A 113,157-nucleotide genomic window follows, 5' to 3' on the forward strand; every position below is an offset into this window, starting at 1 on the left:
GCCAGTTTACGCGACAACCCGCCCCCGTCGCGGCACAGCGTCCGAGGCCCGCCAGTAGTGGGAAGACGGCTGCGAAACCCCAGGCGACACGGGTATACAGGGAGGCATTTTTGCCCGATCCGGAACGGGTCGGTAAGCTGGAGCGGCGGTGCACCTACGCGCCGCCTGTTTGTGTGCGAGCGGTCCGCTCCGGCGGTCGATCCATCCGAGCAGACTCAGGCAAACAAACCAGGTTGAGCGTAACCGGGATCGCGGAGGACATGGCGAAGAAAGACGGGGCCATCGAGGTCGAGGGTCGAGTTGTCGAACCGCTGCCCAATGCGATGTTCCGGATCGAGCTCGAGAACGGGCACAAGGTTCTCGCGCACATCAGCGGGAAGATGCGGCAGCACTACATTCGCATCCTGCCCGAGGACCGCGTTGTCGTCGAGCTCTCGCCCTACGACCTGTCGCGCGGCCGGATCGTATACCGCTACAAGTGATCGCGCCCGGCGCGATCGGGTCGATGCGAACCCGGCAGTCCCGGCGTGAGCCGGGGCCGAGTCGAAAGACTCGCTACAGAACTTCCCCAGTCGCCGACTGGGGAAAAACTGTGTTCACACCCCTGTGAACCACAACAGATTGGACGGACGTGAAGGTTCAGCCGAGCGTCAAGAAGATCTGCGAGAAGTGCAAGGTGATCCGCCGTCACGGCCGGGTCATGGTGATCTGCGACAACCTGCGCCACAAGCAGCGCCAGGGCTGAGCGGAGGCGAGGGAGACCTCGTCCCACCCGCCCGAGGCTTGCCGAAGGCGCCGCTCGACGCGACACCAGCCAAGCACCGAACCGCAGTTCGGATTGGCAAGAAGAACTCCCAGCACCAGCCGCACGCTGCGGATATCAGGGTTCGCCCTGGGCGTGTGCGCCTACCACCGGTTCGGAGGCCGGTGCCCCACACAAGACGAGGGGACGGACAGGGAGCAGACCTCCGCAACGATTAAGGAAGCTGCCAGATGGCACGTCTCATGGGCGTCGACCTCCCGCGCGAGAAGCGCATGGAGATCGCACTGACCTACATTTTCGGCATTGGCCGTACCCGCTCCAAGGAGATCCTCGACGCCACCGGCGTCAGCCCGGACCTGCGTTCGAAGGATCTCAGCGACGACGATCTGACGAAGCTGCGTGACTACATCGAGGCTTCGGAGTTCAAGGTCGAGGGTGACCTGCGCCGTGAGGTGCAGGCCGATATTCGCCGCAAGATCGAGATCGGCTGCTACCAGGGCCTGCGCCACCGTCGTGGCCTGCCCGTGCGTGGCCAGCGCACCAAGACCAACGCGCGCACCCGCAAGGGCCCGAAGCGCACCGTCGCCGGCAAGAAGAAGTAGGGATAACCGATGCCTCCGAAGTCCAGGGCCTCCGGCCCCAAGAAGACCCAGAAGTCGCGTCGCCGGGAAAAGAAGAACGTCCCGCACGGCCACGCGCACATCAAGAGCACGTTCAACAACACGATCGTGTCGATCACCGACCCGAGCGGCAACGTCATCTCCTGGGCGTCGTCCGGGCACGTCGGCTTCAAGGGTTCGCGCAAGTCGACCCCGTTCGCCGCGCAGCTCGCCGCCGAGAACGCCGCCCGCAAGGCGCAGGAGAACGGCGTCAAGAAGGTCGACGTGTTCGTGAAGGGCCCCGGTTCGGGCCGCGAGACCGCGATCCGCTCGCTGCAGGCCGCAGGCCTCGAGGTGGGCACGATCTCCGATGTCACCCCGCAGCCGCACAACGGCTGCCGTCCGCCCAAGCGGCGTCGCGTCTAGCGGGAAAGGAATAGCGAACAATGGCTCGTTACACAGGCCCTATCACCCGCAAGTCGCGTCGTCTGCGCGTCGACCTCGTCGGAGGCGACCAGGCGTTCGAGCGTCGTCCCTACCCGCCCGGCCAGCACGGCCGCGCGCGGATCAAGGAGAGCGAGTACCTGCTCCAGCTGCAGGAGAAGCAGAAGGCCCGCTTCTCCTACGGCGTCATGGAGAAGCAGTTCCGCCGGTACTACGAAGAGGCCAACCGCCTCAAGGGCAAGACCGGTGACAACCTGCTGCGTCTGCTCGAGACCCGGCTGGACAACGTCGTGTACCGCGCCGGTCTGGCGCGTACCCGCCGCCAGGCTCGCCAGCTGGTCTCGCACGGCCACTTCCTGGTGAACAACAAGAAGGTCGACGTTCCCAGCTTCCAGGTCACCCAGTACGACATCATCGATGTCAAGGAGAAGTCGCTGGGCACCCTGCCGTTCCAGGTGGCGCGCGAGACCGTCGGCGACCGCCCGGTGCCGGGCTGGCTGCAGGTGATCCCGGGCCGGCTGCGGATCCTGGTCCACCAGTTGCCGGAGCGCGCCCAGATCGATGTGCCGCTGCAGGAACAGCTGATCGTCGAGTACTACTCGAAGTAATCGGCACGTGCTGCTGGTGTGTGGTCGCCCGGACACGGGCGGCCACACACAACCCCTGAGACGAGGCGTCAAATAGCGGGCGCCCAAAAAGGAGGATGATCCTAATGCTGATTTCACAGCGTCCCACGCTGACCGAAGAGGTCGTCGCCGAGAACCGCTCGAAGTTCACCATCGAGCCGCTCGAGCCGGGCTTCGGTTACACCCTCGGCAACTCGCTGCGGCGTACCCTGCTGTCCTCGATTCCGGGGGCGGCGGTCACGAGCATCCGCATCGACGGCGTCCTGCACGAGTTCACCACCGTCCCGGGCGTGAAGGAAGATGTCACCGACATCATCCTGAACCTCAAGGGCCTGGTCGTGTCCTCGGAGGAGGACGAGCCGGTCACGATGTACGTGCGCAAGCAGGGTCCGGGCACCGTCACCGCCGGTGACATCGTCCCGCCCAGCGGCGTCGTGGTGCACAACCCGGACATGCACATCGCGACCCTGAACGACAAGGGCAAGCTGGAGATCGAGCTCGTCGTCGAGCGCGGTCGCGGCTACGTCCCCGCCGTGCAGAACAAGGCCTCCGGTGCGGAAATCGGCCGGATCCCGGTGGATTCGATCTACTCGCCGGTGCTGAAGGTGACCTACAAGGTCGAGGCCACCCGCGTCGAGCAGCGCACCGACTTCGACCGGCTCATCCTGGACGTGGAGACCAAGAACTCCATCAGCGCGCGGGACGCGCTCGCCTCGGCGGGCAAGACCCTGGTCGAGCTCTTCGGCCTGGCCCGTGAGCTGAACGTCGAAGCCGAGGGCATCGAGATCGGCCCCTCGCCTGCCGAGGCGGATCACATCGCCTCGTTCGGCCTGCCGATCGAGGACCTGGACCTCACCGTCCGGTCCTACAACTGCCTCAAGCGCGAGGGTGTGCACACCGTGGGCGAGCTGGTCGCCCGCACCGAGTCGGATCTGCTGGACATTCGCAACTTCGGCCAGAAGTCCATCGACGAGGTCAAGGTCAAGCTGCACGCGCTCGGCCTCTCGCTCAAGGACAGTCCGGCGTCGTTCGATCCGTCCAGCGTGGTCGGCTACGACGCGAGCACCGGCACGTGGAGCGACAGCGGCACGTTCAGTGACACCGATGGCGGCGAGCAGGACTACGCCGAGACCGAACAGCTCTAGGCCGCCGGGAAGGCCCCCGGCCCGGCCTCATACCCGCGGCGTGAGCGACGCGCCCGGAGGCGGTAGCAGAGCGTAACCACGCAGGGCGCCGGGAGCGCCGCAAAGACACACAGGAGAACACCACAATGCCCAAGCCCAAGAAGGGTGCCCGCTTCGGCGGGTCGGCGTCGCACCAGAAGGCGATCTTCGCCAATCTGGCGACGGCGCTCTTCGAGCACGGCCGGATCACCACCACCGAGGCCAAGGCCAAGGCCGTGCGCCCCTACGCGGAGAAGCTGATCACCAAGGCGAAGGGCGGCACTCTGGCCGACCGTCGCGAGGTGCTGAAGGTCATCCGCAACAAGAACGTCGTACACGAACTCTTCGCCGAGATCGGTCCGTCGTTCGAGGGACGCGAGGGTGGTTACACCCGCATCACCAAGACGCTGCCGCGTAAGGGTGACAACGCGCCGATGGCGATCATCGAGCTGGTGCGGGAGAAGACCGTGACCAACGAGGCCGATCGCGCCCGTCGCGTCGCCGCGTCGAAGAAGGCGGAGGAGGCTCCGGCCGCCGAGGTCGTCGAGGAGGAGGCCGAGGAGGCCACCGCCGAGACCGCCGAGGCTCCGGCTGCCGAGGAGGCCGCTGAGGACAAGAAGGACGCCTGACGCCGAGCGTTCGGAGTCCGCGCACGAGCCCGCCACCCGCACTGGGTCGGCGGGCTCGTTCGTTTCGACCGGAGGATCATGTGACCGTGGAGGAATCGGTGGGATCGAGTGCGGACCGGCCGCCCGAGGACGTGCTGGAAACCGGCATGTCGCGAGTCCGGCTGAGCATCGCCTACGACGGCACGGATTTCACCGGCTGGGCACGTCAGCCCGGTCTGCGCACCGTGCAGGGCGTGCTGGAGGACGCGCTGAGCAAGGTGTTCCGCGAGCCGATCCAGCTGACCGTGGCGGGGCGAACGGACGCGGGCGTGCACGCCGAGGGGCAGGTCGCGCATTTCGACACGTCCGGCGAACTGGACGCGGAGAAGCTGGTGCACCGAATGGCGCGATTCCTGCCGCAGGACGTGCGGATCACGGGGGCGCGCCCGGCCCCGCCCGAGTTCGATGCCCGGTTCTCCGCCATCCGCCGCCACTATGCCTATCGGTTGACCACCGCGCCGTACGGAGCGGAGCCGCTGCACGCCCGCAGCGTGGTCGCTTGCCGATCCGGCGTCGATGTCGGGGCCATGCGGGAGGCTTCGCGAACACTGTTGGGGCTGCACGATTTCGCCGCGTTCTGCCGCCGCAGAGAGGGCGCGACGACGGTCCGGGAGTTGCAGCGCTTCGACTGGGTGCACGACGGCGATCTGCTGGTCGCCTACGTCAGCGCCGACGCGTTCTGCTGGTCGATGGTGCGCAGCCTGGTCGGCGCGGTGCTCGCCGTCGGCGAGGGGCGGCGCGCCGTGGAATGGGTTGCCGCGCTGCTGCGGGAGACGGAGCGCTCCAGCTCGGTCACCGTCGCGCCCGCACACGGTTTGAGCCTGATCGCCGTCGACTACCCGGCCGACGGGGAACTCGCCGCCCGTAACGCGCAGACGCGGGAGATGCGATCGGTCCCGGCCCCGCAGGCGGGTTGCTGCGGCGACTAGGAATGCGGGCTGCCCGCACCCGTGCTCGGGTGCGGGCAGCGCGGCGCTCACTTCGACGATTGCGGGTATTGCTGCTGGGACTGTCCCTGCTGCTCGGCCTGCGCCGCTTGTCCGGACCGACCCGTTTGCGCTTCGATCGTCCTCGGTTCCTGGGACGCCCCGGAGATCTGGATGCGCCGCGGCTTCGCGCGCTCCGCGATCGGAATCGTCACCGAGAGCACACCGTTGTTATAGGTCGCGCTGATGTTCTCGACGTCGACGTTCTCACCCAGCGACACCTGGCGCATGAAGGTGCCCGCGAAGCGTTCCGAGGCGATCCACTGGACGCCTTCCTCGCTCGGCACGGTGCGTTGGGCCCGCAGGGTGAGCGTGCCGTTGTCGACACTGACGTCGATCGAGCCGGGATCGACGCCGGGCAGGTCCGCGTTCAGGACGTAGTGATCTCCCGCCTTGAACAGATCCATCGGCATGAATCGCGGTGCGCGAGCGGTTCCTGCGCTTTCACCGAGCAACTGGCGGGCGACAGTGTCGATGTCATGAAATGGATCGAATCTCAGCACAGCGATCACCTCCATCTCGTTAGTGGTGACGCCTGCCACGGCGGCGGGCGCCATAGCTGTGCAATAGCCACAGTAGCCCTCCTGAAGCGGGAGAGCATCAAGCCCGACGGATACGCGGCCGCGAGATCCGCCGGCACGGAATAGCCGCCTCCGGGCACGTGTTGGCTCGGGACATGGCATTCGACAGTCTCGGACGGTTCGGAGTGTGGCGGGCGTTCAACGGGTTCGGCCCCGAGGACGCACGGGAATTGGAGCAGCTGGGCTACGGCGCGCTGTGGTTGGGGGCCTCGCCGCCCGCGGATCTGGCAGCCGTCGAACCGCTGCTGGAGGCGACCGAAACGATCACCGTGGCCACCAGCATCGTGAACATCTGGGCCTCGCCCGCGAAGGAGACGGCCGACTCGTTCCACCGGATCGAGGCACGCTTTCCCGGCCGGTTCCTGCTCGGCATCGGTGCGGGACACCCCGAGCACACCGGCGAGTACCGCAAGCCGTACGACGCGCTGGTCGAATACCTGGACGACCTCGACGCCGCCGGTGTGCCCGCCGAACGGCGCGCGGTGGCCGCACTCGGCCCGCGGGTGCTGAAGCTGGCCGCCGAGCGGTCCGCGGGGCCGCTGCCGTACTTCGTGCCCGCGGCGCACACCGCGAAGGCCCGCGAGATCGTCGGCCCGGACGCGCTGCTGGCCACCGAGCACAAGGTGGTGCTGACCGATGACACCCGAGCCGCGCACGCCGTCGCCGACGGGACCGTCGAGTTCTACCTGGGCTTGACCAACTACGCGTCGAACCTGCGCCGGTTCGGCTTCACCGACGCCGACCTCGCTGTCCCGCCCGGTGATCGCGTGTTCGACGCCGTTATCGCGTACGGCACACCGGAGCGGATCGCCGCCCGGCTGTCGGAGCACCTCGACGCCGGTGCCGACCATGTCGCGGTGCAGATCCTCGGCGACAACTACCTTCCCGCGCTGCGCACCCTCGCCCCACTGCTGACCGCGAGAGCCTGAGCATCGGCTCGCCTCCGGCCCCGGCCTCTTGCCGGGGCCGGAGGGGTTTTCCGGCGATCGTCCTAAGGGACTGTTAGGAAGCATCGAGAGCCATTCCGCGAGCTTGTGACTGTCGCCACACTGATCTGCGACGACGTGATGAGGCGTCGGAGGAGGAGATCTTGTGACTACGACACAGCCCGTGAGTGAGCGCCGGGTGGTCGCGAACGTGCTACGCGGATCCATCGGAAACCTGGTCGAGTGGTACGACTGGTATGTCTACACGGCGTTCGGCGTGTACTTCGCGCAGGTGTTCTTCCCGAAAGGCGACCCGGTCGCACAATTGCTGTCCACTGCGGCGGTGTTCTCCGTCGGCTTCCTGATGCGTCCGCTCGGGGGGTGGGCGCTTGGATGGTACGCGGATCGGTTCGGGCGGCGCGCAGCATTGACCCTGTCGGTGACGGTGATGGCGGCCGGGTCGCTGTTGATCGCCGTGACCCCCGGATATCAGACGATCGGGTTGGCGGCGCCGCTACTTCTGCTGCTGGCGCGGCTACTGCAAGGGCTGTCGGTCGGCGGGGAATACGCGACCAGTGCAACCTATCTGTCCGAAGTAGCCTCGGCCGGACGGCGCGGGTTCTATTCGAGTTTTCAGTATGTGACGCTGGTAGCCGGGCAGCTGACCGCTCTCGGCCTCCAAATCGTCTTGCAGCAGCTGCTGACCGCAGATCAGATGCACAGCTGGGGATGGCGGATTCCATTCCTGATCGGGTCGGGCGGTGCAATTGTGGTCATGGTGTTGCGACGCGGGATGGACGAGTCGGAATCCTTCCGTGCGGCAGCAGCGCAGGGTGGGCATTCCGGTGAGGCCCGCGGCTCATTCCGCGTGCTGCTGCAGTATCCGCGCGAATGCCTGCTGGTGGTCGGTCTAACTCTGGGCGGGACGGTGGCGTTCTATACCTTCACGACATACATCCAGAAGTTCATGGTCTACACCAGTGGCATCGCCAAGCCGACGGTGGCATGGATCAACTTCCTCGCCCTTTTGGTCTTCGTGGTGCTACAGCCGCTCGCAGGTGCCCTGTCCGATCGCATCGGCCGCCGCAAGCTGCTGATCTTCTTCGGCGTGTCCGGCACTCTCCTGACAGTGCCGATCATGGGGCTGCTGGCGCACACCACCAATCCGATCGCCGCATGGGGATTGATGATGGTTGCGTTGGTAATCGTCACCGGATACACCTCGATCAACGCAATCGTGAAGGCCGAGCTGTTTCCGACGAAGATTCGCGCGCTCGGTGTCGGCCTGCCATACGCGCTGACCGTCGCCATATTCGGCGGCACCGCCGAACTGATCGCACTGGCACTGAAGAAGGCGGAGCTGGAGGCGGTGTTCTTCTTCTACGTCGCGGGCTGCATCGCCATCTCGCTGATCACCTACTACTTCATGCGGGAGACGTCGGCCTCGTCGGCGATCGACGCGGAGGAGCCCGGTGCCGGCGCCGGGTCCAGTGCCTCGGCGTCCGAGCCGGGACGGCCGAGGGCCACCGTGCGTGACTGACCGTCCGGCACACGCGCCGGTCCCCCCGCTGTGGGAGGATCGGCGCGTGCGGCTTGCGGTGGTCGAGGACGACGACGGCGTGGGAGACGCGCTGGTCGAGGCCTTGAACGCTCGCGGTTACCGCGCCGAACGCATGCGTCGCGGAGCGGATCTGCTGGTCGCGCATCGCGACTTCGACGCCGTGGTCCTCGACCTCGGACTGCCCGACGGTGACGGTCTGCAGGTGCTGCGCAGACTGCGCGAGGTGAGTTCGGTTCCGGTGCTGATCCTCACCGCGCGCAGCGACGAACGCTCGATCGTGCGCGGCCTGCGCGGCGGCGCGGACGACTATCTGGTCAAGCCGCCGCGGATCGCGGAACTCGTCGCGCGGCTGGAGACGGTCACCAGGCGGGCGGCGGCCGCGGCGCGGCAGGCGCAATCGGTGGTCGTCACCGGTGACGTGCGGGTGGACCTGGGGGCCCGCGTGGTGGAGGTCGCCGGTGCGCCGGTGCCGCTGACCCAGAAGGAGTTCGAGTTGGTCGAGGCGCTGGTGGAACGGCCGGGGGCCGCGGTGAGTCGCCAGCAGTTGATGGATCGCATCTGGGGTGACGCCTTCGTCGCCGTCTCGCGTTCCCTCGATGTGCACATGACCGGTCTGCGGGCGAAGCTCAACCGGCCCGGCCTGATCACCACCATCCGCGGATATGGGTACAGGTGGGGGCAGTGAGAGCGGTTCGGGGTGCCGGAGGTATGCCATGCGGCGTCGCTTGCTCGTCGCGCTGACGTTGTTCGCGGCCATCGCGGTGCTGGCGTTCGCGGTGCCGCTGTCGCTGACCATCGCCACCAGCCGCACTCAGCAGCTGATGCTGGCCCGGTCCGGGGACGCCGACCGCTTCGCCACTCTGGCCGACGACGCGGTCACCACGGGAGACAGCCGCGCGCTGGCCGACGAGGTACTGCGCTATCACGACCTGTACGGCGAGAACGTGCTGGTGGTCGACGCCAGGGGTGCGACGACGGTGAACGCGGGCGCGGACGTGAACGATCGCGACGTCGAGGCGGCGGTGGCGGCCGCTCGCCGCAACCAGCGCCCGCACGCGGCGGACAAGCTGACGCCGTGGGGCGCGCCGACCATGCTCGTCGCACGGCCGGTGGGCACCGGCGTGCAGGTGAACGGCGCCGTGGTGATCGAGGCGTCGACGGCTCGGGCCCGCAGTGACATCGCGCGGGCCTGGGCGGTGATCGTGTTCGGCGGCGTCGTCGCGATGGTGCTGTTCGTGCTGCTGGCGGTGACGATCGGCCGCTGGGTGCTGCGGCCGCTGGCGGCGCTGTCGCAGGGGGTGGCGGAATTGACCGCGACGCTGCCCAAGCCGCGCGCGGGGACAATCGCTCCGGTATCGATCGCGGGCCGCTACGGCGGGCCGCCGGAGATGCGCGCGCTGGCGGAGTCCTTCGACGCGATGGCTCTGGCGGTCGCCGATTCGGCGGACGCGCAGCGCCAACTGGTCGCCGACACCGCACACGCGATGCGCAACCCGCTGGCCGCTCTCACCATCCGTCTCGACTCGCTGGAGCCCGCGATCCCGGCGAGCGCGGCGAGCACCTTCCGCGGCGCGGGCGCCGAGGTCGACCGGCTCACCGCGCTGCTCGACGGCCTGCTCAGCTTGGCCGTCGCCGAGACGCCCGCGGCCTTCGACATCGCGCACACCGCCGAGGGCGACAACCAATGCGACGCCGTGCAGGTGGCGGCCGACCGATTCGACGCCTGGTGCTCGGCGTTCGAGGCGGCCGGCCAGCGACTGCGGGTGCCGCCCATGACCGAGCGCGCCGACGTCGCGGTCCCCGCCGACGTGCTCGCGCAGATGCTCGACGTACCGCTGAGCAACGCCACGCGCTACGCGGGGGCGGGCGTGCACGTCGATCTCGTCGTCGCGACGGAGCCGGGCTGGGTCACCGTGACCGTCCGCGACGACGGCATCGGTGTTCCCCCCGACGAGATAGACAAGCTGACCACGCGTTTCTTCCGTGGTTCGTCCGCAAGGACCGGTGGCTCGGGGCTGGGCCTGCCGATCGCCGCGGCGTTGGCGCAGGCGCGCGGTGGCGAGCTCACCGTCGTGGCGACGCGTCCGCACGGTCTCGCGGTGAGTGTGCGATTGCCCGCGGCGGAGGCCCGGTGACCGGCCGCGTGTCGATCCTCCGGCGCGGCATCGATCGGCGCGGCTTTCTCGCGTTGGCGGTCGCCGCGGGTGTCGCAGGCTGCGCTCCGAGCGGCGGGGAAGCCACGGTGCGGCTGGCCTCGGGCGAGGTCGGCGGCTTCTATCACGCCTTCGCGGGGTTGCTCGGCCTGGCCGCCGAGAAAATCGGAGACGTGCGGATCGAGCGGGTGGCCACCTCGGGCTCGCAGGCCAATCTGGCTTTGCTCGCGCGCGGCGAGGTCGATGCCGCATTAGCGCTCGCGGACTCGCTGCGAGACGACGCCGATCGGATGTGCGCGCTGGGGCGGGTCTACGAGAACTACCTGCAGTTGGTCGTGCGCTCGGACAGCACGATCGGCTCGGTCGCGGATCTGCGCGGAACCCGGGTGAGCCTCGGTGCGGAAGGGTCGGGCGCGGCCCTGACCGGCGAGCGGATCTTGCGCGTCGCGGGGCTGGACCCGCATGCCGACGTGGCGATTTCGCACCGCCCCTTGGCGGAGGCAGTGGCCGCCCTGACCGCAGGTGAGGCCGATGCGCTGTTGTGGGCGGGCGGCGTCCCGACCAGGCTGCTCGCGGTGCCGAGCCGGATGCGGCTGGTGGACATGGGCGAACTGGCCGCACCGATGCGAGAGCTGTTCGGGCCGGTGTACGACCGGGTCGCTATCCCCGCGGACGCCTATCCGGGCGGTGTCTCGGTGCACACCATCGGGGTGGCCAATCTCTTGCTCGCCGCCCCCACCATGCCCGAGGATGTGGCCGCTTCGATCGTCGAACTGCTGGTATGGCACGCCGACGCGCTGGTGCCCACCGAAGCGGCGGGCACCCAGTTCCTCGACGGGCGCTCGCTGATCAGCACCGGCTCGATTCCGCTACATCCCGGCGCTGCCGCGGTCTACCGCCGCTGGCACGGCTAGCGACGTCAGGACCGGACCAAACGGGCGATGGCGTCGGTGGCCTCCTTGATCTTGGCTTCGGCCTCCGGGCCACCCGCGACGGCCGCGTCGACCACGCAGTGGCTGATGTGGTCCTCCAGCAGGCCCATCGCTACCGCCTGCAGGGCTTTCGTCATCGCGGAGACCTGGGTGAGGATGTCGATGCAGTACTTCTCCTCGTCGACCATCCGCTGCAGACCGCGCGCTTGGCCCTCGATGCGCCGCAGCCGCTTGAGGTAGTCGTCCTTGGCGGTGATATAGCCGTGCGTGGCATGCTCGGCCGCCGTGTGGTCGTGGGGGGAATCTGCCACCGATGTCTCCTCGCTGCCTGCCGGTCACCGAAACCGGATCAATACCCCCCTAGGGTACAGTTTTCCGACCGTCTTGTCAGGTCGGACCCGTGTCACGACCACCCGGCGGCCGGCCGCGACAGTCGACGAGCCCCTCCGGAAGCAGGGTAACGCGCAGCCCGCCGCGCGACGGCCATCGCGGGACGAGACAATCGGGGTATGAGTTCGCACCCCCGGCCCGCGCTCGCCGTCATCGGCGGCAGCGGCTTCTACGATTTCTTCGACAACGAGGCGACCACCATCGAGGTCGAGACTCCCTATGGCGCCCCGAGCGCGGGGATCGCCGTCGGAGAGGTGGAGGGCAGGCCGGTGGCGTTCCTGCCGCGACACGGCAAGAACCACGAATTCGCGCCGCACACCCTGCCCTACCGGGCCAATCTGTGGGCCCTGCGCTCGCTGGGTGTGCGCCGCGTCTTCGCGCCCTGCGCGGTGGGCAGCCTGCGGGCGGACTGGGGCCCCGGCACGGTCGCGGTGCCGGATCAGCTGGTCGACCGGACCTCCGGCCGTCCGCAGACCTACTTCGACGGCGGCGGCATTCACGTGTCCTTCGCCGATCCGTACTGCGAGGAACTGCGTGCCGCCGCCATCAAGGCCGAGTCCGACGCGCTGCACATGATGCACGCGGGCACGATGGTCGTGGTCGAGGGACCGCGCTTCTCCACCCGCGCCGAGAGCCGGTGGTTCGCCGCGCAGGGCTGGGACCTGGTGAACATGACCGGTCATCCGGAGGCGGTGCTCGCCCGCGAACTCGAAATGTGCTACGCCGCCGTCGCTCTCGTGACCGATCTGGACGCCGGCCTGGAGGAGGGCGAGGGAGTGCACGCCATCGACGTCTTCGCCGAGTTCAAACGCAACCTCGCGCCGTTCAAAGAGCTCATCCGCCGCGCGGTGGCCGGGGTGGACGGCACCGACACGTGTGACCGCTGCCGCGTCCACGCGGGAGTGTCGCTGCCGTTCGAACTGCCCTGAGTCCGATGGTGGTCACCGGGGCGTTCGGCGGGCTCTGACCCCTCGGCCGGAAGCCGTCAGCTCGGCCTCGGCGCGAAGGCTTCGGCGTGGTCGGTCGCCCACTGTTCGAAGGTGCGCGGCGATCGGCCGGTCACCTGCTCGACGGTCGGGTAGAGCGTCGCCTCGTCCAGCGTGCCCTCGACGAAGAAGCTGAGAAACGCGTCGACGTACTCCCTCTGCATGGTGGCGGCCAGTTCGGCCGCGGTCTCCGCGTCGCCGAGTTCGTGTGCCACGAGGGGCCGGTTCAGCACCGCGGCGAGCACGGCGACCTGTTCCGCCGGTCGCAGCGCCTGCGGGCCGGTGAGCTCGAGCACCTGCCCGGAGAGTTCGTCTCGCGTGAGCGCCGCGGCAGCGACCGCCGCGATGTCGGCGGGGTCGATCGCGCCGACCCGGACTCGGGGAAACTGCACGCGGACGACGTCGCCCGCGGCGAGTTGCGGCAACCAGCGCAGCGCGTTCGACATGAACGACCGCGGGCGCAGCACGGTCCAGCTCAGTTCGGAGGCGCGCACCGCGTCCTCGGACAGCGTCATGTAGCGGGATACGGCGTTGTCCATGTCCCGCAGCGCGGCCGAACCGCCGGAGAGCAGCGCGACCCGGCGCACCCCGGCCTTGTTCGCGCGTTCCAGCAGGTCCGGCAGATCGTCGTAGCCGGGGAGCAGGAACATTCCGTCCACGCCGTCCAGTGCGTCCGCCAGCGTCTCCGGGCGATTCAGATCGCCGGTGACGGCCTCGGCGCCCGGCGGAAGCGTCGCCTTGGCGGGGTCGCGCACCAGTGCTCGCACCTGCTCGCCCCATCCGGTGAGGGTCCGCACCAGTTCCGCGCCGACATTGCCGGTGGCGCCGGTCACCAGGATCATTTCGTCTCCGTCTTCGTCTTCGTCTTCCAGTTCGGCGGTGCACAGTGTTCGCGGCCCGCTTCTTGCGAGCCGGGCCGCGAACGGGCAATGCCCGGCTCGGTGGACTCGGTTGGGCCGATGTCGTTGCGTGAGGGATAGACGCGGGAGCGAACGCTCGCTGGTCCAGTTGTGTAGTCGCCTTCAGCGCCTGCTCAACGCTGTGCTCGTTCGGGATGTCTACAGCCGCGCGAAGGGTAGTGGTCTGATCGGCCAAAGCGTATCCGCTGTATCGGGGACCGGGTATTCGCCACTGCCGGGAAGCCGGTTCGCGGCAACTCTTCCGGGTACGTCCGTGCCGGGCGAATCGCGACTTGCGCATCGGTACGCAGTGGTGGCCCGACAACGGTGGCAAGCCCGGCTCGCGGGGTGTTCCGCGCGCGGCGGTGCCCGGCCGTCGACAGGGCCCGAGTTAGGCTCGCGCGGTGGATACTCCGTTACGGCTCGAGGTCATCGTGGCCAGTGTGCGTCCGGAGCGGTTCGCGCCGGTGGTCGCGGACTGGTTCCTGCGTACGGTGCGCGCACATTCCGAATTCGACACCGGTGTCATCGATCTCGCGCACACACCGTTGCCGGTGGAACTCACCGAGAACGACGAGACCGTGGCCTATCGCGCGCGGCTGCGGCAGGCCGACGCTTTCGTCGTCATCACCTCCGAGTACAACCACGGCTATCCGGCGTCGCTGAAGACGGCCTTCGACACCGCGAAGCACGAGTGGCGCGCGAAACCCATCGCTTTCGTCTCCTACGGCGGACTTTCCGGCGGGCTGCGTGCGGTAGAGCAACTACGCCAGGTCGTCGCCGAAATCCACATGGTGTCGGTGCGCGAGACGGTCAGCTTCCACCAGGCCAAGAAGGCGTTCGATGCAACGGGCGACACTCGTGATGGCGCCGCCATCGACGCGGCGGAACGAATGTTGCGCCAATTAGGCTGGTGGGCGCGCACTTTGCGATCCGCCCGCGCTGCTGACCCGTATCCCGGTTGACCGCTACCCGGCTCGGCCGATGTGGTCGGCTTGTCGGAAACCGATACCGGCGCTGGGTCGGCCTGCACCGTGCCGGTGCGTAGTACCAAGTGGTTGCCGATCACGCCGAGTCGGTGGATATCCGGATCGGCGCGATCGGCAGGCCGGGTCGGCTAGGACACTCGTCAGAGAAAGCGCGGACGAGTCCGCAGTATCACTTCATTCACATTCACATTCACGAGTGAAGATCGTCGCCGTCGGGTAGTTCCGTTGTACGGCGCACCTCGACCGGCGCAACGACTTGGGTCGATCACACGGAGGTCGAACTTCCGGCGTGGATCGTTTGTCGCAATGTGAGCTGACGATTACCAGTTCGCCGACCAAACGTACTTGAATTTTTCCTTGTCCGGCTGCTGGGAATAGCAGCGACTGATCGACGGATGCTGCTTTTTGAGCTCCGAGCGCGCCGATTCGCAGTCCTTCTTGGTCGTGCAGCTGACCCCGAAACCTCCGGTGTGACAGCCGGACGGCAGCGCGTTCGCAACGCCCGGATTCAGCACCGCCGAGGCGATGCCGGCGGTCAGCAACGACGCGAAGACACAGGCCGATACCCTCATGAATTTCCCCTCCTGGAACTCCCAACCAGGACGGCCCGATCTCGAGCCGCCGTGCCAGACATTAGCTTTCCGATTTGGGAGCGTCAAAACGAATGTCGCCACCGGGTGAGTCGGCGTCGAATTCTTCCGGGCACGCGGACTCGCTATTTCTACTGCGGTTGCATTGCCCGGCGGCCGCGCGGCTGACCGATGTAGGTGGCTTCGCTGGGAATGGACACCAGGGTCAGGTCGACCTGCGCGGTGCCGGTGCGCAGCACCACATGGTTGCCGATCGCGCCGGGCTGGTGGATGGCCAAGTCGGGACGGCTGGCGGGCCAGCCCATCGGATCACCCGTGACATAGATGGTGGTGACGCCCGCGTGCGGGGCGGGCGCGAGTACCCCGTCCACCACCGTGGCGGTGAATCCCGCGTCGGACTGGTGTGTTTCGGCCGCGATGGTCAGTCGCTCCGGATTGCCGATCGTGGTGACCAGGTTCTCCCACGCCCGCGCCCGATCGGTGCGGATCAGGATCCGTTCGCCGACCGCGAGCGCGCGGAACACCAACTGCTGCGCCAGATACAGCTCGCCCGCGACGTACACCGTCGAGATGCCCGCGCCGACGATGCGGACCGCCACACCGTTTCCCTCGTCGTCCGACCCGATCAGCTGGCCGCAGCCGGAGGAGGGCAGGTGCAGATCGTCGACGATGTCGATCAGGTGCTCGATCATCGGGACGGTGTCGTCCACACCGGGAACCGCGAGCGGCAGATGGGCCAGCAGCCCGTCACGGTGGCGTCCGTTCATCGAGATCATGCCCGGCAACTCGGACCGCTCCGGCAGTTCCCGCGCGGTCAGCCGCCACGCGGCGCCGATGCTCACCGATTCGGCCGAACTGCCGGGGCGCAGCCGCACCGCCACCGTCGTTCCACGCGAGGGAGCCACCCAGAGCTGGGCGAGCAGATCGGACGCGAGCCGCTTGGGATCCACGGCGCTGCCGATGTTCACGTTGTTGCCGATTTCGGCATAGCGCCAGCGGTGTTCGAGCGTGCGCGGGTCGTAGCCACCGGTGATCTGCAGGACCGCTTTGCGAATCTCGGGCGCCGTCAGGATGCGGGCGTTGCAGTCGGCGTCCTCGAGTGTGCGCATGATCCGCTGGGTGGCGATGGTGACCGCGCGCGAGGCGCCTTCCGCTCCGCCGCCACGCCGGTCCGCGGCCTCCGGGCAGGCCACCGCGTCGAAACCGATCGCGAGCCACACCGTGCGGTGGGCGGTGGCGGGCAGCGGGCCGAGCAGCGATTCGTAGATCTTGCCCGCGGGTGTGCCGGAACGGCTGCGGTGCCCGTGGCTGATGATGTCGATGCCGCTGAGCAGGATGTCGTGCTGGTTCAGGCATTTCGCCAGCTCGGCGAGCGGAAGCAGGTGCGAGGCGTGCACCGTGGTGCGGGCGATCCTGGTCAGCCCGCCGGGTGGGGGCAGCACCTCGACCACCGTCACCACGCGGCTGCCGTCCCAGTACAGGCCGAGGGAACGTCCGTCCGTGCCGCGGAAGTCGACGGTGTCGCCGAGCTCGTAGTCACGATGGGTGAGATAGCGCCAATACGTGGCGATCCAGTCCAGCAGGGTGCGTTTGGCGACGGGAACCAGCGGGATCAGTGCGACGCCGACCGCCACGGCGAACGCGGGAAGTCCCGGCAGGCCGGCGAACAGCGTGACGACTCCGGCGATCAGCCCGATGATCTGCGCGATCAGCAGGTTCTGCATCGAGACGCGCCCGAGAAGCGGTCGTGGTGCCGCGCCTGCCGGTTCCGCCATCCTCGTCCCCCAAAGTACCCGATATCGGCCGGTTCGCTGTGGCCGAGCTGAACAAGAGTCCTCGGGAACTGTACTGTGTTCCGCGAACGTGAGCACTGTTCGGGGGAGGAATAATGCCTTCAAAACCCACCACACGCTGGCAGGTGAGCGGCTACCGCTTTCTGGTCCGGCGGATGGAGCACGCTTTGGTACGCCGGGACGTGCGAATGCTGCACGACCCCATGCGATCCCAGTCCCGCGCTTACGCGGCGGGACTGATCCTGGCGTGTGTCGTCCTGGCAGGCTGCGGCGTGCTCGCGTTGCTTCGCCCCCAGGGCAAGATCGGCGACGACAACAAGATCCTGATCGGCAAGGATTCCGGCGCCGTCTACGTGGTGATCGACGACGTGGTGCACCCGGCCCTCAACCTCGCCTCGGCCCGCCTGGCCGCGGGCGAGGCGGCCAAGCCCGCCACCGTGAAGGAGTCCGAACTCGGGAAGAAACCGCGCGGCCAATTGATCGGCATCCCAGGCGCTCCCGGCTCGCTGCACTTCGACAAGGAGGGCGAGGGGCGGGCCTGGACGGTGTGTGACTCGTTGAAGACCGACGGCACCGACGACCGAAACACCTCCGTGTTGATCGGCGACCTGGAACTCGGCGACAAGGCGTCGGCGATGGGTACGGACAAGGCGCTGCTGGTGAAGGGCAAGGACGCGACTTACCTGATCTGGAATAAGACGCGCGCCCGTGTGGATATCAACGACCCGACTGTCGCCGGCCCGTTGGGGATTCGTGGCATGACGCCCCGCCCGATCAGTGAGGGACTGTTGAACGCGATTCCCGAGGTCGACGCGATCGTGCCGCCGAAGATCGATGATCCGGGCGGGCAGCCGTCCTACTCGATCAACGGTCTACGCATCGGCACGGTCGTCCAGGTGACCGGCAAGTCGAATGAGAACTCCGTCGTCCTGCATGACGGCCTGCAGCCCATCAGTGCCTTCACCGCCGAGGTCATCCGCAGCTCGCAGCGCAACCCGGATCACGGCACCGCCATCGGTGACTTCGAGGCGAGGCATGCGCCGGTGTCACATGCGTTGAAGGTCGACTCTTACCCCGCGGTCGCGCCGACCATCATCGAGCCCAAAGCGCGACCGGTGAGTTGCTTGTCCTGGAAGCCCATCCCGGGAGTCGCGGGCAACGCCGACGTCGCCTTGCGTGCGGAACTCGCCATCATCGACGGCAGCGACCTGCCGATGTCGAGCAGCGCCAGACTGGTTACGCTCGCCCAGGCGGACGGCAGGGGTGACAACGTCGACTCGGTGTACTTCAAGCCTGGTTCGGGCGCGTTCGTCCAGACCACGGGCATCGAACCGGACAGCCGCCGCAAGGACAGCATGTTCTACATCGCCGACACCGGCGTCCGCTTCGGCATCAAGGACAACGACGCCGCGAAGGCGCTTGGTATGGACAAGGAATCGGGCGTGACGCCCGAACCCGCGCCCTGGCCGATTGTCGGGCTGCTCGCGAGCGGCCCCACCCTCAGCCGTGAGGGCGCTATGGTCGCCCACGACGGTGTCGCTCCAGACTCCTCACCCGCTAAGCAGCCGGTGGCCTCGGCGAAATAATCACATGGCCGATGTCTGACGCCTGGCCCATGGCCATGACGTAGATCACTTGTCTGACTTCTGCTCGGCGGGAACCGAACTCCTCCAACCGACATCCAACCCTTGTGACGGACCGAGTTTTGTTACCAAGGTTCGTCGCCACATTGCCGTGCAGCAACTGCTGAACGGTGGGTCAGGAAAGGGGTTCGCATGAATAGTAAGATTTCGGCGCTGGCATCGCTTGCTGCATCGGTTGCCGTAATCGGGGGAGTCTGTGCGTTCAATGCGGGGCCTGCGTACGCGGATCCGCTTGTCAAGTACCCCAGTTCGGAAGCATGCGAGAAGGAAGCGGCGAGACGCAACGCCGATTCTCGGAGGCAAAATGCGGAGTCGACTGCCCCTGGCGTCACTTATTACTGTGAGCCGTGGGAGTGGGTGGAAAACAAATCGTGGGGCTTGTTTGTCAAGGCCAATTCTTACCCCTGACCGAGTCGCATGATTCCGAGCGGTTGTAGCCCCTGGGCGACAGCTACAACCGTTTCCGGCCGGTTACTCGTCCGCCCGGATGCCGAATCGGCGGCGGATCGGGAACGAGGCGAGCATGCCCAGAACCAGTAGTCCGGCGACGCCGCCGCTGCCGATCAGCGCCACGTCTCGTGCGCGATGGTCGGGCGGTGGGGGCGGCGCCGGAACTTGCAACTGCACACTGGAGGCTGCCGCGGGTCGCTTGGGTGGGAGCGTTTTCGGTACTTCGGCGGTCAGCGCGGCAATCGGATCGACAGCGCCGTAGCCGACGTAGGGGTTCCACCCTTCTGCAGGGGCGTGCGCGGTGGCCTGGATGCGTTTGATGACCTCCAGAGCGCTCAGCTCCGGGAAACGCGCTCGCACCAGTGCGGCTACGCCCGAAACCAGCGGGGTGGCAAAACTGGTGCCCTGAATCGGCCCGAGTTTTCCTGATTGCTGCACGCTGCCGAGTTGGACCGCAGTTCCTTTGCTGTTCGGCTCGTTGAACAGTGGATCTAGGGAAGTGATGTTCTCGCCGGGAGCCGCTACGCCCAGCCATGGTCCGGGCACTGTGAATGTCGACGGCTGCCCGTTTCCGTTGATCGAACCCACAGCGAGCACATAGTCGTCATAGCGGGCCGGCGACACGTTCAGGTCTACCTTGCTCCATGGGTCTCCCGTGGGGTCGAGAGGATCGATGACTGCGTTGGTGCCCTTGCAGCCATCGGTGTTCTCGCCACTGTTACCAGCAGCTACCACGATGACCACGTCCTTCTCGATCGCGGCATACCGGACGGCGGCGCCCAGTTCGGTATCTTCGAAAGGCTCCGAAGTCGGCTTGCACGCGACTTCGGATACATTGATCACGGTAGCTCCCATGTCCGCCGCGCGACGGATCGCCGACGCCATGGTGCGAGTGGTGCCGTATCCCTGGGGTAGCGCATCGGGCCCTTTGTCCCGATTCGCGCCCTCTTTCTGGTAGAGCTTGCTGGTCTGGCGGATAGTGAGGATTCGCGCCTCCGGGGCGACTCCAGAGAAGCCCTGACCGTCGACCTCTGTCGCCGCTATCAGCCCCGCGACCAACGTCCCATGCGCATCGCAGTCCTCGGTTCCGTCACTATTGCTCACATAGTCGCCGCCCGCGATCAATCCCGGTAGGCGCGGATGACGCGCGACACCGGTGTCGATGACGGCCACGAGTTGGCCTGCGCCCTTGGAGAATCGCCAGGCGTGCTCCAGGTCGAGGGAGCGTTGTGCCTCTGGCGTCGAGGGCCCGTTGCCTCCGGAACCGGTACTGACGCATGAAGTATTCGACGCCCGCTCGGTCTTGTCCGGCGGAGCGGCCGGCTCACCCGGCGGCGGTGGCGTATTCGGGCTCACGGTGGGCTTGTCTGCCCGTGCATGCGGGATTCCGGCGGGTGCGCCGAGCCCGACGGAGACGCCGAGCGCCAGCACGCATGCTGCCGTCCCTAACCGAACCGCCCGGAAACAACTGTTGTGCCGCTGTTTCGAACTCATCGGCCCGAGCTCACAGCCCGCGGACGAGGGCGTAGAGATCCGTCACCCAGAAGACCAGCGGCAGTACCGCGGCGACGAACGTGTACTCGAGCAGTTCGACGCCGCGGCGCATCGGCGGCGTGGCCGACTGGTTCGGGATGATGACGCCGAGGATCAGCGCCGCGACCAGGACCACCATCGCCGCGCCGAAGACGGCCAGCGGCTGGTGCATCGCGAAACCGGCGCCCACCAGCATGATCAGCACGATGCCCGCGCCGCCGGCGATGAGCACGACGGCCTGCTCCGCGCCCGCGTAGGTGCGGCTGCGGAACATCAGCACCGCCGCGCAGACCAGTGCGAGCGCGATGCCCTGCCAGTACGGGTCGTCGGAGGCCGGGTCGGTGGCGGCGAGCGCGCCCGTGGCGGTGACCAGCGTGGTCGCCGCGACCAGGCCCGCGAGGTACTTGCGAGCGTGTTCGGACTTCACCCGCAGCGCCTCCATGGTCGGCAGCGCGCGGTGATCGTCCGGGTCGTCCTCGGTGGGATCGATGGGGGTGCCCGGCGAAGGGACCGGCGGCAGCGGCAGTTTCGCCAGCAGCATGGACACCCGGGGCGCCAGGGAGAGCCCGCCGAGGCCGAGCGCCGCCGCGCCAGCGCCGATCGCGCGCTCCGGATGGTCGGTGAGCAGGCCGACCAGCGCCGCGGGCACCGCGTATGTCGCGAGCGTAGCGACGCCGATGAACAACGCGAGACCGACGCCGATGACCCGCCAGGCCAGGATCGCCGTCGCCCCCGCGAGAACCGATCCGAGCAGGATGTGCGCCCAGCCGTAATCGTCCGGCACGAAGAGCACGCCCGCGCTGAACGCGGGGGGCAGTGCGCACCCGCCGAGCACCAGTGCGGTGCCGGTGTCGCCGTACATCCTGCTCAGCACCATCGCGCTCACGACGAGCAGAATCGCGACGACCAGCGCGATCGAGCCGCCCACCCCGATCGGCAGCGAGCCGGGGGACAGCAGCAGACCCAGGCAGCCGACCATCATGGTGATCGCCGCGAGCACCGAGCCGGTGATCCGCGCGATCCGCGGGGTCCAGCTGCGGTAGTGGTCGGTGTCGGCGATCGCGACGTTGTACATGATGTCGTCGAACAGCGGTGTCGGCGCGGTGTGCGAGGCGCTTTCCAGCATCAGCAGTTCGCCGTCGCGGACACCGTGCTCGCCGAGGCTGAGCGAGTTCGAGAACGGCGGATGGCCGATCCGGGCGAGCACCCATTCCGCGGGCTCGTAACGCTCGCCCTCGTTGTCGAAATCGTTGCTGCGGCTGTGCTGGGCGACCATGTCGACCACACTCGGAATCACCAGCGCGACCGGCACGTCGACCGGTATGGCCATGTCGACCTGAGTGTGCTTGGCCAGAATCGTCACCCGGGCGAGATCGGGAGCGCGGACGATCCCGCGCGAGGATTCTTCGTCGATGTGGTCAAGTCGCGCGTGCGTCAAGCTTCCCCCAACTCGGTCTTCTACCTCGTGATTCCGCGGCCCCGCAGGCCGGGGGCGAGCTTGCGAACCCACGGTCCGGGCAGCAGAATGCTGGTCGAACTGTACGACATGTCGGCTGTGACCTCTACACTGAGGCCGGATCACAGCTGGCCGAAGGGGGATTCTCGTCGATGAGCACTGTCCGCTTCCAGCGCCGTGCGCGCCGCGAGATGCCTCGAACACCCGGTGGCGAGGTCACGCTGCAGCCCCCGCCCGAAATCCCCCGGGTCACACCGGGAAACCTCGTCATGAAGCTCATGCCCGTCGTGATGGTGATCGGCATGGTCGGCATGATGGCGTTGCTGTTCACCCAGGGCGGCGGTATCGCCTCCAACCCGATGAGCATGATGTTCCCGCTCATGATGATGTTCTCGATGGTCGGCATGTTCGCCGGTCAGGGCGGAGGCAAGGGGCAGAAGGCCGCCGAGGCGAACGAGGATCGCAAGGATTACCTGCGTTACCTCGACCAGGTTCGTAAGGACGTCGACGAGACCGCAGCGCAGCAGCGGGCTTCCGTCGAATGGAGCCACCCGGAGCCGGGACTGGTCTGGATGCTCGCAGGCACCAGCCGCATGTGGGAACGACGGGCGGGGGACAAGGACTTCTGCCACGCCCGCATCGGTCTCGGCGGGCAGCGCCTGGCCACCAGGCTGGTCGCCCCCGAGACCGGCCCGGTCGAGGAACTCGAGCCGATCGCCGCCGTCTCGCTGCGCCGCTTCGTTCGCGCCCATTCGACCGTGCCCGACCTGCCGACCGCCATCGCGGTCAAAGGCTTCGCCACCATCGCGCTGGACGGCGACCGGGCACAGGCGCGCGACATGACCCGCGCGATGCTGGTGCAGCTGTGCATGTTCCAGGCGCCGGACCAAGTGCTCGTCGCGGTCGTCTGCGGACCGGACACCGCGCCGGAGTGGGAGTGGACCAAGTGGCTTCCGCACACCCAGCATCCCGACGCGCAGGACGGCATCGGCACCCAGCGCATGTTCTACGGTTCGATCCGGGAGGCCATGGCCGGGTTGCATCCGTTGCTCGGCAATCGGGTCAGGTACTCGCGCAACCAGCCGGCCAACGCGAACATGGTGCACATCGTCTTCGTGGTGGACGGCGGTCTGCTCGAGGCCGAAGACGATCAGCTGCGCGAGTCCGGCTACGAGGGCGTCACCATCATCGACCTGTGCGGTTACGCGCCGCGCTTGGCGGTGTCACGCGGCATCAAGATGATCGTCGAGAACGGCGAGTGCGTCGGCCGTGGCGCCACCGGCAATCAGGAGCGCTTCGCACTGATCGACCGGATCAGCCCCGAGCAGGCGCAGCAGGTGGCGCGCAGACTCGCGCCCTACCGCGCGGCCACGCAGCGCAGCAGCGACGTGGAAACCGACGACTCCGAGGTGATCTCGACCTGGAGCCAGCTGATGGGTCTCGGCGACATCGGCGCGTTCAACCCGGAACACGCATGGCGACCGCGCTACGGACGGGAACGCCTGCGCGTGCCGTTCGGGGTGGGCGCCGACGGCCTCCCGGTGGAGCTGGACATCAAGGAGGCCGCCGAGAACGGCATGGGCCCGCACGGTCTGTGCATCGGCGCCACCGGTTCCGGTAAGTCGGAGTTCCTGCGCACCCTCGTGCTCAGCCTGCTGGCCACGCACTCGCCCGACCAGTTGAATCTGGTGCTGGTCGACTTCAAAGGCGGCGCGACGTTCCTCGGCTTGGAGGGTGTTCCGCACGTCGCCGCCGTCATCACCAACCTGGAGGAAGAGGCCGACCTCGTCGACCGCATGAAGGACGCCCTGGCCGGTGAGATGAACCGCCGCCAGGAAGTGCTGCGGGCCGCGGGCAACTTCGCCAACGTCTCCGAGTACGAGAAGGCCAGGGCGGCCGGCGCCGACCTGGATCCGCTGCCCGCGCTGTTCGTGGTGCTCGACGAGTTCTCCGAACTGCTCACCCAACACCCGGATTTCGCGGAGTTGTTCGTCATGATCGGCCGCCTCGGCCGCTCGCTGCACGTACATCTGCTGCTCGCCTCGCAGCGCCTGGAAGAAGGCAAGCTCAAGGGCCTCGAGGCCCACCTGTCCTACCGCATCGGCCTGAAGACGTTCTCCGCCAACGAGTCCCGTCAGGTGCTCGGTGTGCCGGATGCCTACAACCTGCCGAACAACCCCGGTGGCGGCTACCTGAAGGCGGACTCCGGCGAGATCCAGCGCTTCCAGGCTTCCTATGTCTCCGGCCAATATGTCGGCGGTGGCTCGCAGCGCGACATGATCGTGGCCACGCAGTCCGGCGAGATCGACGTCAAGGCAAGGCCGTTCACCGCGACGCATGTCGGCTTCCGCGCGGCGGACCGCGTTCCGCTGCCGCCCGAACCGAGCCTCGAGCCGGAGCAGGACGAGGACGGCGAGCAGATGTCCAACCTGAACATGCTGGTCTCCCGGATCCGCGGCCACGGCCGCCCGGCGCACGAGATCTGGTTGCCGCCGCTGGACGAGGCACCGACGCTCGACCAGCTCCTCCCGCGCTCCATCCTCACCGGCGAGTACTCCGCGGTGTCCACGCTGCGTGCCCCGATCGGCATCGTCGACCGGCCCTACGACCAGCGCCGCGACCCGATGGTCATCGACCTGTCCGGCGCCCGCGGCAATGTCGCCATCGTCGGCGGTCCGCAGTCCGGTAAATCGACGGCGCTGCGCACCCTCATCATGGCGATGTCGTTGACGCACACCGCCGAGCAGGTGCAGTTCTACTGCCTCGACTTCGGTGGCGGCACCATGTCGAGCCTGCAAGGGTTGCCGCACGTCGGCTCGGTCGCCAGCCGATTGGACGAGGACCAGGTCCGGCGCACCATCGCGGAGATGACCACCATCGTCCGGCAGCGCGAGGCGCGCTTCCGGCAACTCGGCATCGAATCGATGACGGACTTCCGCAGACTGCGCGCGATGGATCCGGCCAGTAGTCCGGGCGCCGCAGGCGCGCACGAGGATCCGTTCGGCGACGTGTTCCTGGTGATCGACGGCTTCAGCTCGATCCGCCAGGACTTCGAGATGCTCGAGCAGACCATCATGAACCTCGCCGTGCAGGGTCTGTCCTACGGCGTGCACGTGGTCATCGCGCTGAACCGCTGGGCGGAGGCGCGGCCCGCGCTGAAGGACCAGATCGGCACCAGGATCGAGCTGCGCCTCGGTGATCCGATGGACTCCGATCTGGGTCGCAAGTTCGCCTCACTGGTCCCGCAAGGGCGGCCGGGCCGCGGTATGACCCCCGAGTGCCTGCACATGCTGACCGGCCTGCCCCGCATCGACGGCACCCCCGACCCGACCAACCTCACCCAGGCCGTCGCGGACGCGGTCGCCACCATCGCCAGGCTGACACCGGGCCGTCATGCCCCGCAGGTGCGCATGCTGCCCGAACAGCTTCCGCGCGAACAACTGCTGTACCTGGCCGGCGATTGGCCCTCGCAGGTCGACCCGAACGCGAAGTGCCTCCGAATCCCGTTCGGTATCAACGAATCCGAGCTGGCACCGGTGTACATCGACTTCGCGGAGAGTCCGCACTTCATCATCATCGGTGACACCGAATCGGGGAAGACGACGCTGTTGCGCTCGCTGATCGAGGGCATCGCCGCGTCCAACACCCCCGACAAGGCCCGCTTCATTCTCGGCGATTACCGGCGCAGCATGCTCGGGCTCGTTCCAGAGGGATACCTCGCGGGCTATGGTTCCACGGCGCCGCAGTTCACCCAGAACATGAACGACCTGGCCGCCTATGTCAGCAAGCGCACCCCTGGCTCGGATGTCACTCCGCAGCAGTTGCGGGATCGCTCGTGGTGGAGCGGGCCGGAACTGTACGTCATCATCGACGATTACGACTTGGTCGCCACCTCCGCGGGCAACCCGGTCCAGGCGCTGCTCGAGCACTTGCCCCACGCCAGGGACCTCGGCTTCCACGTGATCATCGCCCGGCGTTCGGGTGGTGCGAGCAGGGCGATGTTCGAGGCGACGCTGGCCAGGATGCGGGACCTGGGCTCGGCGGGCCTGATTCTGAGCTGCAGCAAGGATGAAGGCGTCCTGATGGGCACCAAGCGGCCGAGTCCGATGCCGCCGGGTCGAGGCACCTATGTCACCCGGAATATGGAGGGCCTGGTGCAGACGGCGTGGATGCCGTCGCCCTGATGTCCGAGGTCGAGCTCGTCGTCACGGAAGCGCGTATCTGGGCGCGCGGCGCCGACACGCACTGGGACATGCCACCGTCGGTCGTTCTGGGCAGCAACGATTTCGACCTCGTGGTGGGGCAGCCGCTGACGCCGCCCACCCAGGTCGGTTCGGTGATCCAGTTCATGCCCGCCGACGCCATCGCCCTGCCGCCACGCACGCCTTCGGTGGTGGACGCGATGGGCGCTGTCTTCGCGGGTCTGCTCGAGAATCTGCGTGTCGCGGCCCCCTGTGCCCGGATGACATTGATCTGCCCCACCGATTGGGGCGCCGGCCGTCGCGGCGTGCTCGACCAGGCGGCGCGCCGCTACGCCACGGACGTCGTATTCGAGGACATCGCGGTGCGTTCGGTCGCGTCCGACGAGGGCACCAGCCATAGCAGGCGAACCCTGGTACTGGAGTTCGGAATGCTGGCCACTACGGCCTCAGCGGTCATCCGCAGCCATCGCGGCGTGCATCTCGAATCCTGTGAATACGAGCCGACCCTCGCGTTGGCAGAAATCACCGCGGAATCAGCCGGATACGCCGGTTTGTGCAGCCTGATCGCTCGGTTGCTGGACAGCGGTCCGATCGATCTCGTGCAAGTGGTCGCTATCGCGGATCCCTCGAAACTCGACCTGCTCCGTGCCGCGATCGATCAGACCGCGGGGGCCGAGGTCGAGCTACGTCCCGTCGCCGGTGCCGATCTCGTCCAAGGCCGTCGGGCCGAGCCGAACGACCGGCGCGAAGCGTCGACCGCCCCGACCGAGTGGATGCAATCGCTCCGGGAACGCGCCGCCGCCCAGCAGCCCCGACACGACACAGCTCGTTTCGCGGCAGTCGCCGTCGCGGCCTTGGCGGTCGTCGCTCTGATCGTCGCCGGTGCGGTCATCTTGTCCGGTCGCCGAGGTGAAGAGACGGCAGCGGCGCCGGATACGGGAGCGGCATCGCCGATCGCCGCGCCGCCGCCGATCGGCCCGCCGGGTGAGGCGCCACCGGAAGCATTCGGCCGCCTTCGATTCCGCGTTCCGCCCGGCTGGCGCGTCACCCAATCGCCCGATACCGGACGTGCTCGTCTCGATTTGGTGCCCGAAGCCGGTGCTCGGCAGCGAATCACGGTGATGCAGGCACCGCTGACGGCGTCGTCCAGTTATGCGCAGGTCGCGGCGAAGCTGGAGACACAGATGGCTCAGCGGCCGCCGGGGGTACTGACCGACTTGCAGCGCGACGTCATGTTCGGTGGCCGTTCCGGCTTGGCCTACCTGGAACATCCGGGAGACGGATCAACCGTCCACTGGCATGTTCTGCTGGAGTTCGGGATTCAGATCAGCATCGGCTGCCAATACGCGGGAGACGAGTGGGGGCAATTGGAGGCCCCGTGCTCGCATTTCGGAGACACCGTCCGCGTCGTCCCGTGACCTGTGCGGCGGTGCCGTACTTGATCGAATCTTGCTCTGTGCAGAACGATTCGAGCCCCCGGTACCAAACGTACCGGGGGCTCGAATCAGCCGAGACGGGATCTCAGAAGAGGCCCGCCAGCGCGGTGTCGGTGCCCTGCAGGTCGGAGTTTCCGCTGCTGACCATCTTGCCCGCGCTTTCCAGCGTGGTGTTGAGCTGCGTGACCTGTGTGTTCCACTGGGCCTGCAGCGAGGCGAACGCGTCGTTCGCGTCACCCTTCCAGTAGTTCGTCACGAAGTCGGTGACCTGCTTGTGGAAATCCTCGAGCATGGTCATGACGCTGCGCGCCTCGGCCACGATGGCCTGGGCGCCCGCCTCGACCTCGCCGAAGTTGGAGGCAATCCGACCGGGATCGTTCGCTACCATGTGGAGCTCCTTGTTGTCTGTGGTACGGCTATCGGATCAGGGAAGGTCCAGGCTGGAGGCCTGCGCGGCCACCTGCTGGGCGAACTGCTGGTCCTGATCGGCGAACTTCCGTCCAGCGTGGGCGAGCTTGTCCGACGTCTGATCCAGCTGGTCGTTCAGCTTCCGCGCCTGGGCGAAGTAGCTGTCCATGAAGGTGTCGAACGCCTGACGCGCCGCACCGCTCCAGGTGGCGGTGGTCTGATCCGACTTGCTGTTCAGTGCGGTGATCGCGGTCTGCAGATCCTGGTGCCGCTGCCGGCAGTTGTCCACAAACTTCGAGATCGCCTCTTCACTCGCTTCGAGCTGTCCTGCCATTTCGGCTCCTTTCGGTTCCCGTCTCGGCCAACGGCGGAAGCCTCAGTTGGCCTGTACATCTGGTTGGACGCGGTGTGGCCCTGATCGGTTCCATCCGACTCGAAATAGTTCGGCATCGCCCCACGGGATCAGGGCCCTGCGCCCTTCGGCCCGGCTCTTCCGTGATTTCGGCGGCCGCGTACGGGCCTGCTCGGAAGACCACGACGCAATCCGGGTCCGCATGACTTGTAACGCCAGCGCTCGGCTCCCCTCCTTCCCCCTGCTCGCTGCTGTAATGATCGGCGAGTGGGCTGGCTGCGGTACACCTTACCGAACGCCTAAGTTCGCCGCTACCAGCAGAATGGCGAAAACCAGCGGTCCCGGAATTCGAAAAGCCAACCAAGCCTTCGCTTCACCGAAGGTGACCGAATCACTTCACGCGATTGCGCAGCACCGGTACCAGACGGTCGAGCAGGGTCTGTTCGGAGGATTCGCTCCAATTGCGGACCGCGGCGACGGCCGCGGGATCGTCCAGCGGAATCACCGTGGCGCGCGTGCCCGCCACTTGGTAGGGCAGACCGAGCAGTCCACCGCCACCGGCCTTTTCGTCGCTGCGCACGGCCAGCACGTACCCGTCCGCCGCGGCCTCCAGCCTGGTGGAGCCGGTCAGTTCCCGAGGCGAGGCCTCGTCGCCCTGACGTGCGTAGTTGAGGTTGTAGACGAATCCGAGATCCTCCAGGAATTTCGTCTGCGGGGTGCCACCCAGGAAGATCGAGACCTGCGAGCCGCGTGGCACGTCCACCATCGTGATCGTCTTGCCGCGGAATACCGGATTGTCCGCCCGCGCCCGGTCCAGCGGCGCAAGGGCGGCCGTGCTGCTCGGCGTGGCGGCCGCGGACGCGGGACCGGACTCGTCCCGGTTCAGCGCCCAGATGCCGATTCCCGCGGCGAGGGCCACGGTCACGATGCCCGCGGCCGCGGCGAGCAGCCAGTTCTTGCGCGGGGGCGCGGCGGTCACCCGACCGGAGACGGCGACTCGGGGATCGGTCGCCGGCCGCGGATCGAAGACCTGGACCGGATAAGTGGGGGAAGTGTTGGTGGCGACGGGGTTGTAGCCGGGAGTGAGAGCGCTCGCGGCGGCGTCGGTGAATTCGCGGCAGCTGTGGAATCGTTCGGCCGGGTTCTTCGCCATGGCTCGGGCGAAGACGTGGTCGATGGCCTGCGGAAGGCCGGGATTGACCGCGGTGGCCAGCGGCGGGGGCTCGTGGAGATGGCCCATCATCACCAGCGCGGGTTGTGTTCCCGGGTAGGGGTTACGTCCGGTGAGCAGTTTGAAGAACGAGCACGCGAGGCTGTAGACATCGGCGCGGTGGTCGAGCGGGCTGCCGGTGAGCTGCTCGGGCGGGGCGTAGGCGATGGTGGCGACGAAACTGCCGGTCTGGGTGAGTTCGGTGGTGTCGTCGTTGGATTTGGCGACGCCGAAATCCGTGAGCAGGACGCGTTCTTCTTCACCGTCGGCGGGGGAGGAAAGCAGGAAATTCGCCGGTTTGACATCACGGTGCAGCAGGCACTTGCGGTGCGCGTAATCGAGTCCTTTACCGACCTCGGTCGTAATACGAAGGGCGCGCAGCGGATTCATCGCGTGCGGATCGCGGGCCAGTTCGGCGGCGGCATCGGTGCCGTCGACGTATTGCATGGCGATCCACAACTGGCCGTGTTCCTCACCGCGGTTGTAGACCGAGACGATGTTCGGATGGTCGAGCCCGGCGGCGAGATTGGCTTCGCGTTCGAAACGGGTGCGGAACTCGTAGTCGCGGCTGAGTTCGCCGCCGAGCACCTTCAGCGCGTCGGTTCTGGGCAGGCTGGGATGTTTGGCCAGATAGACCGTGCCCATGCCGCCCGCGCCGAGCACCCGCAGGATGCGGTACCCGCCGACGATGGTCCCGGGGCTCATCGGCATCTTCACGATCTCCTGACTCCACGCGGGCCGCTGGCGTTCGCCCCGCAGCATACTCGACCCGATGTGCGACGAAAATGCGGCATTATCGGCTGTTCGCGAAAACGGAATATTGTGCGGCAGCGCGCTGCTGAGCGTCCAGCAGTTGATTCGCCGCGACGAATCCGACGTATTCTTTGTACGCGACGACGCAGGTGAATCGCCGGTCGTCGAATAGTCCGGACCGGTTCTCCACACATGCCGAATCGGGCAGATGCGGCGGCGGATCGGCCGGACGGGCAACCACCGTGGGCGTGATACGTTCCGTGACAACCCGCCGCGCCGTCTCCGCATCGGCGGTGCGGATCACCAATGTGTCGCCGTTGGCCGCGAATTTCTCGGCGCCCATCGCTGTGAAACGTTGTTTCGCGTAATCGAGGTCTCCGGTGTATTGCATGATTCCGCGCAGGCCGAACAGCGCGTTCGAATCGTCGTAGCTCGGAGACTGGACCTTGGACGGATTCAGGGTGCGGCTCAGCAGATGGTCGGGGTCCCAGGGCAACCGCAGCATCTCTTCTTCGGTCAGCGGAGGGAGCTGGTCGAGCAGGGGCAGCTGAACGTCGTACGCCTTCTCCGCCAGCGCGACGAGGGCGGCGCGGTCGGGAGCGTTCGCCGAAAGGAGGAACGCCACTACGTAGGAGCCGTGCGCGAGCATCGTGCGCAGGAAAGGCGAGCCGGGACGCCAGTGCGCTCGCGCCTGTGGCTGCCGCGGCAGTGTGACCGGCTCGTTCTGCTCACGGTAGGCGCCGAAATCGGCGTCGTAGAACTCGGTCGCGGCCTGCCGGGCGCGCTCCGGGTCGGGGAACTGCATGACGATCGTGCCGACCGTCGTGGAATTGGGGCGGGGCTTGGACGGCCATCCCGACGGGATCAGGCTGATGTCCTGATCGGAGCCGTTGGTGTGGAACCCGAACATCATCCGGTTGCGTTCCGCGATCGGCCGCAGGTCTGCCGGGTTCCCGAGTTCGCCGGGCAGCGTCCCTTTGCTGATGCTGGAGGGCGTCCAGCTGTACTTCATCCTGGGGTCGATGTCGTAGGCCGACGCGACGTGGTCGGCCAGCCGCATCGCGGCAACCTTGTTCATGTCGATGAACAGCGGCTGGTAGTCGTCGTCGTGCGCGTTCGGCGGCTCGGTGGGGTAGTTGCCGGTGTCGAGATTGCGAATGTCGATCTCACCCGGCTGCGCGGTCCCCGTCATCGTCGAACCACAGCCGGTGAGGATCGCGGCGGTCACCGTGCACGCGAGCACGGCGACGGCGGTGCGGAATTTCGTCATGCGGCATTCACCAACAATGCGTACTGGGCGGAGATGCGTTGTTGCGCGTCGAGCAGCTGATGCGACCACGCGAACGCCGTGTAGCGGTCGTAGGCCACCGAGCAGTAGAACCGGACGACCACCGTCTTGTTGCCGATGTATTCCTTGCAGTGCGCGGCGGGCAGGCCTTTCGGCGACTCGGCGGCGCGGAATTTCTTCGACAGCCCGCCGCGCTGCTCGCGCAACTGGACGGCGGCGTCGGCGTCGCGCGTGCGGAACAGATCGGTCCCGTCGGTGGCGTACCGATCGACCCCCGCGGCTTCGATGATCCTTCGGTCCTCGGCCGAATCGGTGGTGAAGTGCAGGGCGCCTGCGCCGGTGTACGCGCCCGGCGGGTCGATCCAGGAGTCTTCCCGGGGTCGCGGCAGAGCCCGGTTGAGCATGCCGTCCATATCGATCGGCGCTGTCATCAGCTGATCGACGGGGGTCGGAGTGAACCGGCCGATCGCCGGGACGACGGTGTCGAGGCTCTTCTCGACCAGGTTGAGCATCGGCGGGAGGTCGACCTTCTCCAGGAAGATCTTCACGTAGTCGAAGACCCAGGTGTAGACGACGAATTTGCCGGTGGCGAACCACGACCCGATCGACTGTTCCTGCGGCTGCCAATGGGCGTGCGCGGCGGGGTACTTCGGGATCTGCACCGGCGTGTTCCGGTTGTTCGCCTCGAAGTCGACGCGTTCCAAAGCCGCTGCTGCGGCGGCCGCCTTCTGCTCGTCCGGGAAGATCAGCACGGCGTTGACCAGGTCGGTGCCGCGGTTGTCCGGCGCGCTGCCCGCGCTGCTGAGGAACCCGGCGACGAAATCCGGTGCGGCCTCCGCGAAGCGGGAGACTTGCATGATGCGGCCGAGTGAACCCTTCGGATCGATGAACACCTTGGCGATGGACGGATTCGCGGAGACGAACGCCGGGTCGATATCCGACGACAGCGGGACGAAGTTCGCCAGCCGCTCCGCCTCGATCATGCGCGCCTGCTCGGGATTCTTCGCCGTAGCGAGCGCACGCGGCGTCGTCGGGTAACTGCCCACGTCGAGCTGAGCCAGATCGACGGGCTGCGCGGGCCGCTCCGTCGCGGCCTCGGAGCCGTCGCACGCGCCGCCGCCCAAGGCGACGGCGCCGGCCAGCACCAGGGCACAGGCGGTTCGAATCGGTCTGGACATAGCGCCGTGCTGCACTCTTCCCTCCCCTGACTGCGGTAGTTGCGCCGGATCCTACGTGGGCCGACCCATGGCCCGGGATCGCGAAGGCGCCGGGCGCCTACCGCTGCTCATCTCAGAAACTGTTCGCCAACAGCGCGTACTCCGCGGCGACCTTCTGTCGTACGTCCGGTTCCTTATCACTGGTGACGACTCCGACGTACCGCTTGTACGCGACGTAGCAGCGGTACTTGTACTCCCGGTCCGGGTCACCCTTGCTGTTGAGCTGGAGGCACTTGGCACCGGGGACGTCCTTGGGAGCGCCGAGGGTGTCGTAGTGCGCGCCTTCGCTTTCCAGCAGGCCGGTGACCAGCTTCTGGGCCGCGGCCGCGTCGCGGGTGCGTGCGACGTAGCTGTCGTCGACGAGGCCGATGTGGTCCACGCCCGCGTCCTCGATCAGGCGCAGGTGTACCGACTCGTCGTCGGCGCGGTGCACCGTGTGGTATCCGCCGTAGACGGCGAAGGTCGCCGGGTCGGGCGCGCGGTTCTTGCGGTCGGCTACCGCGACGCGGGCGAGCAGGTCATCCGGGTCGGCCTTCAGGGTGTCGAGTTTGCTCACCGGCGTCGCGGTGAACCGGTCCAGCTGCGCGACCTGGGCGGCCAGCGTTTTGTCGACCCACTTCACCAGGTCGTCGCCATCCGCGACGGGACGCTGGATGAACAAGGAGATGACGAATTCCTTGTGCGCCATGAAGGCACCGACGTTCGGGACGCCCGGCCGCCAGTGGATGTAGGCGTCGGCATACTTCGACGACGTCAGCTTGCGGTTGTCCGGCGAGACGGCGATGTCGACGTCCTCGAGCTCGCGGGCGGCGAGCTTCGCGGCGGCCTCGTCGGGAAAACGGAACAGGGCGTCGGTGACCGCGGTGGCATCCGGCGCCGGATTGGTCTGGCCTGCCGGGTCGGGGCGGTCGGCGCCGCTGGCCGCGTATCCGACGACCAGTTTGCGGTTGTCGAAGACCGGCCTGGACACCTTGGCCACGAAGCCCAATGCCTGCTCGGCATCCGCGACGACGGTGCTGCCGCGACCGAACTTCAGCACGGGGTCGATGCGCACGGTGGGGACCACGGCGTCCGACATCCGCATGCCCTCCAGCAGTGCGCCTTTGCCGCCGGCATCCTGGCTGTACTCGTGCTTGTCGACGGGATAGGTGCCGACTTCCAGCGTGCGTACGTCGATCTCGCCCGCGGTCGGCGTACCCTGCACGCCAGAGCAACCGGCCAGCATCCCTGCCAGTGCCAGACATGACGCGGTGAGCGCGATGCGTTGCGTCCGAACCATCTCAGGCCCCTCGTTCCTCCCGTTGCTGACACTGAAGTTACCCGACGGACGCCGGGGAGGGGGACCGATGGCCTTCGTATCGCAATACCCTTTGTCGGTACCCTTGTCGGTGTGACCACGACCCCGAACCACACCTCCGGCGGAGGCCGATACCGGTGAAGGATCGGCAGGTCGAGGTCGTCGTAGGCAGCCACGCCGTGGCGCGGGTCGCGGGCGCGGTGGTCGTGGTCGCGCACCGCAAGCCGGGCAGGCCGACCCAGGACTCGCCCGCCGTCGTCGCCCTCGAATCACTGGCCGAACTGGTGCGCGACGCGACCGATCGGGAGCCGGGCGGCCCCGGCGCCCTGGTGGCGCGGCAGGCGACGCGCTGGCTGATGAAACACGCCGAGCGGATCAGCCCGGGTGAGCCGATCGACTTCGGCATCCTCTCCGCCGCCGAGAACGGGGGCGTGGCGATCTTCCTGCACGGCGCGATCACCGCCGTGCTGGCAGGCGACGGCGTGCTCGAGCGATATCGCGGCAGCGACGCGGCCTTCACGGTGGATCGGGTCGCGGCGGTCCCGGCGCGGGCCGCGGCCTTGTTCGTCGACGACGGGAAGGGCCGCATACCGGACCTGCCGCCCGAGCCCGGCATCGGCAGGTTGGTCGAGGGCATCGCCCAGGCGGGTGGCGCGATCGTCTGGTCGGACGGTCCCCGCGCGGGGGTTTCCGGTAACGGCAGCGAGTCCCGTTCCGCGGGCACGAATCGCCGCCCGGAGACATCGTCGCTGCCCACGGCGCGCGTCGAACACGAGCCGCCCGCCGAAACCGGACGGCCCGAGCCGCAACCGCAGCCGGTGGCCGGGCGCCCGCGGTATCCGACCGCGCCGTCGACCGCGATGCTCGACGCGGAGACCGAGCAGACTCCGATCGACCCGCACCACGCGCCCACCCAAGTGGGCGGCACCAATCCCGCGCCGCGGCCCGACCCGGAACTACAGCGCAGGCTGGAGGCGACCGCGAAGGCCACCGCGCTGACCGTCAAGGTGATGGGGTTCAAGTGCGCGCGTGCGCATCCCAGCGATCCGCGGGCGGCGTTCTGCACCGTCTGCGGGATGCCGGTCGACCAGACCCAGGCACTGATCGAAGTGGTCCGCCCGCCGCTGGGCATGCTGATCCTCGACGACGGCATGACCTACATGCTCGCCGCCGACGCGGTAGTCGGTCGCGATCCGGAGCGTTCCCCCGCCGCGGAGAGCGGACTCGTGCCGCTGCGCGTCGATGACGCCTCCGGTGGCATGTCCAGGGCCCACGCCGAAATCCGCCTGGTGAACTGGGATGTCACGGTGGTGGATTGTGGTTCGACCAACGGCACCCGCACCCGCCTGCCGGGCTACCGCGACTGGGTGCGCTTGGCGCCGCACCAGTCGATGGTGCTCGTACCGGGCACCGAGATCATGCTCGGCAACCGCGTGCTGCGCTTCGAACTGGCCGCGCCGCCGCCGTTCGGCCGCTGAGCCCACGCTACGAATAGCGCGCTGCGCAGACGCTCTCGCCGCTCAGGACTCCGGCGCGGAAGGCCTCGACGCGCGAGAAACCACTGGGCACGGTTCTGCCTTGGGCGTCACTCGCGGCCAAGCCGTCGGTGAGCAGACCCGAGACCGCCTCGTCCAGATCGCCGGTGGCGAGCTTGATGTCACCCTGACTGATCGGCCGCCCGGATTCGGCGAGCTTGCCGGTGACCACTCCGGACAGGCAGGCCGCGCGCAGTCCGGTCTTGGCGCCGACCAGGCTCTCGCCACGGCTCTGCTGGACGGCCAGGGTGTAGCGGGAGATGAATACGACGTAGCCGTTGTAGTCGCCGCTCACTTTGAGCGGCAGGGGGTCGTCTTCACCGGAATTCGACGTTCCCCGCTCGGCGAGGCCGGGAATGTCCGTGGCGATCGTGTTCTTCGCCGGGCAATACGACACCGGTTCGGTGACCGCACCGTCGCGGCAGTCGATCTCGGCCCGGGAGTAGTCGTAGGTCGGCTCCTCGTCGATCGGCAGGATGGCTTCGAGCGCCTTGGTGAGTTCGATCAGCGTCTCCTTCGTGATCGGGAACTCACCGTGCCCTTGGTCGTCGCTGAAACTCTGCGGCAGATTCGCGCGGCGCTGGTCGATCTCGTCCTGATCGATGCCCTTGCATCCCTTGGGGCCGTCGGTGAAACCGATCTGCACCGCGGTGACGCGTTCGAAGGCCGAACCGTGCACGCTCTCCGGATCGTCGGGGTCGGAGTCGCGGATGGCGACGGTGGCCGCGAGCACCGAGTTGAGGCCGTCGGAGGTGTTGATCGTGAAATGCCTGGCCTTGCCTTCGGCGACGTGCCGCATGAACGCGCCCGCGAAGCAGTCCGCCTGCTGCTCCTTCACGATCACCGGATCCTTCGGGCCGACGATCTTGGCCATGGTCTGCACCGCGTGCCCGTACTCGTGCGCGAGCACCATCACCACGGACATCTTCCCGAAGGCCTCCTCCATGGTGGGAAGCAGCACCGACCGATCCCAGCCGATGGAATTGTCCAGGCGGCAGTAGGCGGCGTTCACCAAGCGGTAGGTGGTCTCCTTGCAGAACTCGACCGCCTCGCTGCGTCCGGACTTCGCGCTCCAGGACAGCAGCTTGTCCACCTGCTTGAACTCGCCCTGGAACTCCTTGCCGAACTCGCCGCGCCAAAAGGTCTGGATGTCATCGATGGCGTTGAGCGCCAGCGTATCCATGGACCCGCCGTCGCCGTTCGTCGCGGTGAGTGTGCTGTCCGGGACGCCGGTGCGCGGGCCGCTCGGGCCGCTCGTGGTGGGCAGTCCGGCGACCTTGAACGGGTCGTCGTAGATGGAGACGGCCCGGCCGTCGACCACTCGGACACAGCCCCCGACCAGCGCCAGAATACTGAGCAGCGCCGCGACAAGCACGGTCGCACGGACTCTCGGCAAGGCTCCCCCTCGTCGGCCGCTATACGTTCACATCGGTCGCCGGATCGGGGCAATTGGCGCATCGGGGGCACCGCCGATGTCCGGGTGATGGAATAGTATCCGCTGCATGTCTTCACCGGGGGCGCAGACCATCACCGTGCGCCATGATGGAAACGAACGAGTATTCGATTCGAGCCAGCAGGTCACGATGGGCCGTGCGCCGGAGGTGACGCTGTTCGTCGACAGCCCGCTCGTTTCGCGTGTGCACGCGACGCTGGTCTGGCAGGGCAGCGCCTGGGTGTTGACCGACAACAAGAGCACGAACGGGGTGTTCGTGGACGCGCGCAGGCTGACCCAGCCCGTGTCGATCGACCGCCCCACGCAGGTCCGGCTGGGTGACGCGATCAGCGGCCCGCTGCTGCATCTGCTTCCGGCGAACCCGCAACCATCGCAACGGCCCTCGGCGCGCCCGCCGCAACCGGCGCAGGCGCCGCAGCCGGGACCGCCGCCGCACGCGGTTCGGCGGCCCGCGCAGCAATTCCAGCGTCCGAGCTATCCGCCACCGCAGGACGCGCCGTCGCCCGCGCTGAACGTCAACATGACGACCAGGGCGGACACCTCGAACATGCCGCCGGTCCGGGCCAGGGCGAGCACGGCGCCCATCGCCCGCCCCGACCGCATTCCCCCGAGCGGTCTCGGCATCGGCCGCACCACCGACAACCAGATCGTCGTCAACGATCCGCTGGCCTCGCGCAAGCACGCCCGCCTGGTCGCCTCCGCGGAGGGCCTGACCATCGAGGACCTCGGCTCGGCGAACGGCACGTTCGTCAACGGGCACCGCCAGCAGCGCGCGGTGCTGCGCGAGCGGGACATCATCACCATCGGCAACATCGACTTCGTCGTCCAGCAGGGCACGCTGGTGCACCGGCAGAAGCCGGTCGCCGAGCAGGGCCTGGCGGTGCACGGGGTCGGCTTCACCGTCGAGGGCAACAAGCAACTGCTCGTCGATGTGAACATGTCGGCCAGCCGCGGGACGCTCACCGCGCTGATCGGCCCGTCCGGCGCGGGTAAGTCGACGCTGTCGCGCCTGATCGCGGGCACTACCCAGCCGTCGGGCGGCGTGGTCACGTTCGAGGGGCGCAATCTGCACGCCGAGTACGAGGCGCTGCGTTCCCGCATCGGGATGGTGCCGCAGGACGACGTGCTGCACCGCCAGCTCACGGTGCGCCAAGCGCTCGGGTTCGCGGCCGAGTTGCGGTTGCCGAGGGACAACAGTAAGCAGGACCGGCAGAAGGTCATCGACGGTGTACTGCAAGAGCTTTCGCTCACCGAGCACGCCGACACCAGGGTCGACCGCCTGTCCGGCGGCCAGCGCAAGCGCGCCTCGGTGGCGCTGGAACTGCTGACCGGTCCGTCGCTGCTCATCCTGGACGAACCGACCTCGGGCCTTGACCCGGCGTTGGACCGGCAGGTCATGGTGATGCTGCGCGAACTGGCCGACGCGGGCCGCGTGGTGATCGTGGTCACCCACTCGGTGGCGCACCTGGACATGTGCGACCAGGTGCTGCTGCTCGCCCCCGGAGGCAAGACCGCCTACTGCGGCAACCCCGCGGGCGTCGGCGCGGCGCTCGGTACCAGTGACTGGGCGGAGATCTTCGCCCACGTCGCGGCCAACCCGGATCAGGCGTTCGCGGCCTATCGCTCCCGCCAGGCGTTCGCGCCGCCACCGCCGCCGCCCGCGCAGCCGTACGGCCCCGCGGGCAGTCCGCCGCAGTCCAGCCGCGGCAAGCAGTTCTCGACGCTGGCGCGTCGTCAGGTCCGGTTGATCCTGGCCGACCGCGGTTATCTGACGTTCCTGGTGATCCTGCCGTTCATCCTCGGCGGGCTCTCGCTGGTGGTGCCGGGAAAGAACGGTTTCCAGCGGGGCGCGCTGAAAGCGCTACCCGATGGCACATTCGTGCCAGAAGGCGGCAGTGAGACGCAGCAGCTGCTGGTGGTTCTGATCCTGGGCGCCTGCTTCATGGGTTCCACGCTCACCGTGCGCGACCTGGTCGGCGAGCGGACGATCTTCCACCGCGAACGCGCGGTCGGGCTGCTGCCCTCGGCGTACCTGATGGCGAAGATCGCCGTGTTCAGCGTGACCGCGCTGCTGCAGTCGGCGGTGCTGGTCGGCATCGTGCTGGCGGGTAAGAAGCGGCCGGGCGAGGGGGCGGTGCTGGCGTCCGGCAGCGCGGAGCTCTACATAGATATCGCGCTGACGGCGATCTGCTGCGTGGTCGTCGGCCTGCTGCTCTCGTCGCTGGCGAAGTCGAACGAGCAGGTGATGCCGCTGCTGGTGGTCGCCATCATGTGCCAGCTGGTGATGGCGGGCGGGCTGATCCCGGTCACCGGGCGGGTCGTGCTCGAGCAGGTGTCCTGGCTGTTCCCGGCTCGGTGGGGATACGCCAGCGGTGCGTCGACGGTGAACATCCGCGAACTGTTCCTGAACGCGCAACCCGACACGCTCTGGCAGCACAAGCCGGAGATCTGGGCCCTGGACGTCGGCGTGCTGCTGCTGATCACCCTGGTGCTGGCGGTCATGACGTGGCGCCGGTTGCGACTGAAGAAGTCGTCGGCGTGAAGCGGTTCGAACGCGACGCGAGCGCCCCGGTACGCGAAAGCGGCGCCGGACGGCATCGGACGGCACCGACGAGCATCTCGGCCGCGAACCGGGCACACTTATGCCTGTGACGGTGCGAGTAGGGGCAGTGCATCTCGGCTGGGATGTGGTGTCCGTGGCCGCGGGTGGTGGTGGCGTTCCCATCCGCCCGGTGCAAGTGGAAGGTATGTGGACGCCGCCGGCATATCTGCTGGCGGATTCGTCGGGCCGGTTGCACACGGCGGGCGTGGAACGCAACAGGCCCGATCTCGGGATGGCGATCGCCGATGTGCGCGACATCCTCGGACATCCGCAGATCGTGGTCGCGGGCGCCACCTGGCCCGCCGAGTTGGTCTTCCGCGCGCGCATGTACAACCCGCTCGCGGAGATCGGCAAGCACTTGCGCGGTAAACCGGACCTGGTGGCGTTGCCTTTCCCGGACAGCTGGCCGGACGAGAAGATCGAGGTCTACGCCTCGATGGTGGAACAGCTCGACGTCGTCGTCGAGCCGTTGCCGGAGAGCGTCGCGCTGTCCGGCTACGTTCGCGCGCTCGGACTGGTGCACCCGCCCGACCGGTCCAGGCCGAACGGCATCGGCGCGACGGGCGTGTACTCCGACGGCCGCAGCATGCTGGTGGTGGCGGTGCACGGCGACGACGAGCAGCCCACCGAATCGGTCGACGTTCCGGTGGACGCGGAGGCCATGCGCGACGCCCGCTCGGCGGACGACGTCGTGATCGAGGTGATGGCGGCGGCACGTTCGATCGGCGCGGACACCTCGACGGTGCTGCTGTCGGGCAATGTGCGCTTCAACGACGCGCTGCGGCTGGCCTTCCAGAACCATCTCGGGCACCGACTGCAGGTGGCCGACCATCCGATGCACGCGCTCGTCCTCGGCGCGGCGCACCTGCTGGTGAGCGATACGGAGGCGGGTGAGCCGGAAACGGCGAGCGGCCACGCCGAACCCGCGCCCGCTCCGCAGCGCCCCGTCGAGTACCCGTCGAAGGCCACGGCCCCGCCCCAACCGGCGGACACGGGACAGCGGTCGAGCAGGCCGGTGCCCGGCGTCCAGTACGGGCCCGGATATCCGACCCAGCCCGACGAGGCGACGACCAGGATCGGACCCGACGAAGCGCCGCGCGGTCTCCCGCCGAACCTCGCCGAGCTGGGCAGCCGTTTCACCCGGCCGCCGAGCGCGTCCGAGGATCAGCAGGCAGGCGGCAGGCTCACGGGGCCGCCCCCCGGGGGGCCGGTGGCGCCCCTCGGCCCACGGCCGCCCTATCCGGGCGCACCGGAGCAGTCGCAGTACCACGGCGGCCAGGGGCCATGGCCCGACCAGGGCGCCGAGTCCGACGACGAGGACCGGCACCGCAAGGGCAAGCTGTGGAACAAGATGAAAGGCAACCTGTTCGGGGCCAATACCGTGGTCGGTGCGGTGGCGCTGGCCGTGGTCGCGCTTCCTTCCGGGAATCATCGGGTGGAGCTGACCGCGGAGTCGGTCGTCCTGGACACGGGTTCGGTCGTGTCGGAGAAGACGGCCGCGGCCGATCCGGTCGCCTGCGCGCCCGCCCCCTACGCGATCACCAAGCCGCGACCGGGGGTCACCAACGCTCGCGGGGACCAGCGGGAAGTGCGGGAAAGCACCGCCGAGTGCGGACGGCCCGACGTCGACACCCTGCGCTACCTGATCCCCGGACCGCCCGGCGCCATGGACTTCGGCCCGCCGATCGAGACCTGAGGCGATTTCCTCCCGCGATACCCCACTGGTATCGTGGCTCGTCGGCGTGTGGAACGTCCGGTCGACTCCTGATGAATCGCCCGAACGTCCGCCGAGTCCCGGGTCTCCACCGGCCGCCGGGAACACCTCGACCACACGCTGGGCTGGCAACACCGACGACAGACAGGGAAGCACTGTGCCTACGTACAGCCCCAAGGCGGGTGACGTGACCCGTAAGTGGTACGTCATCGACGCCACTGACGTAGTGCTCGGCCGTCTCGCCGTCCAGGCAGCGAATCTGCTGCGTGGCAAGACGAAGCCGACCTACGCCCCGCACGTCGATGGTGGCGATTTCGTCATCATCATCAACGCCGACAAGGTTGCCATCAGTGGCAACAAGCGGCAGGACAAGCTGATCCACCACCACTCCGGGCACCCGGGCGGCCTCAAGTCGCGGACCGTAGGTCAGGTGTTGGAGACGCGTCCCGATCGGCTCGTGGAGAAGGCCGTCAAGGGCATGATCCCGAAGAACAAGCTCGGCAACGCGATCGCGGGCAAGCTGAAGGTCTACGCGGGCCCGACGCACCCGCATGCCGCCCAGCAGCCCATTCCGTTCGAGATCAAGCAGGTGGCCCAGTGACCGCTCCCGAGGAATTCAACGAGGACTTCGTCGAGGAATTCGACGCTGCCGAAGCTGTCGAGGACGGCGCGGGCTACGAGGACTCCGAGGACTCGGCGTCCTACGCTCCGGTCGTGATCGACCGCCCGGTGCAGACCGTCGGCCGCCGCAAGGAGGCCGTCGTGCGCGTGCGCCTGCTCCCCGGCTCCGGCAACTTCGTGCTCAACGGCCGCACCATCGAGGACTACTTCCCGAACAAGGTGCACCAGCAGCTGGTCAAGTCGCCGCTGGTGACCGTCGAGCGCACCGAGTCCTTCGACGTGCACGCCCGCCTGGTCGGCGGCGGCCCGTCCGGCCAGGCAGGCGCTCTGCGGCTGGCCATCGCCCGCGCGCTGATCGAGGTCACCCCCGAGGATCGTCCCGCCCTCAAGCGGGCCGGCTTCCTGACCCGTGACCCGCGTGCCACCGAGCGCAAGAAGTACGGTCTGAAGAAGGCGCGTAAGGCGCCGCAGTACTCGAAGCGCTGATATCGGCATCGTCGATCTTCCGCGTCCGGCGCCCCCGCGGTGCCGGACGCGGTACGGTCGTCGCGGCAGCTGTACGAGAGCAGGCTCCCAGCGAACAGCTGGTCGCCTGCTCTCGCGCTGTATGAACACGCGGCGTTCGCGGGGCCTTCGTGGTGCACAGGCCGGTGCCTCCCAGGTCTACGCCTACGCCACAGATCATCAATGAGGGGCGAGGTATGGGACGGTTGTTCGGCACCGACGGAGTCCGCGGGCTTGCCAACGAGTCACTGAGTCCGGAACTGGCGCTGCGCGTTTCCGGCGCGGCCGCGCAGATCCTGAGCCGGGGCAAGATGCGGGCGCTCGCGGTGGTCGGCCGTGATCCGCGGGCCAGCGGGGAAATGCTCGAGGCCGCCGTGACCGCGGGTCTGACCGCGGCGGGCGTGGACGTGCTCGCGGTGGGGGTGCTGCCGACGCCGGCCGTCGCCTACCTCACCGGTTTGTACGACGCGTGCCTCGGCGTGATGATCTCCGCCTCGCACAACCCCATGCCCGACAACGGGATCAAGATCTTCGCCGCGGGCGGGCACAAACTCGATGACGCGATCGAGGACCGGATCGAGGCGCTGATGGCCGCGCAGACGCCGTTCCGTCCGACCGGCGCGGGCATCGGGCGGGTGCGCAACGCGGCGGGCGCGCGTGATCAAGGGCTCAGCATCCCGGACCAGTACAGCCTCGCGGGCACCCACGAACGCTACGTGGAACACCTGGTGGAGGCGACCGGCCAGGACCTGTCCGGACTGACCGTGGTGGTCGACTGCGCGCACGGCGCCGCCGCGGAAGTCGGACCCGCCGCCTACCGCGAGGCCGGGGCGACGGTGATCGCCATCAACGCCGAGCCCGACGGGCTGAACATCAACGACGGCTGCGGCTCGACCCATCTCGACCAGGTGCGGGCCGCGGTGGTGGAGCACGGCGCCGATCTCGGTCTCGCGCACGACGGCGACGCCGACCGCTGCCTGGCCGTCGACGCCTACGGCAATGTGGTCGACGGCGACGCGATCCTGGCGATCCTCGCCCTGGCCATGCACGACGCGGGCGAGCTGGCCGAGAACACCCTGGTCGCCACCGTGATGAGCAACCTCGGGCTGCACATCGCCATGCGCGCGGCCGGAATCACCGTGCGCACCACCGCCGTCGGCGACCGTTATGTGCTCGAGGAATTGCGGCGCGGCGGTTTCACCCTGGGCGGCGAGCAGTCGGGGCACGTGGTGTTCCCCCGATACGGCACCACCGGCGACGGCATCCTCACCGGCCTGCGCCTGATGGCGCGGATGGCGCAATCCCAGCGCACCCTGGCCGACCTGGCGAGCGTGCTGCAGACCGTGCCGCAGATCCTGGTGAACGTGCCGGTCAGCGACAAATCCGTGGTCGCTCGCGCACCCGAGATCCGGGAAGCGGTGCTGGAAGCGGAGCGCGTGTTGGGCGACTCCGGGCGAGTACTGCTGCGCCCCAGCGGCACCGAGGAACTGGTGCGCGTGATGGTGGAGGCCACCGACCCCGGCCAAGCACGCCAGCTCGCCGACGACCTCGCCAAGCGGGTTGCGGCTGTGTAGTTTGGCCGCGACTTCGTCGCCGCGTGTTCGCGGCCCCCTTATGGTTCGCGTTCGCGCGACCGCCGCTTGCTCCTTCGTCGCGTACGCGGCGGTCGCGCGAACGCGAGCCGGGCCGCGAACGGCGCATGCTCGGTCTCGCTGCGCTCGAAACCGGGAGTAGAAGTTCGGCTGGGCGCGTCGGGGCGCGGACTCTGGACATCGTGCACACGGCTCGTAGTGGTCGGTGGTCGTCCTGATGACCGGCGCTCAGTGGCGGACGTGGCGGTCGCGCGAACGCGAGCTGGGCTGCGAACGGCGCATGCTCGGTTTCGCTGCGCTCGGAACCGGGAGTTGGGGTGTGATGGCCCAGTGGGGGCGTGAGCTTCGGGCATCGTGCACGCGGCTCGCGGTGGTCGGTGGTCTTGCTGTAGATCGGTGATCAGTCGCGGACGCGGCGGTCGCGTGCCGGGCCGTGAACGGCGCCTGATTGTTTCGCTCGCTCGAAACCTGTGGTCGAGCCGGTGTGGTCGTCGTACAAGCCGATGCCCGGCGCGGTTCGGTGGGTCGATGGATGTTGCGTCGCGCCGATGTGAGCTCGTGGTCAGACCGTCTCGGTGAGCGTGCCCGCGGTCATGTGCCAGCGGCGGGTCGCGCGGACGGTGTCCAGCATGCGGCGGTCGTGGGTGACGAGTATCAGTGTGCCGGTGAAGGATTCGACGGCCTGCTCCAGCTGTTCGATGGCGGGGAGGTCCAGGTGGTTGGTCGGCTCGTCCAGCACGAGCAGGTTCACCCCGCGGGCTTGGAGCAGGGCGAGAGCGGCGCGGGTGCGTTCGCCGGGGGAGAGGGTGTCGCACGGGCGCAGCACGTGCGGGCCGCGCAGGCCGAATTTCGCCAGCAGCGTGCGTGCCTCCGCCTCCGGCAGATCCGGCAGCTCGGTGCCGAATGTGTCCGCCAGCGCGGTGGTTCCGCGGAACAGCCCACGCGCTTGGTCCACCTCGCCGATCTCGACGCCGGAGCCCAGGCTCGCGGTCCCGCTGTCCGGCCGGAGCTTTCCCAGCAACAGCGCCAGCAAGGTGGACTTCCCGGAGCCGTTCGCCCCGGTGAGAACGATGCGATCCGCCCAGTCGACCTGGGTGGTGATCGGGCCCAGCGTGAAGTCGCCGCGGGTGACCTTCGCCCCGGACAGCGTCGCGACCACCGAGCCGCTGCGCGGGGCGGCGGCGATGCTCATGCGCAGGTCCCACTCCTTGCGCGGTTCCTCCACCACATCGAGTCGTTCGATGCGGCGCTGGGTCTGCCTGGCTTTGGCGGCCTGTTTCTCGGTGGATTCGGCCCGCATCTTGCGGCCCGCCTTGTCCGAGTCCATCTTCCTGGGGTCGCGCGCCTTGCGGCGCGCGTTGCGGACGCCGTGCTCGAGCCAGTTGCGCTGCATCTGCGCGCGGGACTCCAAGCCCGCTTTGGTGTCGGCGTACTCCTCGTAGGCCTCGCGCGCGTGCTGCCGGGCGATCTCGCGCTCCATCAGATACGACTCGTAACCGCCGTCGTACAACCCGACCTGCTGCTGGGCGAGATCCAGCTCGACGACGCGATTCACGGTGCGCGCCAGGAACTCGCGGTCGTGACTGATCACCATCAGCGGGACCCGCACGCCCCCGACGAACTGCTCCAGCCGGGTCAGGCCGTCCAGGTCCAGGTCGTTGGTCGGCTCGTCCAGCAGCAGGATGTCGAAGCGCGACAGCAGCACCGAGGCCAGGCCGGCGCGTGCCGCCTGGCCACCGGACAGCCCGGTCATCGGCGTGTCCAGGCCGCCGGGCAGGCTTTCGGCGAGACCGAGATCCGCGGCGACCTCGTGGGCGCGCTGGTCCAGGTCGGCTCCGCCGAGGGCAAGCCAGCGTTCCAGCGCGGGGGAGTACTCGTCCGGCCCGCCGTCGGCGAGGCGCTCGGCCGCGGCGTCCATCACCCGCTGTGCCTCGCCGACTCCGGTTCGGCGGGCGAGGAATTCCAGGACGGTCTCGCCGGGGATCCGCTGCGCCTCCTGGGCCAGGTAACCGACCGTCGCGTCCGGGGGACTGAGCGTGATGCTGCCGGTCGGCGCGCGCCGGTCGGCGAGCATGCGCAGCAGCGTCGACTTGCCCGCGCCGTTCACGCCGACCAGCCCGATCACGTCGCCCGGCGCGAGGGTCAGATCGAGGTCGGCGAACAGCGTGCGCTCGCCGTGACCGGCCGACAGGCCGCGGGCATGCAGAGTGGTGCTCACCAGCACGAGTCTGCCGTGCTCGGGGTCGCACCCTGAGGTCGGCCCCGGGAGAAATCAGGGTGGGAATCGGCCGCGGGGCCGATGGCGGGGCCCGCGGTGGCGGGCACAGTGGAGGTCGTAGCGATCACCGCACGAGAGGGAAGACCAATGACCGCCCCCACCCGCCGTTTCACCCGCTCCGCCCACGACAAGTGGATCGCAGGCGTCTGCGGCGGCATCGCCGAGTACCTCGGCTGGAACGCCAACGTCGTCCGGCTGCTGTTCGTGGTGTCGTGCCTGCTGCCCGGCCCGCAGTTCATCCTCTACCTGGTGCTGTGGCTGCTGATGCCGAAGAAGTGACCCAGGGGGCTGCGTCGAGCGCGCGGGGGTGTCAGGATGGAACGATGCCGCTTGTGCGGCACGCGCCACCGAACGAGTCCTGCTGAGGAGGAATCATGATCACCTCGAGCGAATTCCCCGGTCTGGATATACCCGGCATCGACGCGTCCTCGTCGCTCGGCGGACTGGGCGCCATCGAATTGCAGCATCCGACCCAGGACATTGATGGCGACGGCAGTCTCGACACCATCACCACGACCGGTGACGAGGCGATGCAGGTCTGGACCGATTACGACCACGACGGCTTCGCCGACCACGTCACCGTGGTGGAGAAGGACGGCGACTACGCCGCATGGGAATTCCACCGCCACCCGGACGGCACCTCCGAGTGGGTTCGCACCGACCGGGGCAGAATCGGCAGCTGACCATCTCCGCGAAAGCGGAATTCGGGGGAACCGAGTGTCTGCGTGTTGCGTCGAAGGAAGTACGGCGGGACTCGGTGCGAACGAGATTCGCACCGGCGCAAGGACACTACGAGGACGGAGGGGATTCGTGGGCGGGTCGGAAATGGTCGGCGTCCGGACGGGTGAGCTCGGTGCGCTGGGCAGTGATTATCGGAGATCGGCGGACGCGGTCCGCGACCAGGCGAAGCGAGTCGCCGATCACCGGTTCGGCACCGGCGACGAGGCGGGCCGGAACTATGCGCCGCAGGGCATCGCGGTGCAGCAAGGACTGGAACGGATCGGCGCGTGGCTGCGGAACTGGAGCGACGCCACCACCGCCACCGCTGACGCGCTCGGGGCCGCTGTGGTGGCCTACGCCGAGACCGACCAGCAGCGTGCCTCCGAGACGAACAACACATGAGACCGCCGAATGACACGTCTTCGCACCGGCGACACCACACATTCGAGGAGTCGGGATCATGACGGTTTCCTGGCAGGGCAAGGCGATCGACGCCCTCTTGGACGAGGGCAGCTCGGGGCTGCGGTACTGGATCGAGTTCATGCCGCTGTACGAGGCGGCGTTCGGCGGCAACGGCGGGCGTGGCGACCTGGGCAAGCTGCTGGCGATGTACGACGAGCAACGCGGCATGCGGTTGGAGAAGCTGGAGCAGGCGGGCGAGGCGCTGAAAGTCGCTCTGGCCGAGGTCGATCGGCAATGGGACGCGCAGCAGGGTTACGCCCGTCGACTGCCCGAGTTGTGGCAGGGAACCGCTGCCGCCGCCGCGCTCGACATGCTCGGCAAACAGTCGGTCCTGGCCGACGAGGACCGGCAGCATGCCCGGGCGGCCATGACGGTGATCGCCGATATGGCGAGTTCGCTGCGCTCGGCGGTGGCCGCGAAGGCGTTCGCCACCCGGGAGCTGCTGGAGGGCCCGGTTGGCGGCGGCAAAGTGGTGAAGATCGACGGTAAGACTCCGGACGACGTGAAAGTCATCGTCGAGGTACACAATGCGCGGGAATGGATCGACGCCGAGCAGGTGCGCGACCTCGGCCGCATATTCCCGGCACTCGCCGTGCCGGAGGACAAGATCAACAAAAGCGTGCTCGGTTTCATCAACTCCGACAGCAGGAATCTGCTCACCGGCGCCTACGGCGATCGGGTGCGCAGCGTCACCGACGAGTGGCTGACCAAGACCTTCAAACCGGACTTCGATCGGAAATTGGCGTCCTACGTCGACGTCTGCGCCGAGGTCGATCGCCTGTTCAAGGACCAGTACAAGAACCTGACCGACGCGTTGGCGCAGGTCACCGAACGGGCCTACCCTCGGCCGGAAGGTCCGACGAATCCACAGCCGGAAACACCGGCCAACCAGGACAAGCCGCAGGAAACGAATGCTCCCGGGCCGCCCGGCACGCCCGCGGCCACGGTCCCGGCGAGCACCATACCTAGTGATGTCCCCGCGTCGGCCATACCGGCCACGCCGAGCGCCCCGGTTACGCCCAGCGCCCCCGTCACGCCGAGCACCCCGGTTACGCCCAGCACCCCCGTTACGCCCAGCACCCCCGTAACGCCCGGCACTCCGGTTACGCCCGCGCCCAAGTTGCCGTCGCTGGACGGACTTGCCGCACTAAGCCAGGTGGCCCAGGAGTTGTCCCCATTGGCAACCGGTCTCGGCCAGGCCGTGAACCAGGGACTGTCAGCCCTGGGTGGCCTCATCGAAAGCGGGGTAGACGACGCGATCGAAAAGCTTATGCACAGCGTCGATCCGCAGACCGCCGAAGCCGACGGCGAGAAAGACGAAGAGAGAAACGAGAACTCCGGGCCCGAGGCGGAGTTCGATATCGGCGGAAAGCATGTGAAGTTCGAGATGGGCCCGGACGGTCAGTTGCGGCTTCTCCTGTCCGATGTCACCGGCAAGGAACAGGAGTTCACCGTCGAGCTGAACGAGCAAGGCATACCGGTCATCTCCGCAACCGAGCCGGAGAACGCGCAGCCCTCGGCACCGGATGCTCCTGCGCCCGAGGCCGATCAGGACGCGGGTGCCCCGACGCCGGAGAACCAGAAGCAAGAGGATTCTCCTGCGCCGGAGGCTCAGGAGAAAGAGAATGCGCCCGACTCGGCCCCGGCGCCGGAAACCGACGACAGTCGGCTCGGTGTGCCGAGCGGAACCCCACCGGGCACTCGGCGCGAGGAGGACGGCGAACACTATCCGAAGCCGATGCCGGAACCGGACGCGCCGGTGGACACCGGTGCGGAACTCGCCGAAGCCGGGCCGCTGGACGCGGATTTCGCCGAGGCGGGCCCGTTGTGAGCCCGGCCGGGCCGAATCCGCACACCCGATGAGCGAGGAGGCGCAGCATGGTGAACTACGCCGAGGAAGCGAGGCAACTCGCCGCCGAGAACCAGCGCCGCATGTCGCTGCTGCTCGACGAGATCCAGGCGATCAACGAGCAGACCGCGGCGACCGGCCGAGAACTCGCCGATCGCCTGACCGCCGACATGGACGAGTTCTGGACGACGCACGCCGCCGAGCTGGGCGAGGCCGCCGCCGAGGCGGAGGCGCGGCAACGGCTGCAAGACGAGGCACGGGAGCAGCGCGCGGCCATCGCACGATCGATGGCCGCCCGCCGGGCCGGTCAGATGGTGACTCCGGTCGACGAGGAGGACGAGGAAGCCGCGTTCTACAGGCGCAAGAGCTGGCTGATCTGACCAGGTACTCCGGCGACCGTGGGCCCTGCTACCGGCGCAGCAGGGCGGCGAGCTGGCCGACCTTGAGCTTCGGTGCCGCTTCTTCCTCTTGCGGCGCATCGGGGTCGACGACTGTGGTGTGCGGGATGACCTCTTCGAGGTCAGCGAAGGCGCGATAGGTCTTGTCGCCTGCGAGCGTGGTGAGCAGGTAACCGGCCAGCAGGGCGCGGGTGGTGCGGGCGGTCTTCGCTTCGTGCTTGCCCGCGCCCACGGCGGCGAGCACGCGCCTTCCCTCGATGAGGCCGTTGTGCGAGGCCTTGTCGATGGCGCGCAGGATCGCGGGGCCGCCCCAAGCGGTGGCCAGCGGGATGGCGTTGGAACTCACCGAGGTGATGTCGGTCGCGCCGGCCAGGATCAACGCCGGAATGTCCAGTTCGGGCGCGACGGCTTCGGCGGCGGGCGCCGTCGGCGCGGGGAACAGCGCCACGACGGTGGCGACGTCGCGCCGCCCCGCGGCGATGACGGCGGCGCCCGCGCCCATGCCGTGCCCGGCCAGGGCAAGGCGCTCCGGATGCACGCTGATCTCGCCGTCGCCGAGCCGCACGCCGGTGCAGATGTCGAGCGTGGTGAGCAAATCGGCGGCCAGCCCCAGATGTGACGGAATCGGCCCGCGCTCGGTGTCGGGGGCGGCCGCCACGATCCCCCAGGAAGCGAGGTGTTCGAGCAGGGTGCGGTAGTGGGCGACCCCGGTCAGCCAGCCGTGCCCGAACGCGACGGCAGGTAGATTCCGCCCCGCCTCGGGGGTGAACACCACCCCCGGCTGGCCGGCGACGGCCAGATTGCCACGCAACACGCGGTGCGGGCCGCGGCTGGTCAGGGTGCTCATTAGCGATTTCACAGACGCCGACACGACGTGAACGTTATCCGATAAGTAGTGTGGTGAGCCATGTGCGGAATCGTGGGGTACGTCGGGTACCGAGACGCGCTCGGCGTCGTCGTTGACGCGTTGCGCCGCATGGAATATCGCGGTTACGACTCCGCGGGTGTGGCGATCCTGGACGGCGCGGGCGCGCTGGCGGTGGAACGCAAGGCCGGTCGCCTGGCGAATCTGGAGGCCCAGCTCTCCGAAACCGGCATCGATCGTTTCGTGGGCACCACGGGTATCGGGCACACCCGCTGGGCCACGCACGGCGCGCCGACCGACCGCAACGCGCACCCGCACCGGGACGACAGCGGCAAGGTCGCCGTGGTGCACAACGGCATCATCGAGAACTTCGCTCCGCTGCGGCGCGAGCTGGAGGAAGCCGGGGTCGAGCTGCACAGCGACACCGACACCGAGGTCGCCGTGCACCTGGTGGCCCGCGCGTACGCCGACGGCCCGACCGCCGGTGATTTCGCGGCCAGCGCGCTGTCGGTGCTGCGCCGACTGGAGGGCGCGTTCACCCTGGTCTTCACGCACGCCGACCACCCGGACACGATCGTGGCCGCGCGCCGCTCCACGCCGCTGGTGGTTGGCGTCGGCAAGGGCGAGATGTTCATCGCCTCCGACGTCACGGCGTTCATCGAGCACACCCGCGAAGCGGTCGAGCTCGGCCAGGACCAAGCCGTCGTGATCACCGTCGACAGCTACCGGGTCACCGATTTCGCGGGCGAGGACGCGCGTGCGCGCACCCGCCCGTTCACGATCGACTGGGACCTGGCGGCCGCCGAGAAGGGCGGCCACGACTACTTCATGCTCAAGGAGATCGAGGAGCAGCCCGCCGCGGTCGCGGACACCCTGATGGGCCACTTCAGCACCGATCGCGACGGCGGGGGCCGGATCGTGCTGGACGAGCAGCGCCTCGCCGACCAGGAGCTGCGCGATTTCGACAAGGTGTTCGTCGTCGCCTGCGGCAGCGCCTATCACTCCGGCCTGCTGGCGAAGTACGCCATCGAGCATTGGACTCGACTGCCCGTCGAGGTCGAGCTGGCCAGCGAGTTCCGCTACCGCGATCCGGTGCTGGACCGCTCGACGCTGGTGGTGGCGATCTCCCAGTCCGGCGAGACCGCCGACACGCTGGAGGCGGTGCGCCACGCGAAAGAGCAGAAGGCCCGCGTCCTCGCGATCTGCAATACGAACGGCGCGCAGATTCCCCGCGAGTCCGACGCGGTCCTCTACACCAGGGCCGGGCCGGAGATCGGTGTCGCCTCCACCAAGGCGTTCCTGGCCCAGGTGACCGCGAACTACCTGGTCGGGCTGGCCTTGGCGCAGGCGCGCGGCACCAAGTACCCGGACGAGGTGGCCCGCGAGTTCGCCGAACTCGAGGCGATGCCGAAGCTGGTGGAACGCGTGCTGGAGACCGCGCCGCAGGTGCGGACCATCGCGCGGGAACTGGCCCAGGTGCCGACCGTGCTGTTCCTGGGACGTCACGTCGGCTACCCGGTGGCATTGGAGGGCGCGCTCAAGCTCAAAGAGCTGGCCTACATGCACGCCGAGGGATTCGCGGCGGGTGAGCTCAAGCACGGCCCGATCGCGCTGATCGAGGACGGCCTCCCGGTGATCGTGGTGATGCCGTCGCCGAAGGGGCGCGCGGTGCTGCACTCGAAGCTGCTGAGCAACATCCGGGAGATCCAGGCGCGCGGCGCGCGCACCATCGTGATCGCGGAGGAAGGCGACGACACGGTGCGCCCGTTCGCCGACGATCTCATCGAGATCCCCAGCGCGCCGACGCTGTTCCAGCCGCTGTTGTCGACGGTCCCGCTGCAGATCTTCGCCGCCGAGGTGGCGCAGGCGCGCGGCTACGACGTCGACAAGCCACGTAACTTGGCCAAGTCCGTCACCGTGGAATAGCTCGGTGGCCGCGCACTGTCGAGTGCGCGGCCACTGCTCGCCGTCTCGGCTATGCCCGCACGGCGACCAAGGGTTCCTCCGGGACGGTGGGCGCAGCGCGGCGCTCGAGGTATCCGGACATGACCGCGAGAACCAGCGCGACCAGGACCAACCCGACGCCGACCCAGTTGGGGGCGGTGTAGCCGAGGCCCGCGGCGATCACCACGCCACCGAGCCAGGCCGACACCGCGTTGCCGAGATTGAACGCGCCGATGTTGACCGCGGAGGCCAGGGTGGGCGCGCCCGCCGCTTGGTCGAGGACGCGCTTCTGCAGCGGCGGGACGGTCGCGAATCCGAGGGCGCCGATCAGCACGACCGTGACGGCGGCGGCGACCTTGTCGTGGGCGGTGACGGTGAACAGCGCGAGAACGATCGCGAGTCCACCGAGGGTGATGTACAGCATCGGCATCAGGTGACGGTCGGCGAACCTGCCGCCGATCAGATTGCCCGCGAAGAAGCCCAGGCCGAACAGCACGAGCAGCCAGGTGACCGAGCTCTCCGCGTAACCGGTCACCTCGGTCATCATGGGCGCCAGGTAGGTGATCGCGGCGAACACTCCGCCGAAGCCGAGCACCGTCATCGCCATCGCCAGCAGCACCTGGGGATTGCGGAACACCGCCAGTTCGGTGCGTAGCCGGGCGTTCGCGGCGGCGGGCTGTTGCGGCACCAGCGCCGCGACGCCCAGTAAGCCGATCAGCCCGATCAGCGCGACGAACAAGAAGGTCAGCCGCCAGCCGAAATGCTGTCCGAGCAGCGTGCCCAGCGGCACACCGACCACGGTGGCGACGGTGAGCCCGGTGAACATGATCGCGATGGCGCCGGCGCGCCGGTCGGCGCTGACCAGGGTTCCGGCGACCACCGCGCCGATTCCGAAGAACGCGCCGTGGGCGAGCGAGGCCACGATCCGCCCGGTGAGCATCAGCGCGAAAGTCGGTGCGGCGGCGGACACGATGTTGCCGAGCACGAGCAGCGTGAGCATGCCGAGCAGCATGCGTTTGCGCGAAACCCGGGTGCCGAGGCCGGTCATCAGCGGCGCACCCGCCACGACACCGAGCGCGTATCCGGTGACCAGCAGGCCCGCGGTGGGGATAGACACCGCATAGGTGTCGGCGATGTCGGGCAGCAGGCCGACGACGACGAATTCCGTCGTCCCGATGCCGAATGCCCCGAGGGTCAGGGCGAGAAGGGCGAGGGGCATGAGGGGAGCCTCCACATAATGTTGCGTCAGATCCTTACAGGCGTCGACAATAATTGCAGACGCGCTTTAATTGCAAGCGCGGGCTATTGTGAAGTCTGACTATCCTGGAGGCCTGATCCCCCGACGCCGAAGGAAACGCCGATGACCGCGGATGCCGCTCTGACCGGCCTCGCCGATGGTTGGTACGCACTCTCGCTGCTGCACGACCGGATCGAGGCGCACATCGAGCGGGCCCTGCAATCCGGCCATGACCTGAGCGTTCGCGAATACTCACTGCTGGTCGTCCTGAGCCGCCAGCATGACGGGCCGGGCGGGCACCTACGGATGAACCAGGTCGCCGAAGCCGTGGTGCTGAGCCAGAGCGCCACCACCCGGCTGGTCTCGCGGCTCGAGGATCGCGGCCTGCTCCAGCGGTACCTCTGCCCGGACGACCGCCGCGGCATCTACACCGACGTGACCGCGGCGGGTCTGGACCTACTCGAGCAGGCCCGGCCCACGCACGACGCCGCTCTCGCGGGCGCTCTCGGTCAAGCGGCCGCCAACCCGGAACTCGCGCCGCTGGTGGCCGCGGTCGAGGCGCTGAACACCAGTTCCGCCCGCGGGGCCCGGCCCCGGGACTACCGCCCGGTGTGAGCGGAGGCGATTATTCGGCTCGGACGCCGACCGGCGTCCGAATCGGTTGCTCCGGTGGGCTTCCGCGGGTTATTCGACGGTGATGGTCCCGCGCATCTCCGGGTGCAGCGAGCAGAGGTAGCGGTAGCTACCGGGCGCTGTGAAGGTGTAGCTCCACTCGCCTTTGTCGATGATCGGGCTGTTGATGCCCATCGCCTTGTCACCGATGCCCTGCACGGTGTGCGGCAGCTTGTCGCCGAATTTCCAGGTGACCGTGTCGCCGACCTTGACGGTGACCTCGGCGGGGGAGAATTTCATGTCGTCCACCGCGACGGTGGCGGCGGCGGGCTTGCGCTCACCGGTCTGCTGAGCGGTGGTGGTGGCCGGCCGAGCCGGTTTCCTCGTGGTGGTGGCGGCCGAACCGGATTCGTCGCCGCCGCAGCCGGACAGCAGCAGCGCGCCGGCCAGGGCGACTCCCGTGACGACGCGGACGGTCCCGTTGCGGCGGCGAACGCTTGGCATGATGGCCAAGCGTAGTAGGCCACACCGACGGAGGGAGCGGCGATGTCCGCGCAGCGGGGCTATTTCACCGTAGACGAGGTGCGCGCGGCGGAGGCCGAGCTGTTCACCCGGGTGCCCGAGGGCGTGCCCATGCGCCGCGCGGCGCACGGCCTGGCCACGGTGGTGGCGGGGGAGCTGCGGGAGCGTACCGGCGGTGTCGCGGGACGGGCGGTGACCCTGCTGGTCGGATCCGGCGACAACGGCGGCGACGCGCTCTGGGCCGGAGCGCAGTTGCGCCGTCGCGGTGTCGCCGTCACCGCGGTCCTGCTCGATCCGGATCGGGTGCACCGCGAAGGGCTTGCGGCGCTGCGCAAAGCCGGTGGTCGAGTGGCCGACGACACCGGCGATCCGGATCTGGTGATCGACGGGATCGTCGGCATTTCAGGTCGCGGCTCGTTGCGGCCGCGTGCCGCGGAAATCGTTGCGTCGCTGAAGGCTCCGATCGTCGCGGCCGACCTGCCCAGCGGCGTCGCCCCGGATACCGGGGCGATCGACGGCCCCGCCGTCCGCGCCGACGTCACGGTCGCCTTCGGCGCGTACAAACCGGTGCACGCCCTCGCCGCGCCGCAGTGTGGCCGAATCGAATTGATTCCTATCGGCTTACGTCTTCCGGAAGCGGGTCTCGTCGCACTGGAACCCGCTTCGATCGGCGCCGCGTGGCCGGTGCCCGGCCCGGCCGACGACAAGTACACGCAAGGCGTGACCGGTGTCTGCGCGGGCAGCGCGACGTATCCGGGCGCCGCGGTGCTGTGCGCGGGTGCTGCCGTCGCCGCGACGTCGGGCATGGTGCGGTATGCGGGAACCGCGGCGGCCGAGGTGTTGCACCATTTTCCCGAAGTGATCACCACCCAGCAGCTCGCCGCCACCGGTCGCGTCCAGTCCTGGGTCTTCGGTCCCGGCGCGGGCACCGACGACGACGCCGGGCAACGCCTTCGCGAGATCCTGGCCACCGATCTTCCGGTGGTGATCGACGCCGACGGACTGACCCTGCTGGCCGCCGCGCCGGAACTGGTGCGCGATCGCGCGGCCCCCACCGTCCTGACCCCGCACGCGGGCGAGTTCGCCCGCCTCACCGGGAACGAGGTCGGCCCGGACCGCGTCGGCGCGGTGCGCGGACTCGCCGATTCCTGGCAGGTCACGGTGCTGTTGAAGGGTCGCGCCACGCTGGTCGGCGCCCCGGGCCGTCCCGTGCTGGTCAACGAAGCGGGCGGCTCGTGGGCGGCCACAGCGGGCGCGGGCGACGTGCTCTCGGGCATCATCGGGACGCTGTTGGCGGCAGGCCGAGACCCCTCCTGGTCGGCCGCCGCGGCAGCCCGAGTACACGCGTTGGCCGCGAACCTGGCCGCCCACGAGCACGCGCCCGCCGGAACCCCCATCTCGGCAAGCGTCCTGGCCGCGCACGTCCGTCCCGCGATCGGCGTCCTGCGCGGCCTCGCCCACTCCTCCTGAGCCGCGCCTTCGTCGGTGATCGGTGTCATTCATGGCGACGATCACAGGGGCGACCGGCACGTCAACCGAGTGGAACCGGAACCGAGCGCGCCCATAGACTCGACCGGGACCAACGCAACGACTGATCTCGAGAGCACATGGGTAACTCGCCGGGGACGCCCAAAACCCAGGTGGCACCGGACGCGGGACCTGAACGCAATCCTGTACCACCCGACTGGTACGGCCTGAATCCCCGGAGAGGCGGAACGGACTGCCGTGAACGCGCAAGTGGAAACGGTCATCGACCTGGACGCCATCGCCCACAACGTGCGCATCCTGCGCGAACACGCGGGCGACGCGGCGGTGATGGCAGTGGTGAAGGCCGACGGCTACAACCACGGCGCGGTCGAGGTCGGCCGGGCCGCGCTGGCCGCGGGCGCGACGGAACTGGGTGTGACGACGGTGGCCGAGGCGGTGCAGTTGCGTGCGGCCGGTATCACCGCGCCCATCCTGTGCTGGCTGCACAGCGCGGACACCGACTTCGCGGCCGCGGTGGCCGCCGACGTCGAGATCGGGGTGTCCTCGCAGGCCCATCTGCGCGCGGTCGAGGCCGCGGTCCGCGGCACCGGCCGTCCGGCGACGGTGACGCTGAAGGTGGACACCGGCCTGAACCGCAACGGTGTGTCGCCGGCCGAATACCCGGAGGTCCTGACCGCGCTGCGCGCGCTGGTCGACGAGCAGGCGGTGCGCTTCCGCGCGATCTTCTCCCATCTCGCGCACGCCGACGAACCCGGGCACCCCAACAACGACGTGCAACGCGCCCGGTTCCTGGACGCGATCGCCACCGCCAAGGAGCACGGCCTGGAGCCGGAGCTGGTGCACATCGCCAACTCCGCCGCCACCCTCACCCGACCGGACCTGGCCTTCGACCTGGTCCGGCCCGGCATCGCCATGTACGGCCTTTCCCCGATTCCGGACGACGATTTCGGCCTGCGACCCGCGATGACGTTCCAGGCCCGGGTCGTCCTGGTCAAGCGGGTGGCCGCAGGCGAAGGGGTCTCCTACGGGCACCAATGGATCGCGCCGCACGACACCACCGTCGCGCTGATTCCCGCCGGTTACGCCGACGGCGTGTTCCGCCCGTTGAGCGGACGATTCGACGTCTGGCTGGGCGGGGCACCGCGCAGGAACGTGGGGCGGGTGTGCATGGACCAGTTCGTCGTCGACCTCGGCGACAACGCGGCGGGCGTCCAGGAAGGCGATACCGCGATCCTCTTCGGTGCGCGACCGCATGCCCAGGACTGGGCGGATCTGCTCGGCACCATCCACTACGAAGTGGTGTGCTCGCCGCGCGGCAGGGTCACCCGCCGCTACACCGGTGCCGTACGGTGAGCCGCTTCCGGATGACCCCGCTGCGCGGCGGGCTGGCCACGGTGGGTGTCGTCGGTGCGCTGGCCGGCGCCCATGCCCTTCGGCGCGCCGGTGCGCGGGTGCTGTGGCCCGCCCGGGGCGACGACTACCGCGACGAGAATTTCGGGCTGATCGATGCCGACCGCGCCGGAACGGTGCTCGCCGACGATGGTGTGCCCCTGGCCACGCGGACCTGCGGCCCCGACGACGCGCCGGTGACGGTGATCTTCGTGCACGGCTTCTGCAACAGCATGGCGTCATTCCACTTTCAGCGGCGTGACCTGGAAAAGCGGTGGGGCGCACGCATTCGCATGGTGCTGTTCGATCTGCGCGGACACGGTCGTTCCGGCGTGCCGAGCGCCGCGAGCTGTACCGTCGCCCAGCTCGGCTGTGATCTCGCCGCGGTCCTGCGCGCCACCGCTCCGGCCGGTCCGGTGGTACTGGTCGGCCATTCGCTGGGTGGGATGGCGATCCTGGCCGCGGCCGCGCGATTCCCGGAGCTGTTCGCGGCCAGAGTGATCGGGATCGCACTGCTGTCGACCACGGCCGCCGGTGTGACCGCGGCGGGTGTCGGGCAGCTGTTGCACAATCCCGCGATCGACGGGTTCCGGCTGGCCGTGCACACCGCGCCCGCCCTGGTGCAGGCGGGCCGCGTCACCGCCCGGCACGTGATCACCCCGATCCTGCACGTCAGCTCGTTCCACGGCCCGGTGAGCCCCACGCTGTCGCGCTTCACGACGCTGATGATCGACCAGACGCCGATGGAGACCATCGTGAAGTTCCTCCAGGCGATCGAGCTGCACGACGAGTCGGCGGCGCTACCCGCGCTGGCGGGCATACCGGCCCTGGTGCTCGGCGGCGGGCGCGACCTGGTGATCCCGTTCCGCAATTCGCGTGCGCTGGCCGCGGCGCTGCCCGTCAGCGAGCTCATCCGGCTGGAAGGCGCGGCGCACATGCCGCATATGCAGTACCCGGACATCGTCACCGCCGCGCTGGATCGATTGCTGGTGCGCGCGGGCGCGGTCGACCCGTCGGGCTCGGAGGTGGCCGGTGGCTGAACCACGGCAACGAATCCTGCCCACCGTCGCCGACACCGAGGCGCTCGGCCGGGAACTGGCCGCGGATCTGCGCGCCGGTGATCTGGTGGTGCTCGACGGTCCGCTCGGCGCGGGCAAGACCGCGCTCACCCGTGGCATCGCCGCGGGGCTCGGCGTGCAGGGCCGGGTCAGCTCGCCGACGTTCATCATCGCCCGCCAGCACCGCGCCGGGCAGCGCGAGGACGGACCGTCGGTGCCCCTGGTGCATGTGGACGCCTACCGCCTCGGCGGCGACCTGGACGAGCTGGACGCCCTGGACCTGGACACCGATCTGCATCAGGCGGTGGTCGTCGTGGAGTGGGGCCGCGGCGTGGTGGAGCACCTGGCGGAGCGGCACCTGCGCGTGCTGCTGTCGCGCGAGCCGGATTCGGATGTGCGCACCGCCATCTGGGAATGGGTGGGTTAGCTCTCAGGTAGCTCTGCGTCGGTGCCTCCTACCACCCGGTATCGTTGGCCCAATCATGCTTGTACTAGCCGTCGACACCGCGACACCCGCCGTCACAGCGGGACTGGTGGACCTGGAGCAGGGCGCCGGCGCGGCGGACCCCGTCCGGGCGCGCACCATCGCCTACCGGGTGCGGGTCGACCCCCGCGCCCATGCCGAGGTGCTCACCCCGCAGATCCTCGAATGCCTCACCGAGGCAGGTCGTTCCAGGACCGACATCGACGCGATCGTCGTCGGCGTCGGGCCGGGTCCGTTCACCGGCCTGCGCGTCGGCATGGCCACCGCGGCCGCGTTCGGTGACGCGCTCGGCATCCCGGTGTACGGCGTGTGCAGCCTCGACGCGATCGCCGCCGACGCGGCCGTCGACCCCGCCGTGCCACCCCCGGTCGAGCTCCCGCCCGAGGCCGAACTGCTCGTGGTGACCGACGCGCGGCGGCGCGAGGTGTACTGGGCGCGGTACCGGGAGGGCGCGCGAGTGGCCGGACCCGAGGTGTGCAAGCCCTCGGAATTGGACGAGGGTCAGGCCACGGCGATCGCCGGATCCGCCTCGCACGTCGACTTCTTCGACCTTCCTGTGCTCCCCGCCGAAACGCCCTCGCCCGCCGGTTTGGTGCGCGTGGCCGCCCCCGAGCTGCTGTCGCGCAGCGTGCCGGAGCCGCTGGTTCCGCTGTACCTGCGCAGGCCGGACGCGGTCGAGAACGCCTACCGCCGACTCGACCGGACGGGAGCGTGAGGCTGATGGCGATCCGGATCGAGCCGATGGTGGCCGACGACATCACACGCTGCGTGGAACTGGAGCAGTTGCTGTTCCCGGAGGACGACCCGTGGGCCGCCGTGGCGTTCCAGTCCGAGCTGGCCGGCCGGCACAACCGCTACATCACCGCGCGCGACGAGGGCGGGCGAATGGTCGGCTACGCGGGTATCGCCCTGCTGGGTGACGCCGAACACCCCGAGGCCGAGGTGCACACCATCGGTGTCGATCCCCGCTGCCATCGTGCCGGGGTCGGCACACTCCTGCTGGAGGCGCTGCTCGCCGAGGCGGGCAGGCGTGGTGGACCGGTGTTCCTGGAGGTCCGCACCGACAACGCGCCCGCGATCGCGCTGTACGCCAAGCACGGCTTCCACATCATCGGATTGCGCAAGAACTACTACCACCCCAGTGGCGCGGACGCGTACACGATGCGTAGACCCGCGCTGACCAGCGAGGATCGGTGGCGGACACCGGACGAGGTGCTGTCGTGATCATCATGGGCATCGAAAGCTCCTGCGACGAAACCGGAGTCGGCATCGTCCGTAGGAACCCCGACGGCACCTGCGAATTGCTCGCCGACGAGGTCGCCTCCAGCGTCGATCAGCACGCCCGCTTCGGCGGCGTCGTCCCGGAGATCGCCTCACGCGCACATCTCGAGGCGATCGTGCCCGCCATGCGCCGCGCGCTGTCGGCGGCGGGTATCGCGAAACCGGACGCGCTGGCGGTGACCATCGGCCCGGGCTTGGCCGGTGCGCTGCTGGTCGGCGTGGCGGCCGCGAAAGCGTATGCGGCGGCGTGGGATGTGCCCTTCTACGCGCTGAACCATCTCGGTGGGCACGTCGCGGTGGACACCCTGGAACACGGGCCGATGCCGCCGTGCGTCGCGCTGCTGGTGTCGGGCGGGCACACCCACCTGCTACACGTCACGGATCTGTCCGAGCCGATCGTGGAGCTGGGCAGCACCGTCGACGACGCGGCGGGCGAGGCATTCGACAAGGTGGCGCGCCTGCTCGGGCTGGGTTTCCCCGGCGGTCCCGCGCTGGACGCCGCCGCGGCGACCGGTGATCCGCGCGCCATCGCGTTTCCCCGTGGCATGACCGGGCCGCGCGACCCACGCTACGACTTCTCTTTCTCGGGCCTCAAGACCGCGGTGGCCCGGTACGTGGAGGCGGCGCAGCGCGACGGCGTGGCCGCGGATGATCTGCCGATCCCCGACATCGCGGCGTCGTTCCAGGAGTCGGTCGCGGATGTGCTCACCATGAAAGCGATTCGGGCGGCTCAGGATGTCGGCGTCGGCACGCTGGTGCTCGGCGGCGGAGCCACGGCCAACTCGCGGATCCGTTCGATGGCGGAAGAGCGCTGTACTGCGGCAGGTTTGACGCTGCGGGTGCCCAAGCCCCGGCTGTGCACGGACAACGGCGTGATGATCGCCGCGCTCGGCGCACATGTCATCGCGGGTGGCGCGGCCCCTTCGCCGCTGACGGTCGCCACCGACCCCGGTCTGCCGGTGTCGGTCAGTATGGTTCGCTGACCTGCTCGTACTCGGTGACCGGCCGGATCGTGGCCGATCGGTTCCGCTGCGATCTCCGGGATAACTCGGCGGGGCCGATACCGGCACACGGATGCCGTCCGCGGGCTCGATGGACAGTGCCTCGATGATGTCGGTCGACGGACGACCGGAGACGAGCGGCCGGGCTCACGACGGTGGAGATCAGTTCGGCGCCAGGAGTCCCGGATCAGACGAGGCCCCTGAATGACCCCGAGGCGGCAACGGCAGGCTCGACCACGCGGGCGCCTGGGCCGGACTCGTGCCGGGCGTCGTCGCGCTGGGCGCCACGGGCCCGAAGGTCCGGCTCGCCTGCGGCGAACTGCCCGGCGCGGCATTCGGATTGCCGAACAGCGGACCGAGCAGTTCGGGGAACGGGATCGGCGGAAGGTTCGGATCAGGGCGCAGCGTGGGTTGCGTGGGCGGAATCACCTGCGTGGCCGTCGCACCGCCGGTGCTGCTCTGCGGCCTGTGTTCCGTGGTGGTCGGCGCGACGCCGGTGCTGTCCGGGGTGCGGTCGTGCGTACCGGCAGCCGCGGTCGGGAGCGGTGCGGATGTCGGGCTCGGCAGCTGGGAAGCGCTGCTCGTGGTCCCCGCGGGAGAGACCTCGTCGTCCGCGGTGGGGGAGAACGTCTTGACCCCGTACCCGACGATCAGCCCGACGACCACGATCGCACCGGCGAGGGTGCCGAACACCTTGGTGACCGTGCCCGCGGGCGCGTCGCCGCCGAGCGCGCCGACCGGGAACACCGAGGGCTGCACCGAATCGGCGACCAGGGCCGCGCCTTTCGCGGTCACCGCCTCCGGGTCCGGCACGGTGAACACCGGGACGTCCAGCGTGGCGGTGAGGGTGTCGAGCACGGCGGGGATGTTGGCGCCGCCGCCGATGACCGCGACCGCCTGCGGTTGCCGGGGCGACCGGGCGAACGCCGTCGTGACGAAGCGGGTGAGGTCGCGCAGCAGGTCGGCGATCAACTCTTCGAAGTCGGCCCTGGTCAGCTTCAGCGGACGCCCGGCGACGTGGTCGATGGTGACCGCGGGCGCGATGGACAGGTGCTCCTTCGCCGCGCGGCCTCGGTTGGTGAGCATGCCGCGGTTCGGGCGGGTACCGCGCCTGGCGAAGTGCATATCCACCAGATGCTGGTAGATGAGGTCATCGATCGCCTTGCCGCTGACGGTCGCGGTGCGATCGGAACGGAGCAGGGAGCCCTCGGCTCGGTCGGCGACGGTGACGCTGAGCCCCGAGGCGCCGAGATCGATGATGGCGACGGTGTCGTAACGGTCCAGCAGGCCGGTGTGCCGCAGGTACGTCAGCGCGGCGGTGCCCTCCGGGATCAGCCGCAGCTCACGCTGTTTGCCGGTGGCCGAGCGGATGATCTGCGCCTGCTCCTTGGTGCGGTAGGCGACCGCGACGCTGGTGGGCGGCTGACCGGTCATCGGCTCGAAATCGCGTGGGCCACCCGCGAACCGGCCGACCGGACGGATGATCTCGCGCGGCGGCTGCGTGGTCGGCAGCTGCGTGGTCATCAACTCGATCGAGGACGCCACCAGGTCGCCGAGATCGGAATGGGCCGCGTCGGCGGAGACGACGCGGTAATCGAAGCTCTGCATGCCGTTCGGCGCGGTGGAGACCAACGCCGAGCACACGACCTCGGCCCCGGCCGAGATGCCGAGGGATGTTCGCATGTTCACCTCCCTTCGAGCGGATGGTCATGGTGTCGCCGACCATCTCGAATCAACTGCCGGACCGCGGTATGGATGACGCGCGACCCGGACCGGGAAACGAACCGGCCCCTCGTCCGGGTGGGTCGCGGGGACCGGCCATGGATCACGTGTGTCTTGCTCTCTGGTGAAGCTGGTGGTGCAACGATCGTGCTGCGGCGCTGCGAGTCTCGGCGACGCTGTGGTACCCCTGGGTCGCCGCGCCGCCGCCTGTTCGGCGACGAACCGGCGGCCGGACCGCAGCCGTCGTCAATAGTGTCACAATCCGTTATCCGAACGTTACTGTTTTCCCGAACTTATCGCCAAGCCCGCAGCGTCTCGGGCGCGCCGCGGCAAAGTTGGCACCGCCCAGCCTTGAGCGCTGGCACTCTCATGTATAGAGTGCTAGTCGGCACTGTGTGTAGTGCTTGTGCCAGCAGCTTGACCACTGGGCAGGGGTCCCGGCACCCGCGACGACGGGGCTATGCGCAGGGTCAGCATCGTGACCAACCGACGCGTCCGGAACAACGGTTCCGGACGACCGAATCCCCTGAAAGTGGAGGGCTCAACGTGGCGAGCGTGAACATCAAGCCGCTCGAGGACAAGATCCTCGTCCAGGCCAACGAGGCCGAGACGACGACGGCCTCCGGCCTGGTCATCCCCGACACGGCGAAGGAAAAGCCGCAAGAGGGCACCGTTGTCGCCGTCGGTCCCGGCCGGTGGGACGACGAGGGCGAGAAGCGCATCCCGCTGGATGTCCAGGAGGGTGACACCGTCATCTACAGCAAGTACGGCGGCACCGAGATCAAGTACCAGGGCGAGGAGTACCTCATCCTGTCGGCGCGCGACGTGCTGGCCGTCGTCACCAAGTAGCCGATCGGGCACGCATGCGTTCCGCCCCGGTGTCTCTCGTGACCCGGGGCGGAACGCGTTCGGCGCCGACACCCCGGCACTGAAACACGCGGTGCGAGCAACGGGCCCGTAGGCGGCAGCCTGCGTAACCACGGAGGGCCCCGGGAGCACCGCTCATCGGACACGCGGTGCGAGCGATGGGCTCCGGAGCGCCGCAATCCACTACAGGAGCGAATTCCCATGGCAAAGCAGATCGAGTTCGACGAGAAGGCTCGCCGGGCTCTGGAACGCGGCGTCGACAAGCTCGCCGACGCGGTCAAGGTCACCCTGGGCCCGCGCGGACGGCACGTCGTGCTCGCGAAGTCCTTCGGCGGCCCGACCGTCACCAACGACGGCGTCACCATCGCGCGCGAAATCGAGCTCGAGGACCCGTTCGAGAACCTCGGCGCGCAGCTGGTCAAGAGCGTCGCCACCAAGACCAACGATGTCGCGGGCGACGGCACCACCACCGCCACCGTGCTGGCCCAGGCGTTGGTCCGCGCCGGGCTGAAGAACGTTGCCGCGGGCGCGAATCCGATCGCGGTCGGGTCCGGCATCGCCAAGGCCGCCGACGCGGTCTCCGAGGCACTGCTCGCGCTGGCCACCCCGGTCTCCGGCGAGCAGGCCATCGCGCAGGTCGCGACGGTGTCCTCGCGCGACGAGGAGATCGGCGAGATGGTCGGCAAGGCGCTGACCACCGTCGGCAAGGACGGCGTCGTCACCGTCGAGGAGTCCTCGACGCTGCAGACCGAACTGGTCGTCACCGAGGGCGTGCAGTTCGACAAGGGTTACCTGTCGCCGTACTTCATCACCGATCCCGACAGCCAGCAGGCCGTCCTGGAGGACGTGTTCGTCCTGCTGCACCGCGAGAAGATCAGCTCGCTGCCGGACTTCCTGCCGCTGCTGGAGAAGATCGCGGAGAGCGCCAAGCCCGTCCTGATCATCGCCGAGGACGTGGAGGGCGAGGCGCTGTCGACCCTGGTGGTCAACGCCATCCGCAAGACGATCAAGGCCGTCGCGGTGAAGGCGCCGTTCTTCGGCGACCGCCGCAAGGCGTTCCTCGACGACCTGGCCGTGGTCACCGGTGGCACCGTGGTGAACCCGGATCTGGGCATCACGCTGCGCGAGGCGGGCCTGGACGTGCTCGGCAAGGTGCGTCGCGTCGTGGTGACCAAGGACGACACCACGATCATCGACGGCGCCGGTTCCGCGGCGGACGTGGAGGCGCGTGTCGCGCAGCTGCGCCGCGAGATCGAGTCCACCGATTCCGACTGGGATCGCGAGAAGCTCGAGGAGCGGCTGGCCAAGCTGGCCGGTGGCGTCGCGGTGATCAAGGTCGGCGCGGCCACCGAGACCGCGCTCAAGGAGCGCAAGTACCGCGTCGAGGACGCGGTGAGCGCCGCCAAGGCCGCCGTGGAGGAGGGCATCGTGCCCGGTGGCGGCACCGCGCTGGTGCAGGCCGCGAGCAAGCTCGTCGAGCTGCGCGACTCGCTGTCCGGTGACGAAGCCGTCGGCGTCGAGGTGGTCCGCACCGCGCTGCGGGCGCCGCTGTACTGGATCGCCACCAACGCGGGCCTGGACGGCGCGGTGGTGGTCAGCAAGGTGGCCGAGGGCAAGGAGGGCTTCAACGCCGCCACGCTCACCTACGGCGACCTGCTCACCGACGGCGTCGTCGACCCGGTGAAGGTGACCCGTTCGGCCGTCGTGAACGCGGCGTCGGTCGCGCGCATGGTGCTCACCACCGAGAGCGCCGTGGTCGAAAAGCCCGCCGAGGAGCAGAACGAGCACGGCCACCACGGCCACTCGCACTGAACCGGCCGTCGAACAGGAAACCGGCAAGGCCCCCGAACCGCGTGGTTCGGGGGCCTTGCCGGCTCTTACGGCACGGGACGCGACTACCGGTGATACCGAGGAGGTTCCGAAGCTCGACACGCTGTCTGCCGCGGGACCGGAAGGGTCGGCGGATGGTCCGGACCGTCGGGCCCGTACGCGTGGAGCGGGAATGCCTGGCGCGACGCAGGGTTCAGCTGGCGACCGGCGGCTGTTCTGCGGCGATGGCCGCGAGTAGGCGAGCACGCAGCGCGGGCGGCGGAGTGGCCGCCGTGGCGGTGGCGAGAGCGGAGAGCGCTTCTTTGGTGTCTCTGACTTCCCGGATGAACTCCGCGCGTAGCACGGGGTCCTCGCTGTCGAACAATTCCTGCACTTCTTGATGGTCTTCGTCGTCGATCGATCCGAGCGCGACGGTGTGCGCGAGATCGATCTGGCGTTCGTTCATCTCACGTCACCCCCAAACTTTTCTTCAGTCGTGTCAATCCGTCCCGAATCCGGGACTTAACCGTAGGTAACCCTACGTCGAGGTAGGTGGCTACCTCCGCATAGGTGCGCCCACCGTAGTAGGCGAGCGAGATGGCTTCCCGCTGGGTTTCGGTGAGCGTGGCGAGACCGGCCAGGACGGCCTGTTGGTCGAGCCTGCGCTCGACCTCTTCGGTGACCTCGTCGAATTCGTTGCCGAGCACCCGGATCCCATAGGCGACCTCGCGCTGGGTGTGGGCCTGTTCGGCACGGACCCGGTCGACGGCGCGCCGGTGGGCGAGCGTCATCAACCACGTCACCGCGGAACCCTTCGCCGGGTCGAAGCTCGATGCCATCCGCCAGATCTGCAGATAGACCTCCTGGGTGGTCTCCTCCGCGTATCCAGGATCGTGCAGAACGCGCAACACCAGACCGAAGACGCGCGCGCACGTCCGGTCGTACAGTTCGGCGAATGCTTCCTGGTCGGCTCGGCCGCATCGATGCAGAAGCGCGGCGAGTTCGATACTTTCGGCTGCGCGTGCCGTAACCGCAGAATCCACCGTGGGTGGGAAGGCTTCTCTTCGGAACGAGTCGCCCTCTGCGGCTGGCGGCCGCGTTGTCACAACGCTCCATTCTGTGTCATCGGTCACTACCGTAGCGTGTTGCTATGACCTCCCTTCCGGTGGGGTGCCCACAAGTCCGGCGCGGAACCGGCGCCGCGTTGCGAAAAGCGCCGACACGCCGAATATCTCGGGAGGAGACACGCCGTGACACGCCGAGCGCTATCGCACCGTGCCGGAAACGGCGGAGGCGCGGTCCCGGCCTTCGCTCGGCGGCCGGCCGATCGATGGTGACGATCGGAACCCACGCGCCGACCTCCGGCGCTGAACCGATCACCGTGTCGCGTGAGCGGCTCGACCGGAGCATGTTGCAGTGGCCCGTTGTTTGCTAGGAATTCGACGCCCGGTGGCGTGTGGATGGGAGGGGATTGCTTCAGACGGCCATGCGGCGGCGGTTGCGCCGCGCGTGCATCTCGCGCTCGGTCTCCGACATGCCGCCCCAGATGCCATAGGGCTCGCTGACTTTCAGCGCGTGGGTGCGGCATTGCATGAGCACCGGGCAGGTGCGGCAGATCTCCTTGGCACGCATCTCGCGCGCGGTGCGGGCTCGGCCACGCTCGCCATCGGGATGGAAGAACACCGCGGAATCCTGCCCGCGGCACGATCCTCGCATCTGCCAATCCCAGACATCGGCGTTGGGTCCCGGGAGGTGGGTCGGCATGGGCATGGTGAACTCCTCGTGGTGCGAGCTCGTCAGCGTTGTCGAGCAGTTGTCCTGCAACAGTTGTGGGCCACAACGCCGTGTCGGCGAAGGTGCCCGGGCTCGCCCTTCGCGGTCGCTGCAATTTCGCGCGGCGCCGTCTGTGGCGATGAGCTACGTTAGGTCCAGCCGCGAAATTCCGTCAATAGTTCGGCGCAGCACTTTTCCAAATCTCGCGCTGTGAAATTTAACCTCCGAACTGTTTACTTTTCGCGTTGGTTCCGGCGATACTGTTCGGTTGGCCGGAGGCCCGTTGTATCCGCATGTGTCGTGGGTGATCAGATTTACGCAGGTAGGGCCGCTTTTTGTGGTGCGGAGCCGCTTCGGAGCGGATGGTGCGCGCATGACGGCGGCCGCTCCGGCGGCCGAGGGGTTCGGGACCCGTGGATCCGAAGATGGCGGAAACGGGGCGGGCAGGTTAATTACGCGAAACGCGCATGAATTCCCGGCGCGGCCGCTGGGCGATTGCCAGGGCTAGATTTACCTAATGGAAACATCGGCTCGGCGGCGGAAATGCCGAGTGCCGGCCGGTCCGCGGTCGCTCACCTTTCGTCGTCCCGGCCCGCGTGCCGCACAGGATAGAGTGCGCCCGTGTTCGCGCCCGCTCCGCTCGGAGATCCTCACGTCGCGGTCCTCGCCGAGGCCGCCTTCGGCGCCGATCCGGGGCGCGCTGCCGCCGAGTTGCCGCCCGCCTCGGACGCACTCGGCGGGTGGTATCGCGCGGTGGTCCTCGGCGGCCAGGGGCGTTATGCCGCGGCGCGTGCCGAATTGCGAAGGGTATGCAACCACAGCAGCGACCCCGTCCTCCTCTCACTGGCGGGAAGTACCGAGGGCTCTTTTCTGCGCCAGCTCGGCAGGCACGAGCGTGCGGCGGCGTTCGACGGGCGGGCCGCCGCGCTGATCCTCACCATCGGCGCGCGGGCGGAAGCCGGCTCCGGGGGTTCTTCGGAGGAGACGGGCGTTTACCGTCCCAGCCGCGCCGACGCGATCTGTGACGCGCTCACCGGGCTCGCCGCCGACGCGCTCGGGACCGGGCGGCTCGCGCTGGCCGATCGGCTGCTGCGGCGCAGCGCGTCGGCGGCGCGGCAGTACGGGGCCGGTTGGCGCCCGGCGATCCGCCTGGGCTGGGTGTCCGCCGAAACCGCCCTGGCAGCAGGTGATTTCGAGACGGCGGCGGCGCACGCGGCGACCGCGCTCGAGCTGGCCGACCGATCCCCGTCGGTGCGGCACCAGGTCAAGTCCCGCCTGCTGGTCGCCGCGGCCGACGCGGCCCGCGACGCCCGCGGACGATCCGGTGTTTCGGCCGAGGACGTCGCCGAGCAGTGCCGCGAACACGGACTGCTGCCGTTGCGCTGGGCTTGTGCCATGCTCCGCGCCGGTTCCGGCGCACCGGATGCGGCGGCCGAGGCGGCCGAGTGCGCGGCGATCATCGCCCGTGCCGGCGGAGCGTTGCGCCCGCTGGGTGGCGGTTAGGTGATCACGGAGTCCACCGTGTTGCCAAGTTCCGGCCATCGGGTCGCTATTGTTAGATCCGTTCCGCCCCTTCGGTGGAAGCACTGGTCGTCACCGGACCGTGCCACTTGTAACGCCAGGAATATCTCTGACGATGACGCACACGGGCGAAGAGTTGGACCTCGCCGTCGCTGCCGCTGCGCAGGGCGACAGATCCGCTTTAGCTCAGGTACTGGAGATGATCCGCCCGCTGGTGGTGCGCTACTGCCGCGCGCGGATCGGAGCCGCGGAGCGTGGGCAGCTCTCCGCGGACGACGTTGCGCAGGAGGTTTGCCTGGCTGTGATGACAGCCTTGCCCAGGTATCAAGACCAGGGCAGGCCCTTCATGGCCTTTGTTTACGGGATCGCTTCGCACAAGGTCGCCGACGCTCATCGCAATGCCGCCCGTAACAAGGCGGAGGCGATGGCCGAAGTACCAGATGTCATATCCACCGACCAGGGACCGGAACAACGAGCTCTCGAATCAGAGACGAGCAGACAGATGAACCGTTTGCTCGCGACGCTTCCCGAGAAGCACCGAGAGATCTTGATCCTGCGCTTGGTCATGGGTTTGTCAGCGGAAGAAACCGCAGTCGCCGTGGGCAGTACGGCGGGTGCGATCCGGGTGGCCCAACACAGGGCACTCGCGAAACTCAAGTCACAAGTGGCGAGGGCAGGTGAAATGTATGGCTAGGGATGGCGAGCGCGGTCGGGGTGACTGGAAGGCGCGGCTTGGATCGCGAAACAGCGGTCCCTACGCCGAGGCGTCCGGGGACACCGGCCCGGTCGACATCGCCGCGGTACGCCGCGACGATGCTCTGATCGACGCCATCGCCAGCGATGGTCCGGTGCACACCGACAGCGCCGAGGAGTATCAGCTCGCGACGTTGCTCGCGGATTGGCGAGCGGAACTGATCGCACCTGCGATGCCGGCCGAGCCGGACCTGGATGCGATCGTGGCCGCGGTGAACCAGGAGATCGGCGCGCGGCAGGTTCGCATCGGGGCGCCCACCGGCGGGCGACTGAGGCTTCTGCGCCCGATCATGGGCGCCGCGGCCGCGCTGGCCTTGGTCTTCGGCGGCATGACGGCGTTCTCGTACAACGCGGAGCCGGGCGATCCGCTGTGGCGGGTCAAGGAGGTCGTGTTCAGCGAACAGGCCCAGACCACCGTGGTGCAGCGTGCGGGCAACGATCTGAACGAGGCGTCGACGCTGGTCACGGAGAATCCCGCCGAGGCGAAGGTGCGCTTGGAGCGGGCCAAGGAGAGCGCCGCGCAGGTCAGCGATCCGGATAAGCGCGCCGATCTGATGGCGCAGTGGGAGCGGTTGCTCGCGGAACTGCGCAAGGTGGAACCGGAACTGGCCGACCAGCTCGAGTCGACGGTGCCCAAGACCACCGATCCGCGCGCTACCCCCGGCACCAGCGCGACCACGAAGCCCAACCAGTCGACCGGCGGGACGTCCACGATCGTGCAGCAGCCGGGCGATGCGACGAAGCCTTCGACCACGGTCGATGCCACCGCTCCGAACGGGGGCGGGACATCGAACGGCGGCGGAACTTCGAACGGCGGCGGCGCGCCGACCACGGTGCCGCCGGTGACCACGGTGCCGCCGGGGACCACCCAGCCGCCGGCGACCGTGGAACCGACGGTTCCGCAGGAGCCGCCGGTCACGGAGGTCAAGCCGCCGCCTACGGGTGGGCCCACGGCGGACACCGGTAATCCGTCGGCGCCGCAGCCGCAGCAGCCGCCCACCGCTCCCACACAGGGCAACACCGGTACGAACGGCAACAACAATCAGCCGCCGACCTTCAGCGTGCCCGGCATCCCCAACCCGGGGTCGTTCGTGCCGCCCGGTCGCTGATAGACGCAGTACCGCGTAAGGCAAGAACCGATCGCCGGGCAGGCGGTCGGTTTTTTGTCTTTTCGGCGCCGGTCTGGGGGCGAAACCCATCGGGCCATGAGTCATCGGTGTGTCGGCCCGCGACGGGGGCTCGATGTCCGCTCGCCGAAGTGAGTGTGTGCGTCGAGAATCACATCGGCAAGGGCGAGGTACGCGAGCCTCGAGAGGCCCGCGTGCGTATCGGTGAGGGCGGTCTCAGCCGTCGAATCCGTCGAACCCGTCGCCGTGAAAAGCCTCGTTCATCGAGGCGTCCGCGTAGCCCCGGCAGTAGTCCCAGGTGACGTACGCTTCCGGCGTCGGGTCGTAGGCGGGCTCGTGCGGGCGGACCGTGCCGTCGACCAGCAACTGAAGCAAGTTGGCGCGCAACATGTCCCAGTCGTGGTAATGGTCCTGCCTGCAGTCTTCGCAGCTGACCACGAGACCGCGGATCCCGCGGTGGGCCAGCAGCGCCTCGTACACCGCGAGGTCGGCGAGATCCTCCTCGACCGCAAGGCGCTCGTGGGGATCCAGCGGTTCGCCGGGCTCGATGGCGTCGAGCGCGGCGGACGGGTCGGAGGGGTCTCCGGCGAACGGATCCGGCGGCAAGCCAGGTGGTAGATGGTCACGCACATCCCCACGGTACGCAGAACAGGGTGGTCTGCGCCAGCGATGCGGCCCGCCAGTTTCGGTGGTGGGCTCACTTCGTCGGCGAGTTCACCGGACAGATACCATGGAGCACAGGCTACGGCGGGTCCCGACCGCACCGCCGCCGAACCACGTCCATCCCATCAGCCGTCACGGCGCAGGTCATGCCTGCGCCGGTCGCTATCGACGTCCAGGAGGGGTCGATCCGAATGAGTAATCCCGTACCGGGCGAACGACTCGCAGTCCGCCCTTCTACGGGTGGCGACGATCCGAACAAGATCGCCATGCTCGGCCTCACATTCGATGATGTGCTGTTGCTGCCTGCCGCCTCGGATCTCATCCCCAGTTCTGTGGAGACCTCCAGCCGCCTCACCAGGGAGATCCGCTTGCGGACCCCGCTGGTCAGTTCGGCCATGGACACCGTGACCGAGGCGCGGATGGCGATCGCCATGGCCCGCGCGGGCGGCATGGGCGTGTTGCACCGCAACCTCTCGGCAGCCGACCAGGCCGCCCAGGTGGAGACGGTCAAGCGGTCGGAGGCGGGCATGGTCACCGACCCGGTGACCTGCCGCCCGAACGACACCCTCGCCGAGGTCGACGCCATGTGCGCCAGGTTCCGCATCTCCGGCCTTCCGGTGGTGGACGAGACCGGTGCGCTTGTGGGCATCATCACCAATCGCGACATGCGATTCGAGGTGGACCAGAACCGCCGCGTCGCCGACGTGATGACGAAGGCTCCGCTGATCACCGCGCAGGAGGGCGTGACCGCCGAGGCCGCGCTGGGGCTGCTGCGCAGGCACAAGGTGGAGAAGCTGCCGATCGTCGACGGCAACGGACGCCTGCGCGGCCTGATCACCGTCAAGGACTTCGTCAAGACCGATCAGTACCCCGACGCCACCAAGGACCGTGACGGCCGCCTGCTGGTCGGCGCCGCGGTCGGTGTCGGTGAGGACGCGTGGTCGCGTGCCATGACGCTGGCCGACGCGGGCGTCGACGTGCTGGTGGTGGACACCGCGCACGGTCACCAGGCGCAGGTGCTGCAGATGGTGACCAAGGTCAAGACCGAGGTCGGCGATCGAATCCAGGTGGTCGGCGGCAACGTGGCCACCCGTGCGGGCGCGGCGGCCCTGGTCGAAGCGGGCGCGGACGCGGTCAAGGTCGGCGTCGGCCCCGGCTCCATCTGCACCACCCGCGTCGTCGCGGGCGTCGGCGCGCCGCAGATCACCGCGATCCTGGAGGCGGTCGCCGCGTGCAAGCCCGCGGGCGTCCCGGTGATCGCCGACGGCGGCATCCAGTTCTCCGGCGACATCGCCAAGGCCATCGCCGCGGGCGCGTCCACCGTGATGCTCGGCTCGTTGCTCGCGGGCACCGCCGAGTCGCCGGGCGAGCTGATCCTGGTCGGCGGCAAGCAGTTCAAGAGCTACCGCGGCATGGGCTCGCTGGGCGCCATGCAGGGTCGCGGCCAGGCCAAGTCGTTCTCCAAGGATCGCTACTTCCAGGACGACGTGCTGGCCGAGGACAAGCTGGTCCCCGAGGGCATCGAGGGCAGGGTGCCGTTCCGCGGCCCGGTCAACCAGGTGATCCATCAGCTGGTCGGCGGCCTGCGCGCTGCCATGGGCTACACCGGCTCCCAGTCGATCGCGCATCTGCAGGAGGCCCAGTTCGTGCAGATCACCGCGGCGGGCCTCAAGGAGAGCCATCCGCACGACATCACCATGACCGTCGAGGCCCCTAACTACACGGGACGCGGTTAGCCCACTAGGTTCATGTACAGGACCAACCGGTCCGTGCATGATAAGAGCTGGCTGACCGGCTGTGGCGGTGAGCAGGCTGAGCGGTGGCCGGCGGCGCGTTTCATGCTGCCCGCCTGCCCCCGCAAGTGACCACTGGAGGCGCGAGTCTTACGAGCGCCGTTCGCGGCCCGGCTCGTGTCCGAGTGGGCGAAGCGCATGCGACGAAGTCGCGAGTCTCGCCCGCTCGGACGCGAGCCATGAGGGGGCCGCGAACACGCAGCGCCGCAGGCGCTGCAAATTAGACAAGGAGATTTCGCGTGCGCGACATGGTGGAGATCGGCATGGGCCGGACCGCCCGGCGTACCTATGAGCTGGACGACGTCGATATCGTCCCCTCGCGCCGGACCCGCTCGTCGAAGCAGGTCTCGCTGTCCTGGCAGCTGGACGCCTACCGTTTCGAGATCCCGTTTCTCGCGCATCCCACCGACGCGCTGGTATCGCCGGAGTTCGCCATCGAGCTCGGTCGCCTCGGCGGGCTCGGCGTGATCAACGGCGAGGGTCTGTGGGCGCGGCACGCCGATGTCGGTGCGAAGATCGACCAGCTGCTCGAGCTGGTCGGCAAGGGCGGCTACGAGCGCGCCGTGGCGTTGCTGCAGGAACTGCACGCCGCGCCGATGCAACCGGACCTGCTCGCCGCCGCGGTCGCGCAGGTCCGCGCCGCCGGTGTCACCGTGGCGGTGCGGGTGAGCCCGCAGAACGCGCGCACGCTCACCCCGGCGCTGCTGCAGGCGGGCATCGACCTGCTCGTGGTGCACGGCACGATCATCTCCGCCGAGCATGTCGGCGACGGTGAGCCACTGAATCTGAAGACCTTCATCGCCGAGCTGGACGTGCCCGTGGTCGCGGGCGGCGTGAGCGATCACCGCACCGCGCTGCACCTGATGCGGACCGGGGCGGCGGGTGTCATCGTCGGCTACGGCTCCTACCCCGGCGCGACGACCACCGGTGAGGTGCTTGGCATCGGCGTGCCGATGGCCACCGCGATCGCGGATGCCGCCGCCGCGCGCCGCGACTACCTGGACGAGACCGGCGGCCGCTACGTGCACGTCATCGCGGACGGCGACGTCGCCACCTCGGGGCAGCTGGCCAAGGCGATCGCGTGCGGCGCGGACGCCGCCATGCTCGGAGTTCCGCTCGCCGTGGCGGCGGAGGCGCCGGGCCGCGGCTGGTACTGGCCGTCGGCGGCCGCGCACCCTTCGGTTCCGCGCGGGTCGCTGCTGCACGTCGACGATCCGTGGGATCTCGGTGGCGAGCCGGTCGGTGACACGGTGCGCCCGAGCCTGGAGCGGGTGCTGTTCGGGCCGTCCGACGATCCGTTCGGATCGCTGAACCTCGTTGGTGGACTGCGTCGTTCGATGGCCAAGGCCGGTTACTCGGATCTGAAGGAATTCCAGAGGGTCGGCCTCAGCGTGCGCGCCTGAGCTCTGTTCGATTTGCAGCGCCTGCGGCGCTGCGTGTTCGCGGCCCCTTATGGCTCGCGTTCCAGCGGTCGAGACTCGCGCCTGCGGCGCATGCGCTTCGACCGCTGGTACGCGAGCCGGGCCGCGAACGGCGCTCGTAAGACTCGCTTCTCCGGTGAGCGCCGGGTGGCTCGGAGGGGTGCGGGCCGTGTACAACGTCAGCCGTTGCATGGCTCGCCCACCGCCGAGGTGCCGACGTGTTTCGCGCACCACGAGGCATGCGGCTTTGTGCCGCAAACATTTACGCGGTGCTCGCGCGGGCCGGGTTCACCGCACGCGGGTCGGTTTCGTCCGTGCGCGCAGGAATTGCTGGATCGCGTGGTTCACCGGCTCGGGGTGGGTCATCGTCACCGCCAGTCGGGCGTCCGCGATCTCGATGAACGTGGCGCCGGATAGTCCGTGGGCCAGTTCCTGGGCGCGTTCGCGGTCCATGCCGCTGTGGGTGGGGTGGATCACCAGAGCGGGACAAGCGATTTCGCGCAGGCGATCCAGCACCGAATCCCGGCTGAGCAGGCAGCCTGCCGCGACCTCGATGCCGCGCCGGTCGCGCACCAGCCAGCGCTGGGTCCAGATCTGGCGGTACCACTCGTCGTCGCCGATCAGCCAGGAAGCCAGCTGGTGCACGGCCCGTTCGCGGGAGCCGTCGTCGTACCACTCTTCGAGGAATTTCTGGGTGGCAGTGGACTGCTGCGGGGTGGGACCGTGCGCTTCGGTGCTGATGAGGATCAGCGCGGAGACGCGTTCCGGCGCGATCAAGGCGGTGCGCAGCGCGGTGAAGCCGCCCTGGGCGGTGCCGCCGATGACGGCCTGTTCGGCGCCGAGATGATCGAGGATGGTCAGCGCGTCGCGGGCAGCGGTCCAGTAGGTGAAGGGTAGGCCCTCGTCCCTGGTGCGGCCGTGGCCGCGGGCATCCCAGGAGACGATCCGGAACTCCGGTGCGAGCGCGGCCATTTGGGCGGCGAACATGGTGCGGTCCATGAAGAACTCGTGCGCCAGCAGTACCACCGGGCCGTCCCCGCCGCTGTCCTCGTAATGGATGTCGGCATCGATCGCGCGGGCGAAGGGCACGAGCAGAAGGATAACCAGCCGGCCCGGCCACGGGTGACGATTCGGGCGGTCGGCTCGCCTCCCGAGGGAGGGGCGCTGTGCCGATGATTCGCTCGTTTCGCCGCTCACTAAACTGGGTGGGTGGCACAAACCCAGAGACCGGTCCTCGTCGTCGACTTCGGAGCACAGTACGCCCAGCTGATCGCGCGGCGAGTTCGCGAGTCGAGCGTGTTCTCGGAGGTGGTTCCGCACACCGCGACGGTGGAGGAGATCGCCGACAAGCAGCCGCTCGCGGTGATCCTCTCCGGCGGCCCGGCCAGCGTGTACGCCGAGGGCGCGCCGCAGCTGGACCCGCGGTTGTTCGAGCTGGGGCTGCCGGTCTTCGGCATCTGCTACGGCTTCCAGGCGATGGCGCAGGCACTCGGTGGCACGGTCGCGCACACCGGCACTCGCGAATACGGGCGCACCGAACTCAACATCGATGGCGGTTTGCTGCACGGCGGCCTGCCCACCATTCAGCCGGTGTGGATGAGCCACGGCGACGCGGTCACCGACGCTCCGGAGGGCTTCGAGGTCACCGGCACCACCGCGGGCGCTCCGGTCGCCGCGTTCGAGGACCGCGCGCGCCGCCTGGCCGGTGTGCAATACCACCCGGAGGTGCTGCATTCGCCGCACGGCCAGCAAGTGCTGAGCCGGTTCCTGCACGAGCTCGCAGGCATCCCCTCCACCTGGACTCCGGCGAACATCGCCGACTCGCTGGTCGCCTCGGTGCGTGAGCAGATCGGTGACCGGCACGCGATCTGCGGGTTGTCCGGCGGGGTGGACAGCGCCGTCGCCGCCGCCCTGGTGCAGCGCGCCATCGGCGACCGGTTGACCTGTGTATTCGTCGACCACGGTCTGCTGCGGGCGGGGGAGCGCGAGCAGGTGCAGCAGGATTTCGTCGCCGCGACCGGCGCCAAGCTGGTGACCGTCGACGCGGTGGACAAATTCCTCGGCGAGTTGAAGGGCGTGACCGATCCCGAGGAGAAGCGCAAGACCATCGGCCGGGAGTTCATCCGGTCCTTCGAGGACGCGGTGGGCGAGGTGGTGCTCGAGCACGGCGAGGCCGACGGCGTGGCGCCGAAGGTCGAGTTCCTGGTGCAGGGCACGCTCTACCCGGACGTCGTGGAGTCCGGCGGCGGCACCGGCACCGCGAACATCAAAAGCCATCACAATGTCGGCGGCCTGCCCGACGACCTGGAGTTCGAACTCGTCGAACCGCTGCGGTTGCTGTTCAAGGACGAGGTGCGCGCGGTCGGCCGCGAACTCGGGCTGCCGGAGGAAATCGTTGCCCGCCAACCCTTCCCCGGGCCCGGTCTCGCCATCCGGATCGTCGGTGAGGTCACCGCGGATCGGCTGGAGACGCTGCGCCAGGCCGATGCCATCGCCCGTGAGGAATTGACCGCGGCCGGTCTGGACGGACAGATCTGGCAGTGCCCGGTCGTGCTGCTCGCGGATGTCCGAAGCGTCGGCGTCCAGGGTGACGGCCGCACCTACGGTCACCCGATCGTGCTGCGCCCGGTCTCCAGCGAGGATGCCATGACCGCGGACTGGACCCGGCTGCCCTACGAGGTGCTCGAACGCATCTCCACCCGGATCACCAACGAGGTGCCGGAGGTCAACCGCGTGGTCCTGGACGTGACCAGCAAGCCGCCGGGCACCATCGAGTGGGAGTGATCTCCCGGCGGTAGCCGCTCGGCGTCACCGAGAAGGTCAGCGGGGGCGGTGGAAGGCGCTGTGCAGAATCAGGTGCCCCAGCAGCGCACCGTTGGCGCTGCTGGGGCGGGGATCCGGCGGTGTGGTCCGCGCGGTGGGACGCGGCGGATCGGTGGGTTCGTCGGGGTTCATTCGTTTCTCCTGTCGTACGACGACGAGGGGTCCGGCCCGGATGATCGCTGGGGATGAACGTGGCACGGCCCGTCCGGTTGGACGGGCCGTGCGGTCATTTGCGGGGAGAGATCACCAGCAGGATGCCGATGACGATCGCGGCGATCACGACGATCCAACCGATCGGGATCATGCTGGCCGCGGGCCAGGACGCCGGACCGACGAAAGCCCACACGCTGATCGCGATGGACAGCAAACCCGCGATGAGCAGCGAGGCGGCGGGGCCGCGGCGGGAATCGGTCGTCTCTTCGCGCTCGGTCTCAGCCACGTCGCACCTCCACGTTTCCGGCGCGGACGTCGACGTTCAGTTCGAGCACCGGCGCGCCGAGAGTATTCGGACCGCTGATGCCGTCGGTGCAGAGGGCCTCGGCCATGGTCGCCGTGCAGCGGGTGCGGACGGTCATGTCCGCCGGAAGCAGGACGCGGGCTTCGCCCATCCGCACGTCGACGTCCACGGTGCGGTTCTCGGTCAGTTTCACCGACCGCAGATCCAGCGTGCCCGAGCCCATGGTCACCTGGTAGTTCGACGCCAGTTCCGCGACGGAAGCAGGCGCCCAGGTGTGGTTGCCCATCGCGGCCTGATCGAACTCGACCGGACCGACGGCGGAGGCGAGCAGCACGAATCCCGCGAGCGGCGCGGTGAGCACGAGCAGCCCGTAGCCACGCCGCAGGAACGCGCCGAGCACCAGGCCCAGACCGATCACGGCCAGCGCCGCGGCGGCGATCCGGCCGGGCGTCATCCATTCCGCGCCCGAGGCGGCCGCCGCACCCGCGCCCGCCGCCGCCAAAATGGCCAGGCCGAGCACCACCGGCGTCAGGCGCGAGCGCGGACGCTTCTGCGGCGGAGCGACGACCGTGCGGGCCGGGGCGGGGTCGGGGAGGTCCCAGGCGAGTGGGGCGACGCCGAGCGGGTCCCAGGACGGTGGAGTCGGACCGCCGATGATCGCGGGGTGAGCGGCGGGGCGGGGCGGGCTCGGAAGCTCGGTCTTGTCGCTGACCGAGGGCATAGGACCGACCTGGCCGATGGCAGCCGGATCCGATTCGGCTCGGTTACCGACGGCCGCGTCCGATTCGGTTCGCTTGCCGGTGGACGACCCCGGTCCGGCATCAGTGGCCCCTCCGGTGGGCGGCGCCGCCGACTTGTCCAGCACCACGGTCGCGGGGTCGGCGGCTTGCTCCTCGGCGGCGGGCTTGTGCAGCGGGACCGTTGCCGCATCGCCATTCGCGGCGTGCACGGGCGTCTCGGGGACATACGTCTCCGGCAGCTTGGTGTACGGCGTGTACACGGAGGTCGGCGGCACATACAGGTCACCGACGGTCCGGGTAGCGCCCTGCGGGAAGACCGCGCCGGGGTAGCCGGTGGCGGTGATCCCGCCGTCCGGGGCGAATCCGCCGAACGCCTCGGTGGTTCCGGGTGGCGGATTGGGTGTGCGCAGATGCAGCATCCACCAGCCGGCCAGCATCAGCGCGAGGCTGATCAGGCCGGATCCGCCGAGACCGACACCGACCGGGCCCATCGTGCTGACCGCGATGGCCAGCGCCACGATCAGCACGATGGTCTTGGTCTGTGACTGCGAGCTGTGGCCCTTGCCGACCAGCGATTCGGCCGCGGACGCCGGGTCGCCCGCCGCGCTCAGCAGCAGCCAGGCCAGCAGGTAGAGCACGAGGCCCGCGCCGCCGAAGATCGTCGAGACGACGAACGCGACGCGAACCAGCACCGGATCGATCTCGTAGCGCCGCGCGAACCCCGCCGCGACGCCCGCGATAGGCCCCTGGCGCGGCAATCGGATCGGCCGGGTCTGCCATATCTGCTGGACCTGGTCGCCGAAGCTCGTTTTCGTCATGTCTCCCATGGTGTGCCGACCCGCGGAATCGGCGCATCGGGGGGAACCCTGAAAAACGGCCTGAACACTTTGGACCGATCCACCGATGTAGCAATTGTTCAGCTATGCCGAGTTTCGCTGATCCGGCCGCTTCTGCCCTGGTCGGCGCGGGTGTCGCTGGTCGAGATCAGGGTGAATCCGGATGGCTGGCAGCCGCGTTGTCGGGCAGTATCGAAGACATGTACCCGTCTGTTCCCGCGTTCGACACTCGGGGGTTCGACGCCGCGCGCGGACCGGGCCCCGCGCCCGCGCCGGTCCCCGGGCCGCCGCAGGCGCGGATGTTCCGCCGCTCGGGTGGCCGGGTCGTCGGCGGCGTGGCGGGCGGTCTGGCCGACCATCTGGGCGTCGACGTGTTCAAGGTGCGGATGGCGTTCGTGCTGCTGTGCGCGCTGGCCGGAGCGGGCATCGCCGCCTACGGGCTGCTGTGGATCTTCACGCCCGGCGGCTCGGACCAGTCGAAACCTTCCGGTGCCGAGCGGCGGCAGGCGATCGGGCTTGCCATGCTCGGGCTGGGGCTCGCGGTCGCCGTGTCGTGGGTGTTCAGCGGGACGGCGGCGAAGGTGATCGCGCCGATCATCGTGGTGGCGGTCGGCGCGGCGCTGGTGTGGCGGGAGTACGACGTCGACGGGCCGCGTTCGCTGCTCGGGCTGCCCGCACGGCCCTCGGTCATCACCTGGTCTCGGATCGTCGCCGGTGCGACGCTGATCGTGGCGGGCCTCGGGGTGGTGGTGCTGGCGCGGATCGATCTCAGCTCACTCGGCTCGGCGCTGCTCGCGGTGGCGGTCACCCTGGTCGGCGCCGGACTGCTGACGGTTCCGCTGTGGCTGCGCATGATGCGCGCGCTGAACGCCGAGCGCGCCGCCCGCATCCGCAACGAGGAACGCGAGGAGATCGCCTCGCATCTGCACGATTCCGTGCTCCAGACGCTCGCGCTCATCCAGCGCCAGGCCGATGACCCGCAGGAGGTGCTGCGGCTGGCCCGCAGCCAGGAGCGGGAACTGCGGAAATGGTTGTTCGAGGATTCCGGCCCCGCGCAGTCGAGCTTGGCCGCGGCCCTGCGGACCATCGCGGGCGAGGTGGAGGACCAGCACGGGGTGAAGGTGGCGCCGGTGACCGTCGGCGACGTGTCGATGGACGTCGATGGTTCCGGATCCGGTCTGCCGAAGGAGCACTTCACCGCGCTGCTCGGCGCGAGCAGGGAAGCGCTGGTCAATGCCGCGAAGCACGCGGGCGTCCCGGAGATCGATCTGTTCGCCGAGGTCGAGCCGCATCAGGTGAGCGTCTTCGTGCGTGACCGTGGCTCCGGCTTCGACCTGGCGTCCGTGCCGGAGGATCGCCGGGGCCTGGCGAAATCCATTCGCGGCCGGGTCGAGCGCCGCGGCGGTCAGGTGGACATCCTGTCGAGGCCGGGCCGTGGCACCGAGGTACGGATCATCATGCCGCGGACCGATTCCGGCTGCCCCGCCCACGACGAAGAGCCCGCCCCCGCCGCGGGCGTCGTCCGCTAGCGTCCGCTTCTCGCGGACCCGCAGGGTCCGCACAGCTGCCGTGGGGTGCGCGAAGAGCGCGTGGGGGATGAGTGTGGTACCGGTTGGGGGTCAAGGGTCGGTTAGGAGAAGTAGGTGGCCGTGCGGGTCTTTCTCGTCGATGATCACGCCGTTTTCCGGTCGGGTGTGCGTGCGGAGTTGAGCCGGGAGGCGGACATGGAGGTGGTCGGGGAGGCCGGCGGGGTGGCGGAGGCGGTGGCCGGGATCAACGCCGAGCGCCCGGACGTCGTCCTGCTCGACGTGCACATGCCCGACGGCGGCGGGGTGGCGGTGCTGGCCGGCATCGAGCCGGGGCCGGTGTGCCTGGCGTTGAGCGTGTCCGATGCGGCGGAGGACGTGATCGCGGTGATCCGGGCGGGGGCCAGAGGGTATGTGACGAAGACGATTTCGGGATCCGAGCTGGCCGACGGGATCCGCCGGGTGGCGGGCGGTGATGCGGTCTTCAGCCCACGCCTGGCAGGCTTCGTGCTGGACTCGTTCACCGGAAGGTCCCCGGTACCCGAACCACCCCTGGATCCCGAACTCGACTCCCTGACCCCGCGCGAGTTGGAGGTGCTGCGCCTGCTCGCGCGCGGCTACACCTACCGTGAGATCGCCGAATCCCTGTTCATCTCCGTCAAAACCGTGGAAACGCACGCCTCCAACGTGCTGCGCAAGACCCAGCAGTCCAACCGCAACGCCCTGACCCGCTGGGCTCACCGCCGCCGCATCGACTGACGGCCGCGCGCCTGCCGGTGCGGTGCGGGGACGTCAGAGGACGGCGACGATGATCCCGATGATGATGATCAGGCCGATCAGCAGTCCCACGGCGATGGCGAGAGGGGCATTGTTCGGCTGGGGATTCCTGGCGCGCTGTGGGGTAGCGGTCGCGGACGCGCCCGCGTGGTTGCGGTGCGGGCGGGGCAGCGGGGTGGAGTGCGGACTGCGGATCCCGGCCGCCGAATTGCGCGCGGCCCAGGACGGGATGGTTCCGTCCTCGGTGCGGACGGGCGCGCCGAGAATGTGCGGGCCGGTGCCGGGACCGAAAGCGGCGGTGAGGATCTCGTCCCGCGCCTCGGCCATGGTCGGGCGGCGCTGCGGCGCGGGTTCCATCATGTGCAGCAGGGCCTGGGTCAGCACACCGCTGCGGGTCGGCGGGATGATCTGCGCCATGGCGGCGCGGTGCACGATGACGTCGCTGTCCTCGTCGAAGCCGAACGGCGGCTGCCCTTCGATCGCGGTGTAGAGCGTGGCACCCAAGGAGAACACATCGCTGGCCTTGGTCGGCTGGGCTCCGCGCGCCACCTCGGGGGGCAGATAGGAGGGGGTGCCGGTGATCACGCCGTCCGGTTCGTCGGACAGATCGCCCGCACCCCGGGAGATGCCGAAGTCGCTGAGTTTCGCCATACCCACGCCGGGGCCGCGGTCGGCGACGAGGATATTGCCCGGCTTGATATCCCGGTGCACGATGCCGACCGCGTGCGCGGCGGCGAGCGCGTCGGCGACCTGGGCGCCGATCTGCGCGACCTCGATCGGCGGCAGCGTGTCGACCAGCGCGAGCGCCTTCGCGACGCTGCGGGAGGGTAGGTGTTCCATCACCAACCAGGGCTCACCGGCCTCGAGCACCACGTCGTACACGGCGATCGCGTGGTCGTGCGAGAGTTTCGCGGCGACGCGGCCCTCGTGCAGGATCTGGTTGCGGACCGCCTCCGCTTCTGCCTCACCGAGCCCGGCTGTGGTGAGCACCTGCTTGATCGCGACGTCCCGGTCGAGCAGGCGATCGTGCGCCAGCCAGACCGCGCCCATGCCGCCGCCGCCCAGCTTCGACTGGAGGCGATAGCGGCCTGCGACGAGATATTGGGGGCCGACAGTGGGACGAGCGCGTTCGGTCACGGGTGCAGGGTAGCGGAAAATGAGGCTAGCTGGCCTGATTCGTGTTCGCGCATAGGCGATACACGGGGCACGGCCATGTGCCGCGCCCGCTCGCTGACGCTCGGTCGGGATGCGTGTCACACACCATACCGATGAATGGGTGCCGTTGCGTCATAGCCGGGCGCGCGCCGGGTTCGCTCCTCGCATCGAGAATCACGTCACTCGGAAGGGATCCGCGGATTTCCGGCCCATGGCAGTGGTTGCGTGGCCGGTTTGCCGAGCCGGGCACTTTCCCCTCGGGCGGGGACGGCGCGACACGAAGCCCCTCCGCTCTTGACGAAACCCAGGGGTCGGTTTCTACTGAGTCGGTATCGAACGTATATTCGATATCGATCGATAGCTGAATCGGTGCTGTGCTCGAAATCGAGGGCAGCTCCGCCATGCTTCGCCTCGGGTCCATCGTGGGAAGTGGGTGTTGAGATGGGTTCGGATGCGATATCGCAGGGAGGGGTGAATCGGGGCGCGCTGCGGCGTGATGGTGGGCGGGAGGATGCTCCCTCCCTGGCTGAGCTGCGCAGACGCATGGCCGCGGTGCCGGGGCGTGGTGAATCCGCGGCGCAGCGGGTCCCGCTCGGCGCCGAATCGAGCCGCGCGGCATTGCCGGTGCCAGCGGCGCTCGCGCCCCTGTTGCCCGATGGTGGCCTGCCCAAGGGTTCCGTGGTGGCGTACACCGGGGCGAGTTCGCTGCTGGCCGGTCTGCTCGCCGCGGTGACCGAGGGCGGTGGGCATGCCGCGGTGGTCGGCATGCCCCGGCTCGGTCTGCTCGCCGCGGTGGAGATGGGGGCGCAGCTGCGGCGGCTGGCCGTGATCGCCGAGCCCGGCCCCGATCCGGTGGAGGTGGCAGCGGTGCTGCTCGACGGGCTCGATCTGGTCGTGCTCGGACTCGGCGGCGGCGCCGTCGCGCCCGCGCGCGGCCGGGTGATCGCGGCCCGCGCCCGCAACAAGGGCGCCACCCTCGTGGTCGCCGACGGTCGCTGGCCCGGCGCGTCCCTCCAGCTCGACGCCCGCATCGCGGGTTATGCCGGTCTCGGCCGCGGGCGCGGACGCTTGCGTTCGCTCGGCTTGACGGTCGAGGTGCGTGGCAAGGCGGGACCGCCGCGGCGCGGACGGCTGGATCTGTGCCCGAATGCGGGGCGCGTGGAATGGGTGCTGCGCGAGAAGTCCGCCCGGCCAGCCGAAGTCGCCGACACGCAGGAGGCGGTCTCGTGAGTGCGCCCGTGGGGGACGAAGGTCGTTCGTCGCCGTGATCCGGCCGGGGTCGAAGCGGGTGCTCGCCCTGTGGTGCCCGGACTGGCCCGCGGTCGCCGCGGCGGCGTCGGCGGGACTGCCCGCGACGCGGCCGGTGGCGGTGCTGTTCGCCAACCGGGTGGTGGCCTGTTCGGCGATCGCCCGAGCCGAAGGGGTGCGCCGCGGCCTGAAGCGCCGAGAGGCGCAGGCGCGGTGCCCCGATCTGTTCCTCGCGCAGCAGGATCAGGACCGGGACGCGCGGCTGTTCGAACCGCTGGTCGCGGCGGTGGCCGCGACGGTGCCCGGTGTGGAGGTACTGCGCCCCGGGCTGCTCGTGCTCGCCGCGCGCGGTGCGGCGCGGTTCTTCGGGTCCGAGGAGGCGGCGGCCGAGCGCCTGGTCGACGCGGTGGCCGCGGCCGGGGCGGAAGCGCAGATCGGGATCGCCGACGAGTTGTCCACGGCGGTGATCGCCGCCCGGCGCGGCGCGATTGTGCCGGTGGGGGCGGGTGCGCGGTTTCTCGCGCCGCTGCCGATCGGGGAACTCGCGGTGGAGCCGAGCCTGGCCGCCCCGGAACGCGCCGATCTGGTGGATCTGCTGCACCGCTTGGGTCTGCGCCGGATCGGTGATTTCGCCGCGCTCTCCGCAGCGGAGGTCGCCTCCCGGTTCGGGACCGACGCCGTGCTCGCGCACCGCTGCGCCAGGGCCCAGCCGGAGCGTCCGCCGTCCGCCCGGCAGCCGCCGCCGGATCTGGTGGTGGAGTATCGCTGTGATCCGCCGATCGAGCGGGTCGACGCGGCCGCCTTCGCCGGTCGCCTGCTCGCCACCCGGCTGCACAGCGCGCTCGCGGCGGCCGGACTGGCCTGCACCAGGCTCTCGGTACACGCGGAAACCGCGGCGGGGGAGGATCTCGCGCGGATCTGGCGCTGCGCCGAGCCGCTCACCCCGGAGGACACGGCGGACCGGGTGCGCTGGCAGCTGGACGGCTGGCTCACCCGGCGCGACGGCGCGCGGCCCACCGCGCCGATCACCGTGCTGCGGTTGGAACCTGTCGAGGTGGTCACGGCGGGCGCGCTGCAACTCGGGCTGTGGGGCGGGGCCGGGGAAGAGGACGAGCGAGCCCGGCGCGCGCTCATCCGGGTGCAAGGGTTGCTGGGCGGGGAAGCGGTGCGGGTCGGCGTGCTCAGCGGCGGACGGGGGCCCGCCGAACGAATCACCATGGTCCCGCTGGGTGACGAACTCGTCCCCGCGGCCGACCCCGCGCAACCCTGGCCGGGCCGGCTGCCCGAGCCCGCCCCCGCCGTACTTCTGCTGAACCGTCCGCTGGTGCGGCTCGAAACCGCCGACGGCGCGCCCGTCAAGGTCACCGACCGCGCCATGTTCGACGCCGAGCCGGCACTGCTGCGCTGGGGGAGCAAACAGTGGCGGCTGACCGGCTGGGCGGGCCCGTGGCCGGTGGACGAGCGCTGGTGGGCGCCCGATGCGGACGACGCGGAACTCACCGCCCGCGCCCAGGTCCAACTCGACGACGCGCCCGCCCCCAGCCGAGTGCTGCTGCTGGTCTACCGCGCCGAAACTTGGCGCGCCGAGGGGCTTTACGACTGAGGGCCACAACAAAACCGGGTGATCGATCGGCGTCGGCTCTGTTTGACTGCATCCATGGATTGGGTGCGCGAGTTCTACTCCAAAAGCGGCTCGTGGTGGGGCAAGGCCGAGGCGCGAGTCACCGATCGGGACCGGCACCGGGTGCGTCTGGTCCGCGAACACGGCGCCCCCGCGGGCAGGGTGCTGGAACTGGGTTCGGGCTACGGAACGACGGCGGTGGCGATGGCCCAGGAAGGCTACGCCGTGACCGCGATCGAGATCAGCGACCGCGCGGACTTCACCCGCCGATTGGCCGAGGACAACGCCGCCGGGCTCGTGGCCGTGCACAAAGCGGACTTCTACGAGATTCAGCTGGATGAGCGGTTCGATGTCGTCTGTTATTGGAACGGATTCGGCGTCGGCTCCGACGCCGACCAACGGCGATTGCTCCGTCGCATCGAATCGCAGTGGCTGCGGCCGGGCGGAACGGCCCTCATCGATGTCTTCAATCCGTTCGTCTGGGCCGGATGGGACGGTGACGAAGAGCGCTTGGCACCGAATGCGGCCGCCGGGTACGACTACGAACTCCGGGAGCGAATCCGCTTCGATCCGGTGACCTGCACGGCCATCGACACCTGGTGGGAGCCCGGTGACTCCGATCGCGCCTTCAGTCAGTTCCTACGCTGCTACACCCCCGCCGACCTCGGGTTGCTCTTGGAAGGTACGGGTTTGGTCCTGAACGGAATCGGCGTAGGAGACCAGGTGCTGCCGCCCTCACCGCATCCAGGTCTGGCGACTCTCCTGCGCGAGCGGCACGAGTACCTCGCGATCCTCCACCGCGCCGCCGACGCACAGCGATAGGTGGATCGGGGCAGCGGCGAACTCAGTCCGGGCGCGACCACACCGTCGCCAGCGTGAACGGATGTCCGCGCAGAGCGGCCCATTTCGGCTTTCGGGCCAGGAACGCGTCGTCCACCAGTGCCTCGGCGACCTCGGTGAGGACCCATCCGGCGGCCAGACCGGCCGACAGGTGCTCGCTGATCAAGTGCAGATGGGTGCTGATCGCCACCGGTTCGCCGGAAGGGTCGGTGTAGTGCGTCGGCATCCCCGACACCATGATGAACTGCGGGTGGTAGCTGACCAATACGCACCGGGCGCCCGGTGCGGCCAGGCGCCACGCCTCCGCGTAGAACGGCGCGAGTTCCGGTAGGTGCTCGTCGATCAGCGACGCGATCACCAGGTCGTAGGCGCCGCCCGGCAGACCCGTGTCCCGCACATCCGCTCGGGTCAGCGTGGTGTGGACGCCGCGTTCGGCGGCCAACGCCAGCATTCCCTCACTCACGTCGACCCCGTCGATGTGAGTCAACCCGTTGTCCCGCAGCCACGTTCCGGTGCGCCCGGTGCCGCAGCCCAGATCCGCCGCCCGCCGCATCCGGCCGAGGTCCAACCGCAATCGCCCGAGCAGAGCGAGATCCATTTCGTCCAGGACCGTCTGCTCGTAGGTGGGCGCCCACCCGTCGTATCCCGTGGCGACATCGACGGTGCGGTAGGCGCGGCGGTCGAAGTCGGCGAAGGAGGGCATGCGGTGAGTATTGTTCCGGATTCGCTCTCGCACCAGGCATTTATCGAGCGAGTCGAAACACCATGATTCGCATGAGTCTTCGCGAGCCTCAGGAAGCCCGGGTCCCGCGCCACACCTCTTCCGGCAGTGATACGCGCTACATGACGCAAGGGGAGTGCATGACTGCCAGTATCCTCGTTGGTCGTGGATCTGACGCTGGACCAGGTGACATTCGGAAACGTGCGGATCGCCTATCGGGATTCGGGGGTGGGCGCCGTCAGCGACATCCCTGTGCTGCTGGTGCACGGCATGGGCGGCGACGGGCACACGTGGGACCGGTTCGCGCGTGTGCTGGTGCAATCCGGGCGCCGAGTGATCATCCCCGATCTGCGCGGACACGGTCGTAGCTCACATACCGATTCCTACCTCTTCGACGAGTTCGGCGACGATCTGCTGCGCCTCTGCGAACATCTGGAGCTGCCCGCGGTGGATCTGGTCGGGCATTCGCTCGGCGGTTACGCGGTGTCGCGCGTCGCGCAGGAGCGACCGGAGCTGGCGCGCAGGCTGGTGATGGAGGAATGCCCGCTTCCGCTGCGATCCGGCGTCGAGGAAATGCGCTTGACCCGCCGGTTTCCCACCGTGCCCGAGTTGTGGCACGCCACATCCAGCCTGGTGCGCCACCCGCGCGCGGTGGTCGCGTTCGACCGTGCCATGACGAAGACGGCGCTGGAGCAGTTCCGCAAGCCGAACCCGGAATGGTGGGACCGGCTCTCCGACATCACCGCACCCACTCTGGTGTTGTGCGGCGGACCGGGCGGCATGGTGGATCCGGCCAAACTCGCCGACCTGCGAGCCGGCCTCGCCGACTGCACCGTGACCACCTTCACCTGCGGCCACAGCATCCATCGCGACCGCTACCAGGAGTTCGCCGCGACCGTCCGGCCGTTCCTGGCCGGCTGAGGTTCACCAATGCGTACCGGGCACCCATCGGGCGGCCCGGCGTAAGGCCGTGCCCGTGACGCGCCGCGCGGCCGACCTGGGCCGTCGCACGGGAAGCGAGTCGACGGGTTCGACCTGTTCGTCGTCGGGCTCGGTCGGCTCGCCCTTGGCCGCGGGGGAGTCGGGCAGAGCGCGGTAGTAGCGGTGCAGGACGCGGTCGCGGATCTTCGGAGTGAGCAGCGCGCCGTATTCGGCGATGGTGCCCAGCGGCACGTCGATGCGCTTGGGGCGTTCGGTCAGCGCCCGCACGATGGTCGCGGCCGCCCACTCGGGCGACTCGGCGGGGCCCTGGTCGCCGCTCGGGGTGATCATCGGCGTGCGCACCAGCGGCATGTGGATGGTGGTGAACGTGACGCCGTCGGCCATGGTCTCGACGGCCGCCACCTCGGTGAACTTGTCCAACGCCGCCTTGCTGGCCAGATATGCGGAGAACCGCGGCGTGGCCACCTGCACGCCCGCGCTGCTGATATTGACGATGTGCCCGAACTTGCGTTCCCGCATCTGCGGCAGCAGGGCCAGCGTCAGCCGCAGCGCGCCGAAGTAGTTGACGGCCATGGTGCGTTCGAAGTCGTGCAGCCGGTCGGTGGAGCGGTGGATGGCACGGCGGATCGAACGGCCCGCGTTGTTCACCAGCATGTCCACGTGGCCGTGCTCGGCCAGGACGGTCTCGAGCACCTGGTCCACGGAGTCGGAATCGGTGACGTCGCAGGAGTATCCGTAGGCCGAGCCGCCCGCCGCCCTGATCTCGTCGACGACGGCGGTGAGTTCCTCGCCCCGGCGCGCGAGCAGGAACACCGTGGCGCCCTTGTCCGCGACGGCCAGCGCGGCCGCCCGGCCGATTCCGGAGGACGCCCCCGTGATGAGAACGTGCCGTCCGTTGAGGTCGCGGTTGCGGCGCCCGCGCCGGGCGGGTTCGGCGGATGCGTCGGTCATCGCTGCTCCTTTGCAGGTGTGGTCGAAATGAAACTTACTCTGAAGTAAGTTCACTGCCAAGTGGCTCTGGTCACAGTCGTGAGCACCGGGCCGGGTGGCGGCGGCGTGTCGCCCGGCGCGGCTCGGTGCCTTCGGAACCGCACGGGCATGGGGTTTTTCCGGGTGTGCGAAACGTTCGAACAACTGTCGAAACGTTCGAACATATGTGCGATACTCTGCGCATGTCGGACGATCGGATGGCGGAGGTGTTTGCCGCGGTGCGGCTCGGTGGCGTCGACCCGGCGGCGGGGCGGCGGGCGTTGGAAAAGCTCTGGGGGGAACTCGGCGAACGCGGGGGAGCGCTGCAACGCTGCGTGGTCGCCCACCATCTCGCCGACCTCCAGGAGGAGGCCGCCGAGGCGCTGCGCTGGGATCAGCGGGCGCTGGCCGCGGTGTTCGCTCCCGGCGTGCCGCTGGATGAAGGTCTGCGCGGTTTCTTGCCCTCGCTCTATCTGAATCTGGCCGACAGCCACCGCCGGGTCGGCGAGTTCGAAGTGGCCAGGATGCAATTGGCCATCGCGCGCGGGCATCTCGACGTCCTGGCCTCCGATGCCTACGGCGCGCTCATCCGGACTCGGCTGAGCGGGGTCGAAGCCGCCCTCGCCGTCGGTTCCGTCGAACGTCTTTCGGTGGCCTGACCAGCCTGTACATCGATCTTGCTCGAATGTATGTTCGAGAAGAGGAGGTGAGTTGTGGGCTGGGGAAACGGTCCGCCCAGCTGGGCGGAGATGGAGCGGGTGCTGTCCGGGCGCTCCGGACGGACGAATCCCGATGGGGTGGTCCAGGGCGACGGCGGCGACAGCCCGGCGTGGTCGCGCAAGCGCGGCGAGTACCGGCCCGAGCCGGTGCTGCGCGCCGCGCAACCGCCGGTCCCGTACGCAGAGCTGCACGCGCATTCGGCCTACAGCTTCCTGGACGGCGCCAGCCATCCGGAGGAGCTGGTGGAGGAGGCGGTGCGGCTCGGCTTGGCGGCGATCGCGCTCACCGATCACGACGGCTTCTACGGCACCGTCCGCTTCGCCGAGGCGGCCAAGGAGTGGGGGATGCCCACTGTCTTCGGAGCCGAACTGTCGCTCGGCACGGCATCCGAACCCCACGTTTCCGGCACCTCGCTCGGGCACGCCGCCGCGCCCGACTCGGCGCCGCGCACGGGCGCGCCGGACCCGGCCGGGCCGCACCTGCTGGTGCTGGCTCGTGGCCAGGAGGGCTACCGCAGGCTCTCCCGCGAGATCGCCGCCGCGCACATGGCCGCCGGAGAGAAAGGCATCCTGCGCTACGACCTCGACACGCTCACCGCGGCGGCCGATGGGCACTGGCACATCCTGACCGGGTGCCGGAAGGGACACCTGCGCCAGGCGCTCGAGCTCGATTTGCGCAGCGGCGGCACCCGGCTCGAGCGCGCGGAAGCAGCGCTGCGTGACCTGACCGACCGCTTCGGAACCGACCGGGTGAGCGTGGAACTCACCCATCACGGCGTCCCGGAGGACGACGAGCGCAACGCTCACCTCATCGCCTTGGCCGATCGTCTCGGCCTGCCCGTGCTCGCCACCACCGGGGCGCATTTCGCCGCGCCTGGCCAGCGCCGCCGAGCCATGGCGCTGGCGGCGATCCGGGCCAGGCGGAGCCTGGACGAGATCGCGGGCTGGCTGGCCCCGGCGGGCGGCGCGCACCTGCGGTCCGGGGCGGAGATGGCGCGGTTGTTCGCCGACTGCCCGCAGGCGGTGGCGAACGCGGCGGCACTGGCTCGCGAATGCGCCTTCGACCTGAAGCTGATCGCCCCGCACCTGCCGCCCTTCGACGTGCCCGCCGGACACGACGAGCAGTCCTGGTTGCGCGAACTCACCATGGCGGGCGCCGCGGCGCGCTACGGGCCGCCGGAGGAGAACCCGGAGGCATACCGGCAGATCGAGCACGAACTCGCGGTGATCGGCAAGCTGGAATTCCCCGGCTACTTCCTGGTGGTGCACGACATCGTCAGCTTCTGCAAGAACAACGACATCCTCTGTCAGGGTCGCGGCTCGGCGGCCAACTCCGCGGTCTGCTACGCGATCGGCATCACCAATGTCGACCCGGTGCGCAACCAGTTGCTGTTCGAGCGCTTTCTCTCCCCGGAGCGCGACGGTCCGCCGGATATCGATGTCGACATCGAATCCGACCGCCGCGAAGAGGCGATCCAGCACGTCTACCGCAAGTACGGCCGCGAGTACGCCGCACAGGTGGCCAACGTGATCACCTATCGCGGCAAGTCCGCGGTGCGCGATGCCGCGCGGGCGCTGGGTTTTTCGCCCGGTCAGCAGGACGCGTGGAGCAAGCAGGTGAGCCGCTGGACAGGGGTCGGCGCCGAGACGAACACCGACATCCCCGCCGAGGTACTGGAACTGGCCGCCGATATCGAAGGGTTGCCGCGGCATCTCGGCATCCACTCCGGCGGCATGGTGATCTGCGACCGGCCGATCGCCGACGTCTGCCCGGTGGAATGGGCGCGCATGCCCGGCCGCAGCGTCTTGCAGTGGGACAAGGACGATTGCGCTGGCATCGACCTGGTGAAGTTCGACATGCTCGGCCTCGGCATGCTCTCCGCGCTGCACTACATGATCGACCTGGTGCGCGAGCACAAAGGCGAGACCGTCGAGCTGCACTCGCTCGACCTGGCCGAACCCGAGGTCTACGAGATGCTCTCGCGCGCGGACTCGGTCGGCGTCTTCCAGGTCGAGTCGCGTGCGCAGATGGCCACCCTGCCCCGGCTGCGGCCGCGCAGCTTCTACGACCTGGTGGTGGAGGTGGCGCTGATCCGTCCCGGCCCGATCCAGGGCGGTTCGGTGCATCCCTACATCCGCAGGCGCAACGGTGTGGAGGACGTCGTCTACGACCATCCGGCGCTGAAGAACGCGCTGGAACGCACGCTCGGCGTGCCGCTGTTCCAGGAGCAGCTCATGCAGATGGCCGTCGACGTCGCCGGATTCACCGCCGTCGAAGCCGATCAACTGCGCCGCGCCATGGGCTCCAAACGGTCGCCGGAACGCATGAAGCGCCTCGAGGCGCGGCTCTACCAGGGCATGCGCGAGCGTCACGGCATCACCGGCGAAGTCGCCGACCGGATCTACGAGAAGCTCTACGCCTTCGCGAATTTCGGCTTCCCGGAGAGTCATTCGCAGAGCTTCGCCGCGATCGTGTACTACTCGGCCTGGTTCAAACTGCATCATCCCGCCGCCTTCTGCGCGGGTCTGCTGCGCGCCCAGCCGATGGGGTTCTACTCGCCGCAGTCGCTGGTCGCCGACGCGCGCAGGCACGCGGTGGCGGTGCACGGCCCCGACGTCAACGCCAGCAGGGCCGAGCCCACCCTCGAGGCGAAGGGCACCGAGGTGCGCCTCGGTCTCGCCGCGATCCGCCAGATCGGCGACGACCTCGCCGAACGCATCGTCACCGCCAGGGGCGAGCGGCCCTACACGTCCTTCCTCGACCTGACCGGCCGGGTGGAACTCACTGTCGCCCAGGCGGAATCGCTCGCCACGGCGGGCGCGCTGGGCAGCCTCGGCAACACCCGCCGCGAAGCGCTCTGGGCGGCGGGCGCCGCCGCGGGCGAGCGCCCGGACCGGTTGCCCGGTACCGGCGCGGCCACCACCGCGCCCGCCCTGCCCGGGATGAGCGATCTGGAACTGGCCGCCGCCGATGTGTGGGCCACAGGCGTCTCGCCGGGCAGTTATCCGACGGAGTTCCTGCGCCCGCACCTCGACACGCTCGGCGTGATACCGGCCTCCGGCCTGCTCGCCGTGCCCGACGGCTCGCGGGTGCTGGTGGGCGGCGCGGTGACGCACCGGCAGCGTCCCGCCACCGCAGAGGGCGTCACCTTCCTCAATCTGGAAGACGAAACCGGCATGGTGAACATCGTCTGCTCGCTGGGGCTGTGGCGACGGTACCGGCGTCTCGCCCAGGGCGCTGCCGCTCTGCTCATCCGCGGCCGGGTGCAGAATGCCGAGGGCGTGGTGAGCGTGGTCGCCGAACATCTACAGCGCATGGATCTGCGAATGGCGTCCAAGTCGCGCGACTTCCGTTGAGCCGGTGCATTAAAGAAGTATTAGAAGCGTTCTAGGAAACGGTTATGCGGGGCTGTTCGCGCAGCGCAAAAGGCTACTGTGCCAGGCATGAGGAAGCTTGCTGTGCTGTGTGTCGGCGTGCTGGGGTTGAGTCTGCTCGCCGGCTGCGGTGCCGATAACCCCCAGCCCGCTCGAGACCGGACGTCGACGGCGATCACCGGGCCCGCCGCCCCCGCGCTCGTGCCGCCGGGAGCACACGAACTGGCGCCCCCGAAGCGGGACAACGACTCCGGCGGCGAGCCCGTGTCCCTGCGCAAGGAAGTGGTCACCGGCAGCGTCGAGATCACCGCGGGCGCGCCCGTCGCCGCGGCGGGCACGATCATCGACCAGGTGCGCGCCGCCGGTGGCCGGGTCGACAGCCGCACCGAGCAACCCGGGACCGACGACACCGAGCCCAGCGCCACGCTCGTCGTCCGGCTGCCCGCGGACAAGACCGACGCGTTCATCGCGGGCCTCGGCGGGGTCGGGCAGGTCACCCGGGTCACCACCAACCGCGACGACGTCACCATGCAGTGGGAGGACCTGGACGCGCGGATCAAGGCGTTACAAGCCTCGGTCGAGCGGCTGCGCGCGCTCATCGCGGGCGCCACCAGCACCTCCGACCTGCTCGCCGCCGAACAGGCGCTGTCCAGCCGCCAGGGCGAACTGGACAGCCTCACCGCGCAGAAGCGGCGGCTCGACGACCAGGTAGCCCTGTCCACGCTGACCATCGAGATCACCACCGATCAGAAGAAGCCCGGCGACGAACCCGACAGCTTCTGGGACGGCATCGTCTCCGGCTGGAACTCCCTGGTGGACTGGCTGCGGGACGCGGTCGTGTTCAGCGGCAAGGCGATTCCGTGGCTCGGCTTCCTGGCGGTGTCGGCCGCCGTGCTGTGGGGGGGCATCGTGCGCCTGGTGCGCCGCCGTCGGAAGCCCGCCTCGGGTGCAGGAGAATCAGCGCCCGTGAAGTCCGCGAGCGGCGCCGCCGAAGGCGCGGAAACCAGCGCAGGAGGCAAGCGTGCCGACGGTGGTCAGGGCAACGATCAAACCGAACAGCCGTAAGGGCCCGCTGGTGGAAACCCTCGATGACGGCAGCTTGCACCTGTACGTGCGGGCTCCCGCCGTCGAGGGCAAAGCCAACAAGGCGGCCATCGAGTTGCTCGCCGAACACTTCGGAGTCGCCAAGTCCGCCGTCCGGCTGGCGGCGGGCGCGACATCGCGCTTCAAACGATTCGAGATCGAACTACCCTGAACACGCTGTCTCGTGGTGGGTTCCGCACAGACGATGGGCGGAGCGGATCAGACGCCGCCGGGGAAGCCGAGTTGACGCCAGGCTTCGTAGACGGTGACGGCGGCAGCATTGGAGAGGTTCATGGAGCGACGGCCGGGCACCATCGGGATGCGCAGCCGGTCGGTGACGTGCGGGTCCGCCAGCACCTCCGCGGGCAGGCCGGTGGGCTCGGTGCCGAACAGCAGCACGTCGTTCTCGCGGTAGGCCACCTCCGTGAACCGAGTGGTGGCCTGCGTCGTGAACGCGAAGACCCGCTCCGGCCGCAACGCCTCCCACGCCGCCGCCAGATTCGCATGCACCGTCACCGACGCCAGATCGTGGTAATCCAACCCGGCCCGGCGCAACTTCGGCTCCGACAGATCGAACCCCAACGGCTCGATCAGATGCAGATGGCACCCGGTCCCCGCGACCAACCGGATCGCGTTGCCGGTATTCGGCGGAATGCACGGCTCGTGGAACATCAGATGGAACACGGGTGCCAGTCAATCAGGTGGGCGTCAGCAACCGACGATCAGTCGGGCAGCAGTCGGAGCGGCACCGGGTGACGGGTCCGGACCGCGCTGAAGTGTCGCCGATCCAGGGTTGCCACTTGCTTCACGTCAAGTCGTTCGGCGACGGCCAGGACGGCGGCATCTACAGCACCGAGCGGGAAGTCGGCATACTTTCGCACCAGCTCGGCCATCCGCAACAGATCTGTCCGGGTGAGATCGATGAGCTCGATTTCGTCGTTGGCGATGGATTCCAGAAACGTCGCCTCGGTAGAAGGTCCCACTCGCGTTTCCAAGAAATAGCAAACTTCTGCGAGAACTGGACTTGGAACCAGTAGCGGCCCCGGGTGTGTCTCGAGGAGATCGAGGCAGCGGCGATGATCCGCGTCGTTCTTGTTGAGCACAGCGACGAGCGGACCTGTGTCGCAGACGATCACTCGGCTTGCCTACCACGTTCCTCGCGGAGCAGGTCTTCCGACCTTGCCGCCAGATCTGGCTCTGCGTGCATCACGCCGGCAAACGAGAGGCGTCGACGCCGCTCACCTGGCGGCTCGATGGCGGAGCTTCGCTCAGCGGTATCGGTGACGACCAACTGCAACGCGACAGCCCGCAGCGCATGCGCTTGGTCCGGGGTGAGCCGATCGACCAGACGATGTAGATCTTCGTACTCGAACGCTGCGGTCATGGGTTCGATTGTAGTGAGGACTGCACGCTATAGCGTTGACTACGCACTACCCCTGCCTGCCGCCGGACACTCCGGCCTTTCACGGCGCGGCCGACGTTCCGCGAGTGGTGATCCTCGGCTCGTAATGGAACACGGGTGCCAGTCAATCAGGTGGGCGTCAGGCGCTGCCGACGCCCGTCCGGAGTCTGTCGGGCAGGGGTCAGCCGAAGCTGCCCGTGCTCGGCTTGCCGACCACGTCGACGGTGACGACGTCCGTCGTCGACGTGTCGCCGTCGCGGGGATCGCCGGTGGGTCGTTCCCAGGCGCATGCGCCACGCACGCGCATCCGGCCCGCGGGCAGGGCTCCGTTGCCGAGCGACGTCTGGACCATCTTGCCGTCCGCGATGGCGAACGATGTGGGATTGTTGCCACCGAAGATCTCTCCGGTGTCGTCGTTGTACACCCAGCACACACCCTCGGCGTTCGGGTTGTGGAATTTCGCCGATACGGTTCCTGGGACCGAGAAGACCTCCTCGAGGACCGGAGGCGACAGCGGAGGTCTCGCGGTGGCGGTGGCCCCGGAGCCGAGCGCCATGGGAAGTGCTGCGAACGCGAGCAGGGGGAGTCGTCGCATGATCATGATCGAATGATGCCAGCCGCCCGAACGCGCCCAACCTTCCGGGCGGCCATCCAACCAACTTGACCAACAACCACTTTCGAACGCCTTATCAGCGCCGTGGACAGCCCGCGAGTGGCACACCGCTGAGGGATCTACTCGCGATTCGCCGCAGCCGTGTGCCACTCGCCGCTGGGAATCGGGCTGGTTCCGATCGGGCTCGGTGACCTCCGGCGGACCGACGGGGGTGGTCTGCAAGAATCGGGGGGTGACCGATGCCGACGCGCCTATCGCCGGGCGCCGCAGTGCGGGGGCGCAGTTTCTGCGCTCTCATCTGCCGATGGTGGTTGTGACGCTGGTCATCGTGGTGGCGGTGGTGTTCGTCGCGTCCGATCGGTGGCGGCGCGGGGCATTCTTCTTCGGTGGTGCGACGCTGCTGGCGGCGGCGTTCCGGCTGTGCCTGCCGACCGCGCGGGTCGGGCTGCTCGCGGTGCGCAGCAAGCCCTTCGATGTGGGCGCGCTGACGCTGCTCGGCTCGAGCATCCTGTTCCTGGCGGCCACGATCAACACGCTCGGCGTCGGCTGACCGCTCAGGGAGGGCGCCCCGGCCGCGTCGCCCATCGAGATCAGCGGGTGTATCGCTCGGCGAAAACCGTCCGCTCGCGCGGCCGACGGCCGGGATGGGGTGCAACGGTGTCGCTGTAGCCGACCGTCACCAGGACCGCGACGGCCAGATCGGCACGATCGCCGACACCGACGGCCTGCTTCACCAGTTCGGCGTCCCATCCGTTCATCGGGGCCGAGGCCAGTCCGAGGCCGGTGGCCGCCAGCATCGCGTAGGTGGCCGCGATCATCGCGTTCTTCACCGCGTTCTCCCGCAGCAGGCCGTGCCGTTCGAGCGCGTGATACTCCGCGCGGGTGTCGAACACGGCGGTGAAGTCGGCGTTCCACGCGCCGCTGCGGCCGGCGAGTTCGGCGATATCGGCATTGTCCGCTCGCCAGCCGTCGACATCGGCGAGGAAAACCAGCACCACCGGCGCCTCGAGCGGTTGGGGCTGACCGAACGCGGCTTCGTGCAGGGCGCGGCGGCCGGCTTCGCCGGTCACCACGACAACCGACCGGTCCTGCATGTTCCAGGCGCTCGGGGCCTGCATGGTCAGGTCGAGGAGTTCTTCGAGCAGCTCCGGCGCTACCGGATCGGCCCGGTAATGCCGGACGGTGCGGCGGGTTCGAATGGCTTCGGCAACCGAAAGCGTCTGCGTTTCCATGATTCTTACTATCGGAGAGTGACACTCGAATAGGAAGAAGGCACTAAATAGTGCGCTACACTCCGAAAGGTGCCCACATACCTCGAAGGTTCCGGTCTCCCTGCGGACGTGTACTCCGCGAAGTGCCCTACGCGGGAGGTTCTCGACCACATCGCGGGCAAATGGACGGTGCTGATCATCGACGCACTCGCGGACGGCACCATGCGCTACACCGATCTGCGCAACCGCATCGAGGGCATCTCCCAGAAGATGCTGACGCAAACTCTGCGGCAATTGGAGGCGGACGGATTCGTCACGCGCACAGTGCATCCGACGGTCCCGCCTCGGGTCGACTACACCCTCACCGACCTCGGCCACAGTCTGCGCACGCCGATCGCGGCGCTGCGGGATTGGATCGAAAGCAACATCAACCGGATCGAGGCGGCGCGACGAGACGCGGCGCTCTGAGCGCGGGGCAGACAGTGCTCGGAACGTCGCGCGCGGACGCTTCGGCGCGGCGGATCTTCAGCGTTCGGGTCGCACACCCGCCCGGGCCAGTCGCATGGTCTCGGTCAGCAGCTTCGAGACTGCCGCCGCCTCGGTGAGGAATCCGTCGTGCCCGTCGCGGGAGTGCACGACTTCCAATCCGTCGCAACCGGGCAGCAGATCGGCGAGTTCCTGCTGGGTCCGCAGCGGGTACAGCCGGTCGGAGTCGACGCCGCCGACCACGCACGGCACCGGCGTCGCCGCGAGCGCCGCCTCGATGCCGCCCCGGCCCCGGCCCACGTCGTGCCGGTTCATCGCCTCGGTCAGCAGCACATAGGTGGCGGGATCGAAGCGCTTGCACAGCTTTTCGGCCTGGTGGTCCAGGTAGCTCTGCACCGCGTAGCGGCCGCCGTGCCACGGGTCTTCGTCGCCTTGGGGCTTGTTCTCGAACCGGTGGTCGAGCTCGAATTCGGTGCGGTAGGTCAGGTGTGCGATCCGCCGAGCCAGGGCCATGCCCGTCAGCGGGGCGCGGCCGGTGCCGTGATAGTCGCCGCCCTGCCAGTCCGGATCGGCCTTGATCGCCGCGATCTGGGTGGTCTGGGTACCGATCTGGTCGGCGGTGGCGCGGGCGCCCACCGCGAGCACCAGCGCCGCCGCGACCCGCTCCGGTGCGCCGACCATCCACTCCAGCACCCGCATGCCGCCCATCGAACCGCCGACCACCGCGGCGAGCCGCTCGACACCGAGCAGGTCGAGCAGGGCGGCCTCGGCGGTCACCTGATCGCGGATGGAGATCTCGGGAAATCGCGCGCCCCAAGGCTTCCCGTCCGGCGCGGGACTAGACGGCCCGGTGCTGCCCTTGCAGCCGCCGAGCACGTTCGTCGCGATCACACACCATTCGTCGGTGTCCAGCGGAGCACCCGGGCCGACCATGCCGTCCCACCAGCCGGGCATCTCGTGCACGTCGTCGGACTTGCCGACGACGTGCGAGTCGCCGGTCAGCGCGTGTTCGACCAGCACGATATTGTCCAGTCCGGGGGAGAGCTCGCCCCAGCGCTGCACCGCGAGGTGGACGTCCGGGATGACCGCGCCGTTCTCCAGTCGCACGTCCCCGATGGCGATGGTGCCGAGCTGTCCATCCGGGGGCGGCAGGACGTTGCCGGAGGTCCGCGTGCTCGGTTCGGTGCTCACGGTCACGTCGCCGCCGTCGCGAAGCAGGCGCGTAGATCGCCCGGAATGTTCACGGGGGCGGCCACGCCGCTGTACGGCGCTGCCGGGTCCTGCTCGGTCCCGGGCGCGGTGAATTCACTCATGGTTTGCTCCCAAAAGGTGTTCGCCGGTACAGCAAGGGTTAGCGGTGTGTGGGTAACGAACAACAACACATGCCGGCGACCTCCTGTTACGCGCTTGCTCCCGACTCTCGGGAGCCAGGTCATCACCCGGAGCACCCCACCGCGGTTGGAGGGTTGCCGACCAGCGAGCCGGGGCTTGGCGCTGGTACTCATAACCTGCCCGGCATCATAACCGGCGGGCGGTCGGCGTCCGAAATCCTCCGCCGAACTCACTGGTCCGCGACGGTCGCCGCCCCGCAGCAGGTGCGTACGAATTCGTCGTACGCCTCGGTGAACGCGGTGCGCCCCGCCCTGGTCGCGGTCGCCAGGTCCTCGTCCAGGAACGCATCGTCGGAGCACTCCATGCCGATGTGGCCGATCAGTTGCCAGGTGCCGACGAGGAGCCGCACCGCACGCGCGTTCGGTTCGGTGCCGAGGCGCTCGGCGACCACCGCCGCGATCGCCGTGTTCTTGTCGTCGGCGAGTTCCATGCTGCGGGCACTGACCGAAGGGCTGTTGCGCAGGATCCGTTGCATCTTCTGGAACTGCCGGAACGACAACGGGTCGGCCTCGCCACCCTCGGCGGCCTGATCGACCACGTGCAGGAAGGCCGCGAGCAGCGCCTGTAGTTCGTTACCCGTGCGTGGCTGCTCGCGCAGCGTCTCGGCGATCGTGCGCCCGAAATCCTGGACCGGTCCGAGGACGATGTCCTCTTTGCTCTCGAAATAGCGGTTGATCGTTCGCGGCGAGACGTCCGCCACGTTGGCGATCTGCTCGATCGTGGTCGCGTCGAAGCCCTGCGTGTCGCACAGATCCAGGGCGGCCGCGATGATGCGCAACCTCGTCTGCTGCTTCTTGCGTTCACGCAGCCCCGGGGTCGCGGGGGCGCTCGCGGCGCGGTCGGCCGCAGCGCTCGCGCCCATCGGCGTCGATGACTCGAGCATGGCCCCATGGTAACGCAACCTGTTGTTTTCCTGTCTTTAACGGTCAAATGTCGTAGTGCGACACTTTTCTCTTGACGACAAATGTCGCTCGATGACAGGATGGCTTCCGACATCGAAGGACGAGGAGACGACCGTGACGGAACCCGGGACAGCGGCGCACGCGCCGCGGAAATCGGCCGCTTCAGCGCGCTGGCTCGCGCTGACAGTGATCGCATTGGCCCAGCTCATGGTGGTGCTGGACGCCACCATCGTGACCATCTCGCTGCCGTTCGCGCAGCGTGATCTCGACATCAGCGACGGCAACCGGCAATGGATGCTCACCGCCTACACGCTGATCTTCGGCGGCTTGCTGCTGCTGGGCGGCAGGCTGGCCGACTACCTCGGCCGCCGCCGGATCTTCATCGTCGGCCTGATCGGCTTCGCGGGCGCTTCGGCGCTGGCCGGGCTCGCGCAAACCGGGGCGGAACTGTTCGCCGGGCGCGCGTTGCAGGGCGCGTTCGCCGCGCTGCTGGCCCCGGCCGCGCTCTCGCTGCTGTCGGTGACCTTCACCGAGCCCGGAGAGCGGGCCACCGCGTTCGGTGTGTTCGCGGGCATTTCCGCGGGCGGCGCGGCGCTCGGCCTGATCGCGGGCGGCGCGCTCACCGAGTACGCGTCGTGGCGCTGGTGCCTGCTGGTCAACACGCCGATCGCGCTGCTCGCGCTGGTCGGGGCGCTGGCATGGGTGGCGAAGGACGTGCCTGCGCCGCGCAGCGGGGGATATGACGTGCCCGGTGCCGTCACGGTGACGCTCGGCCTGATCGCCATCGTCTACGGCTTCAGCCGCGCCGCCGACGACGGCTGGCTGGCCGGCAGCACCCTGGCGCTGCTCGTCGCCGGGCTGGCGCTGCTCGTCGCCTTCGTGGCGATCGAACGGCGCTCCTCGAACCCGCTGCTGCCACTGCACATCCCGGGTGAGATCAACCGCGGCGGCGCCTTCCTCGCCGCGCTGCTCATCCCGATCGCGATGTTCGCGATGTTCCTGTTCCTGAGTTTCTACTTCCAGATCACGCTCGGCTACTCCGCGCTGAAGGCGGGCTTCGCGTTCCTGCCCTTCCCGGCGGGTATCGCGATCTCGGCGGGTGTCACCAGTGCTCTGCTGCCGAAGCTCGGCCCGCGTCCGCTGATGCTGGCCGGCGCCGTGCTGGGCGTCATCGGCCTGCTGCTGCTGGCCCAGCTGAGCTACGGCGACAGCTTCCTGGCCGGGGTACTGCCCGCGCAGGTGCTCATCGCGCTCGGTATGGGTCCGTTGTTCGTCGGGATGCAGACGGTCGCGCTGCATCAGGTCGAGGAAGAGGACTCCGGCGTCGCCTCCGCGCTGCTGAACGCGGCGCAGCAGGTCGGCGGCGCGGTCGGGACGGCGCTGCTGACCACGATCTCGGTGCAGGTCGCGAAGTCCTTCGCGCAGGACAACCCGGGTATCGACAATCTGGCCGCGCGAGCCGCGATCCACAGCTACGACGTGGCCTTCTACGTCGGCGCCGGGTTCTTCCTCGCGGCCGTCCCGATCATCGCGCTGATGATCCGGGATCGGCCGGAGAACCTGATCGAAGGTTCCGAGGAGGCCCGGATCCCGGTCGGGGTCTGATCCGCCGCGAACGAGGTCCGCGTGACGCCGGTGAGGCCGCGCGGACCTCGTCGTCTGCCGGATGGTTGCCGGGCTCGGGCGGAAGGCGGATCATGGCGGCGACGGCGGTTGCGTGAACGCCCTTCGCGGTGCTCGGAGCCGTCGCCGATCTACCAATCGGTAACAAAGGTGGCGTAGCTCACTCCGGGGGCTGCCCGTGCGGTGAGGACTCAGGCAGCAGTACGCTCGTCTTGTTTGCACCACACGTCTCGCCGACAACGCGGGACATATACGTTGTCTGTTGGAACAGCTGGGGTCCGCTCACAAGCGTGTTCGCCTGGCCGTGCAATGAGGGCACCATCCTAGGAGGACACGAAGATCCATGTCCAAGATCAAGGTTGAAGGCACCGTCGTAGAACTCGACGGCGACGAGATGACCCGGATCATCTGGCAGTTCATCAAGGACAAGCTGATCCACCCCTATCTCGATGTGAACCTGGAGTATTACGACCTGGGCATCGAGTACCGCGACAAGACAGACGACCAGGTCACCGTCGACGCCGCCGAAGCCATCAAGCGGCACGGTGTCGGTGTGAAGTGCGCCACCATCACCCCGGACGAGGCGCGGGTCAAAGAATTCGGCCTGAAGAAGATGTGGCGTTCGCCCAACGGCACCATTCGCAACATTCTGGGCGGCACCATCTTCCGTGCCCCGATCATCATCTCGAACGTTCCCCGGCTCGTTCCCGGCTGGACCAAGCCGATCATCATCGGCCGCCACGCGTTCGGCGACCAGTACCGCGCCACCGACTTCAAGGTGTTCCAGGGCGGCACCGTCACCTTGACCTTCACCCCGGACGACGGCAGCGAGCCGATCGTGCACGAGGTCGTGAAGATGCCCGAGGACGGCGGCGTCGTCATGGGCATGTACAACTTCCGCAAGTCCATCGAGGATTTCGCGCGGGCGTCGTTCAACTACGGCCTGCAGCAGAACTACCCGGTGTACATGTCGACGAAGAACACCATCCTGAAGGCCTACGACGGCATGTTCAAGGACACCTTCCAGGACATCTTCGACGCCGAGTTCAAGAGCCAGTTCGACGCCGCGGGCCTGACCTACGAGCACCGCCTCATCGATGACATGGTGGCTTCCTCCATGAAGTGGGAGGGCGGCTATGTCTGGGCGTGCAAGAACTACGACGGCGACGTGCAGTCCGACACCGTGGCCCAGGGCTTCGGTTCGCTCGGCCTGATGACGTCGGTGCTGCTCACCCCGGACGGGCAGACCTGTGAGGCCGAGGCCGCGCACGGCACCGTCACCCGGCACTACCGCCAGCACCAGCAGGGCAAGCCGACCTCGACCAACCCGATCGCGTCCATCTTCGCCTGGACCCGAGGGCTCGAGCACCGCGGCAAGCTGGACAACACCCCGGAGGTCATCGGCTTCGCGCAGACCCTCGAGGACGTCGTCATCAAGACCGTCGAGGGCGGCCAGATGACCAAGGACCTCGCGCTGCTCGTCGGCGGGGATCAGGGCTACCTGAGCACCGAGGAATTCCTCGGCGCCCTGGACGCCAACCTGGCTCGCGCACTGCGCTGAGTTCGCGGGCGCCGACAAGGCGCCGAACCGCGGGGCCGAGCCGTGTCGCTCGGCCGACTCCGGCGCTGGGTGCTCACCCAGCGCCGGGCTGAACATCGGGCACCCGCCCCACCCAGGTGGAACGGGTGCCCGCACTGTTTCGCGATCATCAGCAGGGTGTCAGGTGTGCCGAGGGTCTGATCAGCCGGATGTCCGGTCTCGGCACCGCCACCAACCTGCGCCGCCACTTCTCCGGTGTGGTCGGGGTATCGCCCGCCGAATACCGGCGGACTTTGCGGCGCGGCGAGCCGGGGGATGCGCGACGGCTGTAGCGGTCCAGGACGATTGGCGGGGTTGACCAGCGTCGTTCATCGACGTCACGGTGGGCGAACTCACGTTCGCCCGGGAAGCGGATACGGGACGGGACCGGTTACATGAACACGTGACCACCCCCGTGATGACCAGTACCGCCGCCCCACCCGGACGAACCGCTTGGCATGTCCCGGCCATGCTGGCACTGGCCCTCGGCGGATTCGGTATCGGGACGACCGAATTCGTCACCATGGGTTTGCTGCCGGACATCGCCTCGGACATGCACGTCTCCGAGCCCACCGCTGGGCACGCGGTGTCGGCCTACGCCCTCGGCGTGGTGATCGGCGCGCCGTTGATCGCGGCGCTGTGCGCGCGGGTGGCGCGCAAGCGGCTGCTCGTCGCGCTCATGGTCGCGTTCACCGTGGGCAACGCGGCGACCGTGGTGGCGCCCTCGTTCGAGACGCTGGTCGCGGCGCGGTTCGTCTCGGGATTGCCACACGGCGCCTACTTCGGTGTCGCCTCGCTGGCAGCCGCCACTCTCGCCCCGGCGGGACAGCGGGCCAAGGCGGTTGCGGCGGTTATGCTGGGGTTGAGCGCCGCCAACGTCGTCGGCGTTCCCGCAGCTACTTGGCTCGGGCAGCATCTCGGCTGGCGCGACGCGTTCGTGGTGGTCGCCTTGATCGGTGTCTGCACCGTGGCCGCGCTGCTGCGCTTCGTGCCGGTACTCACCGGCATCACCATGACCGATCCGATGACCGAACTCGGCGCGCTGCGGCGTCCGCAGGTGCTGTTGACGCTGCTGGTCGGCGCGGTCGGGTTCGGCGGGATGTTCGCCGTCTACACCTACATCGCGACCACGCTCACCGATGTCGCCGGTCTGCGGGCCGGGGCGGTCCCCTTGGTGTTGATGCTGTTCGGCGTGGGCATGGTGATCGGAAACATCGTCGGCGGCGTGCTCGCCGACCGTGGCGTGGACCGTGCCATCTCGGTGTCGATGGTCGCGATGACCGTCATCCTCGGTGGATTCGTCGCCGCCGCGCACAACCCCTATACCGCGGCCTTCGGCGCGTTGCTGGTCGGCGCATCCGGGGCCGCGCTGGCGCCCGGGCTGCAAACGCGTCTGATGGATGTCGCGGCGGATGCCCAGACCCTCGCCGCCGCCCTCAACCACGCCGCTCTGAACATCGCCAACGCCGCCGGAGCCTGGCTCGGCGGCCTGGTCATCGCCGCGGGCCTGGGTTACACGGCCCCGGCCGTGGTCGGCGCCGCCTTGGCCGCGACCGGCGTGCTGCTGTTCGCGGTGACGGTCTGGACCGCGCGGAAATCGCGGAACCGAACAACGGGCGGCACGGTGGCAGTGCCGCAGTAGCGCCCTCGCTCGTCATCCGGTGACCGCCGGGCGCGGGCATGACAAGACAACGGTAAGGCGACTGTAAGCGGCCCGTCGGACCGTGGCCGTATGAATTCCCACGGTTCGCCGAAGTCGAGATGAAGGGTCCGCTGTCCGCCGCTTTCGATGAGGTGCGCCGCAGATTGCAGGGGCTGCTCGGTACCCCGGAGGGCTCCGATGGCGGGCGTCGCACCGCGGGCGAGGCACTGGATCAGTTCTATCGGGAGAAGGGCGAGACCTTGCGCAAGGGGGCGCAAGAGTTCGACCGGGCCGATAGGGAAGGCGCGGCAGCTATCACCGGTATCGGCCCGGAACGGGCGGGGTCGATGCCCGCTGAGGCGACCGGATCGACTGCGGTCCCGCTTGCCGAGATACGCCCGGCCGGGGTGTCCCGGTTGATTCGCAACGCGCATCAGTTGACGCCGGTGGAGGCGGATGCCATGCGGCGAGCCTACGCGGCCCAGGCCACGATCTTGTCCCGGATCATCGACCGGCCGCCGACGCTCGCCGAGGTGCGTGAACTGCTGCTGCTGGTCAACCCGACCAGGTCACGGACGGCAGGCAACTGCATGGAGTGCTCCTGGGCGGTGCGCGACATCTTGGCCGGACGTCCTGCCGTCGCCGGGCCGAGCGGTGCCCAGAAGTTCATCGAGCCCTCGACAACACGGTTCCACGGCGACAGCCACCGCGAGATCCACGAAGCGATATCCGAGAAGCTGCATCAGTCCGGGTACAACGCGATCATGTCGGGCAACCGGTACTCCGACGCCTTCGGCCATCACTACAACGTCGCCAACATCGACGGAGACATCTACTATCTCGACGGCCAAACCGGCACCGTGACAGAGGAGAACATCGTTCCCGACGGGGACTACTACGTCGTGTTCCCGATGCTCGACAACCGCGCCTGACTATTCGGCGGGGCGGCCGGCAAGCGCACGGCCCGCGATCTCGTGCAGGTGCGCCGAGGCGCGGCGCCACCGGCGACGGGCGCGTTCGTCGTCCGGATCGACAAAATTCGAGATCAGGATGCCGCGCAGCGCGTCCATGGCCGTGTAGATGAAGTCGCGCGCCTCCTTGCGGCGCACGTCGTCCGGCACGAAACGGGCGACCGCCAGCAGGACGGCGTTGTTGACGAACGGCTCGACCTTCTCCATCGCCGCGGCCAGCACCGGATCGGTGCGCCCCGCCACCCACAGTTCGACGGTCGCGATGAACAGCGGACCCTGGTGCAGGTCCCACAGGAACTCCAGCGCCGCCGTCACCGGATCGTCACCGGCTTCCACCCGCGACATCTCCCGCATGGCGGTCTCGGCGCGCAACTGCGCCAGATGACTGATCGCGGCCACCACGAGATCGGTTTTCGAGCCGAAGTGATGCACTTGGGCCCCGCGAGTCACCCCCGCGCGTTCGGCCACCCGTGGCGTCGTGGTGCCGGAGTATCCGTACTCGACCAGACAGTCCACCGTCGCGTCCAGTAGGCGGGTGCGCATCTCGGTGCTGCGCTGCTCCTGCGTCCGGCGCTGCTGCTTCACGACTACGCTCCTGGCCATCGCTCGATCTTACACTTACATACACTGCTGTATGTTCTGGACGGCGGAGGGATGCCGCCATGGCTCGGAAATCGTCCGAAGCGCGCCTCCTCCGCCCACGCGGCCGTCATCCTGGTCGATCGACCGGCGATTATCTGATCAGATCGAGCCAGCACGGTAATCAAAGAACATGCATGTCTCACTGTATGTAGCAGGTGGGACGCAATCGGCTGGTTACCGGCATGGAGCTTGCGCTGCCGCGCAAACCGCTTGCCCACTTACATACAACCTTGTATGTTTGTTTTCACTCGTTCGGCCGCCTCGCGGCGTACGTACAAACTGAGGAGTTCGATGGCGAACAAGGTCTACGTGGTCGGCGTCGGGATGACGAAGTTCGAGAAGCCGGGCCGCCGCATGGTCGAGGAAGCCGACGGCACCACCCGCGCGTGGGACTACCCGGACATGGCCCGGGAATCCGGCACCAAGGCGCTCGCCGACGCGGGAATCGACTACGACCTGGTGGAACAGGCCTACGTCGGTTATGTCTACGGCGAATCCACCTCCGGGCAGCGTGCCGTCTACGAACTCGGCATGACCGGCATCCCGGTGGTCAACGTGAACAACAACTGCTCCACCGGCTCCACGGCGCTGTACCTCGCCGCGCAGGCGATCCGGGGCGGTCTGGCGGAATGCACGCTGGCGCTGGGCTTCGAGAAGATGCAGCCCGGCTCGCTCGGATCCACCTGGGACGACCGCGAGCAGCCCATGGCCAAGCACGTCATGGCGCTGGCGGAGATCTCCGAGGTGCTGTTCCCGGTGGCGCCGTGGATGTTCGGCGCCGCGGGGCGCGAGCACATGAAGCAGTACGGCACCACCGCCGAGCATTTCGCCAAGATCGGCTACAAGAACCACAAGCACTCGGTGAACAACCCGTTCTCGCAGTTCCAGGACGAATACACCCTCGACGACATCCTCGCCTCGCGGATGATCTACGACCCGCTCACCAAGCTGCAGTGCTCGCCTACCTCCGACGGGTCCGGTGCGGTCATCCTCGCCGGTGAGGACTTCGTCGACGCCCACGACCTCGCCGGGCAGGCGGTGGAGATCGTCGGCCAGGCGATGACCACCGACTTCGCCTCGACCTTCGACGAGACCGCCAAGAACCTGATCGGCTACGACATGAACGTCCAGGCCGCGCGGAAGGTCTATCAGCAGGCGGGGCTCGGCCCGGAGGACTTCCAGGTCATCGAGTTGCACGACTGCTTCTCGGCCAACGAACTGCTGCTCTACGAAGCGCTCGGCCTGTGCGGCGAGGGCGAGGCGGGACAGCTGGTCGACGACGGTCAGACCACCTACGGCGGCAAATGGGTGGTCAACCCCTCCGGCGGCCTGATCTCGAAGGGGCATCCGCTCGGCGCGACCGGGCTCGCCCAGTGCTCGGAGCTGACCTGGCAGCTGCGCGGCGCCGCGGACAAGCGGCAGGTGGACGGCGTCACCGCCGCCCTGCAACACAACATCGGCCTCGGCGGCGCTGCCGTCGTCACCGCCTACCAGCGCGCCGATCGCTGACGCGGCCCGGCCGCGGACGAACTCGACGAGGAGTCGACACATGGGACACATCGAAGCCACCAAGGACGTCAACGCCGCCCCGGAAGCTCTGTGGGCGGTCGTCTCCGACCCGCAGACCTGGGACAAATGGTTCACCATCCACGAACGCTTCATGGAGGAGCCGCCCGCCGTACTCACCGAGGGCGTCAAGCTGGTCGCCAAGATCGTGATGCTCGGCATGGCGAACAAGCTGGAGTGGACCATCGTCTCGGTGGACGCGCCGCACAAGCTGACCCTCGGCGGCACCGGCATGGCCGGGGTGAAGACCGAGTTCACCTTCGATATCCGGCCCAACGGCGAGGGAAGCAGCATCCTGGTGTCCGGTGATTTCGAGGGCGCCCTGATCAAGGGCGCGCTCGGCAAAGCGGTGGAGAAGGACGGCATCAAACAGCTGGACCGATCACTCGAACAACTCGACGCCCTGGCCGCAGCGGCATGAGCGGTCAGGCCCGGAGGCGGCAGCGGAGCGTGACCACGCAGGGCCCCGCTCATGCCGGAGAGGAGTCGGCATGAGCGCCATCGCCCGTGTCGTCGAGTTCGACGACAGTGGTTTGGAAACCTGGTCCGACGAGGAGCGTTTCGAGGTCACCGCCGAACGCGTGGCGGAGTACGCGGCCGCGACGAACGATCCGATCGCCGCGCATCTGGCCGGTACGGTGGCCGCGCCGGTGTTCGCCATCGTCCCGGTCTTCGAGGCCATGATGATGCCCGTCATCGATGTCGCGCCGATGGACATCTTCGGCCGGGTCGTGCACGGGGAGCAGGACTTCCACTTCCACCGCGCGATCCGGCCCGGCGACCGGCTGGTGTCGCGCGCCAAGGCGATCGGCTACACCAGCCGACCCAACGGGACCACCATCACCATCCGCATCGAATGCCGCACGGACGCGGGCGAACCGGTCAACGACCAATACCTGACCGCCTTCTTCCGCAATGTCGACGCGGGCGCGACGGTCGGCGCGGCCGCTCCGGCGCACAAGTTCGACGAACGGCTGCGCGAGCAGGATCCGGTCGCCGTGGTGGCGCAGCACGTGGACCACGACCAGACCTTCCGTTACGCACCGGCTTCCGGCGATCCGGTGCCGCTGCACCTGGACGAGCAGGTTGCCCAGGATGCCGGACTGCCCGGCATCATCGCGCACGGGCTGTGCACCATGGCGTTCGCGTCCTGGGCGGTGCTCACCGAGGTCGCGGAGTCGGATGTGCATCGGCTCAGGCGGTTCGCGGTGCGCTTCGCCAAGCTGGTCTTCCCCGGTGACGATCTGGAGACCCGCATCTGGAAGGCAGGCTCCTCCGACGGGATCACCCGCTACGCCTTCGAGACCGTGCGCGGCGACGATGTCGTGCTCAGCGACGGACTGGCCGAGATCGCCGACTGATCCTCCAGCGGCGGCACGGATTCCGCCGCGTTCTTGCCATCGCCGGATTCGGCGCGACTTCAGGAGACAACACATGGGCGTACTGGACGGGCGGGTTGCCGTCATCACCGGTGCGGGTCGAGGCATCGGCCGCGAGCACGCACTGCTTTTCGCGAAGGAGGGCGCCGCGGTGGTCGTCAACGACCTCGGCGGCAGCAACGCGGGCGAGGGGACCGACAGCGGTCCCGCCCAGGATGTGGCGCGCGAGATCGTCGCCGCGGGCGGCAAGGCGGTGGCCAACACCGACGACGTCGCCACCTGGGACGGCGCGCAGAAGCTGGTCGAACAGGCGGTCACCGAGTTCGGCGGCCTCGACGTCGTGGTCAACAACGCGGGCATCCTGCGCGACGCCTTCATCGCGGGTATGTCCGAAGCGCAGTGGGACGCGGTGATCGCCGTGCATCTCAAGGGGCACGCCGCAGTGCTGCACCACGCCGCCGCGTATTGGAAGCGGCAGTCCAAGGCGGGCAATCAGCCCGCTGCCGCGGTGATCAACACCGCATCGGCGTCCGGCACCACCCTGCCCAACCCCGGCCAGGCCAATTACGGCGCGGCCAAGGCCGCGATCGCCGCCCTGACCCTGGTGGCCGCCGACGAGCTGGCGCGCTACGGCGTGCGGGTCAACGCGATCGCGCCGATCGCGCGCACCCGGCTCACCCTGGCCACTCCCGGCATGGGCGAGATGCTGGCGGCCGAAGCGGAGTCGTCCGAGGGCGGGTTCGACGCCTTCGCCCCGGCCAATATCGCGCCGCTGGTCGCGTACCTGGCCGCCGAGGCGTGCCCGATCACCGGCAAGGTGTTCGCGGTGCAGGGCGGCGCGATCTCCGAGCTGGCGGGTTGGCACGATGTGAAGACCATCGAGACCGAGGGTCCCTGGCTGATCGACGACATCGCCGCCCGGCTGCCCTGATCCCGGGGAATGTGAGGAGAACGACGATGTTCGAATGGTCCGAGACCGATGTAATGATCCGCGATGCCGTCCGGGGGTTCATCGACAAGGAGATCCGTCCCAACCTGGACGCGCTCGACAGCGGCGAACTGCCGCCGTACCCCGTCATCCGGAAGTTGTTCCGCGAGTTCGGGATCGACGTGATGGGCGGCGAGGCCGTGCAGAAGATGCTGGCCAAGCAGGAGGCGCGGGAGGCCGCCGTGGCGGCGGGGGAGCCGAAGCCGGAGAAGAAGGCCTCCGGCTCGAGTCCGTTCGCCGGACAGGAATCGCTGATGGCGGTGCTCATCGGTGAGCTGTCCGGGGTGTGCATGGGCCTGGTCACCGCGATGGGCGTGAGCATCGGTCTCGGCGCCACCACCATCATGTCGCGCGGCACGCTGGCGCAGAAGCAGCGCTGGCTGGAGGACATCGTCACCATGCGGAAGGTGGCGTCCTGGGCGATCACCGAACCGGACTCCGGTTCCGACGCGTTCGGCGGCATGAAGACCTACGTCAAGCGCGACGGGGAGGACTACCTGCTCAACGGTCAGAAGACCTTCATCACCAACGGTCCCTTCGCCGACGTGATGATCGTCTACGCGAAGCTGGACGACGGCGCGGGCGGTGACAAGCGCGAACGCAAGGTGCTCACCTTCGTGCTCGACAAGGGCATGCCAGGCCTCACCCAGGGCAAGCCGTTCAAGAAGATGGGCCTGCATTCCTCCCCGACCGGTGAACTGTTCTTCGACAACGTGCGCGTCGGCCGCGACCGGCTGCTCGGCGAGACCGAGGAGCACAAGGGCGGCGACGGCCGCGACAGCGCCCGGTCCAGCTTCACCGCCGAGCGCATCGGCGTGGCCTTCATGGCGCTGGGCATCATCAACGAGTGTCATCGGCTGTGCCTGGAGTACGCCAAGAGCCGCAAACTCTGGGGTCAGGAGATCGGACGCTTCCAACTGGTCCAGCTGAAGCTGGCGAAGATGGAGATCGCGCGGATCAATGTGCAGAACATGGTGTTCAACACGCTGGAGCGGGGCCGCGCGGGCAAACCCCCGACCCTGGCCGAGGCCTCCGCGATGAAGCTGTACGCCTCGGAGGCGGCCACCGAGGTCGCGATGGAAGCGGTCCAGCTCTTCGGCGGCAACGGCTACATGACCGAGTACCACGTGGAGCAACTCGCGCGCGACGCCAAGTCGCTGATGATCTACGCGGGCAGCAACGAGATCCAGGTGACCCACATCGCGAAGGGCCTGCTCGCGCAGTAGCGTCCAAGACTTTTCGACGGCGATGGCGACAGCGTCCATGGTCGCGGTGGCGGCGATCACGGTGCCGAGGATCCGGCTGGCCGAGTTCATCGAAATCTCCGTTCAGATAGCGCTGTTGTGTGGCCGCTCGGTGCAAGCACGCTCGATCAGGACGAAGGGGATTGTCGATAGCGCCAGGCAGGCACCGATCCACGGGATGGCGGTGATCGGCGCACCGGAATGCAATGCGAGGCCCGCGACGACGGGAACGAGACCGATTCCGAGCTGGAAGGCCGACACTGTGGTCGCGCCGGCGAGGGTGGGAGCATCGGGGGCGATGGTGAATACGCGACCGTAGATCGCCGGGTTGAG

107 protein-coding genes and 1 riboswitch (1 of these 108 running past the window's edge) are annotated in these 113,157 nt (G+C 68.7%); of the genes, 68 read left to right on the forward strand and 39 right to left on the reverse strand.

Going from position 1 to position 113,157, the window contains the following annotated elements; genetic code table 11:
• Nucleotides 1-260: 260 nt before the first annotated feature.
• From infA to truA, 8 genes are all read left to right on the forward strand, one after another.
• On the forward strand, nt 261-482 hold the full coding sequence (gene infA / locus ACZ6DL_RS24485) for a translation initiation factor IF-1 (protein ID WP_003418601.1): 222 nt from the start codon (nt 261-263) through the stop codon (nt 480-482).
• Between the two features lie 149 nt (nt 483-631).
• The gene (rpmJ, locus tag ACZ6DL_RS24490) at nt 632-745 is read left to right on the forward strand and encodes a 50S ribosomal protein L36 (protein WP_011207363.1); all 114 of its coding nucleotides are present in this window, start codon (nt 632-634) and stop codon (nt 743-745) included.
• Between the two features lie 248 nt (nt 746-993).
• The gene (gene rpsM / locus ACZ6DL_RS24495) at nt 994-1,365 is read left to right on the forward strand and encodes a 30S ribosomal protein S13 (RefSeq protein ID WP_040864911.1); all 372 of its coding nucleotides are present in this window, start codon (nt 994-996) and stop codon (nt 1,363-1,365) included.
• Nucleotides 1,366-1,374: 9 nt separating this feature from the next.
• Nucleotides 1,375-1,788, forward strand: coding sequence for a 30S ribosomal protein S11 (rpsK, locus tag ACZ6DL_RS24500; protein ID WP_014349147.1), 414 nt, complete (start codon nt 1,375-1,377; stop codon nt 1,786-1,788).
• A 20-nt stretch (nt 1,789-1,808) separates the two neighbouring features.
• Entirely contained in the window at nt 1,809-2,414 is a 606-nt protein-coding gene (gene rpsD, locus ACZ6DL_RS24505; protein WP_043719990.1) for a 30S ribosomal protein S4, read from the forward strand.
• A 104-nt stretch (nt 2,415-2,518) separates the two neighbouring features.
• Entirely contained in the window at nt 2,519-3,577 is a 1,059-nt protein-coding gene (locus tag ACZ6DL_RS24510) for a DNA-directed RNA polymerase subunit alpha (protein WP_039796155.1), read from the forward strand.
• Between the two features lie 125 nt (nt 3,578-3,702).
• Nucleotides 3,703-4,224, forward strand: a complete 522-nt coding sequence (gene rplQ, locus ACZ6DL_RS24515; RefSeq protein WP_062973156.1) for a 50S ribosomal protein L17 — start codon at nt 3,703-3,705, stop codon at nt 4,222-4,224.
• 146 nt (nt 4,225-4,370) lie between these two features.
• Nucleotides 4,371-5,192 carry a tRNA pseudouridine(38-40) synthase TruA gene (gene truA / locus ACZ6DL_RS24520; protein ID WP_466054675.1) on the forward strand — a complete coding sequence of 274 codons (822 nt, stop codon included), beginning with the start codon at nt 4,371-4,373 and terminating at the stop codon, nt 5,190-5,192.
• A gap of 47 nt (nt 5,193-5,239) precedes the next feature.
• On the opposite strand, the gene ACZ6DL_RS24525 is transcribed toward truA, so the two are convergent.
• A complete protein-coding gene (locus ACZ6DL_RS24525) occupies nt 5,240-5,752 on the reverse strand; it encodes an Hsp20/alpha crystallin family protein (RefSeq protein WP_466054677.1) in 513 nt (170 codons plus the stop codon).
• Nucleotides 5,753-5,925: 173 nt separating this feature from the next.
• Between ACZ6DL_RS24525 and ACZ6DL_RS24530 the strand changes: the two genes are divergently transcribed.
• From ACZ6DL_RS24530 to ACZ6DL_RS24550, 5 genes are all read left to right on the forward strand, one after another.
• Nucleotides 5,926-6,759: an LLM class F420-dependent oxidoreductase gene (locus ACZ6DL_RS24530; RefSeq protein ID WP_466054476.1), complete on the forward strand. Its 834-nt coding sequence runs from the start codon at nt 5,926-5,928 to the stop codon at nt 6,757-6,759.
• A gap of 163 nt (nt 6,760-6,922) precedes the next feature.
• A complete protein-coding gene (locus tag ACZ6DL_RS24535) occupies nt 6,923-8,296 on the forward strand; it encodes an MFS transporter (RefSeq protein WP_466054478.1) in 1,374 nt (457 codons plus the stop codon).
• A gap of 46 nt (nt 8,297-8,342) precedes the next feature.
• On the forward strand, nt 8,343-9,002 hold the full coding sequence (locus tag ACZ6DL_RS24540; protein ID WP_040864915.1) for a response regulator transcription factor: 660 nt from the start codon (nt 8,343-8,345) through the stop codon (nt 9,000-9,002).
• Nucleotides 9,003-9,030: 28 nt separating this feature from the next.
• Entirely contained in the window at nt 9,031-10,452 is a 1,422-nt protein-coding gene (locus ACZ6DL_RS24545) for a sensor histidine kinase (protein ID WP_466054480.1), read from the forward strand.
• A complete protein-coding gene (locus tag ACZ6DL_RS24550) occupies nt 10,449-11,384 on the forward strand; it encodes a TAXI family TRAP transporter solute-binding subunit (protein WP_466054482.1) in 936 nt (311 codons plus the stop codon). Before ACZ6DL_RS24545 ends, ACZ6DL_RS24550 begins: the two co-directional genes overlap by 4 nt.
• 5 nt (nt 11,385-11,389) lie before the next feature.
• Here ACZ6DL_RS24550 and ACZ6DL_RS24555 read toward each other — a convergent pair whose 3' ends face one another.
• Nucleotides 11,390-11,713, reverse strand: a complete 324-nt coding sequence (locus ACZ6DL_RS24555; RefSeq protein WP_466054484.1) for a metal-sensitive transcriptional regulator — start codon at nt 11,711-11,713, stop codon at nt 11,390-11,392.
• 198 nt (nt 11,714-11,911) lie between these two features.
• On the opposite strand from ACZ6DL_RS24555, the gene ACZ6DL_RS24560 reads away from it, so the two are divergent.
• Complete coding sequence (locus ACZ6DL_RS24560; protein ID WP_466054486.1) at nt 11,912-12,721, forward strand: S-methyl-5'-thioadenosine phosphorylase; 810 nt, start codon at nt 11,912-11,914, stop codon at nt 12,719-12,721.
• A gap of 56 nt (nt 12,722-12,777) precedes the next feature.
• Here ACZ6DL_RS24560 and ACZ6DL_RS24565 read toward each other — a convergent pair whose 3' ends face one another.
• Entirely contained in the window at nt 12,778-13,620 is an 843-nt protein-coding gene (locus ACZ6DL_RS24565) for an NAD(P)H-binding protein (RefSeq protein ID WP_466054488.1), read from the reverse strand.
• 461 nt (nt 13,621-14,081) lie between these two features.
• On the opposite strand from ACZ6DL_RS24565, the gene ACZ6DL_RS24570 reads away from it, so the two are divergent.
• Nucleotides 14,082-14,642 (forward strand): NADPH-dependent FMN reductase, encoded by a 561-nt coding sequence (locus ACZ6DL_RS24570; RefSeq protein WP_466054490.1) that lies wholly within the window; start codon nt 14,082-14,084, stop codon nt 14,640-14,642.
• 344 nt (nt 14,643-14,986) lie between these two features.
• On the opposite strand, the gene ACZ6DL_RS24575 is transcribed toward ACZ6DL_RS24570, so the two are convergent.
• Nucleotides 14,987-15,238 (reverse strand): HMG-box domain-containing protein, encoded by a 252-nt coding sequence (locus tag ACZ6DL_RS24575; protein WP_466054492.1) that lies wholly within the window; start codon nt 15,236-15,238, stop codon nt 14,987-14,989.
• Between the two features lie 149 nt (nt 15,239-15,387).
• Nucleotides 15,388-17,031 carry a type VII secretion protein EccE gene (gene eccE, locus ACZ6DL_RS24580; RefSeq protein ID WP_466054494.1) on the reverse strand — a complete coding sequence of 548 codons (1,644 nt, stop codon included), beginning with the start codon at nt 17,029-17,031 and terminating at the stop codon, nt 15,388-15,390.
• A gap of 113 nt (nt 17,032-17,144) precedes the next feature.
• Between eccE and eccB the strand changes: the two genes are divergently transcribed.
• Complete coding sequence (gene eccB / locus ACZ6DL_RS24585) at nt 17,145-18,635, forward strand: type VII secretion protein EccB (protein ID WP_466054496.1); 1,491 nt, start codon at nt 17,145-17,147, stop codon at nt 18,633-18,635.
• A 528-nt stretch (nt 18,636-19,163) separates the two neighbouring features.
• On the opposite strand, the gene mycP is transcribed toward eccB, so the two are convergent.
• Together mycP and eccD are read right to left on the reverse strand one after the other, a co-directional pair.
• Entirely contained in the window at nt 19,164-20,636 is a 1,473-nt protein-coding gene (gene mycP / locus ACZ6DL_RS24590; RefSeq protein WP_466054498.1) for a type VII secretion-associated serine protease mycosin, read from the reverse strand.
• A gap of 10 nt (nt 20,637-20,646) precedes the next feature.
• The gene (gene eccD, locus ACZ6DL_RS24595) at nt 20,647-22,113 is read right to left on the reverse strand and encodes a type VII secretion integral membrane protein EccD (RefSeq protein ID WP_466054500.1); all 1,467 of its coding nucleotides are present in this window, start codon (nt 22,111-22,113) and stop codon (nt 20,647-20,649) included.
• A gap of 170 nt (nt 22,114-22,283) precedes the next feature.
• Here eccD and eccCa point away from each other — a divergent pair, with 170 nt between their 5' ends.
• Together eccCa and ACZ6DL_RS24605 are read left to right on the forward strand one after the other, a co-directional pair.
• Nucleotides 22,284-26,315, forward strand: coding sequence for a type VII secretion protein EccCa (gene eccCa / locus ACZ6DL_RS24600; RefSeq protein WP_466054502.1), 4,032 nt, complete (start codon nt 22,284-22,286; stop codon nt 26,313-26,315).
• Nucleotides 26,315-27,751, forward strand: coding sequence for a type VII secretion-associated protein (locus ACZ6DL_RS24605; protein ID WP_466054504.1), 1,437 nt, complete (start codon nt 26,315-26,317; stop codon nt 27,749-27,751). The genes eccCa and ACZ6DL_RS24605 overlap by 1 nt, the downstream gene beginning before the upstream one ends.
• Nucleotides 27,752-27,854: 103 nt before the next feature.
• Here the strand turns inward: ACZ6DL_RS24605 and ACZ6DL_RS24610 are convergent, their stop codons facing one another.
• The 6 genes from ACZ6DL_RS24610 to ACZ6DL_RS24635 form a co-directional block, all read right to left on the reverse strand.
• Nucleotides 27,855-28,157, reverse strand: a complete 303-nt coding sequence (locus tag ACZ6DL_RS24610; RefSeq protein WP_062973176.1) for a WXG100 family type VII secretion target — start codon at nt 28,155-28,157, stop codon at nt 27,855-27,857.
• Between the two features lie 36 nt (nt 28,158-28,193).
• Nucleotides 28,194-28,511 (reverse strand): WXG100 family type VII secretion target, encoded by a 318-nt coding sequence (locus ACZ6DL_RS24615; RefSeq protein WP_039795679.1) that lies wholly within the window; start codon nt 28,509-28,511, stop codon nt 28,194-28,196.
• Between the two features lie 409 nt (nt 28,512-28,920).
• Nucleotides 28,921-30,450 carry a serine/threonine-protein kinase gene (locus ACZ6DL_RS24620; RefSeq protein WP_466054506.1) on the reverse strand — a complete coding sequence of 510 codons (1,530 nt, stop codon included), beginning with the start codon at nt 30,448-30,450 and terminating at the stop codon, nt 28,921-28,923.
• Between the two features lie 82 nt (nt 30,451-30,532).
• Nucleotides 30,533-31,762, reverse strand: coding sequence for a DUF7373 family lipoprotein (locus ACZ6DL_RS24625; protein WP_466054508.1), 1,230 nt, complete (start codon nt 31,760-31,762; stop codon nt 30,533-30,535).
• Nucleotides 31,759-32,958, reverse strand: a complete 1,200-nt coding sequence (locus ACZ6DL_RS24630; RefSeq protein WP_466054510.1) for a DUF7373 family lipoprotein — start codon at nt 32,956-32,958, stop codon at nt 31,759-31,761. The genes ACZ6DL_RS24625 and ACZ6DL_RS24630 overlap by 4 nt, the downstream gene beginning before the upstream one ends.
• Nucleotides 32,959-33,070: 112 nt before the next feature.
• On the reverse strand, nt 33,071-34,276 hold the full coding sequence (locus ACZ6DL_RS24635) for a DUF7373 family lipoprotein (RefSeq protein WP_466054512.1): 1,206 nt from the start codon (nt 34,274-34,276) through the stop codon (nt 33,071-33,073).
• Between the two features lie 155 nt (nt 34,277-34,431).
• Here ACZ6DL_RS24635 and ACZ6DL_RS24640 point away from each other — a divergent pair, with 155 nt between their 5' ends.
• On the forward strand, nt 34,432-35,772 hold the full coding sequence (locus tag ACZ6DL_RS24640) for an FHA domain-containing protein (protein WP_466054514.1): 1,341 nt from the start codon (nt 34,432-34,434) through the stop codon (nt 35,770-35,772).
• A gap of 7 nt (nt 35,773-35,779) precedes the next feature.
• On the opposite strand, the gene ACZ6DL_RS24645 is transcribed toward ACZ6DL_RS24640, so the two are convergent.
• Nucleotides 35,780-37,225 carry a neutral zinc metallopeptidase gene (locus ACZ6DL_RS24645; protein ID WP_466054516.1) on the reverse strand — a complete coding sequence of 482 codons (1,446 nt, stop codon included), beginning with the start codon at nt 37,223-37,225 and terminating at the stop codon, nt 35,780-35,782.
• A 106-nt stretch (nt 37,226-37,331) separates the two neighbouring features.
• Between ACZ6DL_RS24645 and ACZ6DL_RS24650 the strand changes: the two genes are divergently transcribed.
• The 5 genes from ACZ6DL_RS24650 to glmM all read left to right on the forward strand — a co-directional run bounded on the left by ACZ6DL_RS24650 (nt 37,332) and on the right by glmM (nt 44,297).
• Nucleotides 37,332-39,824 (forward strand): FHA domain-containing protein, encoded by a 2,493-nt coding sequence (locus tag ACZ6DL_RS24650; protein WP_466054518.1) that lies wholly within the window; start codon nt 37,332-37,334, stop codon nt 39,822-39,824.
• Nucleotides 39,825-39,924: 100 nt separating this feature from the next.
• The gene (locus tag ACZ6DL_RS24655; protein WP_466054520.1) at nt 39,925-41,580 is read left to right on the forward strand and encodes a hypothetical protein; all 1,656 of its coding nucleotides are present in this window, start codon (nt 39,925-39,927) and stop codon (nt 41,578-41,580) included.
• A gap of 175 nt (nt 41,581-41,755) precedes the next feature.
• Nucleotides 41,756-42,199, forward strand: coding sequence for a 50S ribosomal protein L13 (gene rplM / locus ACZ6DL_RS24660; RefSeq protein WP_040864934.1), 444 nt, complete (start codon nt 41,756-41,758; stop codon nt 42,197-42,199).
• Entirely contained in the window at nt 42,196-42,705 is a 510-nt protein-coding gene (gene rpsI / locus ACZ6DL_RS24665; RefSeq protein WP_062973192.1) for a 30S ribosomal protein S9, read from the forward strand. Before rplM ends, rpsI begins: the two co-directional genes overlap by 4 nt.
• Before the next feature lie 215 nt (nt 42,706-42,920).
• Nucleotides 42,921-44,297 carry a phosphoglucosamine mutase gene (gene glmM / locus ACZ6DL_RS24670; protein WP_357124335.1) on the forward strand — a complete coding sequence of 459 codons (1,377 nt, stop codon included), beginning with the start codon at nt 42,921-42,923 and terminating at the stop codon, nt 44,295-44,297.
• Between the two features lie 580 nt (nt 44,298-44,877).
• Here the strand turns inward: glmM and ACZ6DL_RS24675 are convergent.
• Complete coding sequence (locus ACZ6DL_RS24675; protein ID WP_466054523.1) at nt 44,878-46,533, reverse strand: ABC-F family ATP-binding cassette domain-containing protein; 1,656 nt, start codon at nt 46,531-46,533, stop codon at nt 44,878-44,880.
• 147 nt (nt 46,534-46,680) lie between these two features.
• Here ACZ6DL_RS24675 and ACZ6DL_RS24680 point away from each other — a divergent pair, with 147 nt between their 5' ends.
• The 5 genes from ACZ6DL_RS24680 to ACZ6DL_RS24700 all read left to right on the forward strand — a co-directional run bounded on the left by ACZ6DL_RS24680 (nt 46,681) and on the right by ACZ6DL_RS24700 (nt 50,004).
• Nucleotides 46,681-46,872 carry a PspC domain-containing protein gene (locus tag ACZ6DL_RS24680; protein WP_040864950.1) on the forward strand — a complete coding sequence of 64 codons (192 nt, stop codon included), beginning with the start codon at nt 46,681-46,683 and terminating at the stop codon, nt 46,870-46,872.
• 95 nt (nt 46,873-46,967) lie between these two features.
• Nucleotides 46,968-47,276, forward strand: coding sequence for a DUF6802 family protein (locus tag ACZ6DL_RS24685; RefSeq protein ID WP_063051496.1), 309 nt, complete (start codon nt 46,968-46,970; stop codon nt 47,274-47,276).
• A gap of 127 nt (nt 47,277-47,403) precedes the next feature.
• Nucleotides 47,404-47,715 carry a hypothetical protein gene (locus ACZ6DL_RS24690; RefSeq protein WP_466054525.1) on the forward strand — a complete coding sequence of 104 codons (312 nt, stop codon included), beginning with the start codon at nt 47,404-47,406 and terminating at the stop codon, nt 47,713-47,715.
• Nucleotides 47,716-47,773: 58 nt separating this feature from the next.
• Entirely contained in the window at nt 47,774-49,606 is a 1,833-nt protein-coding gene (locus ACZ6DL_RS24695) for a hypothetical protein (RefSeq protein ID WP_466054527.1), read from the forward strand.
• Nucleotides 49,607-49,653: 47 nt separating this feature from the next.
• Nucleotides 49,654-50,004 (forward strand): hypothetical protein, encoded by a 351-nt coding sequence (locus tag ACZ6DL_RS24700; protein ID WP_466054529.1) that lies wholly within the window; start codon nt 49,654-49,656, stop codon nt 50,002-50,004.
• A gap of 28 nt (nt 50,005-50,032) precedes the next feature.
• Here ACZ6DL_RS24700 and ACZ6DL_RS24705 read toward each other — a convergent pair whose 3' ends face one another.
• Complete coding sequence (locus ACZ6DL_RS24705) at nt 50,033-50,893, reverse strand: poly(ethylene terephthalate) hydrolase family protein (RefSeq protein ID WP_466054531.1); 861 nt, start codon at nt 50,891-50,893, stop codon at nt 50,033-50,035.
• Between the two features lie 36 nt (nt 50,894-50,929).
• On the opposite strand from ACZ6DL_RS24705, the gene glmS reads away from it, so the two are divergent.
• Nucleotides 50,930-52,813, forward strand: a complete 1,884-nt coding sequence (gene glmS, locus ACZ6DL_RS24710; protein ID WP_466054533.1) for a glutamine--fructose-6-phosphate transaminase (isomerizing) — start codon at nt 50,930-50,932, stop codon at nt 52,811-52,813.
• Between the two features lie 49 nt (nt 52,814-52,862).
• Here glmS and ACZ6DL_RS24715 read toward each other — a convergent pair whose 3' ends face one another.
• A complete protein-coding gene (locus tag ACZ6DL_RS24715; protein ID WP_466054535.1) occupies nt 52,863-54,050 on the reverse strand; it encodes an MFS transporter in 1,188 nt (395 codons plus the stop codon).
• Between the two features lie 141 nt (nt 54,051-54,191).
• Between ACZ6DL_RS24715 and ACZ6DL_RS24720 the strand changes: the two genes are divergently transcribed.
• Nucleotides 54,192-54,683: a MarR family winged helix-turn-helix transcriptional regulator gene (locus ACZ6DL_RS24720; RefSeq protein WP_466054537.1), complete on the forward strand. Its 492-nt coding sequence runs from the start codon at nt 54,192-54,194 to the stop codon at nt 54,681-54,683.
• A 69-nt stretch (nt 54,684-54,752) separates the two neighbouring features.
• Here ACZ6DL_RS24720 and ACZ6DL_RS24725 read toward each other — a convergent pair whose 3' ends face one another.
• Nucleotides 54,753-55,184, reverse strand: coding sequence for a cupredoxin domain-containing protein (locus tag ACZ6DL_RS24725; protein WP_466054539.1), 432 nt, complete (start codon nt 55,182-55,184; stop codon nt 54,753-54,755).
• Between the two features lie 42 nt (nt 55,185-55,226).
• Between ACZ6DL_RS24725 and ACZ6DL_RS24730 the strand changes: the two genes are divergently transcribed.
• The 7 genes from ACZ6DL_RS24730 (at nt 55,227) to tsaD (ending at nt 61,885) form a co-directional block, all read left to right on the forward strand.
• Entirely contained in the window at nt 55,227-56,672 is a 1,446-nt protein-coding gene (locus ACZ6DL_RS24730; protein WP_466054541.1) for an NAD(P)H-hydrate dehydratase, read from the forward strand.
• Nucleotides 56,673-56,927: 255 nt separating this feature from the next.
• A complete protein-coding gene (gene alr, locus ACZ6DL_RS24735) occupies nt 56,928-58,043 on the forward strand; it encodes an alanine racemase (RefSeq protein ID WP_466054543.1) in 1,116 nt (371 codons plus the stop codon).
• Nucleotides 58,044-58,054: 11 nt separating this feature from the next.
• Nucleotides 58,055-59,119, forward strand: a complete 1,065-nt coding sequence (locus tag ACZ6DL_RS24740; protein WP_466054545.1) for an alpha/beta fold hydrolase — start codon at nt 58,055-58,057, stop codon at nt 59,117-59,119.
• Complete coding sequence (tsaE, locus tag ACZ6DL_RS24745) at nt 59,112-59,564, forward strand: tRNA (adenosine(37)-N6)-threonylcarbamoyltransferase complex ATPase subunit type 1 TsaE (RefSeq protein WP_062973217.1); 453 nt, start codon at nt 59,112-59,114, stop codon at nt 59,562-59,564. Before ACZ6DL_RS24740 ends, tsaE begins: the two co-directional genes overlap by 8 nt.
• 55 nt (nt 59,565-59,619) lie before the next feature.
• A complete protein-coding gene (tsaB, locus tag ACZ6DL_RS24750; protein ID WP_040864963.1) occupies nt 59,620-60,336 on the forward strand; it encodes a tRNA (adenosine(37)-N6)-threonylcarbamoyltransferase complex dimerization subunit type 1 TsaB in 717 nt (238 codons plus the stop codon).
• A 5-nt stretch (nt 60,337-60,341) separates the two neighbouring features.
• On the forward strand, nt 60,342-60,845 hold the full coding sequence (gene rimI, locus ACZ6DL_RS24755) for a ribosomal protein S18-alanine N-acetyltransferase (RefSeq protein ID WP_466054548.1): 504 nt from the start codon (nt 60,342-60,344) through the stop codon (nt 60,843-60,845).
• Nucleotides 60,842-61,885, forward strand: coding sequence for a tRNA (adenosine(37)-N6)-threonylcarbamoyltransferase complex transferase subunit TsaD (gene tsaD, locus ACZ6DL_RS24760; RefSeq protein WP_040864965.1), 1,044 nt, complete (start codon nt 60,842-60,844; stop codon nt 61,883-61,885). The genes rimI and tsaD overlap by 4 nt, the downstream gene beginning before the upstream one ends.
• A gap of 180 nt (nt 61,886-62,065) precedes the next feature.
• Here the strand turns inward: tsaD and ACZ6DL_RS24765 are convergent, their stop codons facing one another.
• Entirely contained in the window at nt 62,066-63,586 is a 1,521-nt protein-coding gene (locus ACZ6DL_RS24765) for a DUF7159 family protein (RefSeq protein ID WP_466054550.1), read from the reverse strand.
• Nucleotides 63,587-64,171: 585 nt separating this feature from the next.
• On the opposite strand from ACZ6DL_RS24765, the gene groES reads away from it, so the two are divergent.
• Both groES and groL read left to right on the forward strand, forming a co-directional pair.
• A complete protein-coding gene (gene groES, locus ACZ6DL_RS24770; protein WP_028479292.1) occupies nt 64,172-64,474 on the forward strand; it encodes a co-chaperone GroES in 303 nt (100 codons plus the stop codon).
• Between the two features lie 219 nt (nt 64,475-64,693).
• On the forward strand, nt 64,694-66,304 hold the full coding sequence (gene groL / locus ACZ6DL_RS24775; RefSeq protein WP_466054552.1) for a chaperonin GroEL: 1,611 nt from the start codon (nt 64,694-64,696) through the stop codon (nt 66,302-66,304).
• Nucleotides 66,305-66,515: 211 nt separating this feature from the next.
• On the opposite strand, the gene ACZ6DL_RS24780 is transcribed toward groL, so the two are convergent.
• The 3 genes from ACZ6DL_RS24780 to ACZ6DL_RS24790 all read right to left on the reverse strand — a co-directional run bounded on the left by ACZ6DL_RS24780 (nt 66,516) and on the right by ACZ6DL_RS24790 (nt 68,071).
• Nucleotides 66,516-66,767 (reverse strand): RskA family anti-sigma factor, encoded by a 252-nt coding sequence (locus tag ACZ6DL_RS24780; protein ID WP_393234974.1) that lies wholly within the window; start codon nt 66,765-66,767, stop codon nt 66,516-66,518.
• Nucleotide 66,768: 1 nt separating this feature from the next.
• Nucleotides 66,769-67,344, reverse strand: a complete 576-nt coding sequence (locus ACZ6DL_RS24785; protein WP_040864969.1) for a sigma-70 family RNA polymerase sigma factor — start codon at nt 67,342-67,344, stop codon at nt 66,769-66,771.
• A 433-nt stretch (nt 67,345-67,777) separates the two neighbouring features.
• Nucleotides 67,778-68,071 (reverse strand): WhiB family transcriptional regulator, encoded by a 294-nt coding sequence (locus tag ACZ6DL_RS24790; protein WP_040865039.1) that lies wholly within the window; start codon nt 68,069-68,071, stop codon nt 67,778-67,780.
• A 624-nt stretch (nt 68,072-68,695) separates the two neighbouring features.
• Between ACZ6DL_RS24790 and ACZ6DL_RS24795 the strand changes: the two genes are divergently transcribed.
• From ACZ6DL_RS24795 to ACZ6DL_RS24805, 3 genes are all read left to right on the forward strand, one after another.
• Nucleotides 68,696-69,577 carry a hypothetical protein gene (locus tag ACZ6DL_RS24795; RefSeq protein WP_466054555.1) on the forward strand — a complete coding sequence of 294 codons (882 nt, stop codon included), beginning with the start codon at nt 68,696-68,698 and terminating at the stop codon, nt 69,575-69,577.
• 133 nt (nt 69,578-69,710) lie between these two features.
• Nucleotides 69,711-70,289: a sigma-70 family RNA polymerase sigma factor gene (locus tag ACZ6DL_RS24800; protein ID WP_040864971.1), complete on the forward strand. Its 579-nt coding sequence runs from the start codon at nt 69,711-69,713 to the stop codon at nt 70,287-70,289.
• Entirely contained in the window at nt 70,282-71,457 is a 1,176-nt protein-coding gene (locus tag ACZ6DL_RS24805; protein ID WP_466054557.1) for an anti-sigma-D factor RsdA, read from the forward strand. Before ACZ6DL_RS24800 ends, ACZ6DL_RS24805 begins: the two co-directional genes overlap by 8 nt.
• Before the next feature lie 234 nt (nt 71,458-71,691).
• Here the strand turns inward: ACZ6DL_RS24805 and ACZ6DL_RS24810 are convergent, their stop codons facing one another.
• Nucleotides 71,692-72,105, reverse strand: a complete 414-nt coding sequence (locus tag ACZ6DL_RS24810; RefSeq protein WP_039795739.1) for a DUF5319 domain-containing protein — start codon at nt 72,103-72,105, stop codon at nt 71,692-71,694.
• A 224-nt stretch (nt 72,106-72,329) separates the two neighbouring features.
• Here ACZ6DL_RS24810 and guaB point away from each other — a divergent pair, with 224 nt between their 5' ends.
• Both guaB and ACZ6DL_RS24820 read left to right on the forward strand, forming a co-directional pair.
• Nucleotides 72,330-73,874: an IMP dehydrogenase gene (guaB, locus tag ACZ6DL_RS24815; RefSeq protein WP_466054559.1), complete on the forward strand. Its 1,545-nt coding sequence runs from the start codon at nt 72,330-72,332 to the stop codon at nt 73,872-73,874.
• A gap of 296 nt (nt 73,875-74,170) precedes the next feature.
• Nucleotides 74,171-75,334: a GuaB3 family IMP dehydrogenase-related protein gene (locus tag ACZ6DL_RS24820; RefSeq protein ID WP_062973239.1), complete on the forward strand. Its 1,164-nt coding sequence runs from the start codon at nt 74,171-74,173 to the stop codon at nt 75,332-75,334.
• A 306-nt stretch (nt 75,335-75,640) separates the two neighbouring features.
• Here the strand turns inward: ACZ6DL_RS24820 and ACZ6DL_RS24825 are convergent, their stop codons facing one another.
• The gene (locus ACZ6DL_RS24825; RefSeq protein WP_040864973.1) at nt 75,641-76,441 is read right to left on the reverse strand and encodes an alpha/beta fold hydrolase; all 801 of its coding nucleotides are present in this window, start codon (nt 76,439-76,441) and stop codon (nt 75,641-75,643) included.
• A 120-nt stretch (nt 76,442-76,561) separates the two neighbouring features.
• On the opposite strand from ACZ6DL_RS24825, the gene guaA reads away from it, so the two are divergent.
• Entirely contained in the window at nt 76,562-78,136 is a 1,575-nt protein-coding gene (gene guaA / locus ACZ6DL_RS24830) for a glutamine-hydrolyzing GMP synthase (protein ID WP_393234989.1), read from the forward strand.
• A 36-nt stretch (nt 78,137-78,172) separates the two neighbouring features.
• Here guaA and ACZ6DL_RS24835 read toward each other — a convergent pair whose 3' ends face one another.
• The 3 genes from ACZ6DL_RS24835 to ACZ6DL_RS24845 form a co-directional block, all read right to left on the reverse strand.
• Nucleotides 78,173-78,307, reverse strand: coding sequence for a hypothetical protein (locus tag ACZ6DL_RS24835; RefSeq protein WP_466054562.1), 135 nt, complete (start codon nt 78,305-78,307; stop codon nt 78,173-78,175).
• A 94-nt stretch (nt 78,308-78,401) separates the two neighbouring features.
• On the reverse strand, nt 78,402-78,614 hold the full coding sequence (locus tag ACZ6DL_RS24840) for a hypothetical protein (RefSeq protein WP_063051517.1): 213 nt from the start codon (nt 78,612-78,614) through the stop codon (nt 78,402-78,404).
• The gene (locus tag ACZ6DL_RS24845) at nt 78,607-80,199 is read right to left on the reverse strand and encodes a PspC domain-containing protein (protein ID WP_466054564.1); all 1,593 of its coding nucleotides are present in this window, start codon (nt 80,197-80,199) and stop codon (nt 78,607-78,609) included. Before ACZ6DL_RS24845 ends, ACZ6DL_RS24840 begins: the two co-directional genes overlap by 8 nt.
• A 209-nt stretch (nt 80,200-80,408) precedes the next feature.
• Between ACZ6DL_RS24845 and ACZ6DL_RS24850 the strand changes: the two genes are divergently transcribed.
• Together ACZ6DL_RS24850 and ACZ6DL_RS24855 are read left to right on the forward strand one after the other, a co-directional pair.
• Nucleotides 80,409-81,737 (forward strand): ATP-binding protein, encoded by a 1,329-nt coding sequence (locus ACZ6DL_RS24850; protein ID WP_466054679.1) that lies wholly within the window; start codon nt 80,409-80,411, stop codon nt 81,735-81,737.
• Nucleotides 81,738-81,857: 120 nt separating this feature from the next.
• Nucleotides 81,858-82,493, forward strand: coding sequence for a response regulator (locus tag ACZ6DL_RS24855; protein WP_040865043.1), 636 nt, complete (start codon nt 81,858-81,860; stop codon nt 82,491-82,493).
• A gap of 33 nt (nt 82,494-82,526) precedes the next feature.
• Here ACZ6DL_RS24855 and ACZ6DL_RS24860 read toward each other — a convergent pair whose 3' ends face one another.
• On the reverse strand, nt 82,527-83,648 hold the full coding sequence (locus tag ACZ6DL_RS24860; RefSeq protein ID WP_466054566.1) for a serine/threonine-protein kinase: 1,122 nt from the start codon (nt 83,646-83,648) through the stop codon (nt 82,527-82,529).
• A gap of 459 nt (nt 83,649-84,107) precedes the next feature.
• On the opposite strand from ACZ6DL_RS24860, the gene ACZ6DL_RS24865 reads away from it, so the two are divergent.
• From ACZ6DL_RS24865 to ACZ6DL_RS24875, 3 genes are read left to right on the forward strand one after another with little or no spacing between them, the layout of a single operon-like run.
• Nucleotides 84,108-84,896: a hypothetical protein gene (locus tag ACZ6DL_RS24865; RefSeq protein WP_466054568.1), complete on the forward strand. Its 789-nt coding sequence runs from the start codon at nt 84,108-84,110 to the stop codon at nt 84,894-84,896.
• Nucleotides 84,897-84,930: 34 nt separating this feature from the next.
• A complete protein-coding gene (locus tag ACZ6DL_RS24870; protein ID WP_466054570.1) occupies nt 84,931-86,517 on the forward strand; it encodes a DNA polymerase Y family protein in 1,587 nt (528 codons plus the stop codon).
• Nucleotides 86,518-86,571: 54 nt separating this feature from the next.
• Nucleotides 86,572-87,357 (forward strand): class I SAM-dependent methyltransferase, encoded by a 786-nt coding sequence (locus ACZ6DL_RS24875; RefSeq protein WP_466054572.1) that lies wholly within the window; start codon nt 86,572-86,574, stop codon nt 87,355-87,357.
• 22 nt (nt 87,358-87,379) lie between these two features.
• Here the strand turns inward: ACZ6DL_RS24875 and ACZ6DL_RS24880 are convergent, their stop codons facing one another.
• Complete coding sequence (locus tag ACZ6DL_RS24880; RefSeq protein ID WP_466054574.1) at nt 87,380-88,078, reverse strand: class I SAM-dependent DNA methyltransferase; 699 nt, start codon at nt 88,076-88,078, stop codon at nt 87,380-87,382.
• Between the two features lie 183 nt (nt 88,079-88,261).
• Between ACZ6DL_RS24880 and ACZ6DL_RS24885 the strand changes: the two genes are divergently transcribed.
• Nucleotides 88,262-89,017, forward strand: a complete 756-nt coding sequence (locus ACZ6DL_RS24885) for an alpha/beta fold hydrolase (protein ID WP_466054576.1) — start codon at nt 88,262-88,264, stop codon at nt 89,015-89,017.
• A 3-nt stretch (nt 89,018-89,020) separates the two neighbouring features.
• Here the strand turns inward: ACZ6DL_RS24885 and ACZ6DL_RS24890 are convergent, their stop codons facing one another.
• Nucleotides 89,021-89,989, reverse strand: a complete 969-nt coding sequence (locus tag ACZ6DL_RS24890; RefSeq protein WP_466054578.1) for an SDR family NAD(P)-dependent oxidoreductase — start codon at nt 89,987-89,989, stop codon at nt 89,021-89,023.
• 221 nt (nt 89,990-90,210) lie between these two features.
• On the opposite strand from ACZ6DL_RS24890, the gene ACZ6DL_RS24895 reads away from it, so the two are divergent.
• The 4 genes from ACZ6DL_RS24895 to ACZ6DL_RS24910 all read left to right on the forward strand — a co-directional run bounded on the left by ACZ6DL_RS24895 (nt 90,211) and on the right by ACZ6DL_RS24910 (nt 95,356).
• Entirely contained in the window at nt 90,211-90,666 is a 456-nt protein-coding gene (locus tag ACZ6DL_RS24895) for a hypothetical protein (protein ID WP_466054580.1), read from the forward strand.
• Nucleotides 90,667-90,720: 54 nt separating this feature from the next.
• Nucleotides 90,721-94,083, forward strand: coding sequence for an error-prone DNA polymerase (locus ACZ6DL_RS24900; RefSeq protein WP_466054582.1), 3,363 nt, complete (start codon nt 90,721-90,723; stop codon nt 94,081-94,083).
• A gap of 87 nt (nt 94,084-94,170) precedes the next feature.
• Complete coding sequence (locus tag ACZ6DL_RS24905) at nt 94,171-95,166, forward strand: DUF4349 domain-containing protein (protein WP_466054584.1); 996 nt, start codon at nt 94,171-94,173, stop codon at nt 95,164-95,166.
• Nucleotides 95,123-95,356: a DUF167 domain-containing protein gene (locus ACZ6DL_RS24910; RefSeq protein ID WP_466054586.1), complete on the forward strand. Its 234-nt coding sequence runs from the start codon at nt 95,123-95,125 to the stop codon at nt 95,354-95,356. Before ACZ6DL_RS24905 ends, ACZ6DL_RS24910 begins: the two co-directional genes overlap by 44 nt.
• A gap of 47 nt (nt 95,357-95,403) precedes the next feature.
• On the opposite strand, the gene ACZ6DL_RS24915 is transcribed toward ACZ6DL_RS24910, so the two are convergent.
• The 4 genes from ACZ6DL_RS24915 to ACZ6DL_RS24930 form a co-directional block, all read right to left on the reverse strand.
• Nucleotides 95,404-95,868, reverse strand: a complete 465-nt coding sequence (locus ACZ6DL_RS24915; RefSeq protein ID WP_062973267.1) for a tRNA (cytidine(34)-2'-O)-methyltransferase — start codon at nt 95,866-95,868, stop codon at nt 95,404-95,406.
• A 38-nt stretch (nt 95,869-95,906) separates the two neighbouring features.
• Nucleotides 95,907-96,320 carry a type II toxin-antitoxin system VapC family toxin gene (locus ACZ6DL_RS24920; protein WP_466054588.1) on the reverse strand — a complete coding sequence of 138 codons (414 nt, stop codon included), beginning with the start codon at nt 96,318-96,320 and terminating at the stop codon, nt 95,907-95,909.
• The gene (locus tag ACZ6DL_RS24925; RefSeq protein WP_357953547.1) at nt 96,317-96,568 is read right to left on the reverse strand and encodes a hypothetical protein; all 252 of its coding nucleotides are present in this window, start codon (nt 96,566-96,568) and stop codon (nt 96,317-96,319) included. Before ACZ6DL_RS24925 ends, ACZ6DL_RS24920 begins: the two co-directional genes overlap by 4 nt.
• 199 nt (nt 96,569-96,767) lie before the next feature.
• Nucleotides 96,768-97,187 (reverse strand): hypothetical protein, encoded by a 420-nt coding sequence (locus ACZ6DL_RS24930; RefSeq protein WP_466054591.1) that lies wholly within the window; start codon nt 97,185-97,187, stop codon nt 96,768-96,770.
• 316 nt (nt 97,188-97,503) lie between these two features.
• Between ACZ6DL_RS24930 and ACZ6DL_RS24935 the strand changes: the two genes are divergently transcribed.
• Nucleotides 97,504-97,749 (forward strand): DUF3017 domain-containing protein, encoded by a 246-nt coding sequence (locus ACZ6DL_RS24935; protein ID WP_051174893.1) that lies wholly within the window; start codon nt 97,504-97,506, stop codon nt 97,747-97,749.
• Nucleotides 97,750-97,789: 40 nt separating this feature from the next.
• Here ACZ6DL_RS24935 and ACZ6DL_RS24940 read toward each other — a convergent pair whose 3' ends face one another.
• Nucleotides 97,790-98,431: a nitroreductase family protein gene (locus ACZ6DL_RS24940; protein WP_466054593.1), complete on the reverse strand. Its 642-nt coding sequence runs from the start codon at nt 98,429-98,431 to the stop codon at nt 97,790-97,792.
• A 69-nt stretch (nt 98,432-98,500) separates the two neighbouring features.
• Here ACZ6DL_RS24940 and ACZ6DL_RS24945 point away from each other — a divergent pair, with 69 nt between their 5' ends.
• Complete coding sequence (locus ACZ6DL_RS24945; protein WP_466054595.1) at nt 98,501-98,878, forward strand: winged helix-turn-helix transcriptional regulator; 378 nt, start codon at nt 98,501-98,503, stop codon at nt 98,876-98,878.
• Nucleotides 98,879-98,935: 57 nt separating this feature from the next.
• Here ACZ6DL_RS24945 and metX read toward each other — a convergent pair whose 3' ends face one another.
• Together metX and ACZ6DL_RS24955 are read right to left on the reverse strand one after the other, a co-directional pair.
• Nucleotides 98,936-100,093: a homoserine O-acetyltransferase MetX gene (gene metX / locus ACZ6DL_RS24950; protein ID WP_466054597.1), complete on the reverse strand. Its 1,158-nt coding sequence runs from the start codon at nt 100,091-100,093 to the stop codon at nt 98,936-98,938.
• 201 nt (nt 100,094-100,294) lie between these two features.
• Nucleotides 100,295-100,405, reverse strand: a riboswitch (SAM riboswitch).
• 52 nt (nt 100,406-100,457) lie between these two features.
• Nucleotides 100,458-101,171 carry a TetR family transcriptional regulator gene (locus tag ACZ6DL_RS24955; protein ID WP_466054599.1) on the reverse strand — a complete coding sequence of 238 codons (714 nt, stop codon included), beginning with the start codon at nt 101,169-101,171 and terminating at the stop codon, nt 100,458-100,460.
• Nucleotides 101,172-101,304: 133 nt separating this feature from the next.
• On the opposite strand from ACZ6DL_RS24955, the gene ACZ6DL_RS24960 reads away from it, so the two are divergent.
• The 5 genes from ACZ6DL_RS24960 to ACZ6DL_RS24980 all read left to right on the forward strand — a co-directional run bounded on the left by ACZ6DL_RS24960 (nt 101,305) and on the right by ACZ6DL_RS24980 (nt 106,966).
• Nucleotides 101,305-102,795, forward strand: a complete 1,491-nt coding sequence (locus ACZ6DL_RS24960) for an MFS transporter (protein WP_466054601.1) — start codon at nt 101,305-101,307, stop codon at nt 102,793-102,795.
• A gap of 361 nt (nt 102,796-103,156) precedes the next feature.
• Entirely contained in the window at nt 103,157-104,374 is a 1,218-nt protein-coding gene (locus ACZ6DL_RS24965) for an NADP-dependent isocitrate dehydrogenase (protein WP_040864988.1), read from the forward strand.
• A 125-nt stretch (nt 104,375-104,499) separates the two neighbouring features.
• Nucleotides 104,500-104,685, forward strand: a complete 186-nt coding sequence (locus ACZ6DL_RS24970; protein WP_466054603.1) for a hypothetical protein — start codon at nt 104,500-104,502, stop codon at nt 104,683-104,685.
• Nucleotides 104,686-104,810: 125 nt separating this feature from the next.
• Nucleotides 104,811-106,034, forward strand: a complete 1,224-nt coding sequence (locus ACZ6DL_RS24975) for an MFS transporter (protein WP_466054681.1) — start codon at nt 104,811-104,813, stop codon at nt 106,032-106,034.
• A 119-nt stretch (nt 106,035-106,153) separates the two neighbouring features.
• The gene (locus ACZ6DL_RS24980) at nt 106,154-106,966 is read left to right on the forward strand and encodes a toxin glutamine deamidase domain-containing protein (protein WP_466054605.1); all 813 of its coding nucleotides are present in this window, start codon (nt 106,154-106,156) and stop codon (nt 106,964-106,966) included.
• Here ACZ6DL_RS24980 and ACZ6DL_RS24985 read toward each other — a convergent pair whose 3' ends face one another.
• The gene (locus ACZ6DL_RS24985) at nt 106,967-107,608 is read right to left on the reverse strand and encodes a TetR/AcrR family transcriptional regulator (protein ID WP_062973275.1); all 642 of its coding nucleotides are present in this window, start codon (nt 107,606-107,608) and stop codon (nt 106,967-106,969) included.
• A gap of 330 nt (nt 107,609-107,938) precedes the next feature.
• Here ACZ6DL_RS24985 and ACZ6DL_RS24990 point away from each other — a divergent pair, with 330 nt between their 5' ends.
• The 5 genes from ACZ6DL_RS24990 (at nt 107,939) to ACZ6DL_RS25010 (ending at nt 112,806) form a co-directional block, all read left to right on the forward strand.
• The gene (locus ACZ6DL_RS24990) at nt 107,939-109,156 is read left to right on the forward strand and encodes a lipid-transfer protein (RefSeq protein ID WP_466054607.1); all 1,218 of its coding nucleotides are present in this window, start codon (nt 107,939-107,941) and stop codon (nt 109,154-109,156) included.
• A gap of 40 nt (nt 109,157-109,196) precedes the next feature.
• On the forward strand, nt 109,197-109,634 hold the full coding sequence (locus tag ACZ6DL_RS24995; RefSeq protein WP_391466848.1) for a type II toxin-antitoxin system Rv0910 family toxin: 438 nt from the start codon (nt 109,197-109,199) through the stop codon (nt 109,632-109,634).
• Between the two features lie 70 nt (nt 109,635-109,704).
• Complete coding sequence (locus tag ACZ6DL_RS25000) at nt 109,705-110,574, forward strand: MaoC/PaaZ C-terminal domain-containing protein (RefSeq protein WP_466054609.1); 870 nt, start codon at nt 109,705-109,707, stop codon at nt 110,572-110,574.
• Between the two features lie 73 nt (nt 110,575-110,647).
• Nucleotides 110,648-111,523: an SDR family oxidoreductase gene (locus ACZ6DL_RS25005; protein ID WP_466054611.1), complete on the forward strand. Its 876-nt coding sequence runs from the start codon at nt 110,648-110,650 to the stop codon at nt 111,521-111,523.
• 26 nt (nt 111,524-111,549) lie between these two features.
• The gene (locus tag ACZ6DL_RS25010; protein ID WP_062973298.1) at nt 111,550-112,806 is read left to right on the forward strand and encodes an acyl-CoA dehydrogenase family protein; all 1,257 of its coding nucleotides are present in this window, start codon (nt 111,550-111,552) and stop codon (nt 112,804-112,806) included.
• A 102-nt stretch (nt 112,807-112,908) separates the two neighbouring features.
• Here the strand turns inward: ACZ6DL_RS25010 and ACZ6DL_RS25015 are convergent, their stop codons facing one another.
• On the reverse strand, nt 112,909-113,157 hold the end of the coding sequence (locus ACZ6DL_RS25015) for an MFS transporter (protein ID WP_466054613.1). It continues 957 nt past the right edge of the window; 249 of the gene's 1,206 nt are visible here — the last part of the coding sequence; its start codon lies off the right edge, out of view; it ends in the stop codon at nt 112,909-112,911.

The sequence above is a fragment of the Nocardia sp. NPDC041819 genome (assembly GCF_055590505.1).

Coding starts and splice junctions, on each gene's coding strand:
- ACZ6DL_RS24680 (WP_040864950.1), top strand. CDS start 46,681: ATGACCGCCCCCACCCGCCGTTTCACCCGCTCCGCCCACGACAAGTGG.
- truA (WP_466054675.1), top strand. CDS start 4,371: ATGTCGCGAGTCCGGCTGAGCATCGCCTACGACGGCACGGATTTCACC.
- ACZ6DL_RS24780 (WP_393234974.1), bottom strand. CDS start 66,767: ATGAACGAACGCCAGATCGATCTCGCGCACACCGTCGCGCTCGGATCG.
- ACZ6DL_RS24995 (WP_391466848.1), top strand. CDS start 109,197: ATGGGACACATCGAAGCCACCAAGGACGTCAACGCCGCCCCGGAAGCT.
- ACZ6DL_RS24930 (WP_466054591.1), bottom strand. CDS start 97,187: ATGATCATGCGACGACTCCCCCTGCTCGCGTTCGCAGCACTTCCCATG.
- guaB (WP_466054559.1), top strand. CDS start 72,330: ATGAGTAATCCCGTACCGGGCGAACGACTCGCAGTCCGCCCTTCTACG.
- ACZ6DL_RS24925 (WP_357953547.1), bottom strand. CDS start 96,568: ATGACCGCAGCGTTCGAGTACGAAGATCTACATCGTCTGGTCGATCGG.
- ACZ6DL_RS24655 (WP_466054520.1), top strand. CDS start 39,925: ATGCCTGTGACGGTGCGAGTAGGGGCAGTGCATCTCGGCTGGGATGTG.
- ACZ6DL_RS24560 (WP_466054486.1), top strand. CDS start 11,912: ATGAGTTCGCACCCCCGGCCCGCGCTCGCCGTCATCGGCGGCAGCGGC.
- rplQ (WP_062973156.1), top strand. CDS start 3,703: ATGCCCAAGCCCAAGAAGGGTGCCCGCTTCGGCGGGTCGGCGTCGCAC.
- ACZ6DL_RS24990 (WP_466054607.1), top strand. CDS start 107,939: ATGGCGAACAAGGTCTACGTGGTCGGCGTCGGGATGACGAAGTTCGAG.
- ACZ6DL_RS24615 (WP_039795679.1), bottom strand. CDS start 28,511: ATGGCAGGACAGCTCGAAGCGAGTGAAGAGGCGATCTCGAAGTTTGTG.
- rimI (WP_466054548.1), top strand. CDS start 60,342: ATGGCGATCCGGATCGAGCCGATGGTGGCCGACGACATCACACGCTGC.
- ACZ6DL_RS24985 (WP_062973275.1), bottom strand. CDS start 107,608: ATGGCCAGGAGCGTAGTCGTGAAGCAGCAGCGCCGGACGCAGGAGCAG.
- ACZ6DL_RS24790 (WP_040865039.1), bottom strand. CDS start 68,071: ATGCCCATGCCGACCCACCTCCCGGGACCCAACGCCGATGTCTGGGAT.
- ACZ6DL_RS24715 (WP_466054535.1), bottom strand. CDS start 54,050: ATGCCCCTCGCCCTTCTCGCCCTGACCCTCGGGGCATTCGGCATCGGG.
- glmM (WP_357124335.1), top strand. CDS start 42,921: ATGGGACGGTTGTTCGGCACCGACGGAGTCCGCGGGCTTGCCAACGAG.
- rpsD (WP_043719990.1), top strand. CDS start 1,809: ATGGCTCGTTACACAGGCCCTATCACCCGCAAGTCGCGTCGTCTGCGC.
- groL (WP_466054552.1), top strand. CDS start 64,694: ATGGCAAAGCAGATCGAGTTCGACGAGAAGGCTCGCCGGGCTCTGGAA.
- ACZ6DL_RS25005 (WP_466054611.1), top strand. CDS start 110,648: ATGGGCGTACTGGACGGGCGGGTTGCCGTCATCACCGGTGCGGGTCGA.
- ACZ6DL_RS24805 (WP_466054557.1), top strand. CDS start 70,282: ATGGCTAGGGATGGCGAGCGCGGTCGGGGTGACTGGAAGGCGCGGCTT.
- ACZ6DL_RS24935 (WP_051174893.1), top strand. CDS start 97,504: ATGGTGGTTGTGACGCTGGTCATCGTGGTGGCGGTGGTGTTCGTCGCG.
- ACZ6DL_RS24905 (WP_466054584.1), top strand. CDS start 94,171: ATGAGGAAGCTTGCTGTGCTGTGTGTCGGCGTGCTGGGGTTGAGTCTG.
- ACZ6DL_RS24605 (WP_466054504.1), top strand. CDS start 26,315: ATGTCCGAGGTCGAGCTCGTCGTCACGGAAGCGCGTATCTGGGCGCGC.
- ACZ6DL_RS24940 (WP_466054593.1), bottom strand. CDS start 98,431: ATGGAAACGCAGACGCTTTCGGTTGCCGAAGCCATTCGAACCCGCCGC.
- ACZ6DL_RS24685 (WP_063051496.1), top strand. CDS start 46,968: ATGATCACCTCGAGCGAATTCCCCGGTCTGGATATACCCGGCATCGAC.
- rpsM (WP_040864911.1), top strand. CDS start 994: ATGGCACGTCTCATGGGCGTCGACCTCCCGCGCGAGAAGCGCATGGAG.
- ACZ6DL_RS24880 (WP_466054574.1), bottom strand. CDS start 88,078: ATGCCCTCCTTCGCCGACTTCGACCGCCGCGCCTACCGCACCGTCGAT.
- ACZ6DL_RS24865 (WP_466054568.1), top strand. CDS start 84,108: ATGGGTTCGGATGCGATATCGCAGGGAGGGGTGAATCGGGGCGCGCTG.
- ACZ6DL_RS24530 (WP_466054476.1), top strand. CDS start 5,926: ATGGCATTCGACAGTCTCGGACGGTTCGGAGTGTGGCGGGCGTTCAAC.
- ACZ6DL_RS24695 (WP_466054527.1), top strand. CDS start 47,774: ATGACGGTTTCCTGGCAGGGCAAGGCGATCGACGCCCTCTTGGACGAG.
- ACZ6DL_RS24765 (WP_466054550.1), bottom strand. CDS start 63,586: ATGCGAACATCCCTCGGCATCTCGGCCGGGGCCGAGGTCGTGTGCTCG.
- mycP (WP_466054498.1), bottom strand. CDS start 20,636: ATGAGTTCGAAACAGCGGCACAACAGTTGTTTCCGGGCGGTTCGGTTA.
- ACZ6DL_RS24890 (WP_466054578.1), bottom strand. CDS start 89,989: ATGACCGACGCATCCGCCGAACCCGCCCGGCGCGGGCGCCGCAACCGC.
- ACZ6DL_RS24845 (WP_466054564.1), bottom strand. CDS start 80,199: ATGGGAGACATGACGAAAACGAGCTTCGGCGACCAGGTCCAGCAGATA.
- ACZ6DL_RS24700 (WP_466054529.1), top strand. CDS start 49,654: ATGGTGAACTACGCCGAGGAAGCGAGGCAACTCGCCGCCGAGAACCAG.
- ACZ6DL_RS24975 (WP_466054681.1), top strand. CDS start 104,811: ATGACCAGTACCGCCGCCCCACCCGGACGAACCGCTTGGCATGTCCCG.
- ACZ6DL_RS24740 (WP_466054545.1), top strand. CDS start 58,055: ATGACCCCGCTGCGCGGCGGGCTGGCCACGGTGGGTGTCGTCGGTGCG.
- eccE (WP_466054494.1), bottom strand. CDS start 17,031: ATGGCGGAACCGGCAGGCGCGGCACCACGACCGCTTCTCGGGCGCGTC.
- ACZ6DL_RS24875 (WP_466054572.1), top strand. CDS start 86,572: ATGGATTGGGTGCGCGAGTTCTACTCCAAAAGCGGCTCGTGGTGGGGC.
- eccB (WP_466054496.1), top strand. CDS start 17,145: ATGCCTTCAAAACCCACCACACGCTGGCAGGTGAGCGGCTACCGCTTT.
- ACZ6DL_RS24545 (WP_466054480.1), top strand. CDS start 9,031: ATGCGGCGTCGCTTGCTCGTCGCGCTGACGTTGTTCGCGGCCATCGCG.
- tsaB (WP_040864963.1), top strand. CDS start 59,620: ATGCTTGTACTAGCCGTCGACACCGCGACACCCGCCGTCACAGCGGGA.
- ACZ6DL_RS25000 (WP_466054609.1), top strand. CDS start 109,705: ATGAGCGCCATCGCCCGTGTCGTCGAGTTCGACGACAGTGGTTTGGAA.
- ACZ6DL_RS24650 (WP_466054518.1), top strand. CDS start 37,332: ATGTCTTCACCGGGGGCGCAGACCATCACCGTGCGCCATGATGGAAAC.
- ACZ6DL_RS24720 (WP_466054537.1), top strand. CDS start 54,192: ATGACCGCGGATGCCGCTCTGACCGGCCTCGCCGATGGTTGGTACGCA.
- ACZ6DL_RS24725 (WP_466054539.1), bottom strand. CDS start 55,184: ATGCCAAGCGTTCGCCGCCGCAACGGGACCGTCCGCGTCGTCACGGGA.
- ACZ6DL_RS24635 (WP_466054512.1), bottom strand. CDS start 34,276: ATGGTTCGGACGCAACGCATCGCGCTCACCGCGTCATGTCTGGCACTG.
- rpsK (WP_014349147.1), top strand. CDS start 1,375: ATGCCTCCGAAGTCCAGGGCCTCCGGCCCCAAGAAGACCCAGAAGTCG.
- ACZ6DL_RS24965 (WP_040864988.1), top strand. CDS start 103,157: ATGTCCAAGATCAAGGTTGAAGGCACCGTCGTAGAACTCGACGGCGAC.
- ACZ6DL_RS25010 (WP_062973298.1), top strand. CDS start 111,550: ATGTTCGAATGGTCCGAGACCGATGTAATGATCCGCGATGCCGTCCGG.
- ACZ6DL_RS24630 (WP_466054510.1), bottom strand. CDS start 32,958: ATGTCCAGACCGATTCGAACCGCCTGTGCCCTGGTGCTGGCCGGCGCC.
- ACZ6DL_RS24980 (WP_466054605.1), top strand. CDS start 106,154: ATGAAGGGTCCGCTGTCCGCCGCTTTCGATGAGGTGCGCCGCAGATTG.
- glmS (WP_466054533.1), top strand. CDS start 50,930: ATGTGCGGAATCGTGGGGTACGTCGGGTACCGAGACGCGCTCGGCGTC.
- ACZ6DL_RS24835 (WP_466054562.1), bottom strand. CDS start 78,307: ATGAACCCCGACGAACCCACCGATCCGCCGCGTCCCACCGCGCGGACC.
- ACZ6DL_RS24895 (WP_466054580.1), top strand. CDS start 90,211: ATGTCGGACGATCGGATGGCGGAGGTGTTTGCCGCGGTGCGGCTCGGT.
- ACZ6DL_RS24565 (WP_466054488.1), bottom strand. CDS start 13,620: ATGATCCTGGTGACCGGCGCCACCGGCAATGTCGGCGCGGAACTGGTG.
- eccCa (WP_466054502.1), top strand. CDS start 22,284: ATGAGCACTGTCCGCTTCCAGCGCCGTGCGCGCCGCGAGATGCCTCGA.
- ACZ6DL_RS24610 (WP_062973176.1), bottom strand. CDS start 28,157: ATGGTAGCGAACGATCCCGGTCGGATTGCCTCCAACTTCGGCGAGGTC.
- ACZ6DL_RS24625 (WP_466054508.1), bottom strand. CDS start 31,762: ATGACGAAATTCCGCACCGCCGTCGCCGTGCTCGCGTGCACGGTGACC.
- ACZ6DL_RS24575 (WP_466054492.1), bottom strand. CDS start 15,238: ATGAGGGTATCGGCCTGTGTCTTCGCGTCGTTGCTGACCGCCGGCATC.
- ACZ6DL_RS24510 (WP_039796155.1), top strand. CDS start 2,519: ATGCTGATTTCACAGCGTCCCACGCTGACCGAAGAGGTCGTCGCCGAG.
- ACZ6DL_RS24620 (WP_466054506.1), bottom strand. CDS start 30,450: ATGCCGATGAGCCCCGGGACCATCGTCGGCGGGTACCGCATCCTGCGG.
- infA (WP_003418601.1), top strand. CDS start 261: ATGGCGAAGAAAGACGGGGCCATCGAGGTCGAGGGTCGAGTTGTCGAA.
- ACZ6DL_RS24955 (WP_466054599.1), bottom strand. CDS start 101,171: ATGCTCGAGTCATCGACGCCGATGGGCGCGAGCGCTGCGGCCGACCGC.
- ACZ6DL_RS24850 (WP_466054679.1), top strand. CDS start 80,409: ATGTACCCGTCTGTTCCCGCGTTCGACACTCGGGGGTTCGACGCCGCG.
- ACZ6DL_RS24730 (WP_466054541.1), top strand. CDS start 55,227: ATGTCCGCGCAGCGGGGCTATTTCACCGTAGACGAGGTGCGCGCGGCG.
- ACZ6DL_RS24800 (WP_040864971.1), top strand. CDS start 69,711: ATGACGCACACGGGCGAAGAGTTGGACCTCGCCGTCGCTGCCGCTGCG.